The 88914-nt window shown below is 70.3% G+C and carries 87 protein-coding genes and 1 pseudogene (1 of these 88 cut by a window edge); 49 read left to right on the top strand and 39 right to left on the bottom strand.

The features are described 5' to 3' along the window. Positions 1–818 precede the first annotated feature (818 nt). The 5 genes from ACZ5XS_RS29300 (at position 819) to ACZ5XS_RS29280 (ending at position 5030) form a co-directional block, all read left to right on the top strand. Positions 819–1676, top strand: a complete 858-nt coding sequence (locus ACZ5XS_RS29300; protein ID WP_468656278.1) for an NAD(P)H-binding protein — start codon at positions 819–821, stop codon at positions 1674–1676. A 255-nt stretch (positions 1677–1931) separates the two neighbouring features. Beyond that, complete coding sequence (locus ACZ5XS_RS29295; RefSeq protein ID WP_468656276.1) at positions 1932–2336, top strand: hypothetical protein; 405 nt, start codon at positions 1932–1934, stop codon at positions 2334–2336. 324 nt (positions 2337–2660) lie between these two features. Further along, entirely contained in the window at positions 2661–3011 is a 351-nt protein-coding gene (locus ACZ5XS_RS29290; RefSeq protein WP_468656274.1) for a hypothetical protein, read from the top strand. Positions 3012–3126: 115 nt separating this feature from the next. Next, the gene (locus tag ACZ5XS_RS29285) at positions 3127–3504 is read left to right on the top strand and encodes a hypothetical protein (RefSeq protein WP_468656272.1); all 378 of its coding nucleotides are present in this window, start codon (positions 3127–3129) and stop codon (positions 3502–3504) included. A gap of 416 nt (positions 3505–3920) precedes the next feature. Further along, complete coding sequence (locus tag ACZ5XS_RS29280) at positions 3921–5030, top strand: sugar ABC transporter substrate-binding protein (protein ID WP_468656270.1); 1110 nt, start codon at positions 3921–3923, stop codon at positions 5028–5030. 285 nt (positions 5031–5315) lie between these two features. On the opposite strand, the gene ACZ5XS_RS29275 is transcribed toward ACZ5XS_RS29280, so the two are convergent. The 7 genes from ACZ5XS_RS29275 to ACZ5XS_RS29245 all read right to left on the bottom strand — a co-directional run bounded on the left by ACZ5XS_RS29275 (position 5316) and on the right by ACZ5XS_RS29245 (position 11912). Beyond that, a complete protein-coding gene (locus ACZ5XS_RS29275; protein ID WP_468656268.1) occupies positions 5316–6101 on the bottom strand; it encodes a VOC family protein in 786 nt (261 codons plus the stop codon). 215 nt (positions 6102–6316) lie between these two features. Then, positions 6317–7192, bottom strand: coding sequence for a PhzF family phenazine biosynthesis protein (locus ACZ5XS_RS29270; RefSeq protein ID WP_468656266.1), 876 nt, complete (start codon positions 7190–7192; stop codon positions 6317–6319). Positions 7193–7447: 255 nt separating this feature from the next. Next, on the bottom strand, positions 7448–8239 hold the full coding sequence (locus tag ACZ5XS_RS29265) for a GvpL/GvpF family gas vesicle protein (protein ID WP_468656264.1): 792 nt from the start codon (positions 8237–8239) through the stop codon (positions 7448–7450). After that, positions 8239–8646 (bottom strand): gas vesicle structural protein GvpA, encoded by a 408-nt coding sequence (locus ACZ5XS_RS29260; protein ID WP_468656286.1) that lies wholly within the window; start codon positions 8644–8646, stop codon positions 8239–8241. The genes ACZ5XS_RS29265 and ACZ5XS_RS29260 overlap by 1 nt, the downstream gene beginning before the upstream one ends. A 318-nt stretch (positions 8647–8964) precedes the next feature. Further along, positions 8965–9228, bottom strand: a complete 264-nt coding sequence (locus ACZ5XS_RS29255) for an N-acetyltransferase (RefSeq protein WP_468656262.1) — start codon at positions 9226–9228, stop codon at positions 8965–8967. Between the two features lie 685 nt (positions 9229–9913). Further along, positions 9914–10792, bottom strand: a complete 879-nt coding sequence (locus ACZ5XS_RS29250; protein WP_468656260.1) for a class I SAM-dependent methyltransferase — start codon at positions 10790–10792, stop codon at positions 9914–9916. Positions 10793–11465: 673 nt separating this feature from the next. Then, the gene (locus tag ACZ5XS_RS29245; RefSeq protein WP_468656258.1) at positions 11466–11912 is read right to left on the bottom strand and encodes an ATP-binding protein; all 447 of its coding nucleotides are present in this window, start codon (positions 11910–11912) and stop codon (positions 11466–11468) included. Between the two features lie 211 nt (positions 11913–12123). On the opposite strand from ACZ5XS_RS29245, the gene ACZ5XS_RS29240 reads away from it, so the two are divergent. The 4 genes from ACZ5XS_RS29240 (at position 12124) to ACZ5XS_RS29225 (ending at position 14543) form a co-directional block, all read left to right on the top strand. After that, the gene (locus tag ACZ5XS_RS29240; RefSeq protein WP_468656256.1) at positions 12124–12486 is read left to right on the top strand and encodes an STAS domain-containing protein; all 363 of its coding nucleotides are present in this window, start codon (positions 12124–12126) and stop codon (positions 12484–12486) included. Between the two features lie 560 nt (positions 12487–13046). Further along, entirely contained in the window at positions 13047–13481 is a 435-nt protein-coding gene (locus ACZ5XS_RS29235) for a DUF7144 family membrane protein (RefSeq protein ID WP_468656254.1), read from the top strand. Positions 13482–13541: 60 nt separating this feature from the next. Beyond that, positions 13542–13910 carry an amphi-Trp domain-containing protein gene (locus ACZ5XS_RS29230; protein ID WP_468656252.1) on the top strand — a complete coding sequence of 123 codons (369 nt, stop codon included), beginning with the start codon at positions 13542–13544 and terminating at the stop codon, positions 13908–13910. A 153-nt stretch (positions 13911–14063) separates the two neighbouring features. Continuing rightward, positions 14064–14543, top strand: a complete 480-nt coding sequence (locus tag ACZ5XS_RS29225) for an HIT family protein (RefSeq protein WP_468656250.1) — start codon at positions 14064–14066, stop codon at positions 14541–14543. 137 nt (positions 14544–14680) lie between these two features. Here ACZ5XS_RS29225 and ACZ5XS_RS29220 read toward each other — a convergent pair whose 3' ends face one another. Next, positions 14681–15967: an MFS transporter gene (locus tag ACZ5XS_RS29220; protein WP_468656248.1), complete on the bottom strand. Its 1287-nt coding sequence runs from the start codon at positions 15965–15967 to the stop codon at positions 14681–14683. Between the two features lie 273 nt (positions 15968–16240). Continuing rightward, positions 16241–17119, bottom strand: a complete 879-nt coding sequence (locus ACZ5XS_RS29215) for an oxygenase MpaB family protein (protein ID WP_468656246.1) — start codon at positions 17117–17119, stop codon at positions 16241–16243. A gap of 960 nt (positions 17120–18079) precedes the next feature. On the opposite strand from ACZ5XS_RS29215, the gene ACZ5XS_RS29210 reads away from it, so the two are divergent. From ACZ5XS_RS29210 to ACZ5XS_RS29190, 5 genes are read left to right on the top strand one after another with little or no spacing between them, the layout of a single operon-like run. Beyond that, positions 18080–18925: a UbiA family prenyltransferase gene (locus ACZ5XS_RS29210; RefSeq protein WP_468656244.1), complete on the top strand. Its 846-nt coding sequence runs from the start codon at positions 18080–18082 to the stop codon at positions 18923–18925. Further along, positions 18925–19245 carry a hypothetical protein gene (locus tag ACZ5XS_RS29205; protein WP_468656242.1) on the top strand — a complete coding sequence of 107 codons (321 nt, stop codon included), beginning with the start codon at positions 18925–18927 and terminating at the stop codon, positions 19243–19245. The genes ACZ5XS_RS29210 and ACZ5XS_RS29205 overlap by 1 nt, the downstream gene beginning before the upstream one ends. Beyond that, positions 19242–20330: a type III polyketide synthase gene (locus ACZ5XS_RS29200; RefSeq protein ID WP_468656240.1), complete on the top strand. Its 1089-nt coding sequence runs from the start codon at positions 19242–19244 to the stop codon at positions 20328–20330. Before ACZ5XS_RS29205 ends, ACZ5XS_RS29200 begins: the two co-directional genes overlap by 4 nt. Next, positions 20327–20845, top strand: coding sequence for an isoprenylcysteine carboxyl methyltransferase family protein (locus tag ACZ5XS_RS29195; RefSeq protein ID WP_468656238.1), 519 nt, complete (start codon positions 20327–20329; stop codon positions 20843–20845). Before ACZ5XS_RS29200 ends, ACZ5XS_RS29195 begins: the two co-directional genes overlap by 4 nt. A gap of 11 nt (positions 20846–20856) precedes the next feature. Next, positions 20857–21909 carry an NAD(P)/FAD-dependent oxidoreductase gene (locus ACZ5XS_RS29190; RefSeq protein WP_468656236.1) on the top strand — a complete coding sequence of 351 codons (1053 nt, stop codon included), beginning with the start codon at positions 20857–20859 and terminating at the stop codon, positions 21907–21909. A gap of 382 nt (positions 21910–22291) precedes the next feature. On the opposite strand, the gene ACZ5XS_RS29185 is transcribed toward ACZ5XS_RS29190, so the two are convergent. The 4 genes from ACZ5XS_RS29185 to ACZ5XS_RS29170 form a co-directional block, all read right to left on the bottom strand. After that, positions 22292–22837, bottom strand: a complete 546-nt coding sequence (locus ACZ5XS_RS29185; protein ID WP_468656234.1) for a hypothetical protein — start codon at positions 22835–22837, stop codon at positions 22292–22294. 50 nt (positions 22838–22887) lie between these two features. Next, a complete protein-coding gene (locus ACZ5XS_RS29180; RefSeq protein ID WP_468656233.1) occupies positions 22888–23934 on the bottom strand; it encodes an ArsR/SmtB family transcription factor in 1047 nt (348 codons plus the stop codon). A gap of 27 nt (positions 23935–23961) precedes the next feature. Continuing rightward, the gene (locus ACZ5XS_RS29175) at positions 23962–25176 is read right to left on the bottom strand and encodes a M20 family metallopeptidase (RefSeq protein WP_468656232.1); all 1215 of its coding nucleotides are present in this window, start codon (positions 25174–25176) and stop codon (positions 23962–23964) included. 304 nt (positions 25177–25480) lie between these two features. Continuing rightward, positions 25481–26236, bottom strand: a complete 756-nt coding sequence (locus ACZ5XS_RS29170; RefSeq protein WP_468656230.1) for a helix-turn-helix domain-containing protein — start codon at positions 26234–26236, stop codon at positions 25481–25483. 246 nt (positions 26237–26482) lie between these two features. Here ACZ5XS_RS29170 and ACZ5XS_RS29165 point away from each other — a divergent pair, with 246 nt between their 5' ends. From ACZ5XS_RS29165 to ACZ5XS_RS29145, 5 genes are all read left to right on the top strand, one after another. After that, positions 26483–27154 carry a DUF4097 family beta strand repeat-containing protein gene (locus ACZ5XS_RS29165; RefSeq protein ID WP_468656284.1) on the top strand — a complete coding sequence of 224 codons (672 nt, stop codon included), beginning with the start codon at positions 26483–26485 and terminating at the stop codon, positions 27152–27154. Between the two features lie 13 nt (positions 27155–27167). Next, positions 27168–27728, top strand: a complete 561-nt coding sequence (locus tag ACZ5XS_RS29160; RefSeq protein WP_468656228.1) for a GtrA family protein — start codon at positions 27168–27170, stop codon at positions 27726–27728. Positions 27729–28222: 494 nt separating this feature from the next. Next, positions 28223–29734: an MFS transporter gene (locus ACZ5XS_RS29155; protein WP_468656226.1), complete on the top strand. Its 1512-nt coding sequence runs from the start codon at positions 28223–28225 to the stop codon at positions 29732–29734. Positions 29735–30133: 399 nt separating this feature from the next. Then, positions 30134–30292 carry a hypothetical protein gene (locus ACZ5XS_RS29150; protein ID WP_468656224.1) on the top strand — a complete coding sequence of 53 codons (159 nt, stop codon included), beginning with the start codon at positions 30134–30136 and terminating at the stop codon, positions 30290–30292. 246 nt (positions 30293–30538) lie between these two features. After that, complete coding sequence (locus tag ACZ5XS_RS29145) at positions 30539–30811, top strand: DUF5133 domain-containing protein (protein ID WP_468656222.1); 273 nt, start codon at positions 30539–30541, stop codon at positions 30809–30811. An 89-nt stretch (positions 30812–30900) separates the two neighbouring features. On the opposite strand, the gene ACZ5XS_RS29140 is transcribed toward ACZ5XS_RS29145, so the two are convergent. The 3 genes from ACZ5XS_RS29140 to ACZ5XS_RS29130 all read right to left on the bottom strand — a co-directional run bounded on the left by ACZ5XS_RS29140 (position 30901) and on the right by ACZ5XS_RS29130 (position 34021). Beyond that, positions 30901–31629, bottom strand: coding sequence for a polyamine aminopropyltransferase (locus tag ACZ5XS_RS29140; RefSeq protein WP_468656220.1), 729 nt, complete (start codon positions 31627–31629; stop codon positions 30901–30903). A 113-nt stretch (positions 31630–31742) separates the two neighbouring features. Next, positions 31743–33428: a ribonuclease J gene (locus ACZ5XS_RS29135; protein WP_217238428.1), complete on the bottom strand. Its 1686-nt coding sequence runs from the start codon at positions 33426–33428 to the stop codon at positions 31743–31745. Between the two features lie 326 nt (positions 33429–33754). Continuing rightward, the gene (locus ACZ5XS_RS29130; RefSeq protein WP_468656218.1) at positions 33755–34021 is read right to left on the bottom strand and encodes a hypothetical protein; all 267 of its coding nucleotides are present in this window, start codon (positions 34019–34021) and stop codon (positions 33755–33757) included. Between the two features lie 203 nt (positions 34022–34224). Here ACZ5XS_RS29130 and ACZ5XS_RS29125 point away from each other — a divergent pair, with 203 nt between their 5' ends. After that, positions 34225–34794 (top strand): TetR/AcrR family transcriptional regulator, encoded by a 570-nt coding sequence (locus ACZ5XS_RS29125; protein WP_468656216.1) that lies wholly within the window; start codon positions 34225–34227, stop codon positions 34792–34794. Positions 34795–34812: 18 nt separating this feature from the next. On the opposite strand, the gene ACZ5XS_RS29120 is transcribed toward ACZ5XS_RS29125, so the two are convergent. The 3 genes from ACZ5XS_RS29120 to ACZ5XS_RS29110 all read right to left on the bottom strand — a co-directional run bounded on the left by ACZ5XS_RS29120 (position 34813) and on the right by ACZ5XS_RS29110 (position 36489). Beyond that, positions 34813–35166 (bottom strand): hypothetical protein, encoded by a 354-nt coding sequence (locus tag ACZ5XS_RS29120; RefSeq protein ID WP_468656214.1) that lies wholly within the window; start codon positions 35164–35166, stop codon positions 34813–34815. A gap of 272 nt (positions 35167–35438) precedes the next feature. Further along, a complete protein-coding gene (locus ACZ5XS_RS29115) occupies positions 35439–35807 on the bottom strand; it encodes a DUF3592 domain-containing protein (RefSeq protein ID WP_468656212.1) in 369 nt (122 codons plus the stop codon). A gap of 286 nt (positions 35808–36093) precedes the next feature. Beyond that, the gene (locus ACZ5XS_RS29110; RefSeq protein WP_468656210.1) at positions 36094–36489 is read right to left on the bottom strand and encodes a GNAT family N-acetyltransferase; all 396 of its coding nucleotides are present in this window, start codon (positions 36487–36489) and stop codon (positions 36094–36096) included. A 183-nt stretch (positions 36490–36672) separates the two neighbouring features. On the opposite strand from ACZ5XS_RS29110, the gene ACZ5XS_RS29105 reads away from it, so the two are divergent. Continuing rightward, positions 36673–36894: a hypothetical protein gene (locus ACZ5XS_RS29105; RefSeq protein ID WP_383872484.1), complete on the top strand. Its 222-nt coding sequence runs from the start codon at positions 36673–36675 to the stop codon at positions 36892–36894. A 428-nt stretch (positions 36895–37322) separates the two neighbouring features. On the opposite strand, the gene ACZ5XS_RS29100 is transcribed toward ACZ5XS_RS29105, so the two are convergent. After that, the gene (locus ACZ5XS_RS29100; protein WP_468656208.1) at positions 37323–38273 is read right to left on the bottom strand and encodes a LysR family transcriptional regulator; all 951 of its coding nucleotides are present in this window, start codon (positions 38271–38273) and stop codon (positions 37323–37325) included. 123 nt (positions 38274–38396) lie between these two features. Between ACZ5XS_RS29100 and ACZ5XS_RS29095 the strand changes: the two genes are divergently transcribed. Further along, the gene (locus ACZ5XS_RS29095) at positions 38397–39644 is read left to right on the top strand and encodes an MFS transporter (protein ID WP_468656206.1); all 1248 of its coding nucleotides are present in this window, start codon (positions 38397–38399) and stop codon (positions 39642–39644) included. A 175-nt stretch (positions 39645–39819) separates the two neighbouring features. Next, complete coding sequence (locus tag ACZ5XS_RS29090) at positions 39820–40611, top strand: restriction endonuclease (protein WP_468656204.1); 792 nt, start codon at positions 39820–39822, stop codon at positions 40609–40611. A gap of 231 nt (positions 40612–40842) precedes the next feature. On the opposite strand, the gene ACZ5XS_RS29085 is transcribed toward ACZ5XS_RS29090, so the two are convergent. Beyond that, a complete protein-coding gene (locus tag ACZ5XS_RS29085; protein WP_468656202.1) occupies positions 40843–41259 on the bottom strand; it encodes an ATP-binding protein in 417 nt (138 codons plus the stop codon). 179 nt (positions 41260–41438) lie between these two features. Further along, positions 41439–41711, bottom strand: a complete 273-nt coding sequence (locus ACZ5XS_RS29080; RefSeq protein WP_468656200.1) for a hypothetical protein — start codon at positions 41709–41711, stop codon at positions 41439–41441. A 246-nt stretch (positions 41712–41957) separates the two neighbouring features. On the opposite strand from ACZ5XS_RS29080, the gene abc-f reads away from it, so the two are divergent. From abc-f to ACZ5XS_RS29030, 10 genes are all read left to right on the top strand, one after another. Beyond that, on the top strand, positions 41958–43634 hold the full coding sequence (gene abc-f, locus ACZ5XS_RS29075; protein ID WP_468656198.1) for a ribosomal protection-like ABC-F family protein: 1677 nt from the start codon (positions 41958–41960) through the stop codon (positions 43632–43634). A gap of 795 nt (positions 43635–44429) precedes the next feature. Further along, the gene (locus tag ACZ5XS_RS29070) at positions 44430–44957 is read left to right on the top strand and encodes a hypothetical protein (protein ID WP_468656196.1); all 528 of its coding nucleotides are present in this window, start codon (positions 44430–44432) and stop codon (positions 44955–44957) included. A 420-nt stretch (positions 44958–45377) separates the two neighbouring features. After that, positions 45378–47510 (top strand): hypothetical protein, encoded by a 2133-nt coding sequence (locus ACZ5XS_RS29065; protein ID WP_468656194.1) that lies wholly within the window; start codon positions 45378–45380, stop codon positions 47508–47510. Between the two features lie 98 nt (positions 47511–47608). After that, complete coding sequence (gene pelF, locus ACZ5XS_RS29060; protein WP_468656192.1) at positions 47609–49126, top strand: GT4 family glycosyltransferase PelF; 1518 nt, start codon at positions 47609–47611, stop codon at positions 49124–49126. After that, positions 49123–50541, top strand: a complete 1419-nt coding sequence (locus tag ACZ5XS_RS29055) for a hypothetical protein (protein ID WP_468656190.1) — start codon at positions 49123–49125, stop codon at positions 50539–50541. The genes pelF and ACZ5XS_RS29055 overlap by 4 nt, the downstream gene beginning before the upstream one ends. A gap of 58 nt (positions 50542–50599) precedes the next feature. Then, entirely contained in the window at positions 50600–51601 is a 1002-nt protein-coding gene (locus tag ACZ5XS_RS29050; protein ID WP_468656188.1) for a GDP-mannose 4,6-dehydratase, read from the top strand. Positions 51602–51653: 52 nt separating this feature from the next. Next, positions 51654–52367 carry a sugar phosphate nucleotidyltransferase gene (locus ACZ5XS_RS29045; protein WP_468656186.1) on the top strand — a complete coding sequence of 238 codons (714 nt, stop codon included), beginning with the start codon at positions 51654–51656 and terminating at the stop codon, positions 52365–52367. Positions 52368–52375: 8 nt separating this feature from the next. Then, on the top strand, positions 52376–53269 hold the full coding sequence (locus ACZ5XS_RS29040; RefSeq protein WP_468656184.1) for an NAD-dependent epimerase/dehydratase family protein: 894 nt from the start codon (positions 52376–52378) through the stop codon (positions 53267–53269). Next, positions 53266–53928 carry a spherulation-specific family 4 protein gene (locus ACZ5XS_RS29035; protein WP_468656182.1) on the top strand — a complete coding sequence of 221 codons (663 nt, stop codon included), beginning with the start codon at positions 53266–53268 and terminating at the stop codon, positions 53926–53928. Before ACZ5XS_RS29040 ends, ACZ5XS_RS29035 begins: the two co-directional genes overlap by 4 nt. After that, a complete protein-coding gene (locus ACZ5XS_RS29030; protein WP_468656180.1) occupies positions 53925–54896 on the top strand; it encodes an endo alpha-1,4 polygalactosaminidase in 972 nt (323 codons plus the stop codon). Before ACZ5XS_RS29035 ends, ACZ5XS_RS29030 begins: the two co-directional genes overlap by 4 nt. A gap of 43 nt (positions 54897–54939) precedes the next feature. Here ACZ5XS_RS29030 and ACZ5XS_RS29025 read toward each other — a convergent pair whose 3' ends face one another. Together ACZ5XS_RS29025 and ACZ5XS_RS29020 are read right to left on the bottom strand one after the other, a co-directional pair. Then, positions 54940–55515, bottom strand: coding sequence for a LysR family substrate-binding domain-containing protein (locus ACZ5XS_RS29025; protein WP_468656178.1), 576 nt, complete (start codon positions 55513–55515; stop codon positions 54940–54942). Positions 55516–55652: 137 nt separating this feature from the next. Then, the gene (locus ACZ5XS_RS29020) at positions 55653–55865 is read right to left on the bottom strand and encodes a helix-turn-helix domain-containing protein (protein WP_468656176.1); all 213 of its coding nucleotides are present in this window, start codon (positions 55863–55865) and stop codon (positions 55653–55655) included. Between the two features lie 250 nt (positions 55866–56115). Here ACZ5XS_RS29020 and ACZ5XS_RS29015 point away from each other — a divergent pair, with 250 nt between their 5' ends. Next, the gene (locus ACZ5XS_RS29015) at positions 56116–56922 is read left to right on the top strand and encodes an FHA domain-containing protein (RefSeq protein WP_468656174.1); all 807 of its coding nucleotides are present in this window, start codon (positions 56116–56118) and stop codon (positions 56920–56922) included. Continuing rightward, complete coding sequence (locus ACZ5XS_RS29010) at positions 56919–58493, top strand: serine/threonine-protein kinase (protein ID WP_468656172.1); 1575 nt, start codon at positions 56919–56921, stop codon at positions 58491–58493. The genes ACZ5XS_RS29015 and ACZ5XS_RS29010 overlap by 4 nt, the downstream gene beginning before the upstream one ends. A gap of 1 nt (position 58494) precedes the next feature. On the opposite strand, the gene ACZ5XS_RS29005 is transcribed toward ACZ5XS_RS29010, so the two are convergent. Both ACZ5XS_RS29005 and ACZ5XS_RS29000 read right to left on the bottom strand, forming a co-directional pair. After that, on the bottom strand, positions 58495–59388 hold the full coding sequence (locus tag ACZ5XS_RS29005) for a M23 family metallopeptidase (RefSeq protein WP_468656170.1): 894 nt from the start codon (positions 59386–59388) through the stop codon (positions 58495–58497). A gap of 82 nt (positions 59389–59470) precedes the next feature. Then, a complete protein-coding gene (locus ACZ5XS_RS29000) occupies positions 59471–60739 on the bottom strand; it encodes an SH3 domain-containing protein (protein ID WP_468656168.1) in 1269 nt (422 codons plus the stop codon). Positions 60740–60941: 202 nt separating this feature from the next. On the opposite strand from ACZ5XS_RS29000, the gene ACZ5XS_RS28995 reads away from it, so the two are divergent. The 7 genes from ACZ5XS_RS28995 (at position 60942) to ACZ5XS_RS28965 (ending at position 66264) form a co-directional block, all read left to right on the top strand. Beyond that, positions 60942–61733, top strand: coding sequence for a peptidoglycan DD-metalloendopeptidase family protein (locus tag ACZ5XS_RS28995; protein WP_468656166.1), 792 nt, complete (start codon positions 60942–60944; stop codon positions 61731–61733). A 25-nt stretch (positions 61734–61758) separates the two neighbouring features. Next, the gene (locus ACZ5XS_RS28990) at positions 61759–62676 is read left to right on the top strand and encodes a hypothetical protein (RefSeq protein ID WP_468656164.1); all 918 of its coding nucleotides are present in this window, start codon (positions 61759–61761) and stop codon (positions 62674–62676) included. 46 nt (positions 62677–62722) lie between these two features. After that, positions 62723–63157 (top strand): peptidase inhibitor family I36 protein, encoded by a 435-nt coding sequence (locus ACZ5XS_RS28985; RefSeq protein ID WP_468656162.1) that lies wholly within the window; start codon positions 62723–62725, stop codon positions 63155–63157. 163 nt (positions 63158–63320) lie between these two features. Continuing rightward, a complete protein-coding gene (locus tag ACZ5XS_RS28980; protein WP_468656160.1) occupies positions 63321–63623 on the top strand; it encodes an ArsR/SmtB family transcription factor in 303 nt (100 codons plus the stop codon). Further along, entirely contained in the window at positions 63620–64012 is a 393-nt protein-coding gene (locus tag ACZ5XS_RS28975) for a VOC family protein (RefSeq protein WP_468656158.1), read from the top strand. Before ACZ5XS_RS28980 ends, ACZ5XS_RS28975 begins: the two co-directional genes overlap by 4 nt. A gap of 105 nt (positions 64013–64117) precedes the next feature. Further along, a complete protein-coding gene (locus tag ACZ5XS_RS28970) occupies positions 64118–64990 on the top strand; it encodes an alpha/beta fold hydrolase (RefSeq protein ID WP_468656156.1) in 873 nt (290 codons plus the stop codon). 188 nt (positions 64991–65178) lie between these two features. Continuing rightward, positions 65179–66264 carry a protein kinase family protein gene (locus tag ACZ5XS_RS28965; RefSeq protein ID WP_468656154.1) on the top strand — a complete coding sequence of 362 codons (1086 nt, stop codon included), beginning with the start codon at positions 65179–65181 and terminating at the stop codon, positions 66262–66264. A 91-nt stretch (positions 66265–66355) separates the two neighbouring features. Here the strand turns inward: ACZ5XS_RS28965 and ACZ5XS_RS28960 are convergent, their stop codons facing one another. Together ACZ5XS_RS28960 and ACZ5XS_RS28955 are read right to left on the bottom strand one after the other, a co-directional pair. Beyond that, positions 66356–66892, bottom strand: a complete 537-nt coding sequence (locus tag ACZ5XS_RS28960) for a DUF4240 domain-containing protein (RefSeq protein WP_468656152.1) — start codon at positions 66890–66892, stop codon at positions 66356–66358. Between the two features lie 656 nt (positions 66893–67548). After that, positions 67549–68664 (bottom strand): hypothetical protein, encoded by a 1116-nt coding sequence (locus ACZ5XS_RS28955; RefSeq protein ID WP_468656150.1) that lies wholly within the window; start codon positions 68662–68664, stop codon positions 67549–67551. Between the two features lie 560 nt (positions 68665–69224). Between ACZ5XS_RS28955 and ACZ5XS_RS28950 the strand changes: the two genes are divergently transcribed. After that, the gene (locus ACZ5XS_RS28950; protein WP_217238459.1) at positions 69225–69485 is read left to right on the top strand and encodes a hypothetical protein; all 261 of its coding nucleotides are present in this window, start codon (positions 69225–69227) and stop codon (positions 69483–69485) included. 702 nt (positions 69486–70187) lie between these two features. Here ACZ5XS_RS28950 and ACZ5XS_RS28945 read toward each other — a convergent pair. Next, positions 70188–70880, bottom strand: a complete 693-nt coding sequence (locus ACZ5XS_RS28945) for a TetR/AcrR family transcriptional regulator (RefSeq protein WP_468656148.1) — start codon at positions 70878–70880, stop codon at positions 70188–70190. 148 nt (positions 70881–71028) lie between these two features. On the opposite strand from ACZ5XS_RS28945, the gene ACZ5XS_RS28940 reads away from it, so the two are divergent. Then, complete coding sequence (locus ACZ5XS_RS28940) at positions 71029–71700, top strand: SDR family NAD(P)-dependent oxidoreductase (protein WP_468656146.1); 672 nt, start codon at positions 71029–71031, stop codon at positions 71698–71700. A 44-nt stretch (positions 71701–71744) separates the two neighbouring features. Next, positions 71745–72200, top strand: coding sequence for a PNPOx family protein (locus ACZ5XS_RS28935; protein WP_468656144.1), 456 nt, complete (start codon positions 71745–71747; stop codon positions 72198–72200). A 100-nt stretch (positions 72201–72300) separates the two neighbouring features. On the opposite strand, the pseudogene ACZ5XS_RS28930 reads toward ACZ5XS_RS28935, so the two are convergent. From ACZ5XS_RS28930 to ACZ5XS_RS28920, 3 genes and pseudogenes are all read right to left on the bottom strand, one after another. Further along, positions 72301–72483 (bottom strand): annotated as a pseudogene (locus ACZ5XS_RS28930) (helix-turn-helix domain-containing protein); the annotation flags it as partial. Positions 72484–72584: 101 nt separating this feature from the next. After that, on the bottom strand, positions 72585–73115 hold the full coding sequence (locus ACZ5XS_RS28925; RefSeq protein WP_468656143.1) for a hypothetical protein: 531 nt from the start codon (positions 73113–73115) through the stop codon (positions 72585–72587). Positions 73116–73326: 211 nt separating this feature from the next. Continuing rightward, a complete protein-coding gene (locus ACZ5XS_RS28920) occupies positions 73327–74547 on the bottom strand; it encodes an MFS transporter (protein WP_468656141.1) in 1221 nt (406 codons plus the stop codon). Positions 74548–74615: 68 nt separating this feature from the next. On the opposite strand from ACZ5XS_RS28920, the gene ACZ5XS_RS28915 reads away from it, so the two are divergent. The 3 genes from ACZ5XS_RS28915 (at position 74616) to ACZ5XS_RS28905 (ending at position 77615) form a co-directional block, all read left to right on the top strand. After that, complete coding sequence (locus ACZ5XS_RS28915) at positions 74616–75599, top strand: ArsR/SmtB family transcription factor (protein ID WP_468656139.1); 984 nt, start codon at positions 74616–74618, stop codon at positions 75597–75599. Positions 75600–76027: 428 nt separating this feature from the next. Beyond that, on the top strand, positions 76028–76495 hold the full coding sequence (locus ACZ5XS_RS28910) for an SRPBCC family protein (protein ID WP_468656137.1): 468 nt from the start codon (positions 76028–76030) through the stop codon (positions 76493–76495). A gap of 154 nt (positions 76496–76649) precedes the next feature. Continuing rightward, the gene (locus ACZ5XS_RS28905) at positions 76650–77615 is read left to right on the top strand and encodes a YihY/virulence factor BrkB family protein (protein ID WP_468656135.1); all 966 of its coding nucleotides are present in this window, start codon (positions 76650–76652) and stop codon (positions 77613–77615) included. A gap of 77 nt (positions 77616–77692) precedes the next feature. Here the strand turns inward: ACZ5XS_RS28905 and ACZ5XS_RS28900 are convergent, their stop codons facing one another. Both ACZ5XS_RS28900 and ACZ5XS_RS28895 read right to left on the bottom strand, forming a co-directional pair. Further along, entirely contained in the window at positions 77693–79060 is a 1368-nt protein-coding gene (locus ACZ5XS_RS28900; protein WP_468656133.1) for a pyridoxal phosphate-dependent decarboxylase family protein, read from the bottom strand. Positions 79061–79244: 184 nt separating this feature from the next. Beyond that, on the bottom strand, positions 79245–80120 hold the full coding sequence (locus ACZ5XS_RS28895; protein WP_468656131.1) for an NAD(P)-dependent oxidoreductase: 876 nt from the start codon (positions 80118–80120) through the stop codon (positions 79245–79247). A gap of 120 nt (positions 80121–80240) precedes the next feature. On the opposite strand from ACZ5XS_RS28895, the gene ACZ5XS_RS28890 reads away from it, so the two are divergent. Beyond that, positions 80241–80603: a winged helix-turn-helix transcriptional regulator gene (locus ACZ5XS_RS28890; protein WP_468656130.1), complete on the top strand. Its 363-nt coding sequence runs from the start codon at positions 80241–80243 to the stop codon at positions 80601–80603. Between the two features lie 1624 nt (positions 80604–82227). On the opposite strand, the gene ACZ5XS_RS28885 is transcribed toward ACZ5XS_RS28890, so the two are convergent. The 5 genes from ACZ5XS_RS28885 to ACZ5XS_RS28865 form a co-directional block, all read right to left on the bottom strand. Next, the gene (locus tag ACZ5XS_RS28885; RefSeq protein ID WP_468656128.1) at positions 82228–85242 is read right to left on the bottom strand and encodes a glycosyl hydrolase; all 3015 of its coding nucleotides are present in this window, start codon (positions 85240–85242) and stop codon (positions 82228–82230) included. Positions 85243–85446: 204 nt separating this feature from the next. Beyond that, positions 85447–86802: an alpha/beta hydrolase gene (locus ACZ5XS_RS28880; protein ID WP_468656127.1), complete on the bottom strand. Its 1356-nt coding sequence runs from the start codon at positions 86800–86802 to the stop codon at positions 85447–85449. Then, complete coding sequence (locus ACZ5XS_RS28875; protein ID WP_468656125.1) at positions 86799–87584, bottom strand: hypothetical protein; 786 nt, start codon at positions 87582–87584, stop codon at positions 86799–86801. The genes ACZ5XS_RS28880 and ACZ5XS_RS28875 overlap by 4 nt, the downstream gene beginning before the upstream one ends. A 106-nt stretch (positions 87585–87690) precedes the next feature. Beyond that, positions 87691–88344, bottom strand: a complete 654-nt coding sequence (locus tag ACZ5XS_RS28870; RefSeq protein WP_468656123.1) for a ribonuclease FAU-1 family protein — start codon at positions 88342–88344, stop codon at positions 87691–87693. A gap of 146 nt (positions 88345–88490) precedes the next feature. Further along, positions 88491–88914, bottom strand: the 3' end of a protein-coding gene (locus tag ACZ5XS_RS28865) for a CHAT domain-containing protein (RefSeq protein ID WP_468656121.1). 2909 nt of this gene lie beyond the right edge of the window; the window shows 424 of its 3333 coding nt (coding positions 2910–3333); the start codon falls outside the window, past its right edge; it ends in the stop codon at positions 88491–88493.

Genomic DNA, 88914 nt, shown 5'->3' with positions numbered 1-88914 from the left:
GGAGACCACCTCACTGTCGATGTCCTGCGGTACCCGGGTTCAAGAATTCCGCCCGGGCGATCCTGATGGCGCGGGCTCCTCCGTTCTTCCCTCAGCGATCAACTACCTGTCAAACGGGGGACTGCGTACCGCTGTTCCTGCTGTTTGTGCTCTACTGCGCACTGCTGCACTGCGTACCGCTGGTGATGCGTACTGCTCCGTGGCCTGTGACAGCGCCACTCGTCGGCAGCCAGCCCCGTCGCCCGTCGTGCGTCTGCTCTGGCTTGGAACCCCACTGCCGAACCTCCCGGTGCGCGCGTCCACAGCCGACGCCTTCACCGAGGTACTGCTCACTTACGTCGCTGCTGGATCCTGCGTACTGCACCTGCGGGTACTGCCACCGCGTCAACCGCGGTCCTGCTCACGGCGGCCCCTGATCACTGCGGGCCACCCGGTCCGGCCGTCAGTCCCGTCGCCGTCCTGCAACCGCTCTGGCTCCGGAACTCCACCACCGCACCGTCCTGCGAACTGCTACTTGCTGTACTTCCAACTGCACTTCTGACCGGCAGTTCGTGTCTGCCAGGCCCTGCTGTCTCTCTGAGCTACGAGAGCAACCATAACCACACCACCACCCAATGTCTACTCCAGCCACCACAGATTTCTGCGCCCTTGACGACGAGATAATCAGCCCCGATCCGAACAGTGACGGAGGAAGGACGAGCACCAGACACAGGTTTGACGACGGATGAACCAGCCCCGAGCCGAACCAGCAAACCGTCGCCGGATCGGGCCGCGACTTGCGGACGGAAACTGACCGCGTTGCTCCCTACGGTCGTTCCATGACCCAGACGCAGAAGATTCTTGTCGCCGGTGCCACCGGAACCGTCGGCCGCCGAGTCGTCGCCGAACTACTCACCCGCGGCCACGCGGTCCGCGCCCTCACCCGGGATGCATCGAGGGCCACGCTCTCGGCCGGCGTCGAGGTCGTCCAGGGCGACCTCACCGAACCCGACAGCGTGATTCCGGCCTTGGAGGGCGTCACCGGCCTCCACCTGATCACCTTCGACGGGCCTGACTTCGCCCCGCTGGAGACCGGCCCCCGGATCCTGGAGCTGGCCCACGAGGCAGGCGTGCGGCGGGTGACCGTGCTGCATGGTGGCGGGCCGTCGCCGCTGGAAGACGCCGTGCGGGCAGACAGCGATGTGGACTGGTCTGTTCTCATGCCTGTCGAGTTCATGGCCAACGCGCTGGAATGGGCGGAGGGGATCGTGGCCGCGGGTGAAGTCCGCGAGCCGTTCGTCTCGCGGCTGAGCGCCATGGTTCACGAGAGCGACATCGGCGCCGTCGCCGCGGTCGCGCTCACCGAGGAGGGCCACGGAGGCCAGGAGTACGTGATCACCGGCCCCGAACTGCTGACTGTCGGCGACAAGGTGGCGACGATCGCCGCCGCTCTTGGCAGGGACATCGCCCTGGTCGAGCTGTCCGAGGAGCAGGCCGTCGCGCAATGGCGGGCGGCGGGGCACCCGGAGGACGTCATCGGCTTCCTGCTCGAAGCCTACGGGGACACCCCGGAGGTGGGTCGTACGGTCGTCGACACGGTCGAGAAGGTCACCGGCCGCCCGGCCCGCACTTTCGCCCAGTGGGCCGCGGAGCACGCGGACGCCTTCACGGCAACAGCCCCCGCGCACACGCCGTAGCACCGCGTCGTAGGTGACACGGACGCGGAAGGATCCGCAAGACGGGTGACGCCCACCGTCCGCGTCCTGCGCCGCCCGGCAGAGCCGGGTGACTTCCCCTCACCTCCTGACTGCACGCCCACCCCCGCTCCCCCACCATCAGCTCGAAGACCCGTGCCCTGCGCGGCTTGCCCTGTGCACGGCCTGCTGCCGCAATGCGCCTGCGACCGAAAGGGACAACGACGCGGCCACCGGCCAGGCCGTGGGACCGGAGGAGTGGCTTCCGTCATAGCCCAGTCGATCCTGCCCTGGTGGGGTGGCTGGATGCGTACCGCCCTCCCCGCCCTGCGCGGCTACCTGCCGCCGCTCCTGGTTCACCTGCTGATAGGAGTCCCCACGGCCCTCGCAGTCCTCTGCACACGCTGGTACATCGCCTACGGGCACTGCCAGTACGACGATCTGGACCGCCGCGACCTGGACGGCTGCACCTACGACCAGATCGAAAACAGCGGCTTCGCCCTGATCGCCCTGATCCTGAGCGGCGCCCTCGTGCTCGTCCTGCTCCTCCTCTTCGACGTCCTCCGCCCCCTGCACGCCGACCGCCCGCTGAAACCACGCCTGCTCACCCTGCCGGCGGTCCTGATCCCGTACGCGGTGTACGTGATGAACGGGGGGTGGTGAGCACTGTCGAAGCGGACTGTCGTCGGGAGGGCGCGTCTGCTTCGGGGCAGGCCGCGGGGCTTCGTACATCCTCATGCCCGCCCAACGGGCCAGCCGTGCGGGGGGACGGTTCAGCCTTGCAGGTGCACGGCCACTGCCGCATCACCAGGGCCTGACCGGCCGTCCGACGCATCCCTGGCTGCTGGGGGCCTGCGGGTCCTGCCCTTGGCCACCACCAAGCGCCTCCCCGCGAAGTGCAGCCGGACCCGCTGGGCGGCACAGTGTACGGAACCGGCCGAGCGCGCTTCCGCCACGGACGGACTGGCCAGTGGGAGGTTGCACAGCATGTTGTCTCATGCGCTCGAGCGTGGCGTCCTCGTCATCACCGTGCACGACGATCCCGGCATTGTCGGGCGCGCCACACTCGCGGTGGAGATCAGCAACCTCGTTCATGCCCACAAGCCGCTGCCCGTCGTCATCGTCCTTGACGAGCCGGCCACCGGCGGTGCAGCGGTGAGTGCGGTCCTGCGCGCTCATCGCATGTGCAGCAGCCTTGGTGTACGGATGTCCGTGGCCACCGGCAGTGCCCCTGCCCGACGGCTGCTTGAGACGAATGCCGACACCAGCGGCCCTCGGCTGGTCATTCACGCGCGGACCGACACCGCCATCGCCGCGGCTTTCACCGCGGACGTGTGACGGACGTTTCCGCTTGCGCCGGGTCTGGTTGGGCAGGTGGAGAACCTCGCAGCATCGTGGTGCGTCAAGCCTTGACATGGAAAGACACACCAATCCGCCCTGGATGGCAGGCTGCTTGACATTGATCGCAGGGGCGCTCGCCGGCTACGGCGCCTACCGGCTGTCCCGCGCGGCGCGCCGGACCTGCGCCGTCATCCTGCGGGAACACCCGAGCCTGTTCGATCTGTGGACCTGGGAAGCACCGCTCACAGTCCTCGCGGCGGGATTCACAGGCTTGGCTGCGTGGGCGCTGCCCGCAGTCATCCTGCGGGATCAAAAGCGCTGGTGCCTGAACTTGCTGATACCACCTGTGGTCTTCCTGGCAGCGATGATCGCACTGGCTCTAATGCACTTCGCCTGGCTGGGGACACCGCTCGGGGTGGGGAACGACACCAATGGCAGCTGCTCCTGGGACAATGTCCCACCCTGGTGGCCTGGGTGGCTGCCCGCGTGAGGCGTGGCGGCGGACGGTGCCATCTCGTCAACTGCCCGCTCACGGGCCGAGTTCGGAAGTCCGTCTGGGGCTTCCTACCTGCTGGTCAGGCGGTCGGCCAGGTAGGCCGGAGCGCCGTCGCTACGACCGTGGGGTGATCGCCACGCACAGCCCGAGCCGAGCCTTGCCGGGAGCCAGGGCGCAATGGCTGCGCGCGGATGGAGATTTCCTCGCCTGCGCTGATGACGAACTCGTCCTTGCCGAGTGGTTCGCCCTGCCAGGTGCGGGCGTACACGGGGGTGCAGTGTACGAGATGCTATCTCGCATCTCGTAAAGTAGTTCCGTTCGACGCTGAGGGTCGCCTCCGCGTTGGCCTTTCAGTCGCGTGGACCGCGTTGTAGCGCCCACGTCCGGATCGCACCTGAAGTGAGCTCCCGATGCGACGTATCGCCATATCCGTGGCCGCCACCACCATCTCCGTCTCGCTCGCCGGATGCGGCGCGCTCAACGCGACGGGGAGCCTCGACGACGCGAGCCCGACCAAGGGCGACGACATCAGCGTGGGGCTGCTGCTGCCGGAGAAGTCGAACCCCCAGTACGAGCAGTTTCACTACCCCGTCATCAAGGCGAAGGTCGCGTCCCTCACGCACGGCAAGGGGCGGGTCGAGTACGCCAACGCCGAGGCGGACGGGGGCAAGCAGGTCCGACAGCTGAAGCAGATGATCGACGATCGGGTCGACGTGATCCTGCTGGACCCCGTCGACACGCATGCCATCGCCGGCGGGGTGAGAGAGGCCAAGGAGGCCGGAATCCCGGTCATCGCCTACGACCGGCTGGCCGAGGGCCCGATCGATGCGTACATCACCTTTGACAACGAACTCGTCGGCGAGGTGCAGGGCCGCTCCCTGCTGGAGGCTCTCGGCGAGGACGCCGGCATGTCCGACAAAATCGTCATGATGAACGGCTCGCCCACCGACCCGAACGCCCAGCAGTTCAAGGCGGGCGCGCTCCGCGTGCTCGACGGCAGGGTGACCATCGCCAGGTCGTTCGACACCAAGGACTGGAAGCCGCAGAACGCCGAGAAGAACATGGCCGAGGCGATCAAAGAACTCGGCAAGAACAACATCAAGGCGGTCTACGCCGCCAACGACGGCCTGGCGGCCAGCATCATCAAGGCGCTGAAGGCCGCAGGCGTGACCAACCTCCCGCCGATCACCGGGCAGGACGCGGAGCTGTCGGCAGTGCAGCGGATCATCGGCGGCGAGCAGTACATGAGTGTGTACAAGCCGTACCCGCAGGAGGCCGAGAACGCCGCGGCGATGGCCGTGACGAAGGCCCAGGGGAAGGACATCCAGTTCGACGCCCTCACCGGCGAGAGAGTCGACAGCCCCACCAACAAGGGCATCCCGTCACACCTCGTGCCCGTCGTCGCCCTGAGGAAGGACAACATCAAGGACACGGTCATCAAGGACGGCATGTTCGAACGGTCCGACATATGCACGCCAGAACTCGCAGCCGCCTGCGCGGCGGCAGGCCTGCAGAAGTAGTGCCCCCCTCCCCCGGAGGTGAGGGGCCCGTTGTCCGGGGCGCTCGGAGCCCGCGCAGGTCCCGCCCGGCAGCTCCGCCGTTCCGCTGAGGTGAAGAAGCCGAACCGACCCGGGGCCCGCTCTGGACCTCACCGCGCGTACCGGCACCCGCGCCCGGGACACGGCAGAGCCACACGACGGCCAAGGGCCGCCCCTGGCCCCCGGGGGCCCCTCAGAGACGATCGCGCCCCGGGCTCTTTCTTCGCCGTCAGGGGAGGCCCGGCCCCGCAGCCCAACCCGATCGTGTCAGGACGACAGGGCGAGGACGCAGAACTCGTGGCCCTCGGGGTCGGCCAGGCACGTCCACGGGACGTCGCCCTGGCCGAGGTCGAGGTCGGTGGCACCGAGGGCCCGCAGTCGAGCCACCTCTGCAGCTTTGTCGTCACCGGGGTACGGCAGCAGGTCAAGATGGACGCGGTCCGGCACGGTCTTCCCGCCGGGCGTACGGAGGAACTCGAGATACGGGCCGACGCCCTTGCCGGAGCGCAGCACCGCATGATCGTCGGTCACCTCGTTCACGGGCCAGTCCATCGCCTCGCCCCAGAACCGGGCCATGGCCCGCGGATCCGCGCAGTCGACCACCACCCGGGCGATCGGCCCGGTGTCCCGATAGGTTTGCCGAGGCTCCAGCACGCAGAACTCGTTGCCCTCGGGGTCGGCGAGGACCGTCCACGGCACTTCGCCCTGGCCCACGTGGGCTGGCGTCGCACCGAGAGCCTGGAGTCGCGCGACCAGCTCCGCCTGATGGACCGCAGAGGTACTGGCGAGATCGAGGTGCACACGGTTCTTTGCCGTTGTCTTGGGTTCCGGGACGGCGACGACGTCGAGGCAGACGGCCACCGGGTCCGGCCAAGCGAAGCCGCCGACGGGTCCACCGTCGCTCACGACCGGTCCCACGTCGGTCACGCCGGGTCCCGTGTAGGTCGCGCCACGCCCCTCGTACAGACCCCAGCCGAGCGCCTCCGCCCAGAACCGGCCGACCGCCGAGTCATCAAGGGCCTTTATGTTCACCTGGACAGGTCGCAGTGCCATGTCGGCGACCCTATGCACTCCGCAACGGCATCCACAGGTGCCGCTGCCGAACAAAGTGCTGGAGTCTCTGCGATGCGTGCCGGCGCTCTCGCGACTTGCTCTCGGAGGTCACCAAGTCGCAGCACCCCATGAACGGCCGAGAAGCGTGCCCGGCGATCACGGAATGGGGCACGCTCTCTGACCGCTGAAGAAAACTGTGCGTCATGGTCCGCGTGTCAGCTGATGCGAGCTCCTGCGCCGCTGACACGGACGCGCGAGTCACCCGCGCGCAGCGTCACCGTGAGCTCGCCGGGGCGGCCCAGGTCTTCCCCTTGGTGCAGAGTCAGGACGGCATCCTCGGCCACCAGGCCGAGTTCCCGGGCGTACGCGCCGAACGCGGCGGCCGCAGCGCCGGTCGCCGGGTCCTCGACGACGCCGCCGACCGGGAACGGGTCACGGACGTGGAAGACGGTCGCCGACTCCCGCCACACCAACTGGACCGTGGTCAGATCCAAACGGTGCATCAGGGCCTCGAGGCGCGCGAAGTCATACGCGAGATCTGCGAGGCGGGCGCGCGTCGCCGCCCCGAGAACGAGATGACGGGCCCCGGCGAACGCGATACGGGGCGGGAAGGCCGGGTCGAGATCAGCAGCCGGCCAGTCAAGCGCGGCAAGCCCCTCCACGAGGTCGTCGTCGGCGATCTCCTCGATGTGCGGCGCGACACTGGTGAGCGTCGCCCTGACCGTCCCGCCCTCCTCGACCACCTCCACCGGTACTGTCCCGGCCCGCGTCGCGAACACCAGCTCGCCGGGGCCTGTCCGCTCGGCGAGCGCGACGGCCGTGGCGACGGTGGCGTGCCCACAGAACGGCACCTCGGCCTTGGGGCTGAAGTATCGAATGGTGTACGCCCGCCCCTCCTGACCACCGAGGCCTTCCGGGGGCTCGGTCAGGAACGCGGACTCCGAGTATCCGAGGTCGGCGGCGATGGCCAGCATGCCGTTGTCGTCCAGGGCAGCGGCGTCCAGTACGACGCCGGCGGGGTTGCCGCCGGCGGGGTCGCTCGAAAAGGCGGTGTATCGCAACACCTCGGGGCGCGGCGCATTCGTCGTCATGTTCGCGGCAACGCGAGGCGGGCCCGCGGCTATTCCTGCACGCGGACGGGCCCACGCGGATCACGCGGTATGGCCATGAGTCGCGTCGCGGATGCGCAATGGCTCACTGGGCATGACAGCGGGACCATCGTCCTGGGAACAGGAAGGGCGCGCCGGGAGCCCCCGCACTTACGGCCCGCGGTAGCGGCTGCACTGATGGGGATGCTCGTCTTGGAGGACTGAAGCCGCCGCCCACGCACGCCGCGGCACTGCTTCTTACCCGTTCGTCGGCTGGGCTGCCGCGGCTCCGAACGCCTCTGCGGTGGCTCCTTCCGCCTCCTGGGACGAGGGGGTGTCGACGAAGCTGTAGGGCGGCAGAGGGCCGTGGACACGCAAATCCAGGTGCGGGTGCTCGTGGCGGAGTTCCTCGACCGTTGCCAGAAAGTGCTCCGCTGAACCGCGGTCCACCAGGAAGGAGAGGTTGGCCAGCCAGCCGGTGCTCTGCGGTCCGACACTGACTGCCTCGGCCGCCGGCGCCAGCGCCTGCTGAAGCAGTTCCGCGTCAGTCACCTCGCGCGCGTGAACGGCATCAGCGACCATCTCTCCTACGCGGACCCTCTGCTCGTGCGACCCGCCGCCGGCCTTCCGGTTCGCCTCCGCCAGGGACCGGATCTCGTCGTTGTCCCTCATCACCAGGCGCAGTACGCCCTCTTCGTCGTGGTTGGCCTTGAGGTTGTACTCCGCCTTGCCGTCCAGCGTGCGCAGCCGCTCCAGGAGGTGTTCCGCGCGTTCGGCGAGCACCGTGGTCACCGTGTCGTCGTCCGGGGAAGTGCTGCCGAACCGCATCGGCAGGACCACGTCATCCGCTCCGGCCGCATCCAGTACCCGTTGGTGAGCAAGCAGGTCACGCCGCTTGGGCCGCAGTTCCTCGGGGGCTTCGCTGACGATCGCGGCCAGCTCGCCCTGGCGCAGAACGCGCACCGGCCGCGGAGGGTCTCCGATGCCGTCCAGGTCCTGTGGGAGTGAGGAGTGCGAGGCGCGGATGATCCCGTAGACGTAGTTGCTCATCACTCTTGCTCCCTCCTGCGCGCGGCGGTCCGTGCGCCCTGTCGTGCCTTGCCCTCGTCACGGGCCTGCTGGAAGGCGTCCGAAATCGTCTCCGCGGCGCCTGACAGGGCTCCCTTGGTCTTACCGCGGGCTCCGGATTCGGTGAGTTTGCCGGTGAGTTCCGTGAGCCCGGCCGGCTTGCGCGGCCCCGCCTCCAGATCGAGACGGTTGCACGCCTCGGCGAAGCGCAGGTACGTGTCGACGCTGGCGACCACGATCCGGATGTCGATCTTGAGTATCTCGATGCCGACGAGGGAGACCCGCACGAATGCGTCGATCACCAGCCCGCGGTCGAGAATGAGCTCAAGAACGTCGTAGAGGCCACTGGAACCTCCTCCGCCGCCACCCTGTTGTGTCGCCACGGTCATCACGACCACCCCTTGTCATCCGTCTCTGCGTGGTCCCGTCGACGCTGCCCCTCGCTGCGACGCAGGCTTCAGGTTGCGGGTAGCCCCTACCAGGCACGATCAAACGCATGTACGAGTCCTCGGCGAGGTGAACCTGCGGCACAACCGAGTGCGTCCGTGCGGCCGCGCGCCCTGCATGCGCACCCGCCCCACCCCCCAGCTCCTCAGGGCGACCGGGCGTGGCTTGAGCCGACGCAGCGTCGATGAGTGAATATCGGCACTGCTCTCGGGCGCTTGCCGACGAGCCCTACCTGCGAGCCGCTGCCAGACGGTCGACGGTCACGAACAATGACGGGCAGTGGCCACCACGGCGGACCGAACGTGTGAGCAGTTTCCTCCCCCGGCCGCCTTGGGGATGCGCATCCGGTGCAGCAGATCGCGGGTGAGCCGCTTGTCGAGCGTGGTGCTCCAGGCGACACCGGGGTACTGGGAGCGCAGATGCGACAGCGCCCTCGTGCCCAGGCCGCAGTCCCGGAACGGTTCGTCGAGGACGACCCCGGTGATGACGCCCTCGGCACACTCCTCGCATGCTCGATAGGTCACCCTCCCGACCACCTTTCGGATGTGCACCAGCAGCAGACACTCCTCACCCGCACCCTCCGGAGCGAAAGAGGGCAGCATCTCGATTCCGCGGTAGGCAAGGAGCCTGCGATGCCACCGGCCGCCTCGTCGTCCAGAGCGCCGATGCCTGCCCCCGGCCCGCCGCAGCCGCGGTGAGGCGCCTGCCCATGCTCCAGACTCGCCGTGCGCATTGCTCATGGCGTACATCGGGATTCCCTTCATGCCATCGCGTGCCCGCAATCCTCCGCACTCATGTCACGACGCCCAGAACCCCTTGCCTCGCGCCCGACACTCGCAGCGGCGCGTCACGCCACGCGGCCGGCTTCCTCCACCGAGCTGAGCGCCTGCCGACTGGAGCCGTTTCCCCACGCGGCGGTCGTCGCTCACCGGCCAGCAGCATCGCCGCCCGCCAGGGTCCGCCTTCATCAACCGCTGTTACTGGCCTTTCCGTTCAGTTGTCGGGGGCTGCCATTGCTGGATCCCGGCGGTACGCCGCGCAGGGCGGTGGTCCACTCCGCAGGGTCAGACCGCGCGGGTGCGGGTGCGGGCGCGCGAACCACCGTGATCCCCTTCGTGCGGGCTCACCTTCCGCTCGGCGGTCCTGTCGTGGTCATCCGGGACAACCGTTCTGAGGAGGCCGACGGGCGTCCTGGGGCGTGCCGGCGCATCACCGGGGCTCCGGTGGGCCGGGGCGGCGGGCGTAGCAGAACAGGTGCTCCTCGGGGACGGCGAGTTCACCGGCCGGCACGAACGCCGAGACGGCGTGGTGCAGGACCGTCAGCCCGCACTCCTCCTGGAGTATCCGGAGGTAGTCGTCCGCCGCGAAGCTGGAGACGCGGACCGGCCGGCCCATGAACTCGATGTGGACGCCCTCGACATCGGCCGGCACGGTGGCCGTCACGAGGTAGCCGCCCGGGGCCAGCCAGCCGGCCATCCGCCGCAGCGCCGCCGTGGCCTGCGCCCGCGTCATCATCAGTAGCGGGAAGAACGCGCAGACCGCCTCGAAATCGCCTTCCGGTGTGAACTCGCGTATGTCGCACTGTTCGAACCGGGCGCCCGGCACCTGTTCTCGGGCCAATGCCACCATGACCGGTGACACGTCGATGCCGGTCACCGCGCAGCCCGCCGCCGCCAGCCGCTCGGCGACCGGCCGCCCGGTGCCGCTGCCGACGTCCAGCACCCGGGCCCCCGACGGTAGCCGCCCGGCCAGCCACTCGACCGCCTCCCACTGGGCCGGCAGCCTGCCGAACGCCTCCTCGTACGCGAGCCCCAGCCCGTCGAACAACTCGGCCGCCGGCACGCTCCCGTCCCCGCCCGCGGGGCCCGCTATCCGCAGAGTTGCTTCAGCCCAGGCGCCGGCCCGGGGAGGGGGACCACGTCGGCGAAGAGCGTTGCCGCGCGCCGTTTCCGCGAACTGGCCCACGGCGACCAGACGGCGGTCGAGCGGGAGGGCGTCGTCGGTGACCACGTCGGTGACCAGCGGCGGTTGCCAGTCGTCCAGGTGTCCGACTTGGCGCGGACCGTCGACCACCCGATCCAGGAACACTTGGCGATGCCGAGGTTCCCTTGGACCGTCCGAAGACCTGATGAACGCGTGATCTCCGACGAAGCGCGGCTCTCTCAGCAGCCCATGCCCGCGCGTGTGCAGGCATGTTCGCCCGTCGCGATCGACAGGCCGCGCACTCACGATGTTTGCCGTGCCTGAAAGAGGCGACCCTGGGTAGTCGGCAACTGTTGGCGGGGAAGCGGCGAACGCCTGGGGAGGTCAACGCCGCTTCCCTGCTGCCTGCCGAGATGGCGGACGGCCGCCGCCGAGGAGGCGGCGTGAAAGTCACCCTGACCGTCGACAACGGCCCCACCGGACCGGTCACCTCGCAAGGGCTGGACACCCTCCAGCTGGGCGACACCGACGACCCCCGACGCCTATACCTGCGTGTTGGAACTGTGTCCCCCACGACTGGGACCAGCCCGACCGGTGGGTCGAACGCGGCCTGCAGGACGTCACCACTCGCGACTGGAGCCTCGTCGTCCTGCATGAACTGCCCACCGGCGCCATCGATCACATGCTGCCTTGACACAGATCATTCGCGCTGCGTCAGCAAGGCCGGGCGCTGAAGCGGGAGGCCCGAGGCCAATCGATGGCGTTCGGCCAGGTTGCGTAGGGGGCCAACGCTGAAAGCCGCAGATCCTGGCGGGTCTGCGGCCGGTGGGTGCGGGCGTTACTGGGGGCGGCGTCCCGTGACGTCTCCGCCGGGGTCGTCGGGCAGGGCGATGCGGGCGGTGATGCGTTTGCCGACCGGCTCCCGCTGGACCTCGAAGCCCTGGGCGACGGCCATGACGATCTCCAGGCCGTGCTGCCCGACTCTGCCCGCATCAGCCGCCCGGGCCACCGGCAGGACGGGATCGCTGTCCCACACGACCACTTCCACCACCGAGCCGACGATGCGCAGCTCCATCAGCACGGGTCCGGAAGCGTATTTACGGGCGTTGGTGACGAGCTCGCTGACCACCAACTGGGTCAGGTCCATCGCCCGTGCGGACACCGGCAGGCCGTGTACGGCCTGAACGCGGGCGAGGAAGTCCACCGCGCGGTGACGTGCCTCGGCGATGCAGGATCCGTCGCCGTCCAGGGCGATGGTGTCCTGTATCGGAGGAGCGCCGGGCATCACGCTGTCCTCACCCTCGGGAACTGATTCCGCCGGTTCCACCTTGTTTCCCCCGTTCATCCGCCTGCGCTTACCCCGGACTCCGCCTCGCATGCCCCTTGCGCTCGGTTACGTAAAGGGCCGAACTGCTGTTCACCGTAATATCGGGGCGGGCTGCCGACGCACATGGCGTCGGAGCCCGAGCCCATCAGCGAGCACAGTCGAGGAAACAGTGACAGACACCCACGGAGCAGCCGGGCCCGGCCTGTCGATCGACCACACCACGGTCCACGAGGTCCGGGTGGTCACTCTGCGCGGCGAGATCGACCACACAGTCACGAACGAGCTCACCGAGGCCCTGCTGTCCTACGGCAGCGTGACGCGGCCGCGGACCGTGGTGGATCTCAGTGGCGTGACCTTCATGGACTCCAGCGGCGTCAACGTCCTCATCGGAGCGCACCACGCCATGAGTGACGCTCAGGGGTGGCTGCGTCTGGCCGGCGCCCAGGCATCGGTGCGGCGGGTCCTCGATCTCGTGGGCCTGGATCAGGTCATGCCCTGCCATCCCACCGTCGAGCAGGCGCTGGTCCCCTGACTGGCTCTGCCAAACGTTGTTCTTCATGGGGTTGTTGCCGTGCCTGCTCGTTCGGAACGCTGCCCGGCAGGCGGGATGACGGTCGATCCCGGGCTTCGCCGCCTACCTCGACGCCGGGTGCTCGTTCCGGCAACTGTCATTTCAGCGCGGCGCGTTCGACACCGTGGCGCATCTGCTCGCGATAGGACCCTGTGGAGGCCCGCACAACGGAGGCCCACGCAACGGAGGGGTGTTCGGCATCCGTGTAGTCGCTCTCAGACTGCGTGGTGTTCCCGAGCAGGGGGTGTCGGCCAGGTCGCCGGTCATGGTGGCGGCCGTACCGCGGTAGAAGCGGAAGGACCTGAACGACGACCGGGTGTACAGGTTCCTGCGCCTCCTTCCTCGCAACCCGTCGGCAAGGCCCTGGCCTGCGTAGATGGCTCGGCATCACTTCATCGGGAGCTGCCGGTCAGGCGCCCCGAGGTGCGCGGCGCAGCCACCGGGACGAGATTGGAAGTAGCCCGACCGGCCGAACGCGAACGCGCGGTTGTGCGGGGCCGTACGACACAAGGGAGCCGACGATGACCAGTCACGCGAGTGGGGCTCGCTCCGGTTCCGCGGTGCGGCGTTCAGCCAGGAGCGGCAGCGGCAGCGGCTGGCTGGTCTTCGCAGGCGTGCTGATGATCTTCGGTGGCCTGATGACGCTCTTCGCGGGCATCGCCGCCATCGCCGATGACGACGTGTTCGTCGCCACCCGCAACTACGTGTTCGAGTTCGATCTCACCGGGTGGGGCTGGATCCACCTGATCATGGGCGTGGTCATCACTCTCGCCGGCGCAGCCCTGTTCAAGGGCGCCACCTGGGCCAGGGTCGTCGGCGTGGCACTGGCCTGCCTCGCCATGCTCGCGAACTTCCTCTGGATCCCCTACGCCCCGTTCTGGGCCATCGTCCTGATCGCGATCAACGGCTTCGTGATCTGGGCACTGTGCACCGCTCCCAGTCCGTCAGAGCGATGAAGCAGGGGATGGCCCCGGGTCGCGGCCCGAGACAAGGCCGTCTCCGGATCGGAGACACCCATGAAAGACCTCAAGTTCGAGCAGAAGCGCTCGCTGTCACGCCTTGAGGCGGCCGAGCAGCTCACGGCACTCGCAGACGCGCTGAGGGAAGGCGAGGAGGCCGAACTGGAGCTCAGCGCGGGAACGTTGAGCCTGCGCGTCCCCGACAACCTTCGTAGCGAGATGGAGATCGAGATCGGCAATGGGGAAACCCAACTGGAGATCGAGTTCAAGTGGGCGACCGCACCGTCCCGGACGGCCCCCTCCCGGTCGGACGCGGGCACGCAGGAAGCCACAACGCGAAAGAGCACGCCCGCCAAGCCAGGGGGCCGCAGCACGGAGACCAACAGGAGCAAAAGCGCCAAGAGGTCCGCGACGAAAACGCGCTGAGTCGTGGCAGGGACCTCGGTCTGATCACCGGGCCCGGCTCGGTGCGCGACCGCCTTCCAGTGCCGGGCGGCGGCCGGTGGGTTGGCTGACAGGCCTCGTACCGGTGAGCGGAGAGCAGGTCTGGTCTCGATCACCTGTGGGCAGGCTCGGGCCGTGACTGATGACTGGCGGGCCGACCGGATCGGGTCTGCTCTGCGGGGCGGGAATCCGACCGTGCTGCGGCGGCTTGAGTCGGCGTTTGCGGTGATCGGCGACGTTCAGTTCCTGCCGGGCTATTCGGTGCTTCTCGTGGATGAACTGCATGTGCAACGGCTTTCCGACCTGCCCAGACCCAGGCGGCTGTCGTTTCTGTCCGACATGGACCGACTCGGAGAAGCGGTTGAACGTGCGTGCCGGCAGTTGGACCCCGGTTTCCGCCGCGTCAACCTGGAGATCCTGGGCAACGCGGATCCGTTCTTGCATGCCCATGTCTGGCCGCGGTTCGAGTGGGAGCCGGCCGAACTGGTGGGCAGACCGGTGTGGCTGTATCCGCGTGAGCGGTGGAGTGACGAGCGGTTCAGGCTCGGCCCGCAGCACGATGTGTTGCGGGATGTGATCGGCGGTGAACTGGACCGGTTGCGCTCGACGAGCTGACGGCGTGCCTCGCCGACCGACAGGTCAGGGGCCCTGTTGTCAGTGGCCGTCGGTGGAGGTCGGGGAACCGGCCCAGCGGAACGATGTCGGAGACGGCGGGGGCGGCGGGGCAGGCAGGTGTGTCGGCCTGCCCCGCCTCAGGGAGGAGTGGCCGCCGGGACGGGGTGGACACTACTCGTGCCGATCGCGGCGCCCGAGGCGTGCGCCGGAAGGCGTCTGACGGCCGGGACGCACAGCAGCGCCAGGGCGGTCGGTACCGCGACCATGGTCATGGCGTACAGAGTGGGCCGCACGCCGAGTGACTCGGACACCGGGCCGGCGAGTGCCAGGCCCAGCGGCATGAGTCCTGCCGACAGCAGGTAGTCGTACGAACTCACGCGGGACAGGGCTGCTTGGGGCACGTGCGTCTGGAGCGCGGTCTCCCACAGGACGAAGAAGAGGGAGACGGCGATGCCGGTGACCCCTTCGAGGGCCGCGATCAGGGCGAGTGAACCGCCGGATCCGATGATGACCGCCTGGCAGGAAGCCACAGCGAGCGCCGCAGCGGCCAGAGCCATGGGGCGTGCGATCTTGAGCCGGTAGGCGCAGACGTCTCCGACGAGGGAGCCGATGCCGAAGGCCGCGACCACCACCGACCAGCTTGAGGCACCGCCCCACTCCTCTTGGGCAAGGACGGGTCCCAGCACGTACACCGACGGCAGCACGACGACGTGGTAAACCGCCATGGCGGCCATGGCCGACCACACCCACGTCCGGCTGCGCACCTGCACCCAGCCGGCGCGCAGCTCTCCGAGGAACGTCCCCCCGGAACTGGCCTTGACTGCCCCGGGTGCCGGCTCGCGAGGTCTCAGCCGGGCCAGGAAAGCGGCGCTGACCGCGAAGGTCAGTGCGTCCAGAGCCAGGGCGCCGCCCGGGCCGGCCAAGGCGACGAGCCCACCGGCCAGGGCCGGGCCGAGCACCAGCCCGGACGACAGGACGAATCCGCGCAGAGCATTCGCCTCCCGCAGCCGATCGGGTGCGACCACCAGCGGCATCAGTCCTGTGGCAGCAGGCATGAAGAACGCGTCCGCCGTGCCGAACACGATCATCAGCAGGACAAGGTGCGGAACCTCGGCAGCACCGGTCAGCAGCAGCCCGGCCATGAGTGCCTGGACCGCGAACCGCACCACGTCGGAGATCAGCATGATGCGATGCCGCCGGAAGCGGTCCGCCCACACCCCGCCCACCAGGGTGAACATCAGCATGGGCAACAGCCCCGCGGCGGCCACGAGCCCGACGTCGGAGGCGGTCCCGCCCACCGAGAGCACCGCGAAGGGCACGGCCACGAATGAGACACGGTCCCCCAGCACGGACAGGGACTGCCCTAGGAACAGGCGGGCGAACTGCGGCTCATCACGCAGCACGCCGGGAACGAGGGATTTCATGCGGTGGCCGATCAGGGACGCGAGGGGAGGATGCGCGACGCCCGATGGTAAGGAGAGAAGTCCTTACACGTCACCTGAATTTCCCAAGGCCAGAGGTCATTTCAACTCAGCTGGCCGGCGGAGGGAACGCTGCGGTCGCGGATGCAGAGGCCAAGGTGCCTGGTTGTGCCGCACCGGTGTGTCCTCGGATCCGTCCACGGCGACGTACGGCGCGAGGGTCGGGCCGCCGTCACAGGGGCGCGGCGCCCCTTGACGGCGTGCGGCCGGCGAGTCTCACCGGACGTCGGCCGAGGGCGGGGGATTCATGCTCCATCTGATCGCCCTGGTCAGGACATGGCCGGTGAGCGGTATCGCGAGGTCGTCGAGCACGGGGACGCGGGGAAGTCCCAGCAGTCCGCGGGCCCACTCCGGGAGGGACGTCACGGCGTTGGCGGCTAGCAGGGCGTAGGCGGGCCGGGCGGCAAGCGGCAGTGGTGGGTGTACCAGCAGGAAACGCGCGGTCGCCCTGCACTGCGGCGTGGCGCGGAGTTCCGGACGGTACGCGGCCAGGCGTGCTTCGAGGTCCGACCGCGTCCGCGGCGGGTCCGGCACCCCGAGGGCCGTCGCCACCTTCGCCGTGTCCGCCACGTAGGCGTCGTAGTCGGTGGACGCGAGGGGCCGCGCCCCGAAGCGTTCGTGGGCGCGGAGGAAGCTGTCCGTCTCGGTGATGTGCACCCACTCGAGCAAGTGGGGATCGGACGCATGGTAATGCTCGCCCTCCGCTGTCATGCCTTTGACCTGCTCATGGATCGCGCGGACCCGTTCGACGGCGCTGCGGGCGTCGTCGGCGGTTCCGAAGGTCGTCACGGCGAGGAACGTACTGGTGCGCTGCAACCGTCCCCAGGGGTCGCCGCGGTACCCGGAATGAGCGGCCACGGCGGCCATGGCCAGCGGGTGCAGGGATTGCAGCAGCAGGGCACGCAGTCCGCCGATGAACATCGAGGCGTCGCCGTGCACGACGCGGATGGGCCGGTCCGCGCCGAACCACCGCGGCCCCGGCGTGTTGTGGATGCGAGCCCGGTTCGCGGGGCCGTCCGGCCCCGCGACGCGGCTGAAGAGCGCCTTGCCCAGTCTGTCCCGCACGCCGGAAACCGTGAGGACGTCCCTGTCCATGCTTCCATTCTGCGGCGCCGCCGACCGCGACGGAACACATGGCGGCAGTGTCGACGCCTCGCCCCCGATACTGACTGTCATGACCTTCCTGGCCGCGACAGCGCGTACGTCGAACCGCGGTGGATGCTGCCCGGAACCGCGGCAGACGCACGGCAGCGAGAGGGCTGCGATGCCGTGGGCATCCGGACGTCCACCAAATGCCGGAGTGCCTCGTGTGAGTGGGCGGGCATCGTGGCAGCGATCCTTTATGCCCCTCATGGTCACACGTGCAACAGGATGCATCGGCTCCGGTGTTGTACGACGCCCGCATGCCGAGGGCACGCACGACCTCCCCGAACTGGCCCGGCGGCTGCCCGGCGGCCGCCGAAGCCGTGGCGCCGGCCGGCGGTCGGTCGGACTCGGCGCCGCGTCCTGCCACGGGACACCGGCGGCACCGCTGCCGGCACCGGCGGGGTGCTCCGAACCGTCCGTGAGACCGATGTCCCGCGGCTGTCCCCCACGGCCTGGCCCGGCGCCTGCCCACCGAAGCAGGACGACCGCTGCCCGGTCGACACGTTCTGGCCCGCCGGGGGCGCCCGACTCGCGGTGCGGCCGGCACGAATCGCCTGCCGGGCGCCTCACCCACCAGCACGACCACGCCTCCCGCACCCACTCGCCCTTCACCCGCCTGAAGCCCGCCCTCGTCGGCCCGGACGCCGCCGGCACCTGCCCTGTTCCGGTACGGCTCACCCGCCACGACGCTCGGCCTGCTGCCGGTCCCCCACATCGGTCGTGGTCCGCGCCGCCGTCGGCTGCCTGGTCTGTGCGCCTTCGGCAAGTCGACACCGCGCGGCTCGACACAACGGACTCCCGACTCCCCGTGACGGATCCGAGCAACACGGTGCCCGGCGTGCCCGACGTGACCGGCGTGCTCAGCCTGCTCGGCGCCACGACCCTTCCCAGCCCGGTCGAGGAGCGTCTATGCCCGTGACCACCCGCGCGGTCCCGGCGCGCCCCGGACCACTGCGCATGCCCGCACTGCTCGCCGCCGCCCACGGCGGGCCCGCCCTTGCGGTCACCGTCGTCGCCGGCCTGCTCGCACTGCGCGCCGACCTGCATCCGCTCGACGCCGTCGCCGTCACCGCGGCGGTGTTCACCGGCCAGCTCACGATCGGCTGGGGCAACGACCTGCTGGACCTCCGTCGGGACCGCGCCGTCGGCCGCACCGACAAGCCACTGGCCACCGGAGCCCTCCCCGCCGACCGGGTGATGACGGCTCTGGTCGTGGCCGCGCTCGCCTGCCTCGTGCTGTCCGCGCTGGCGGGCTGGCGCAGCGCGCTGGTCAACGCCACCCTCGCCACGGGCGCGGGCCACGCCTACAACCTCGGCCTCAAGGCGACCGCCTGGTCCTGGGCGCCCTACGCCTGCGCCTTCGGGGCACTGCCCTCGGTCGTCAGCCTCGCCGACCCCAGCCAGGGGTGGGCGCCGCTGTGGATGACCGGCGCCGGTGCCACGCTCGGTGTGGGGGCGCATCTGCTCAACACGCTGCCCGACCTCGACGACGACGAACGGACCGGCGTCCGCGGCTTCCCGCACCGGATCGGCGAACGTCGCTCGCGCCTCCTTGCCGCCGTGCTGCTGCCCGCCGCCTCGCTGCTCGCTGTGCTCGGCCCCACGGGAACGCCCCCGGCGTGGGCGTGGGCGGTCCTCACGCTGGTGACCGTCCTCGCGCTGCTCACGCTGGTCACCCGCGGTCGTACTCCCTTCCGGGCCGCGGTGGCCATCGCCCTGCTCGACGTCGTCGTACTGCTCGCGGCGGCCGGTTGATGGCGCCCTCTTTCAGCCACAGCGACCGCCCGGTGGTCGGCGCCGCCGCCACTCCGAGCCGGTCGTACGCCGATGAGGGCCTGCGCGTCGCCCTCCTGGGCCGGGCGGACTTCGCTGCCCCAGCCGTGGCGGGCCGCCTCGCCCGCACACGGCTCCTCGGGGCCGGGCTGCGCGTCTCGGCCGCCGGCCAGCGTGTCCTCGACGACTTCGCCGGGCTTCGACTCGTCCGGGGGCGACCCGCCCCGGCCGTCGCGCGCGGCCTCGCCGGGGCGCTCGCAGCGCCCACCCGCACGACCAGCCGACCACAGGAGCCAGCATGACCATGCGCGTCCTCAGCGTTCGCGGCGCCCTGCCCGAGCACCGCCACCGGCAGGAGGACATCACCAAGTCCCTCACCGCCATGCTGGTCGAGGACCCTGCCAGGCGCGGCCTCGTGGAACGGTTCCATGGCAACGTGTGCGTCGAGACCCGGCATACCGTCCTCCCGCTGGACGAGTACGCCCGGCTCGAGAGCTTCGGCCAGTCGAACGACGTCTTCATCCGGGCAGGCGTCGAGCTCGGCGCTCGCGCGGTCGTCGACGCGCTCAAGAGCGTCGGCCTGACACCGGCCGACGTCGACTACATCGTGTCGTGCACGGTGACCGGCCTGGCCGTCCCCTCGCTGGAGGCCCGCGTCGCGGCGGAGATCGGGCTGCGGCCCGACGTGGTGCGCCTGCCCCTGGTCGGCCTCGGCTGCGTGGCGGGGGTGGCCGGTATCGCTCGCCTGCACGACCTGCTGCGCGGCCGCCCGGACGGGGTCGCGGTGCTGATGTCGGTCGAGCTGTGCTCGCTCACGCTGCAGCGCGACGACACCTCGGTCGCCAATCTCGTGGCCAGCGGCCTGTTCGGGGACGGCGCCGCGGCGGTGGTCGCCGTCGGGACCGAGCACGCGCTCGCGCAGTCCGCCGACCCGGCTCGTCCCGAAGTCCTCGCGTCGCGGAGCCGCCTGTACCCCGACTCGGAGCGCATGATGGGCTGGGACGTGGGCTCAGGCGGGCTGAAGATCGTGCTCGACCCCTCGGTCCCCGACCTGGTGCGCCGTCATGTCGGCGACGATGTCCGCGGCTTCCTCGCCGACCACGGGCTGACCCATGACGACCTCGGCTGGTACGTCGCGCACCCCGGCGGCCCCCGGGTTCTCGAAGCGCTGCAGGACGCCCTGGGCGTCGAGCGGGCAGCCCTGGGCATGACCTGGGACTCGCTGCGCCGGATCGGCAACCTGTCCTCCTCCTCGGTGCTGCACGTCCTGGCGGACACCCTCGCCGACCGGCCTCCCCCGCCCGGCTCCTACGGGCTCATGGTCGCCATGGGCCCTGGTTTCTGTTCCGAGTTCGTGCTCCTGCGCGCTCCGGGAGGTGAGCGATGAGCAGCGAGGTCCTGTTCACGGTCCTGGTTGTGGCCGTCGGCCTGGAGCGGGTCGCCGAGCTGGTCGTCTCCCAGCGCAACGCCGCCCTCAGCCTCGCGCGGGGCGGCGTGGAGTGCGGGCGGGGGCACTACCCGTTCATGGTGGTGCTGCACACGGGCCTGCTCGTCGGCGCGCTCGTGGAGGTGTGGATGGGCCGACCGGACACGCCGGCGGTACTCGCCTGGTCCATGCTCGCCCTCGTCGCGGCCTCGCAGGCGTTGCGGTGGTGGTGCATCGCCACCCTGGGACGGCAGTGGAACACCCGGGTGATCGTCGTGCCGGGCGCCGCACGTGTGACGGGCGGCCCCTACCGCTGGATCCCGCACCCCAACTACGTCGCCGTGGTCGTGGAGGGGATCGCGCTCCCCCTGGTGCACTCGGCGTGGATCACGGCCGTCGTCTTCACCACGCTGAACGGGTTCCTGCTCGCCACCCGCATCCGCACCGAAGACGCCGCCCTGGCACAACTGGCCTGAAGGAGGCGCACATGGACCTGCTCGTCGTCGGCGGGGGGCCGGCAGGCCTGGCCACGGCCCTGCACGCGGCCCGGGCGGGGCTCGACGTCGCGGTGTGGGAGAAACGCGCCGGCACTGTCGACAAGGCGTGCGGCGAGGGACTGATGCCCGGTGCCGTCACCGCCTTGGGGGCGCTCGGCGTGCACCCGCCGGGGCACGACCTGCGCGGCATCCGCTACGTCGCCGGACCACGCCGGGTCGACGCCGACTTCGCAGCGGGCCCGGGCCGCGGGGTACGTCGTACGACGCTGCACGCGGCGCTGCGTGAGACGGTGCTCGCGGCGGGCGTACGGGTCGAGCAGCGCACCGCGCGATGTGTCGAGCAGGACGAGGACGGTGTGTCGGTCGACGGCACGCGGGCCGGGCACCTCGTCGCGGCCGACGGCCTGCACTCGCCGATCCGCCGGGCCCTGGGGCTCGACCGGCCGCGCCGGGCCCGCCCGCGACACGGGCTGCGGCGCCACTACGAGCTCGCCCCGTGGAGCGACCACGTCGAGGTGCACTGGGCCCCACACGCGGAGGCCTACGTGACCCCGGTGGCCGGCGACCTCGTGGGGGTCGCGGTGCTCACCGGTGCCCGCGGATCGTACGACGACCACCTCGCCGCCTTCCCCGAGCTGCGGGAGCGGCTGGCCGGGGCCTTGCACGCCGGGCCGGTGCGTGGGGCGGGCCCGCTCCGCCAGGACACGAGCGCGCGCACCGCCGGCCGGGTGCTGCTCGTCGGCGACGCCGCAGGCTACGTCGATGCGCTGACCGGTGAGGGCGTCGCGCTGGCGCTCGCGCAGGCATCGGCGGCCGTCCGGGCCGTCATCAGCGGTGACGTGGCGGGCTACGAGCGGGAGTGGCGCCGGCTCACACGGCGTTACCGCTGGCTGACCCATGCGCTGCTCGGCGCGACACGGATGCCCCCGGCCCGCGCGGCGCTGGTGCCTCTGGCACAGCGGCTGCCATGGCTGTTCGCCGCGACCGTCGACGCGCTGGCCCGCCCGGCCCGGCAGCATCAGGCGAGCGGGCCGAGCCGATAGCGCGGATCGGCCAGGTCACCGGAACCGCGCCGGGCAGAACGCCCCCGCGGCCGTTACGCCGCACACCGGCTGCGCGGCGCGGCTGTGTTCGCCGAGTCCTTCGACCGGGCGGGGCTGTCCGCGATGGACGTCTCGGCGCCACGCCACGCGACGTACGCGGCCCGGTGGGCGCGACGCGGGGGCGCAGGCGTGGCACGCCGACCGACGATCAGCTGCCGGGGATTGTCGACATATTTCTCGAGCCGGAGGACAGCCCCGTGGTGACGTATCCGGGGTATGCGGTCAACCGGGCATGAGGGAGACTCCCGGCCCTGGGTCGGCCGGATCCGGTGATCACAACCCGGGCCGTCGTTGCGTACGGGTGCCCCGTCCACAGCGGGCGTCAGGCTTCCATGGCGTGAAGGTCTGCTGGCCCCACCTGCACATCGGCGAGCACACGCACCCCTGGGACGGTCCTTCGGGCCAGCCGCGCCGTGATCAGCGCGGTCAGGGCCTCGTGCAGGCCCCGCTCGTCGCCGGGCGCGTAGGCCCGGTCAAGGCCGGACGGTTCGCGGTCCTGGGTGAGGAAGCGGCGGGTGTTCCGGACGGCGTCCGTGCTGCGCGCCCGGACGACCTCGATCGGATCGACGACCGTGCAGCGGTAGGTCACCCGGGCCGGGAAGTCCAGCGCCGAGTCGCGCGCCGCCAACGTCCACGCGGAGATCAGCAGCACGTCGCGGCTCAGGTCGACGACGCTCAGGGCGGTGGCCCGCGCCGCCAGGGAGGCGTCGGCCGTGCCGGCCATGCACGCGTCCCGGCCGGTCCGGTACACGAGGATCTCGTCCGCCTTGGCGACCAGGGCCTGTCGGCGCAGGGCGCTCCACGGGATGGACGGCCACAGATCCCGATGCCGGACGATCGGGTATCGGCGTGTCATATAGCCGGTCATGGCTGCGCTCCAAGGTGGGGGGAAGGCTTTTCCGAGATGCGCCGGTGCAGTCAGTACTGCAGCGCTGTCGCCACGTCCCGGCCGATGCGCTCGACCGCGACGAGGTCGAGGCCGTAGTGGACGTAGCGGCCGTTGCGTTCCACGCGTACGAGTCCCAGGTCGCGCAGGGTGCGCAGATGACGGGAGACCTGAGGGCGGGTCATCTGAAGCCGGTTTGCGAGGTCGGCGGTGGTCATGGCCTGCCGGGCGATCAGCCGGCACAGCCGTACCCGGCGGGGATCGGTGAGCGCGAGCATGCGGCTGCGGGCCAGGGTGACGCCCACCTCCGGGGTGTCGACCGGGAAGTGCACGACCGGCGGCAGGCCCGGCTCGTCCTTCACGAGCAGGTGCGGGGCTCCGTACCTGGTGGGGATCAGCAGTACGGGCGTACGGGCCGGGCTGATCACCGCGTGGTGCACCTTGTCGAAGACGATGCGAGCGGGTCCGTCCAGCCGGGCGCTGGACGTGCTGAGCGAGAGCAGGGCCGCCGCGGGCCCCTCGTCCGCGAGCCGCTGCCGTACGCGGTGCGCGGCGCGGGTGAGAGTGGGCTCGATCTCCCGCCACAGGGAACCGAAGAAGACCACGCGGCACAGCTCGATGAAGTCGAGGACGTCCGCGCGCAGTTCCTCGGGGTCGCGCAACAGATCCTCGGCGAGGGCGAGATGCGGCTCCGGCAGCCCGGAGGCGGCCTGGCGCAGTGCGGCGGCCTGCGCCGGGTCGTGGCGTAGGCGGCCGAAGTCGAAGCCGCTGTAGCCGCTGGCACAGGTCTGGGCGGTGAGCTCGGTGAAGCGGTCGAGCGGCAACCGGTCCGGGGAGACGTCGAGCCCCGGATAGAAGCCCCGCCACCGCAGCGCCGTCCACAGCGGTGCGAACCGTCGCAGGCCGGCCCGGAAGGCGGGCGGAGCGGAACGGGTGACCTCTTCTGCCCAGGGCGCGTGTTCGGTGTGGTGCGCGTGCCCGGTCAGCACGTGCAGACTCGCCGCAAGTTCCGCGAGCGGCGACACCGTGACGGCGAAGCGGTCGGGGGCGCCCCCTTCCAGGATGATCACGACCGACATGAGCTGGAGTGTAGGTCCGCGGCCCGCTCACGTCAGCACCTCGGCTCCCGCCGCGAACTCCGCCCGAGCCGCCTCCAACAGACCCGGCTCCGTGAGCAGTTCGGCGACGACCGCGGCAAGGCCCGCCGCCGCGACCTGCGTACGGTCATGGGCGAACGGCGTCGCGGCCGCCGCGCACATCGCCTCCGAGTGACTCGGCGTTCCGGCCGGGGCGACCTGGATGTACGGGTGGATGACCGGAAGCAGCTTCGAGAGGTTGCCGATGTCGGAGGAGCCGGCCGGGCTGTCCGGCTCGCCGGGCGCGATGTCCACGCCGAGCGCGCGCACCGCCTCCCCGAAGCGCTCCGCGAGCACGGTGTTGTTGCGGCGCTCCGCATACAGCGGACCGGTCTCGGAGAGCTCCGCCTGCGTCTCGGTGGCGAGCGCCGCGCCCACCGCGGCCGCGCGCACCCGCTCCACCAGTGCCCGGGCCGAGGCCGCTGTACGGTCCCGTACGTACAGGTCCACGGCGGCGCGGGCCGGGACGACGTTCGGGGCCTGGCCGCCGTCCGAGACGATCCCGTGGATCCGTGCGCTCGGCGGCACGAACTGCCGCATCGCGTCGAGTGCGTTGAGGAACAGCTGGGCGGCGGCCAGCGCGCTGCGTCCCTCCCAGGGCGACTTCGCTGCGTGCGCGCTCACACCGGTGAACGCCACCCGCAGATGCGCCGCCGCCAGCGCGTGCGCGGCGGTCAGCGAACGGTCGCCCGGGTGGAACATCACCGCCGCGTCGACGCCGTCGAACACCCCGGCCTCGGCCAGCCGCACCTTGCCCGCGCCGCCCATCTCCTCTCCGGGCGTGCCGATCACGGCGATGGTGCCCGGATGCCGGGGCAGGGCGCGGACGACACCGATCGCGGCCGCCGCCCCGCCGGCCGCGATGAGATTGTGCCCGCAGCCGTGACCGACCCCGGGCAGCGCGTCGTACTCCGCGAGGACGGCGACGTACGGCCCCGGCAGCCCACTCCCGTGCACGGCCACGAAGGCGGTGTGGAGCCCGCCCACGGGGGCCGTCACCGAGAAGCCCGCCTCCGCGAGCCAGCCGGTCAGCACGTCCCGGGCGTGGAACTCGGCGAACTTCAGCTCCGGCCGCCCGTGGACGGCCAGGCTCACCTCCTCCATCCGGGGCCGCAGCGCGGTGAGTTCGGTGACCAGGTACTCCAGCGGGGGCGAGGCGGCAGACGTGACGGACTTGGCAGGCATGGCGGAATGGGCGGACATGGGGCTCCCGTCGTACGAGACCGAGGCGACACGCGTGACGCCTCGCGTACGACCAGACTGCGGCCCCGACGGCCGGGACGGTGCCGGGTTACCGCTCCCCGGGTAACCCTCACCGGACGCTCCCGCCTACCGGGTGGGAGCAGGACAGGTACGCGCAGGAGTCGTACGTCGTCGAGTTCGCGTTGCCGCCGGACGGCTTGTCGACGGACACCGACCGCATCCTCGCCTTGACAGCGGGCCGGCCCGCCTCGTATTCGTCCCGCCGCCGACGCTCGTGAGCGGCTGCCTACGCACGATCTGCAGGTGGCGTGGCAGTACGGCCTGCGGGCGTCTCGGGTTTCGTGTGGAGGATCTCGCGGGCCTGCTCCGCCGCGCGGGCGATGCTCTCGGAGACGAAGTCGAGGAAGCGGGCGACGTTCTCCAGACGGGCCGCGGCCGGGGTGTCGGGGCCGAGGACGCCGACGCCCTGCCGTGCGATCTCGACGATCTGGGCGGTGGACCGGGCGCTGGCGATCATCGACTGGTACCAGATGTCGTCGTCGACGACATAGCGCTCGCGGCGGCGTTCGTCGCGTTCCCGGCGGACGAAGCCCTGGCTCTCGAGGAACGCGATCGCTTTGGAAATGGACGCCGGGCTGACCTTCAGGCGCTGGACGAGTTCGGACGCGGTGAGGCTGCCGGAGTCGGTGAGGGTGAGGCAGGCCATCACCCGGGACATCATCGCGGGCATGCCCGAACCCATGAGGACGGTGGTGAACACCTCCTCGTACTCGTGCACGGCCTCGGCGTCGCGTCCGTGGGCCTGCGGGGGTGTATCCGTGCCCTGGTGCGCGGGCTGCCGGCGCCGGTGGGCGCGGCGTTCGGTGGCGCGGTGGGCCAGGTCGGCGCGGTAGGCGGTGGGGCCGCCGTTGCGCATCACCTCACGCGTGACCGTCGAGGTCGGACGGTCGAGACGCCTGGCGATCTCCGCGTAGGCAAGGCCGTCGGCCAGCCCCAGCGCGATCTCCTGGCGTTCGGTCTGGGTGAGCCTGCCTCCCGGCATCGCGTCTCCTCGTGTCGTGCTGGTTGGCGTCTCCAGCATAGCGTTCACCGGCAATTCATTGCAACACACCGGAGTCAGTCGTTGCATTTGGCCCGACAATCATTGCAACGATTTACCGCCGTCTAGCTGCAATTACGGCGAACTAGCGCAACGAACTCGTTGCCAATTACGTAAACGCAACGTAGCTTTTCCCTCATCGGAAACAGCGCGCCGACGGAGTGCACGCTACAGAAGAAGGAGAGCATGATGCAGAAGTTCGACACCCCCGCCCCGATCTCCGCGGTCCTGGACATCCCCGCGGGACGCATCCGGTTCATCGCCGCCGACCGGGCCGACACCACGGTCGAGGTTCTGCCGGTGGACGCCTCGAAGGCCCGCGACGTGAAGGCCGCCGAGCAGACCACGGTCGAATACGGCGAAGGCGTCCTGCGGATCGAGGCCTCACCTGCGAAGAACCGGATCCTCGGCGCCTCCGGATCCGTCGAGGTGACCATCCAGTTGCCCGCCGGCTCCCGCGTCGAGGCGAAGACGGCCAGCGCCGACTTCCGGGGCGTCGGACGGCTCGGCGACGTCGCCTTCGAGGGCGCGCAGGGCACGGTCAAGCTCGACGAGACCGCGAGCGCCCGCCTCACCCTCCTCGCCGGTGACATCTCGGTCGGCCGCCTGGGCGGCCCCGGCGAGATCAGCACCCAAAAGGGCGACCTTCAGATCCACGAGGCCGTGCGCGGCACGGTCACACTGCGCACCGAGTCCGGCCAGGTGTCCATCGGCGCCGCCCGCGGCGTCTCCGCCCATCTGGACGCCGGCACCACCTACGGCCGCATCCACAACTCACTTCTGAACACCGAGGGCGCGGCCGCCCAGCTCGACATCCACGCGACCACCGCCTACGGCGACATCACCGCCCGCAGCCTCTGAGGGAGCACCCGCCATGAAGTCGCCGCTCGCACAGAAGCCCGAGACGGCGACTTCGGCCGCTCCTGGCCCCATCGCCTCCTTCATACGCTTCGTGATCTTCGGAGGTGGCGTGGGGGCCCTCTCGAGCCTCTCGGTTGCCCTGTTGGCCATGACCATGCCCTGGGCGGTCTCGAACGCGATCATCACCGTCGCCTCCACCCTGCTGTGCACCGAACTCCACGCCCGCTTCACCTTCGCCAAAGGACGCAGCGCCGGATGGCGAGAGCACTGGCAGTCCGCGGGCTCGGCAACCGCCGCCTACCTGGCGACCAGCATCGCCGCCTACATCCTGCACACGGTGCAGCCCTCCCCCGGCATGCTGACCGAGCAGATCGTCTACCTCAGCGCCTCCGGACTCGCCGGCGCAGGCCGCTTCGTCATCCTGCGCCTGTACGTCTTCGCCGGCCGCCATGGTCACAACGCCCGGTCGCCGAAGCAGCAGGGGACGGTGGCCGTACCCGCCCCGACGGCAGTGCGGCAAGCGCCGTGCACGAGTTGGCCGAACGGGTCACGGCCACAACAGCTCGCGGCGTGAGCCCCGATCCCGCCGGCCACACACTCCCGTCGGATGGGGCGACGGCTGGAGGATCCAGCCGCCCCGGACCGTGTCGGCCCGCCGTTCAGGCAGTTCCAGCGGCGCGGAGACGGTGAAGACCAGTCCCGTCGCGATGAACGTGGGCACCTGCACCGCGTCCACATTCGGCAACCGGACCATGGCCTCCTGGATTCGAGCCCGCGTCGCCTCACCGCTTCCCGCACCGTCTCCTCGGCGGCCGCGGCACAGCCCGAGCCACACGGTGTGCCGGCTTCGGCGTTCGCCGGCGCCCCGATCAGTGTGGAAGGCTCCCGCTCCCCCAGTCCCGGATGAGCCGGACGATCCGCTCGGGGGATCAGCCGCCTGGAACCAGGCCCCGTTGCTCACCCCCCGAGCGAAACGCTTGCGTTTCGCTCATGCGACCCCTATCGTAAATGAACGAAACGGTTTCGTTTCGCGCGTCGTTCTTTGATCTACGACTGGAGTACGTCCCCATGTCTCAGACAGCCACAGCGCCGGAGGCGGTGCCGCTCGGAAAGAGCAGCGCCCAGGCCGACGAGGCAGGGCCTCGCCATCGATGGTGGATTCTCGCCGTCATCGGGCTCGCCCAGCTGATGGTCGTGCTGGACGCGACCATCGTGAACATCGCCCTGCCGTCCGCCCAGGCCGACCTCGGCTTCTCCGACGGCAACCGGACCTGGATCGTCACCGCCTACTCGCTCGCCTTCGGCAGCCTGCTGCTGCTCGGGGGCCGGATAGCCGACCTCTTCGGGCGCAAGCCCGCCTTCCTGGTGGGCGTGGGCGGCTTCGCGGCCGCCTCGGCCGTGGCCGGCGCCGCCGTCAACTTCGAGATGCTCGTCGCGGGCCGTGCCCTCCAGGGCCTGTTCGGCGCACTGCTCGCCCCGGCCGCGCTCTCCCTGCTGACCACCACCTTCACCAACCCGAAGGAACGCGCCAGGGCCTTCGGCGTCTACGGCGCCATCGCCGGCTCCGGCGCGGCCGTCGGCCTCCTGCTCGGCGGCGTCCTCACCGAGTACATGAACTGGCGCTGGACCCTCTACGTCAACCTCTTCATCGCGGCCTTCGCCCTCGTCGGCGGTGTGATGCTGCTCAAGAGCACGGCTCGCGACCGGAACTCCAAGCTCGACCTCCCCGGTACCGCCCTGGTCACCACCGGCCTCTTCAGCATCGTCTACGGCTTCTCCAACGCCGAGTCCCACGACTGGAGCTCGGCGATGTCCTGGGGCTTCCTCGCCGTCGGCGCCGCGCTGCTGACCGCCTTCACCTGGTGGCAGACCCGGGCCTCGCACCCGCTGCTGCCGCTGCGCGTACTCCTTGACCGAAACCGTGGCGCGTCCTTCATCGCCATGCTGATCTCCAGTGCCGGAATGTTCGGCGTGTTCCTCTTCCTCACCTACTACCTGCAGCTCAGCCTCGGCTACTCCGCCGTCAAGACGGGCCTGGCCTTCCTCCCGATGGTCGGCGCCCTCATGGTGAGCGCCACCATGTCCACCAGCTTCCTGATCCCCCGTTTCGGCCCGAAGATCGTGGTCCCGCTCGGCATGGTCCTCGGAGCCGTCGGCCTGGTCTGGCTGACCGCTCTCGACATGGACAGCACGTACGCGGCCCACATCCTTGGCCCGCTGCTGTTCGCCGGCCTCGGCATCGGCCTGATCATGGCTCCGGGCATGAGCCTCGCCACCAGCGGCGTCGCCCCGGAGGACTCCGGGGTCGCGTCCGCCTCCGTCAACACCATGCAGCAGATCGGCGGTTCCATCGGGACGGCACTGCTCAACACCCTCGCCGCCAGCGCAGCCACCGCCTACCTGGTCGGCAAGGACCCCGTCGACAAGCTCAACCAGGCCCAGGCGGCACTGGAGTCCTACTCCACCGCCTACTGGTGGTCGGCCGGCTTCTTCGCGGCCGGCGCACTGATCACGGTGCTGCTCTACCGGCGCGGCGTCCCGGCGGTCGACGCGGACGCAGCTCCCACAGTCCACATGTAAGCGGCATGTGGTGGCCCGCGCTCACCTGTGGGGACGGGGAGGGTGCGGGCAACGGGCCCGGTGCTTTCGAGCACCGGGCCCGTGACGTTGGCGCCCGCCTGCACAGGCACCGGGCCTTCACACTGGCGCCCGTTTACCCAGGCACCGGACTCCGCCATTGGCGCCCGCCTGCGACGACAGTCGCTGAAACCGGCAGCTGGCGCGCCTCCGGACCCGGACCGGCTGACTGACCAGGAGGCGCGACGGCAGCCCTGGACCCTTCGGGCGCGGTCGCGGGGCCGCGGGAGCCCGGCACTCCGGCGGACGACCAAGCGCGGGTTCATGGGGGTGTGCACCACCGACGACTCGATCCTCCGCGACCGAAGCGCGCGAAGCGAACAACCGGCGAGAGCGCCACAGTTGGTCGCGATCCGTGACCAACTCTCCTACGCGCGGGCCGGCCCCCTGACGCCCCTGCTCATCCTGTCCGGCCTGACCAGTCTGCTGCCCACCTCGTGGGAGGACACCCCCTACCTTCCCGGCAACGCCGGGTCCGCCGGCACGACGACGTACGGCTGATCAGCCCCAGCCGGGGATCCGTGGTCCCCCCGCATCCGGCACCAGCCACCGTCCGCCCTCCGCGCCTGCTTACTCGTCGGCCTCACCGGCGCTCTGATCGGCGGGGTGGTGAAGCGCCCCTTCTCAACCACCCGGCGATGACGGCCCTGCTGTCCGAGTGAGGGGACCGATGAGTCCTGAGCAGAATGCTGACCGGGCGCAACCCGTAGTCCTCGAGGTGCGGCGGACGCCGCTGGCTGCCACCGTATGGGTGAACAGCGATGGTCCGGATACGCGAGGACGGAGGCGGTCACCATGGTGATGGCGCATCCTTCGCTCCTGCGGGAGCTGGTCGAACGGTGCGAGACGCTCAAACGGCGCCTGACAGCCGGCGGCAGCGCGGAGACCGCGCGCCAGCTTGACGACGCGACGTACACGCTGTGCGTGGTCACCGGTACCCGTCAGCTGGACACGGCACTGTATGTGGCCCGCCGACAGCTGGCCGACGCCATGACACGCCAGCAGCCCCAGCACCGCTGAACCGTCACTGCGGTGCCACCTCCGCAAGCCACATTCGTCGGCGCTCGCTGGGGCGGCGTCGATGACCTCCCAGGTGGCGAACCGTCTGCCTACGGCAGTCCCGGTCCTGTCCTGGCGACGTAGACCGTGTTGCTCGACGTGCCGCCCTGAAGAGGATTGTCGAAGTCGACGAGATGGGCCGCTGCATGCGCGAAGACCTCCGTGAGCGCGGAGGTGAACTGTTCGTCCGGTGGGTCGTTCGACCACAGGGCGAAGACCCCGTCGGGGTGGAGGTGTTCGGTGAGGGCGCGGAGCCCGGCGGGCTGGTAGAGCGCCGTGTGGCGGGGGTGGAGCACATGGCGCGGCGAGTGGTCGACGTCCAGCAGGATGGCGTGGAAGCGGCGGCCCGGCTCCTTCGGGTCCAGACCGCGCGCATCAGCCGCCATCGCGAAGAAGTCGCCTTGAACCAGGCGGCAGCGGACGTCCGAAGTCAGCCGGGGGCCGAGGGGCACCAGGCCCCGCTGATGCCAGTCGATGACTTCGGCGAGCGTTTCGATCACGGCCAGTGAGCGCACTCGGGGGTCGTCCAGCACCGCCTCGGCGGTGTACCCGAGTCCGAGTCCGCCGACGGCGACGTCCAGTTCGGCGTCCGCCAATGTCGCCAGTCCGATTTCCGCAAGCGCGATCTCGCCGGCGGTGAAGAGGCTGGACATCAGGAATTCGTCACCGAGCTTCACCTCGTACACGTCGGTGCCAGAGGCCGGGTCGCGTCGGCGCCGCAGGCTGATGTCGCCCATCGCTGTCGGGCGCCAGTCGATCTCCTGGAAACGCGCGCTCATCCGTCTACCTTTCTGCGGCACCGTCGGTGCCCGGAACGTCGCTCTGCGCGGGTTGGACGCAGGCGCGAAACCGTCCCTGCCGTCGGCCGGGCAGGGACGGGAAGGCGGCCCGGTCAGGCGTCGATGATGACGGGGATGATGAGGGGCTTGCGGCGGTAGGTGCGGAACGCCCAGTTCGCCACGGCGCGGGCGATGAGCTGTTCGAGCTGGTGCGCGTCCCCCACGCCCTCCTGGGCGGCGGTCGCCAGCGTTTTCTCGATCACGGGGATGACAGGCTCGAAGGTGGTGTCGTCATGGACGAAGCCGCGGGCCAGGAAGTCGGGAGTCTCGGCAAGGGCACCGGTGTCGGCGTCGACGATGGCCACCACGGTGACCACGCCCTCCTCCGCGAGGGTGAGCCGGTCCTTCAAGGACGCCTCGGTGGCGCCACCGACTTCCATGCCGTCCACGTAGACGTTGCCTGCGGGCACCTTGCCGGTGATCTTGGCGCGGCCGTCGACGAGGTCGACGACGACGCCGTCCTCGGCGATGACGACCCGCTCGGGGTCGACGCCGGTACGGATGGCGAGGTCACCGTTGGCCCGCAGGTGGCGCCACTCGCCGTGTACGGGCATGACGTTGCGGGGTTTGACGATGTTGTAGCAGTAGACGAGTTCCCCGGCGCTGGCGTGTCCGGACACGTGCACCTTGGCGTTGCCCTTGTGGACGACGTTGGCGCCCCAGCGGGTCAGCCCGTTGATCACCCGGTAGATGGCGTTCTCGTTGCCCGGGATGAGGGAGCTGGCGAGCAGGACGGTGTCGCCCTTGCCGATGCGGATCACGTGGTCGCGGTTGGCCATCCGGGAGAGAGCCGCCATGGGCTCGCCCTGGGATCCGGTGCACACCAGAGTGATCTTGTGGTCGGGGAGCTTCTCCATTTCCTTGGTGCTCACGACCAGGCCCGAGGGCACCTTCAGATAGCCGAGGTCGCGGGCGATGCCCATGTTGCGGACCATGGAGCGGCCGACGAAGGCGACCTTGCGGCCGTGCTGGTGCGCGGCGTCCAGGACCTGCTGGATGCGGTGCACATGGCTGGCGAAGCTGGAGACGATCACCCGGCGCGGGGCGGTCCGCATCACCTGTTCGATCGCGGGGTTCAGTTCGCGCTCGGAGGTGGTGAAGCCGGGAACCTCGGCGTTGGTGGAGTCGGTGAGGAAGAGGTCGACGCCCTCCTCGCCGAGGCGGGCGAAGGCGCGCAGGTCGGTGATGCGGTCGTCCAGTGGGAACTGGTCCATCTTGAAGTCGCCGGTGTGCAGCACCATGCCGGCACCGGTGCGGATCGCGACCGCGAGACCGTCCGGGATCGAGTGGTTGACCGCGACGAACTCGCACTCGAAGGGCCCGAACCCGCGCCGCTCGCCCTCACGTACCCGCACCGTGCGCGGCCGGATGCCGTGTTCCTTGAGCTTGGCCTCCAGGAACGCCAGCGTCAGCTTGGAACCGACGACGGGAATGTCGGAGCGCTCGCGCAGCAGATACGGCACGCCCCCGATGTGATCCTCGTGTCCGTGGGTGAGCACCACGGCGACGATGTCGTCCAGGCGCTCCCGGATCGAGGTGAAGTCCGGGAGGATGACGTCCACGCCGGGCTGGTTCTCCTCGGGGAACAGCACGCCACAGTCGACGACGAGCAGCTTTCCGGCGTACTCGAAGACGGTCATGTTGCGGCCGATCTCACCAAGGCCGCCCAGCGCGACGACCCGCAGCCCTCCCTTGGGCAGAGGTGGGGCGGCGGTTAGCTCTGGGTGTGGATGACTCATACCTTGACGCTACCGGAGAGTTTCGCGGAGTGATCCATTGCCCCGGCCGTTCTCTCGTCCCGACGGCCGGAGCCACGGGCGGCGAGTGCCCAGGAACACCCGGTCCACACCGGCGGCGGGACGGCCGCAGCGGGTGATTCCGCCTGCCGCAGCCGAGCCTCACCCGGAGTCCCGGAGCGAACCGTCCTGCGCAGTACCCGCGGTTCGGCCGCCCCCTGCTTTCGGAGCGAGCCCCTTCCGACGTGCTGAACCTGCATGGTCAGGGCCCGCCGACCATGGTCAAAGTGTGTCGCCACTGAAGTGTCAGGAGTGTCGCCGCGCCGGTTTCAGGGCATGTCGCCGCGCCAGTCGAAGTGCGTGCCATCCGCAGCACGAGGGGCGTACAGGGCGCGGCCGCCCGGCCCGCAGGCCCCTATCTCCGTGGGCAGCGCCACGCCCCCGCGCAGCTCGCTGTCCGATCTCTCTGTGACGTCCAGGAGCAGACCGTCGAGCGGCCCCCCGATCAGTTCCACGTAGACGCGGCCGGGGCGGGGCCCGGCGTCGTCATGGTCGGCGCCATAGACGCGACCGCGCATGAACTCCAGCTCATCCATGCCTTCAGGCTCGCATCCGCCACTGACAATCACCGACCGTCGCAGGCAGTCGCAGCATCCGGACCTGTCCTGCCGGCATCCCCGGCACACCGGGCCTGCCCGGTCGGGGAGGAGTCTCCGGCGGCTGGAACACCGGAAACCGCCCCGGCACACCGCGAAAACCGATCGCTTTCATGCCGTCCCCGTCGAGTTAACCTCGCGGTATGACCACCGAAGTGAAGCGAAATACCAGAGAGCGGCTGCTGGAGGCGGCGGCCACCCTCACCTATCGAGAGGGTGTGGGCATCGGCGTCGAGGCACTGTGCAAGGCGGCGGGGGTGTCCAAGCGCTCCATGTACCAGCTGTTCGAGAGCAAGGACGAACTGCTGGCAGCGAGCCTGGAGGAGCGCGCCTCCGCCTTCGTGGCGACCCTCCTGCCCCCGGCGGACGATGGCCGCTCGCCCCGCCGGCGGATCCTGCACGTCTTCGAGCAGGTGGAGTCGCAGGCGGGCGCTCCCGAGTACCGAGGCTGCCGGTACCTCGCTGTTCAGGTCGAACTGAAGGATCAGGGCCACCCGGCGAGCCAGGTGGCCCACCGGATCAAGGGCAATCTGACGGCGTTCTTCCGTGCCGAGGCCGAACAGGGCGGGGCAGGCGATCCCGACCTGCTGGCCCGACAGCTCAGCCTGGTCTTCGACGGCGCCAGTGCCCGTGCGGGGATCGGAGCCGACAAGCTGACAGGGCTCATCGCACCCACGGTGGCCACCCTGCTCGACGCAGCAGGCGTGCGCTGAACCGTTGCGGTGCCTGGCCTAATGGGTGGCGGACCAGGCCTGTGTGGTGTGGTGGATCCAGCGCTGGATGGTGGTGTTGATGCTGTCGGGCAGGGCGCTGAGCTGGTCGATGGCTTCCCGGTCCGCGAACTGGGGCGGGACGCCGGCCGCGGTGAGGGCGGCGTGCAGGTCCAGCCGCCTTCGGTCACGCGGGCCGACCGCGATGCCGAGGCGCTGGGCGGGATTCGGGGGCGGCAGCAGGTAGTCGTCCTCCGTGGACTGCAAAGCCGTCTCCCAGTACGGGGTACCGGGCTGGTCACAGGAGTACGGGTCGAAGGAGGCCTGCGCCGCGGCGGGCTCGAAAGTGCCGGACTCGAAGACTGTGGCAGTCACAAGGATCTCCTCGCGTGAGGGGTTTGCGGTTCTGCATACCGAGACTCGGTCCGCGCACAGCCCGGTTGCAGAACCAGGCCCACACCACACGGAAGGCCGCATCGGCAGCTCAACCGCCCATCACATCAACCTGCCACAGCCTCTTTCCCCACAACTGCGAAGCAGTCCGCCGGAGCAGGCGGAACTCTGAGCTCAAAGCACCCGGAGTAGACGGCGTGACCTTGCCCTCCCAAGGACCGATGGTCGACGTGACCTCGGCCGGGACACGCGGTCTAGGAACGCCCCCGGCTCGCCATCGCAACGGCTGTCCCGACTCCCGCCATCACCAGCCCGATCCCACCGAAGATCAGCGGCAGCAGCCACAGCGAGGCGAATCCCTTGATCCGCGCATCCCCGGGGTCATCGGCGCGGTACAGCACCTCGACCCGCTCGCCCTCCTCGTACGAGGGAGGATTGGAACCCGTCGAGCTCCGGAACGTCCTCTGCGTACCGTCCGCCGACGTGAACTCGACCACCGGGTACGCCGCGGGCTTGTCGTTCTCCCGCTTCTTGCGGGATGCGCCGTCGTGATCGTTTCGCCACTCCAGCGCCACCACCGTGCCCCGGGCACGCTCCGCGTCCGCCAGGAACGACACCGACACCCCTGCCAGGATCACCCCGACGACCAAGAACAGCGCTCCGAACGCGATCAGCCCGAAGGCAATCCACCGGCGGGCACCACTCCGCCCACGTACCTCAACCCGCACGATGTACCTCTCACTTGTCCGGAGTGAGAGGGACGCTATCCCAGACACCCAGGTCCCCAAGTCCCCAGGTCGCCGCCTCCTACCACCGTCGGACCCCGCCTGCCAAAACCCGACTGTCCGCGTTCACAGCTCGTACGTAAAGCGATGAAGGCCGTCCTGATCGTGACGGCGAGGTCGCGCATCACAGAGCAATCAGGCCCGCTGTCGTCTCGTTGAAGCCGCAGGCATCGAAGTAGAACGAACGCAGGTGCTCTTCGAAGTCGACGTGCAGCCATTCACACTGTGCGGCACGGGATTCGCGGGCCGCCGTCGCGACAAGCGTGGCGCCGACTCCTCTCCCCCGGCAATGCTGGGCGACCACGGTGTCGAGGATGAAGGCATGCACGCCACCGTCCCATACGACGTTGACGAAGCCGATCAGAGAGCCGTCCTCCCACGCACAGACCCAGCCGAGGCTGTGGCGTTGCAGTCGTTCTCTCCAGTCCGTCTGAGCGACCGCGTGGCCGAAGCCGGCAGCGTGGAGTGCGTTGAGGGCGGCATTGTCGAAGTCGCCCCGCCACTCGTACTTGATCGTCACGCGTCAATCGTATTGTCCCGAGGCGAGTTGGGGGCCGCGGGCGATTGGGCGGTGGCAGGCGGGCGCATCGCCGCGGCGGGCCACGCGGCACTGCTCGCTGGTACCGGCCGCTCTCGTCGGCGCCGGCATCGCCCGAACGGCTCCCTCGGGTAGACCCGGGTCACCGGCTATTACAGTGCGGCCATGGAGATCAAGTGCACGCAATGCCAGGGTGTTGACCTTCAGGCCGGCTTCGTCGAAGACGGCGGCGACCACTCCAATGGGTACACACGCTGGATACCCGGGCCGCTGGAGCGTGGGCTCTTCGGAGGAGCCAAGCGCTGGGGCCGCCCTCGGTACCAGATCGACGCCTACCGATGCCCGTCCTGCGGTCATCTGGAGCTCTTCGCCCCGCACGAGGTCTGACAACCGGACGCACCCGCCTGAACGCCTCGCCTCGCCTCGCCATGAGAGAGCAATGGGTCCCAGCCCTACCGCCACGCCTCCGGTCAGGTCTTGGCCTGGATCAGGTCGAGGTCGTGGTCGGTGACGGAGCGCGTCGTCGGCTTCTGTACCCAACTGTGCGCGAGGGGCGGGGTGCTGGTGTGGACTCGCCATCGCGAGCAGCCGGACCTGTTCCCACAGATCTGCCGCCGGCTTGAGGAGCGTGGCTTCACCAGGGAGTGGCTGTCCGAGCCGGACGCCGGGGTCGGCGTCGGAGTCCACCGTTTCACGGGCCGGCCTCAGCCGCCGATGTCGGGAAGGCGCATGTTCACGTTCGTCGGATACGACGTACTGGCGCGGCGGGCAGCGGCCGGCGACACGGGATCGGCACCATCCGCTGACGGCGAGGACTACGGTGTTCCGCTGCGGCGTCGTGTCATTGCCCAGGAGGGGAGCCAGGCTGCCTCGGGGAGCGGTGCCAGGCTTGCGAAGTGGTTGATGAGGGCCCGGAGTCCTGGATGCGGATTCGCTCGGGGGAGGATGAGCGAGAGCGGGTATGCGAGCGTCGGATTCACGATCGGGATGCGGCGTAGGTCGTGGTTCGTCGGCCAGATGTACCGGTCGCGCGAGCCTACGAGGGTTGCCACGTCCGCGGAGTCGGCGAGGACGTCGAGGAGGACCTCGTTGCCGAAGTTCGGGCCCGCGGCGTCAATGCGCAGGTCGAAGGCGGTGACGAGCTGATCGTAGAAGTCCGCCCATTCGCTTCTCGGCGCGATACCCGGCACCCAGATCCGGTGCCGACGCAGCTGGGATGGTGTCAGTGTCCGTGCGGACGCGAGCGGGTGTCTCGGGCCGACGAGGAGTTCCAGCGGGGAGTCGAACGCGTGGACCATTTGCACGTCGCGCGGCAGTGTGGCCGGATCGGTGACCGAGCGGAACGAGGCGTCGATATCGCCTGCCTGGACTGCGGCGACCGCCACGCGCGGGTCGTTGGCCCTGAGAGTCACCACGTCGAGGTCCGTTTCAGGGTGCGACCGCCAGTAGTCGTGCAGGACGACGGCCTGCGCGGATCGCAGGCCGAGAACGTCGATCCGTAGGGCTCGCGAACCCGGTCTGATCGCGGTGATGGCGCGTTCGACACCCGTGACGATGTTCCGGGCGTGCGGGAGGAAGGCCTGGCCGTCGAGTGTCAGTTCAACCCCTCGGGCGGTGCGGGTGAACAACCGGACGTCGAGTTCGCGCTCAAGGGATGCGATCCGCTTCGAGACGGCCTGTTGCGTGACGCCGAGTTCGTCGGCCGCATGCCGCAGCTGCCCCAGCTCGGCCGCGCGGACGAACGATCGCACCGCCTCGGTATCCATGGATCCAGCATAAGCGTGCCCAACCGATGGTTGTGGCTCGCCCGGGAGTCGGTTGTTTGATCCCGCGATGGTGCGGCCTGTGTGATGCGGAGACCCAAACACCGGTTGTCCCGAGGGAGTCGCATGCGCGTGCAGTTGGGGCGGAGTTTCCGCCGGCTGTGGTCGGCCTACGCCGTCAGTACATACGGTACGTGGATCGCCTTCGGCGCCTTCCCGCTGATCGCGGTGGGCGTGCTGCACTCGTCGGCATTCGCGGTGTCGCTCCTGGAGGCAGCCGGGCTTGCCGTCGCGGCGATTGTCGCGTTGTCACTCGGGCCGTGGGTCGAGCAGCGGGCCAAGCGTCCTGTGATGATCGCGATGGACCTGATCCGGTTCGTCGCGATGGCAAGCGTCCCGATCGCGTACGTCCTCGGCTTGCTTTCATACGGCCAACTGCTGGTCGTCTCGGTCGTCTCCGGGACCGCCGGTATCGCCTTCACCGCCGCATCCGGCGCCTATCTGAAGTATCTCGTCCACAGCGATCACCTCATGGTGGCGAACGGGAGATTGGAGGGCACGAGCTGGGTGGCGACCGCGGCGGGCCCGCCCCTCGGCGGTGCACTCATAGGGGTGCTCGGCCCGGTCATCACTGTCATGGCCGACGCACTCAGCTACCTGCTGTCCGCGCTCGGGGTCCTCCGCATCCGCGGAGGCGACGTCGCGGCACCCCGCGACCGGGCCACCCGGCTGCGAGGAGGTGACCTTCTTGGCGGCTGGCGGTTCATCTTCCGCGACCCCGCGCTGAGGCGCCTGTTCCTCAACTCGATCCTGGTCGGCGGCCTCATCATGGCCACCGTCCCGCTCCTGTCCGTCCTCCTGCTGGGCCAGTACCACTTCCCGCCCTGGCAGTACGGTCTCGCCTTCGGTATCCCGGCGCTCGGCGGCTTCGTGGGCGCCCGCCTCTCCTCACCTCTCGTGACCCGCTACGGCCGCCACCGGGTCATGATCGTCTCCGGCTGGTCGCGCTCGATCTTCCCGCTCGGTCTCGCGTTCGTCGGTCCCGGCGTCCCCGGACTCCTCACCGTGATCATCGTCGAGGGCCTGCTCATCACCTGCATGGGCATCTTCAACCCGATCTACGCGACAGAACGCCTGCAACGGACTCCCCCGCATCTCACCGCCCAGATTCTCAGTACATGGAGTGCCGTCGGCAAACTCCTCCAAGCCGCCCTGATGGTGATCTGGGGCATTCTCGCCACCCTCACCAGCCCGCTCGCCGCGATCACCCTGTCCGGCGTCCTCCTGCTCGCCACCCCGCTCTTGCTGCCCAGACGGATGCATGTGTCCGCCCCCGAGCCCGCCACGTCGGCCGAAGACGTCCGGTTCGTATGACTCACCTTCCCGACCGCTCCCGCGGTTGCCATGCGCTGGACCCTCCACCTACCACGGCGTGGTGGCGCGGCACCCGGCCAAGGGGCGCAGTTGGTGAGCGGAGTGAGAAGTGCGTGATCTTGGGAAGACGGCGGGAGTGATCTTCATGTCGATCTCTGTGGGGGGATGCACTGCCGTGGCAACGTCCATACGCCCGTTCCGGTCCGCGAACCGTCGCCGCCCGTTCGACCTCCGTCGGACAGCAGCCTTCTTCGGCCTTCTCGCTCTCGTGGTGATCGCTGTGGGCCTCTCGGCACGCGCGGTGGCCGGTGCCGTCGAGCGTCGCCCCGCCTGGGCGCTCGTGTTGGGCGTCGTCGGTGTCGCGGTCGCCATGTCCCTTTGGCACCGGCGGCGTCGCCTGTCCGTTTCTAGGGTGGCGCGGCGGGCCGCAGCAGCACTCGACGAGGGGGCAGGTATGGCGGTCGCCGTGCTGGAGACGTCGTCCGCCACGGGGACGGGCGCACGGTCCGCTGCCGTCGGCGTGGAGGGTGACGAGACGGTCGTCCTCCCACGCGGCGCCGCGGCCGCCCATGACGCCCTCGACCCGGAGGAGTTCGAGGAGGCGATAGCCGCCCTGTGCGAGCGGGACGGCTGCTCGCACGTCGAACTCGTGGGCGGGGCAGGTGATCTCGGCGCGGACATCCTGGCCGTCGCGCCGGACGGACGCCGCGTCGTCATCCAGTGCAAGCGCTACGGCGACACGCATCGGGTCGGCTCCGAGGACCTGCAGCGCTTCGGCGGCACGTGCTTCACCATCCATGAGGCCGACGTCGCCGTCGTCGTCACCACGAGCGGCTTCACCGCTCCGGCGGCCGAGTACGCCGAACAGTGCGGGATCGTGTGCTGGGACGGGCAGGCGTTGTGGGCGTGGGACGCCGGCATCGGTCCAACGCCGTGGGACGCGCAGGCCGAAGGGGTGGTGGACTGACGGCCGGCGGCGATGTCCGCGCGCCGGGCGGCGACAAACCCACCGGGTACCGGGCGGCGACAGACCCGACGGGCACAACGACCGCGCTCAGCACGCCGGCCAGGAAGCGTCACAGCAGGTCGGAGACTCCCGCCGGGCGGGGCAGAATCGGGAGGTCGTGACGACGTCCTGATCGAACGGAGGCAGGGGGCCTGGGACGCGGCCTCAATTGCCGGGAAGCCTGAAGCCTGCTCAGCTGCCGTCCGACCGTTCGGCGCTTGCCGGGCGGAAGCACGCCGTCACCGTCTTGCCGTGCCGCTGGCACTTCATCTCATATCCGTCAGCGAGCATCCGCACGATCCCCACTCCGCGACCGGACACCTCGCCCGCCTGCGGGTGACGCTGCCTCGGCAGTGTCGGGTCCTCGTCATGAACGCTCACATGGAGGCAGTCGCCATCCCAGGTAAGGACCAAATGCGCGTCGCTGTGCGCGTGGACGTGAGCATTGGTGATCAGTTCGGACACGGCCAGGACGACAGCATCCACCGTCTCCGGCTCAGCAGCGGTCCATGGCAGGGAAGCCAACTGCGTTCGCGTCCATTGCCGTCCGGCGCGCACACCACCAGACATGGGAAACGAATGCGCCCAACCCATCGCTTTGACAGCCACCCCCGTGCTCCTCTCCCTGCCGGTCCACGCCGATACGTACACACCCCGTGTACCCCTCTCTCGCGGTCACAGGCACTCAAGCGGTCAGCCCTCGATCCTCACGGATCGACGCAGTCTCGCTGCCCGTGCTTGTCGTCCTTATCCATGACGTCAACAGCCTCCTCAGGGCGGCTCAGCCGTCAGGTGCCGCTCGGCTGGATCCCCGTGCGGCTCGCGGTCCTGGGCGGAGCGCCGACCGCTTGGGCGGTGGTACCGAAGGCGGCGCCGGCCAGGCCCAGGGCGGCCGCACCATCGAGCAGGGACCGCCGATCCATGGCCGCGGAGCTCGCGTTCGTCTCGGCCCGCGTGTCCGTGTTCGCCTCCCCGTGCCGGCCGTCATCCCGCGCGAGCGCGAGGTACTCGGCCCGCTCAGTGCGGTCCTGTCCAACAAGGAGATCGTCGACCGACTGCATCTCGGGATCACCAGGGTGAAGACGCACGTGGAACCTGATGGCGAAGAGGGGCCGGGACAATCGCGGGCGGGCCAGTCCGGCGTTATGCCGGTGCATCGCGGGCTTCGTGACCCGCACGAGTAGAGACGATACGCATCGTCTTGTATGATGGCGGCATGGTCTTCTACTACTTTCTCTGAGTCCGGGCACGGCCGACGCCGCCGTTTCTGCTGCCCGTAGACCCTTCGCATTCCCAGGGAAAGTGACATGCGCGAACGCGCCCATACCGCTGTGCCCGCTGCCATTGCGCAGCTGTCCGTCAAGGACGTGACCAAGTCCTACGGCACCCGGACCGTCCTCGACCAGGTTTCCTTCACCGTCCGCCCCGGCGAGAAGGCCGCCGTCATCGGCGAGAACGGCTCCGGCAAGTCCACCTTGCTGCGGCTGCTCGCCGCAGCCGAGGTTCCGGACGCCGGGGAGATCACCGTCAACTTCCCCGGCGGCACCGGCCACCTCGCCCAGACCCTCGACCTCGACCCGCACTGCACCGTTCAGGACGCTGTCGACCTGGCCCTGGCCGAACTTCGCGGCATGGAGCGCCGGTTGCGGATGGCGGAGGAGCGCCTCGGCGAGGCGTCGGAAGAGGAACTCACCGCGTACGGCGAGCTGCTGAACGCGTACGAGGAACGGGGCGGATACGAGGCGGACACCCGCGTGGAAGCCGCCATGCACGGGCTCGGGCTCGCCGGGATCACCCGCGACCGCGTGCTCGGCTCGCTCTCCGGCGGCGAGCAGTCACGGCTCGCGCTCGCCTGCGTACTGGCCGCCGCCCCCGAGCTGCTGCTCCTCGACGAGCCGACGAACCATCTCGACGCGGCGGCCGTGCGCTGGCTCGAGGAGCACCTGCGCGCGCACCGGGGCACCGTCGTCGCGGTCACCCACGACCGCGGCTTCCTGGAGCGCATCGCCACCACGATCCTCGAGGTCGACCGGGATGCGCGCACGGTGCACCGGTACGGCGATGGCTGGACCGGCTACCGCGCCGCGAAGGCTGCCGCCCGACGCCGGGCGGAGCAGGAACACGCGGACTGGCTGGAGACGGTGGCCCGTACCGAGGAGCTGCTCGAGGCCGCCGGGAAGAGGCTGGCCACGACCGGCAGGGACCCGCGGCAGGGCTTCGGCAAGCACCGCCGATCGCATGAGGCAAAGCTCGGCGGGCAAGTGCGGTCGGTCCGGGAGCGGTTGGCCCACCTGCGGCGCAACCCGGTGGCGGCGCCGCCCGAACCGCTGCGGTTCACGGCGGCGCTGTCGGCGTCGGGCGGCACGCAGTCCGTCGAGCGTCCGCTTGCCGAACTCGACGGCGTGAGCGTCGGAGAGCAACTGTGTCTGGACGGGCTGCTGGCGATCGCGCCCGGGCAGCGGCTGCTGGTCACGGGCGAGAACGGGGCGGGCAAGACGACACTGCTGCGGGTCCTGGCGGGCGACCTGGAGCCGGACGCGGGCACCGTACGCCGTCCGGCTCGGATCGGGTACCTGGCGCAGGAGCTGCCCGCGCGCTCCACGCGTCTTCCGCTGCTCGCCGCCTTCGCGGCCGGGCAGCCAGGGCTGCCGGAGGAGTACGCCGATCAGCTGCTGGCGCTGGGGCTGTTCCGTGAGGAGGATCTGCACGTCCCGGTCACGGCGTTGTCCGCCGGGCAGCAACGGCGGTTGCAGTTCGCGAGGCTGGTGACCAGGCCCGTGGACCTTCTCGTACTCGACGAACCGACGAACCACGTCGCGCTCGACCTGGTCGAGGACCTGGAGGCGGCGCTCGCGGCATACCCGGGTGCGGTGGTCGCGGTGTCGCACGATCGCGGCTTCCGCGAGCGCTTCCCTGGGGAGCGGCTGGAACTGCGCGGCGGCCGCAGGCAGACGATGCCGTTCGCCGGAGGCGTGCTCGACTGACACCGACAGGTACGCAGCAGCCGCCGGACGACTTCTCCTCTCGCGCTTCGGCGCGGGAGCGGTGGTCCAACCTGCCCTGAATCGACACGTGTTGCAGCACTGGTGGTTGCCCCGCTCCTCGCCGAAGTGCTCTTCGTGCCCCTGCACGTTCGATCAGGGGGAGTACCTGGGTGCCCAAGCGCGCCACCGCCTCCCAGCCGGGTCATCGGCGCGGACGGCCGCATGAAAGCCGATACCGCCTATCGTCCGGCCTGTGAAGGCACCGCCTAGCTGTGGCGGGGCGACTTCCACAACGCATGTCGACTGCTGCAGGCGATGAGCCGCCGCATCGCCCGGAAACCTCCCCGCCCGGGCGACAGCCCGGCGGAGTCCTTCCACCCGCACCGCCGGGCCCGCGGCCACCGGGCCCGGGTGGAGGTGACGTCACTGTGGCGTCTCGTCAAGCAACTGGGGGTCGGCGTCGGCCGTCAGCGAGGGCGAGCGGGAGGTGGCCTGGGACCGGCCGGAATGTGTCGGGATGGCCGAGAGGCTTTGCGCCGTGCATCGGTCACGGAGGCGGCCGACGGATCCGGTACGCGCCAATATCATCAACGGGCACCACAGGACCGTCCGGTCTCACCGGCCTCCCTGAACCGCCGCTGCCGCACCCTCCCCACGTGCGCCGATGCGGGCACACCGATGACCGCACGACTTCGCCACACGATCTTCACGCAACGCGCACTTCCAGCCGGGTGGCGTCGCCCGCCCTCCTGCCGGGGCAGACGGTGCATTCGCCGCATGCCTAGCCTCCCGGCCATGCGATCACTCCTGATGAGACGCCTCGGCCTCGGTACCGCCCTCGCTCTGGCTCTTGCCACGTTCGGCCTGGCCCCCAGCGCGAGCGCGGCCGACCCGGCACCGGCCGAGCTGACGTTCGCCACCGACAGTGCGACCACCACGCCCGGCGGTACGGTGAACCTGTCGATGACGATCACCAACAACAAGACCTACGACGTCTGGTTCATGTACCAGACGATCGAACCGACGTGGCTGACCACTCAGCGCCCCGACCTGAAGTACGGCTTCACCGGGTGCAGCCTGGCCACGGCCGCCGGCTCCACCCCCTGCTCCGGGACCGGTCCCGCCAACCTCGGCGGCAACTACGGCGCCACCGTCCCGCCCGGCCAGAGCCGTACCGTCACCCTGACGCTCCAGGTCGCCGCCGACTCCGGCTGCAACGGCAACATCGGCTTCTACTCGTACTTCTACGCCGAGTTCAGCGACAGCACGAACACCAGCGGTGGGCCGGTCTACACGCCCGAGACGCGAGTGCTGTGCGCCTGACGGCCCGTCGAGTGCGTCGACGGCCGTGCCGAGGGTGACCTGAAAACGCTCTTCGACCAGGCACGCACAGTGGTCTGAACCACTGGCACTCCGCACCGGCGGGCCCGGCGGCCCGCCGGCGCGGCGCACAGGGCCCGGACCAGCGCGACGGGCCTTCGGGGCCCTCGGGTCCGGGCCTCCGGCCACCCCCGAGGCGTCACCGGACGACTCAACTCGGCTTCACCTCTGCCCTATTGGCCACCTGCATTTTTCCGTCATGTTTCGCAACATGACCACTAAAGCTACACACAGACCTCACTATTGACGGGACGGATGCGTCGACGACTGGTTTCTGAGGGGGACGCCGGCGTCGCGCAAGGGGGTCAGTCCGCTCTCCATGGGAGCTGTGCTCACCCCTGCCCGGGGAGGGGACTTCACCGCATGAAGCGGACCATACGCACCGCCGTGCTCACGGTCGGTGCGCTGATCACCGCGCTGGGCCTGCCGGCCGGCGCGGCCCAGGCCGACACGATCACACCCCGCGTCGACCTGCGGGTGCTGGTGGTGAGCGACGGGGGGCCGTCCACCGACGCGATCGCAGCCGAACTGACCGCGGCCGGGACGCCGTACACCGAGATCGATCTCACGCAGTCCGGCCGGCCCGTGATCGACGCCGCCTTCCTCGCGGACACCGTCGACGGCCGGCCGCGCGCCAAGTTCCAGGCCGTCGTCCTGCCCAACGACAACCCGTTCGGGGCCGGTTCCGCGGAGATGGCGGCGCTGGCCGCGTACGAGCAGACCTACGACATTCCCCAGGTCGACGCCTACACCTACGCACGTCCGGAAGCCGGTTTGCAGTATCCGGTCTACGGCGGCTACTCCGGTGGCGTCGACGGCGTGCAGGCGGAGGTGACCGCCGCCGGGAAGTCGGGCCCCTTCGACTACCTCGACGGCGCGGTGCCCTTCGAGGACAACGACCCCGCCGTCGGAGAGAGTTACGCCTACCTGTCGACACCCGTGCCAGGCGCCGACTTCACCCCCTACGTCGACGCGGCGATCCCCGGAAAGTCGACGCGAGGCTCGCTGGTGGGCGAGTACCGGCACGACGGACGGCGCGAGCTCGTCGTCACCTTCGTCTACAACCAGTACCAGCAGCAGTTCCGGCTGCTGGCCCGCGGCATCGTGGAGTGGATGACCGGCGGCATCCATCTCGGCGCCTCCCGCAACTACTTCGCCGTGCACGTGGACGACGTGTTCGCCGCCGACGACCGCTGGAGCACCGAGCTCAACTGCACGCCCGGCGACGTCGACTGCACCGACCCGAACGCCACGGGAGACCCGATCCGCATGACGGCCGCGGACGTCGACCACGCCACTGCCTGGCAGGACAGCCGCGACTTCACCCTCGACTTCGCCTACAACGGCGCCGGCAGCGCCGACCAGCGCGAGGCCAACAACGGAGTCGACGCGCTCGCCGACAAGCTGATCGCGGAACGGGGCGAGTTCCGCTGGATCAACCACACCTACTCGCACCTCTTCCTCGGCTGCGTGCAGGACACCGCGACGGTGCCCTGGAAGTGCGCCACGAACACCGACGGCAGCACCCGGTGGGTCAGCCGCACGGAGATCTCCGACGAGATCGCCACCAACCGCGTGTGGGGGCAGACGGCCGGCCTTCCCCTGGAGAACGCCGAGCTGGTCACCGGCGAGCACTCCGGCATGAAGGTTCTTCCGCAACAGCCCGAGGACAACCCCAACCTGGCGCTCGCCCTCGACGACAACGACATCTCCTGGCTCGGCTCGGACAACTCCCGTGAACCCGGCCAGCGTCAGGTCGGCCCGGCCACGACCGTCCCCCGCTACCCGATGAACGTCTTCTACAACGCGGGCAAGGCGGCCGAGCAGGTCGACGAGTACAACTGGATCTACACCAGCCGCGCCCAGGGCGGCAGTGGCATCTGCGAGGACAACCCGGCCACCACCACCTGCCTCGCCGCACCGCTGGACACCACCACCGGCTACGCCGACCAGATCGTGCCGGTGGAGAAGCGCATCGCTCTCGGACACGTCCTGTCCAACGACCCGAAGCCGCACTTCATCCACCAGTCGAACCTGGCCGAGGAGCGCATCGCCTACCCCGTGCTGAGCGGCGTCCTCGACGGCTACAACGCCCTGTTCGCGGACAACACCCCCGTGGTCAACCTGCGGATGAAGGACATCGGCACCGAGCTGCAGCGCAGAGCCGCCTGGCAGACCGCCCTGCAGGCCGGCCAGGTGACCGCCTACCGCATCGGTGACACGGTGACGGTCGAGGCACCGGACGCGGTGGCCGTGACGGCGACCCTGCCCACCGGCACCACGCTGGCCGGCTCCGCCTTCGGCACGGCGTACGCGGGCCAGGTGTCCGGCTGGGCGCCCTCCGCGGGCGCCCCACTCGACCTCACCCTGCCGGCGTCCACCCCGGCACCGGCCGCCGTCTCCTCCGATCCCGCCGCCCCGGCCACGGATCCCGCACCGGACACCCGCGTTCCCGTCGGCGTGACCGAGCAGGTCCCGCACACCGCGGGCGACTGAACGGGACACCGACCCAAGGACCGATCGAGGTCCCGGCCGCCCTTGTGCGGCCGGGACCGGCACGAAGAGCCCACACCTCGGCCCCGTGGAGCACATCCATGCACGTTCCCCACGGCGCGCGACGCCCCAGCGCAACGCGCGTCACCCTGCTCACCGAAGGCACCTACCCCCACAGTCACGGCGGCGTGAGCGTCTGGTGCGACCAGCTCGTCCAGGGCATGCCCGACCTCGACTTCGACGTCATCGCCGTCACCGGCACCGGCCGCGAGCCCGTGGTGTGGGATCTGCCCGCGCACGTCTCGCGCGTGCTGTCCGTCCCGATGTGGGGCGACCCGCCCGAGGGCCGCCCGCCCCGGGGCCGTGCCCGCAACCAACTCGCCGCCGCCTACGAGCGGTTCCTGACCGCCCTGCTCGATCCCTGCGCCGAGGACGAGTTCGCCCCCGCTCTCTACGCGATGGCCCGGGCCGCCGCGGACGGGGCGCTGAGCCCGTTCCTGCGCGGCGACCGCGCGATCGCCCTGCTGACGGCCGTGTGGAACCGACGGGGTCTGGCCGTACGCGAGGCCGGTCCGACCCTCCACGACGCGCTCACCGCGACCGCGCTGCTGGAACACGCCCTGCGCCCCCTGGCCGCACCGCTGCCCGAGAACGGGGTCGCGCACGCGGTCAGCGGCGGCGTCGCCGCACTGCCGGGCCTCGCCGCGCTCGAACAGCACGGCGTCCCGCTGCTGTTGACCGAGCACGGCGTCTATCTGCGCGAGCGCTATCTCGGCTACCGCACCGCTCCCTACCGCTGGCCGGTGAAGGCCGTCGTCCTCGGCTTCTTCCGGCTGCTGGCGGAGGAGACCTACCGCCGGGCCGCCCTGATCACCCCGGGCAACCGTTACAACCGGCTGTGGGAGGAACAGGGCGGTGCCGACCCGGAGTCGATCCGCACGGTCTACAACGGCGTGGACCCCGCCGCGTTCCCGCCGGCCGGCCCCGAACCGGACCGGCTCACCCTCAGCTGGGCGGGCCGCGTCGACCCCATCAAGGACCTGGAAACCCTCATACGGGCCTTCGCCCTCGTCAGGGACCGGCTCCCCGACGCGCGCCTGCGGCTGTTCGGCGGCACCCCACGCGGCGGCGAGGCCTACCGAGAACGCTGCGAGGCGCTGGCCGCCGAGCTCGGACACGCGGACGCCGTCACCTTCGAGGGTCGCGTCGACGACATCAAGGACGCGTATGCGGCCGGCAACGTCGTGATGCTCTCCAGCATCAGTGAGGGCTTCCCCTTCACCCTCATCGAGGCCATGTCGTGCGGGCGGGCGACCGTCTCCACCGACGTGGGCGGGGTGCGGGAGGCCGTCGGCGACACCGGTCTCGTGGTGCCGCCCCGCGATCCGGCGGCGATGGCCTCCGCCGCACTGCAGCTGCTGGGCGATCCCGGACGACGCAGGATGATGGGCGAGGCGGCGCGGCTACGGGTGATCGAGCAGTTCACGCTGCGCCAGACCATCGACACGTTCCGGTCCATCTACCGGGAACTGCCCACACTCGGACGGCGGTCGGCGCCGGTACCGGCGCCCGCGGCGCCACCGCTCACGCCCGTGGCCACGGGGAGCCTGACCGGATGAGCGGGCCGATATCCCTCGAACCCGGCGGCGCCGAACACGAAACGCTGACGCTCCGGCTGGCCGAGACGCGCCCGCCGCGCCGCCGCCCGCGCTGGGCGCTCGACGACAGCGCCACACTCGCCATCCGGTTACCCCGGCACGGTCCGGACGAGGAGGCGGTCAGCGAACTCGCCGCCGAACTCGCCGACCGTGTCGGCCCCGCCGTCCACCCCTACGAAGTGGCCGCACTGCTGGAGGCCGAGGGTCTGTCCGCATCCCTGATCAAGGAGCGGTACGGCCACCCGAACCTGTTCTCGCTCGCCTCCGCGCTGTACGAGCGGGTGCCGCGGACCTTCCCCGAGCCCGCGCCGCCGGCCGACCCGTGGCGCCCGGACACCGTGCGCTGTCTCCTGCGGGGTGTGCTGTTCGCGCTCCCGGGACTCGCCTATCTGCTGACCTCACCGCTGTGGAACGCCTCGGCGAACGCCTCGGCCCTGATCGTTGCGGGACTCGTCTCCTGGGCCTGGGGGCAGGCACTCGGCCACCGCGCCCACCTGCGACTGGCGACCGGGCGGCGCGAGGCCGGCCGTACGCTCCTGGTCGGTGCGCCGGTGGGGGCGGCGGTGGCTACGGCGATCGCGGCGCTGCCCGCCGGGGGCGGCCCGGTGACGCTGGCGGCGGCCGGACAGTCGGCGTACCTGGCGGCGGCGGGCATCCTGCTGGTGCTGGGCCGGGAACGGCTGCTGCTGGCCGCGCTCAGCCCACTGATCGCCGGTGCCGCCGTCCTGCCGTGGTGGGAGCCCGGCACCCTGCTGCGGGTCGCGCTGCCCCTGCTGGCGCTGCTCGCCACGCTCGCCGTCACCGGCCGGACCCTGTGGGCCGCCCGCGCGGTCCCGGCCGCGTCCGCCGCCGCCCGCCCGCGCCTGCTCTGGTCCCTGCCCTACGGTCTGTTCGGGCTGGCCGCCGGTGTGCTGGTGCTGTTGGAGGGACGGCAGGAGCCGTACGCGGTGATCGTGCTGACGGTGAGCATGGGGCCGGCGGAGTGGCTGCTGTACCGCTACCGCGGGCTGTCGGTCGCCGCGCTGCGCGCCACCGCCACGCCCACCGGGTTCCTGCTCCGCTCGGCCGGCATCCTCGGTCTCTGCCTGCTCGCCTACCTCGCGCCGCTGCTGCCCGCGGCCCTGCTCACCGGCGCCGATCCGGCCACGCTGCTGCTGCTCGCGGCCACCCTGTGGACCGCCCTGCTGCTCCAGGCGTTCGGAGCCGCCTGGCCGTCGGCCGCGATCTGTCTCGCGGCAGCGGGCGGCGCCGGGGCGGTCACCGTGCTGGACCTGCCACCGGGCTCGGCCGCACTGCCCCTGGTGTGCGGCGCGGCCGCCCTGTGTCTGTCGGCCTGCACGCTGTGGTCCCTCGGACGTCCCGCCCCGCACGCCTGACCTCACCGGCCGACCCCTCGCTCTCCCCGCCTGCCCAACCAACCGGAAGGACCCTGAGTTGACCTCCGCACCGCTCGCCGCAGTCACCGGAGCCGAGGGTTTCATCGGCTCCCACCTCACCGAGGCGCTGGTCGCCTCCGGACACCGGGTCAGGGCCATGGCCCAGTACAACTCCTTCTCCTCCTACGGCTGGCTGGAGACCCTGCATCCGGACGTCCTCGACCAGGTGGAGATCGTCCTCGGCGACGTGCGCGACCCCGGCTCGGTCCGTGGCCTGCTCGAAGGCGCCGACACCGCCTACCATCTGGCCGCCCTGATCGCGATCCCGTACTCCTACCAGGCACCGCACAGCTACGTGGACACCAACGTCACCGGCACGCTCAACGTGCTGGAGGCGGTGCGTGCCCTCGGCACCCCCCGGCTGGTGCACACCTCCACCAGTGAGACGTACGGCACCGCGCAGACGGTACCGATCACCGAGGACCACCCCATCAACACGCAGTCCCCCTATGCCGCTTCGAAGGCGGGCGGGGACCGGCTGGCCGACAGCTACCACGCCAGCTTCGACACCCCGGTGGTGACGCTGCGCCCCTTCAACACCTTCGGGCCGCGCCAGTCGATGCGCGCGGTCATCCCCACCGTCATCGGCCAGGTGGCGGCCGGGGAACGCACCATCACCCTCGGCGACCTGCGTCCCACCCGCGACTTCACCTTCGTCAAGGACACCGCCCAGGCGTTCCTGGCCGTGGGCACCGGGCCCGCCGAGCAGGTCGTGGGCCGCACCTTCAACGCCGGCACCGGCGGGGAGATCTCCGTCGGCGACCTCGTCGCGCTGATCGGCAAGGTGATGGACACCGCCCTCGACGTCCGCGAGGACACCGCACGTATCCGCCCGGCCAACTCCGAGGTGATGCGGCTGGTGGCGGACGCGAGCCGGCTCGCCGCCGCCACCGGCTGGCAGCCCGCCCACACCCTGGAGCAGGGCCTCGCCCACACCGTCGAGTTCTTCCGCGACCCGGCCAACCTCGCCCGGTACAAGACCGGCATCTACAACATCTGACCCGCCCGGCACTTCCCGTACAGCCCCGCACATCGATGAAGGAGGAGTTCCCATGCACGTTGTGATCCTGGCGGGAGGCAAGGGCGTCCGGCTCCGGCCGTACACCACGGCGCTGCCGAAGCCGCTCGTGCCCATAGGCGATCAGCACGCCATCCTGGAGATCGTGCTGCGACAGCTCTCCACGGCCGGCTTCACCCGCTGCACCATCGCCATCGGCCACTTGGGCGAGATCATCCGTGCGTACGTCGGCGACGGCTCCCAGTGGGGCATGAGCATCGACTACGCCACCGAGGAGAGCCCGCTGGGCACCATGGGCCCGCTGCTCACCCTGCGCGACCGGCTGCCCGAGACGTTCCTGGTCATGAACGGCGACATCCTGACCGACCTCGACTACGCCGACGTCCTGCGCCGGCACGGGGAGTCGGGCGCCTCGCTGACCATCGCCACGTACGCCCGGAAGGTACACATCGACTTCGGGGTGCTGACCACCGACGCGGACAGGGTCGTCGCCTTCACCGAGAAGCCGAGCATCGACTACCGCGTCTCCATGGGCGTCTACGGTCTGTCCCGCTCGACGCTCGACGGCTACACGCCCGGACTGCCGCTCGGTTTCGACGAGTTGGTCCTCGACCTGCTGGCCGCGCAGAGCCCGCCGCACGCCTATGACTTCGACGGGTACTGGCTGGACATCGGGCGCCCGGACGACTATGACCGGGCCAACGCGGAGTTCACCACCCGCAAGTCGCTTCTGCTCAAGGGAGCCTGAACACCGACATGCGCATTCTCGTCCTGGGCCACACCGGCTACCTTGGCAGTCACGTCGTCGAGCGGCTGCGCACCCTGCCGGGCGCGCTGGTCCTCGGCGGCGGCCGCTCGCCCACGGCCGAGTTCCCCGTCGACCTCGCCACCGTCCGCCCGGAGCGGCTGGCGAAGACCGTCGAGGCGGCCGCACCCGACACCGTGATCAACTGTGCGGGCGCGACCGGCGGCGACGCGGTGACCCTCGCGGAGGTCAACGCCCGCGGCCCCGCGGTGCTGTGCGCCGCGCTGCGGGCCGCGGCACCCGCGGCGCGTCTGATCCATCTGGGCTCGGCCGCCGAGTACGGCCCCGGAGTCCCCGACGTCCGCGTGACGGAGACGGCGGCCACCCACCCGGTCGGCCCCTACGGAGCGACCAAGCTGGCGGGCACGGCCGCCGTGACCGCCTCGGGCCTGGACGCGGTGGTGCTGCGGGTCGGCAACCCGGTGGGGCCCGGGGCACCGCCCACCGGGCTGCCCGGCCGGATCGCCGGACTGCTGCGCGCGGCCGGCCCCGATCCGGACGCGGTGCTGCGGCTCGGCGACCTGTCCGCGTACCGCGACTTCGTCGACGTACGTGATGTGGCGCGGGCGGCGGCGTACGCGGTCACGGCTCCCGCTCCACTGCCGCCCGTGCTCAACATCAGTGGAGGCCGGGCGGTCCCGGTGCGCGACCTGGTGCGTGGGCTGGCCGACAAGGCCGGGTTCCGTGGGCGGATCGAGGAGACCACCACCGGCTCGGCCCGCTCGGCCGACGTGTCGTGGCAGTGTTCCGACATCACCGCCGCCGACAAGGCCCTGGGCTGGCGTCCGGCCCACACCCTCGACGACGCGCTGGCCGCGTTGTGGGAAGGCGATGCCACCCCGTGAACCTGCTGATTCCGCTGTATGTCCACCCGGCCGAGGACCCGGGTGCCTGGCACCGTCTGATCACGGCCGCGACCCGCACGTACGGCGTCGTCCTCAACCCCGCGAACGGTCCGGGAAACGGCCCCGATCCCGCGTTCACCGCGGCGGCCGAGGCGCTGCGCACGGCAGGGGCACGGCTGCTCGGCTACGTCGACACCGACTACGGGATGCGTGACAGCGCCGAGATCGCCGCCGACGTGCGCCGGCACCAGGAGTGGTACGCGGCCGACGGCTGCTTCCTCGACCAGGTGACCGCGACGCCGGAGGGACTGCCGGCCTGTCGCCGCCTGGTCCGGACGGTACGCCGGCTCGGTGCCGGGACGGTCGTCATCAACCCCGGGGTTCATCCGGCGCCCGGATACGCCCGCCTCGCCGACCTGACCGTCACCTTCGAGGGCCACTGGTCGACGTACGTGTCGGCGTTCAGCAGACCGGCGTGGACCGCGCGGCATCCGCCCGAGGAGCTGTGCCACCTCGTCTACGGCGTGCCCGAGGCGCTCGTACCGCTCGCCGTACGCACGGCGCACGAGCGCGGTGCGGCGGTCTGCGGGCCCGTGACCGGGCAACCTCCCAACCCCTGGGCCGAGTTGACGCCCGCCCTGACCGGGACGGAACGATGAGGAACAAGCGGCCGGCCTTCGCGACGCTACTGGCGGCTCTCGCGGCTCTGGCGGCGTCGGCGCTGGCGGGCTGTTCCGGCGGCGCGGAACGGCCTGCCGACGCGCACGGTACGACGTCCGCTCCCCCGCGCACGACCACCGCGGCCGCGACGCCTGGCAGCGGGGAACCGCCCACACCGAGGGCTTCCTCCTCCCCTTCCCCGTCTTCGTCCACTTCCCCTGCCGACAAAGCCCGTCCCGGGCGCGGCACTTCGGCAAGCCCTGCCAAGGCCCTGTGGAAACCCCGGCCCGGGCTGGCCTGGCAGTGGCAACTGGACGGAAAGGCCAGTCCCTCGGCCGACGTGCCCGTGTACGACATCGACGGCTTCGAGAACTCGGCGGCGGACGTGGCCCGACTGCACCGGGACGGCCGCAAGGTCATCTGCTACATCAATGTCGGTGCCTGGGAGGATTTCCGACCCGACCAGGGCGCCTTTCCGCGTTCGGTGCTCGGTGAGCCCAACGGCTGGTCGGGCGAACGGTGGCTGGACATCCGGCAGGTCTCCGTCCTGCGTCCCCTCATGGAACGACGCTTCGACATGTGCCGCGACAAGGGCTTCGACGCGGTCGAGCCCGACCTGGTGGAGGGCTACGGCAACGACACCGGCTTCCCGCTCACCGCGCGCGACCAGCTCAGATACAACCGCATGATCGCGGCCATCGCCCACGAACGCGGACTGTCGGTGGGGCTCAAGAACGACCTGCCGCAGATCCCCCAGCTCCTGTCCCACTTCGACTTCGCGGTCAACGAGGAGTGCGCACAGTACGACGAGTGCGCGGAGCTCACCCCGTTCATCGCGGCCGGCAAGGCGGTGTTCCACGTGGAGTACACGGAACCGAGGAGCAGCTTCTGCCCGGAGTCCCGACGGCTGAACCTGTCGTCGATGGTGAAGGAACCGGAACTCGGGGTGTGGCGGAAACCCTGCTGAGCGAGCCCGCGCCGCATCCCAAGAGGCCAACCGGAAAGCTCATTCAGAAGACGGCGCGGTCGGCTGCTTGTCTGATGGCGGCGATGCCTGGTTCCGACCGTCTCGTGGAGAGCCAGGCCAGGGCTGCGGTGGAGGGCGTGAGGTCGGTGACGTCGATGTAGCGGATGCTGGGGCGGGGGAACAACTCACGGGCGGCTGCGGGGAGGAAGCAGATCGCCTCTCCGCCGGCCACGATGTGGAACAACGACTCCATATCGGTGGCGACCGGCCCGTAGCGCACGGGGCTGCCGTCGGGACGCGGGTCCACCGCCCAGAAGTCCCACCACACCCGCGGCACCTCTTCGGGCATGGCGACCACGGGATGGTCGGCCAGCTGGGCCAGCGTGAGGTGGGGCAGACCGGCCAGCCTGTCGTCTGCCGGAAGACAGGCGACACGGGGTTCGGTGGCGAGGTGATGCAGCTCTATGCCCTCCGGTACCGGAGGGCGCAGGAAAACCACATCGACGTCCTGACGGAGCAGAGCGGCGATGTGCTCGACGAAGTTCAGGCTGAGCAACTGCACCGTGATGCCGGGGTGGCTGTCGTTCAGCGCCTGCAGAACGGCGCGAGTGTGGGGCATGGCGGCCTCGGCTCCGATACTCCCCACGGTCAGCCGGCCCGAGAGTTGGCGGTTCTGCGCGTCGGCTGTACGCCGTATACGGTCGGCGGCTTCGACCGTTGCCCGGACATCGGGAAGCAATGCCCGTCCGGCCGCTGTCAGGGCGACCGTCCGGCGCTGGAGCGCGTGAACAGCCGCACGCCCAGGCGGACCTCCAAGTCCCGGATCTGCTGACTCAGTGCGGGCTGGGTGATGAACAGGCGGGCGGCGGCGCGCCCGAAGTGTGGTTCTTCGCTCAGGGCCAGGAACAGGCGTAATTGGCGAATGCTCGGGTCCGCAGCCGGCGCGGCCCCAGCACGGGTCGTAGCCACGATCTGTCCCCCTGCGGTCATAAGGATGATCTTATGGATGGACTGGAATCCCGCATGTCTGTGACTGCTGACAACACGAGTTATTTCATGTGAGCGCTCGTATGATCCGATACGGTCGGTGGCAGGCAGTCCAGGAGACGGGAAGATGTGTGAACCCCCTTCACTTCTGCGCCGCACTGACCGGAGCGCAGGAATCCGGTTTCACCGCGTACGGCGGCGACGATGCGGAACTGGCAGAGCTGAGGGGCCGATGAGCGGCGTAGTGATCCATCTTCCCCCGGAGGGCGACGAGGGTCCGGTGACCCTGAGGCTGGGTCCGGGGGACGTGGCCCGATTTGGACGTGGCTCCGGTTCGACACCCGTCGAGCTGCGGCTGAGCGACCCGGCGGTCTCCAGGCTGGCAGGGGAGATCCGGGCGACCGACGACCACTGGCAGCTGAGCAACTACAGCTCCACCCACAGCTATCTGGTGGAGAACCCGGAAGGGGCGGGGGAATACCTGAGGGTGCCGCCACGCCGCGTCGGCGCGCCCATTCCCTTCGAGTTCGCCCGTGTTCTCCTGCCGACCAGGGGCTCCACGGTCGGCTTCCAGGTGTTCGCGCCGGACCACGTCTACCTCGACCCGGACAGCAGGGGCGGCCGGTGGGGGACGCAGACCCTGACCGCGTACTCGCTCGACGAGACCGCCGCCTACTTCCTGGTGCTGGTCGCGCTGTGCGAGCCCCGGCTGCGCGACGAGTCGGCGGTCGCCGTCCCGACCACGCCCCAGCTCGTCGAAAGGCTGCGGAACCATCCGGAGTACAGCCAGTTGACGGCTCGCGCGATCAGCTCCCACATCGACTACCTCGCCGAGGAGAAACTCCGCATCGAGGCACCGGCCGTACCGGAACCGGGGCAGGGCGCGCGCCGCAACGGCAAGCGCGAGGCGGTCGTCGGACTCGCACTGCGTTTCGGGCTGGTCCGCGAGGAACATCTGGCGCTGCTGCCGTCCCGTTCGGCGGGGCGGGTGGGAACGGTGGGGACGGCGGGAACGTCAGGTCCGGTGGGGTCCAGATGAGCGAGTCGGTGAGCGTACCCCTGGAGCGGGTTCCGCGCGGCTACCGGGTCGGCGCATTCGAAGTCACCGAACTGATAGCGGCGGGGGGCTGGGGGACGGTCTACGAGGGCCGGTTCGTGGGACCCCACAGCGCGGGACACGACGGCGCCGGGCAGGGCTCAGCCGCAGCGATCCGTTCCGGTGGCGTGGTCGACGCCGAGGACTGCGCGGACGACACGGGTGGTCCGGACGACACAGGTGGTCCGGACGTGACCGGCCGATCCGGTGGGGCGGGGGGTCCGAAGAACCCGCCCGGCGAAGGACAGGTCGTCGCGCTCAAGTTCCTGCCCACCGCGGGGCTCGCGCCGCGCCAGGTGCGCGGGCTCGTGGAGACCGCGCGGCGCGAGATCGAGCTGGGCCGCCGGGCCCGGCATCCCCGGCTGATCCGGCTGCTGGACTCCGTCGTACTGAGCGAACCCGGGGATCCCGCTTTCGACGGGGCCGTCGTCCTGGTCATGGAACGTGCCGAGCGGAGCCTGCGTCAGCTCATCGAAGCGGAAAAGGACCTGGCAGACGGCGAAAAGGGCCGGCTCCTCACCGGGATCTTCGAAGGGCTGGCCCATCTGCACGGCCTCGGCTGGGTGCACGGAGACCTCAAGCCCGACAACGTTCTTCTCATGGCGGACGGTTCGGTGAAACTCTCCGACTTCGGGCTCGCCGCGGAGCTCGAGGGCACCCACGGCACACACGGCTACATCCCGCCCTTCGGCACCCCTGACTATCTGCCGCCCGAGCGCTGGCAGGCTCCGCTCGGCGAGCGTGGTGTGCAGGTGCGGCCGAGCGCCGACATCTGGGCTCTGGGCATCGTGATCCATCAGGTGTTCGCGGGCGGCGCCTCCCCGTTTCCCGGTGCCACGCCCATGGCGCGCAGGGCGGCCGTGCAGGAGTACGCCAAGGGACGAACGCCGCTTCGCATGGACAACGCCGTACCGCCTTTCTGGCGTGAACTGATGGGCGGCTGCCTCGCCCCGACGCATGCGGCCCGCGCCGAGCACACCGCCGCGAGTCTGCTGGCCCGTATCGAGGCGGGCGGGGCGGCGGCCGTTCCCGGTGGCCGCGTCCGGATGCGCCGTAAGGCGTTGCTCGCTGTCGCGGTGGCGGCCGGCGTGTGCGGAGCGACCGCCGCCGCCTGGTCCTACGCGGCCCCCGCCGATGACGACCGCTCCTCGGGTGCGCGTCCGGACCGCACCGCAGCTTCGGACAGCGCGGAACCGGCCGACCGGGTCGAGGTGTTCAACGTGGAGAAGGGGTGCCGCGACCGCGCCGAGGAACGCGACCAGCAGTGCAGTCTCGGTCTCGCGGTGGATCCTCTCGCCGCGTACACCGTCGACAACGTCGTGGCGACCCGGGTGTGGCACGGAGACGTCCTGTCCGTCGACTGCCGGATGCCGCAGGGCCTGCCGGTCATGGACGAGGCCGGCAGCCGGTCCACCGAGTGGTTCCGGGTCCGTCTGCCGAACGCCCCGAGCGGGACCGCCTGGCTTCCCGCCGTACGGACACGGGACCTTCCCACCGTCCCGGAGTGCGCGTGACTCAGCACAAACGGATCTCGCGTCCGTCGTTGTCCTTCGCCTCGTCGTTCCCCCAGCGCTGCAGGTAGTAAGCGGAGACATAGGCGCGCCCCTGGCCCCCGGGCGTCACCTCGTCGAGGTCGGTCAGCAGCCACCAGTGGTTGTACGAGCCGCCGGCCCGCACCTCGTCGCCCCACTTCTTGCACAGGACGTAGTTGGTGCCCTTGAGCAGGGTTCCCTGGGCGGCGCACTCCGGCCTGCTGTCGCCGACGCAGTCCACGGCGGCGTATCCGGTGGCGTCGGCGAAGGTGTCGACCCAGTACCTGTCCGGGTCACCACTTCCTCCGCAGGCATTGGTACTGGTCACACGGGGGAACGGCCCGTCGGGTGAGAGCCGGTACTCGGTGCCCTGGAGCACCGGGTTGACCATCTCGTCCGTCTCTCCGTCGTTGTCCCCGTTGGTGTCGTAGAGCTGCTCGTAGTGCAGATGTGCCGAACTCGTGCCGACCAGCCCGAGTCGTCCGAGCGTCGCCCCGGAGGCAACCTGCTGCCCGAGGCGCACGTCGATGCGGTCCATGTGCAGGTAGACCGTGAACCAGCCGCCGCCGTGGTTGATCTCCAGGCCGCCGGGCTCGAACAACTCGGTGACCGTGCCGGCGGCTGAGGCGGCGACCTGGGCACCGAGGGTCTCGCCGCCGACGCGGTACATGTCGAGTTTCTTGTCCTCCGGAGTGTGTCCCCGGTACGTCTGCAACTGCCAGGTCTGGCCGCAGCCGAACGGCAGCTTGAAATCGGGCCGGGCGGCGGGCACGGCGGCCGCTGTCGCGGGTGCCGCCGTGGTACAGAGCCCGAGCGTCATCAGCAGTGCGAGCACCGCCGCCGCCCAGCCCGAACGTGTCCCCCGTGGGAGCCGCATGGAACCTCACCCCTCTTCGGTGTCCTGTCCTCCAGGACAGTGCCGTACGAGGGCCGGGAGCGGACTCCCGCACGTTACGGAATCAGCTGGAACACCGGGTGGTCACACCGCCCTTGTCGTCGCCGGCGAGGAAGATCGCGCTGACGTAGCCGACCCCGCCCGCCCGCAACGGCAGTTCGACCCACTTGTCGTTGGTGTAGCCCTCGGCCGTGACTGTCTGGCCGACCTTCCAGCAGTTCGCGGGGTAACTCTCGTTCGCCTGCACCGTGCTGACCACGTCGCACGACGTCGACGCGCAGCCACGCACATTGGCCTGTGTCCACGCCGTGACCGTGGTCGGCCCGCCACCGCCGTCCGTGGGCTGGAAGGTGACGTCCACCCAGTCGTTGTCCGTCATGCCGAGGCCGTCCCAGAAGGTGCCGTCGGCGAGATCGATCCCTGCGGGGTTTGCGACCCTACGGCCGAACTCGTCCCGGCCGCCGTTGTAGCCGTTCTGGTACGCCGCCTGGGCCTCGGGCCTGCCCTGAGGCAGGTCGCTCCACATCTCACGGACGGAGGACGGGTTCCAGTAGTCGTCCTTGGTGTTCCAGGGGCCGACGTCCCACACGGGTGCGGTCTCGCAGCGGCCGGTACGCGGATAGCAGAGCCGCACCTGGTACTCGTGGCCGCCGTTGCTCGCCAGCATCCGGCGCGAGGGCAGGGCCACGAAGTGGTCTCGGGGCTTGATGACATGGCCGTTCGCGGTGGTGTGGCCCTCCAGTCCCTCGCGGGTCGCGAACAGTCGGTACGTGGTGGCGGCGGCGCCCACCGCGCTGCGTGCGCCGGCCGAGAGCCCGGGCTGTACGCGGTCCGCGTGGACGGTGACATCCGAGACCGAGGGGCCGGCGTCCCGGTTGCCGAGAAACGTCAGCCGGACCTGGAGCACGGAGACCGCCTCGGAGAGCACGAGCTTCCCGGCCCGGTCCGGCGTACGCCACTCCGTCCAGGTCCCGGGGTGAGCGCTGCCCCGTACCTCGGTCAACAGCCGGGTGCCGGAAGGCACTTCGGCCTGGCTGCGGAGGGTGAAGGCGCTGGCTCGGCGGCCGAGGCTCTGCACGGGCGCCGTGTAGACGGCGAAGGACGCCTCGGGCTCGGACGGAGTGCGCACACGGGCGCTCTTGACGGTGATGCTGTCGTCCGGGCGGTGTCCGATGTTGCGCTGGTCGGCGGAGGTACTGGTCAGGTCCACCCGCCAGCTGCTTCTCGGGTTCTTGTCGGCCGCGGTTTCCGCGACGGCGGTGGCCGGTGGCAGGCCTGCGAGGACAAGCAGGGCACACAGGCTTCCAAGCAGCCTGCGGGATATCGGTTTCACGTGGTTCTTCCCCCAACTGATCTTCGGGCCGCTGCGATTCAGCGCGCTACAGAGCCCTATCGGGGGTCGCGATGCGCTGTCATTCCGTAACGTTCCGGATGCCCTCCCCCGGTGTCGCACGGATACGTTCCGAGCCGTTCGGTTCAGCAGTCACACAGGAACCGGACAGCAACTGTTCGGGAACCTCTGGGAGGAAGCACTCGTGCGTCTTGGTCTGCCCGGCTTCAATCTGCGTGCCGGTCTCACGGCGGCAGCAACCCTGCTCCTGCCGCTCCTGGCGGCGGCACCCGCCGCGGCCGAAGCACCCGCCCAGCCCACCGGAGCCGCCGCCTTCGCCGCCTCGTGCCCCGCGGCCGGCACCGTCAGTCAGGGCTACAGCAGCACCCACGACGGCGTCGACATCGCCAACGCCGTCGGCACCCCCATCCACGCGGTCGGTGCCGGCGAGGTCATCGCCTCCGGTCCGGCGAGCGGCTACGGCCAGTGGATCCGCATCCTGCACTCCGACGGCACGGTGACGGAGTACGGCCACATGTACCAGCGGGACGTCTCCGTCGGCCAGCAGGTCCAGGCCGGCCAGCGCATCGCCCTCATGGGCAGCGAGGGCGAGTCCACCGGCCCGCACCTGCACCTGCGCGTCAGGATCGGCACCTCCACGACGATCCGCGGCATCGACCCCGTCCCGTATCTGCGCGACCGGGGCGTGAGCCTGCCCTGCACTCCGGGAGGCGGTGGCGGCCAGACCACGGTGACGGCATGGACGGAGGCCAACGTACGCAGCTGCGCGTCGACTTCGTGCGATGCGGTCAGCAAGGTGTACCCGAACGAGAGCTACCCGGCGAACTGCTGGGTCACCGGCCAGCTCGTGAACGCCGAGGGCATCTCCAACGACAAGTGGGTCCAACTGCCCCTGCGCGCGGGCGGCGTGGGCTACGTGAGCGCGATCTTCCTCAAGGGCGACGAGACGGGCGGCGTCAGCCGTCAGTGCGCCTGATCCGAGGCAGGTACGGAGAGTCGAGATGAAGCTGAGAGTGTTGCGGTGGCTCTGCGCCACGGTGGTGTGCGCGGGTCTGGTGGCCGCGGCCGTCCTGACCGACGGCGGCGACGGCTCGGCCGCCCAGCCGCCCCAGGCGGCGGGCCACGACCGGCTCCGAGAAGCGACGAGCGCGGAACTGGACGTCCTGCACCGGGCGGAACAGCTCCTGACCCGCGGCTGCATGGCGGAGCGGGGCTTCGCGTACTGGCCCGTTCCACGGATCCCGGCGCCGGACCACCGCACGTTCCCCTACGTGGTCGACGACGAGAAGTGGGCCGCCCGGCACGGGTACGGACGGGACATCCAGAAGCGGCTCGACGAGCAGGACCGCGACTCCCCGTCTGCGCGCTACCTCCACGGCCTGGCCAAGGAGCGCCACCAGGCCTGGGGCGTCGCCCTCGACGGCCCGTCCTCGGACCGCACGGCACTGCGGGCCGAGGTTCCCATGGGCGGCACCTTCAGCCGCAGCGACCAGGGGTGCGTGGTGGACGCCTGGCGCACCCTCTACGGCGACGTCCGCGCCTGGTACCGGTCGACCCGGATGGTCGACAACCTGCCCGGCTTCCGCATCGGGCGGGTGAGCGAGGACCCCGCCTTCAGGAAGGCCGTCCGTTCCTGGAGCGGCTGCATGAGCCGGCACGCGATCAGCGCCGAGACGCCTGCGGCGCTTCGCGGAGAACGGCTCGCCGACAAGGTCCCCGACGCCCTGTCCGAGGACATCCGCGTCGCCACCGCGGAAGCCCGCTGCGCGCACACGTCCGGCCTGGCGGCCACCGCGGCACGGCTGGACCAGAAGTACGCCGATGAGCTCTACGACGAGCACTCCAAGGCTTTCGACACGGTACGGCGCCTCCAGAAGGCCGCCCTCCCCAAGGCTCGCGACGTCGTCCGCAAAGGCTGACGTCGCGGTGAGTACAGCTATCGACAACCGAGAGGTGAACGAGAGAATGTCCAAGATCCGCACCATGCTCGTGGGTACCGTCTTCGCCGCCACCGCGGTCCTGGCCGCCCCCGGCATCGCCCAGGCAGCGCCCTGCAGCACGGGTGAGTTCTGCGCCTGGGCCGACGGCGAGGGAGAGCTGCACGCCCAGGGCAACACCGCCGACTGGCCGGACAACGTGCAGAACAAGGTGGACGAGGTCCAGAACAGCGGCACCTCGGGTGGCCGGGACGACGTCAACATCTACTACAACGAGTCGTACGCCAGCGCCTACGCCTGCCTGCCGCGCGGGGAGACCTGGAACCTGCGCGACGGCTCGAAGATCTTCAGCTGGGTGAGCAACCAGGTGGACTCGAGCAAGCGGTACCAGGGCTGGAACGCGGGCGTCCACGACAACGCCGCGTCCCACAAGTGGGTCACGGACTGCGGCCCCAACACCTGATCCGCTGCGCTGAGCAGCCCACGATCAGCACATGAAGGCAGGGCCTCTCGGCCGCTCCAGGTTGTCGAAATCAACCGGTGCGCCGGGAGGCCCTGTCGTCGTTGTCGCGTGATGTCCGCGCCTCGACTTGATAGGCAAGTGAATAGTTGCCTATCCTGGGGTCGTGGCCGACGACGTGTTCAAAGCCTTGGCCGACCCGACCCGCCGCACCATCCTCGACGAGCTCACCCAGAAGTCCGGGCAGACACTGTTCGAGATCTGCTCTCGACTGAGCATGAAGCACCAGCTCGGCATCTCCCGCCAGGCGGTCTCCCAGCACCTCGCCGTGCTGGAGGCCGCCGGGCTCGTCGAGACCAGGCGAGATGGCCGCTACAAGTTCCACGACCTGAACACGGCCCCGCTGCGGCAGATCACCGAGCGATGGCTCGCGCCCGACGCACCCGGACCAGAGAAGAGCACCCCATGAAGATCCATCTGACCAGCGTCTTCGTCGACGACCAGGCCAAGGCCGAGCGCTTCTACACCGAGATCCTCGGCTTCGTGAAGAAGCACGACGTCCCGGTGGGCGAGAAGGACCGCTGGCTGACCGTCGTCTCGCCCGACGAGCCCGACGGCACCGAACTCCTCCTCGAACCTGCCGGCCACCCCGCCGTCAAGCCCTACCGTGACACGCTCGTCGAGGACGGCATCCCGCTCGCCCAGTTCGCCGTCGAGGACGTGCAGGCGGAGTATGAGCGCCTGCGCGGCCTCGGCGTCCGCTTCACCCAGGAGCCCTTGGAGATGGGCCCCGTCACCACCGCCGTCTTCGACGACACCTGCGGCAACCTGATCCAGATCGCGACCAAGCCGCAGTAGGGGTTGCCCCCCACGTGCAGCCGACCCTGCCTGCCGGGCCGGCGGGTGCAGGCGCTTCCTCGATCCGGTGTCCGAAACGCCGCGTACCGCCTACGGTGAAGCGCGATGACACTCCTACAAGTACATGACTACGGGGGCGATGGCCCCCAACTGGTTCTCCTGCATGGATACGGACGGGCACTCACCGACTGGGACGCCACAGCCGCCCTGCTCACCGTCGGGCACCGTGTCCTCGCCGTCGACCTTCCCGGGCACGGCCGCTCTCCCGGCATCTCCCCCTGGACCATCCCCACCGTGGTGCGGCACATCGCGGACACGCTCGACGCGCATGGCGTGCCGGAGGCCGTTGTGGTGGGCCATTCCCTCGGCGGACTGGTCGCGGTCGAGTACGCCCGGGCGAATCCGGACCGTGCGCGTGCCCGGGGCGCCGTGAATCTCGACGGCTTCTGGTGGGGACCCGAGTACCCCGGCGCTGAACGGGTGAGTGAATGGCTGCTGGCGTCGGCCGGGGCCATCGCACCACCCGAGTACATCGAGACGCAGCTCAACCACTCCGCCCGGCTCGGGATTCCCGCCGACCGTGCGGAGGCCGCTACCCGCGCGGCCGTACGCCCCTTGCCCGACGGCAGGTGGCGGACGCTGCCGGAACGGAAGGATGCGCTGGGGATCCTCGACGAACTCCACAGGCTCGGCGCGCTCGGTGTCACCACATGGCTGGACGGGGTCGACTGCCCGCTGCTGCTGGTGCAGGCGGACCGTCGGCCACCCCCTGCGCCCGGCATGGAGTGGTTCGGCGAATTCAGCACCGGATTCGCACGAGAGGTCTCCGACGAGCTGGCCGCGCTCTCCCGCACCCGGTCGGCGATCAGCGTCAACCGGATCGACGCCACCCACGTCATGCACATGGAAGCCCCGGAAGCGGTGGCGACGATGGTCACCGGCTTCGTTCGAGGACTGCCCGAACTCCTGGTGCGATGACCCCGTAGGACTTTCGCGGGCACCGTCCGCCCGTCGGTGCGGACGGTGCCCGCCACGGCCTCCGACTGTGCCGAGCCCCGTTCGCCCAGATGACCGCAGCACCTCTCGGCCGGCTCTGGCGTCGGCCGAGAATTCTCAGCTCTGGCATGATCGACTGACTACCTTCTGGTGTAAGGCTGGAGCTGCCGATGGACGGGACCGGGTCGGCGCATTCCGCGCGGGTTTCCGCATACGCGGCCGTCGGGGCACGACTGTCCCTGTTGAGCGACCGTCGACTTGAAGATGCGGTGGCCGCCGCACCGAGTCTCGGCTCCGGTATCGGCGGTAGGTCCGCGGAGATGGAGATCGAGGGGATACGCGTCTTCGTCAAACGGGTCCCGCTGACTGACATCGAGTTGCAACCGGAGTGCGTGCGGTCGACCGCCAACGTGTACGAGCTTCCCCTCTTCTACCAATACGGGGTGGGGTCGGCGGGATTCGGTGCCTGGCGTGAGCTGGCGGCGCACATCATGACGACAGGCTGGGTACTGAAAGACGAGTACGCGGGTTTCCCGCTGCTCTATCACTGGCGGGTCCTGCCCGACACTCCCCCGGCCGACTTCGCTGACGGCCTCGGGGGTATTGAGGGGGCCGTCGCGCACTGGGACGGTTCGTCGGCCGTGCGCCGCCGGCTTGAGGCCATCGGAGGGTCCTCCTCCAGCCTGGTGCTCTTCCTGGAGCATGTGCCACAGACGCTCGCCGCGTGGCTCAGCGACACCCATGACGCGGCCCGGCCGGAGCCGGGAGGCGAGTCGCCCTACCGGTGGGTCGAGGATGCGCTGCGGGAAGGGACGGAGTTCATGAGCGCGCGCGGACTGGTCCACTTCGACACTCACTTCGCCAACCTGCTCACCGACGGCCGGCGGGTGTACTTCGCGGACTTCGGGCTCGCGTTGAGCCGCGACTTCGAACTCTCGGCGGAGGAAGGCGCCTTCCTCGCCGATCACCTCCTGTACGACCGCACCTACGCGCCAAGTCACCTGCTTCGCCACCACCTGCCCGACGCGGTGCGTGCCGGCACCGAACACGGGGTTTTCCTGCGCAACTGGCTGGAAGGTCACCCAGCCGTCGGCGTACCACCCGAGATCGGCGAGATCATCGACCGGCACGCCCCGCACGCACTCGTCCTGGACGACTTCCACCATCGACTGCTTACGCAGAGCAAGCGCACACCCTTTCCCACGGCTGAGGTCAAGAGGGCCTTGGCACGCGCATCACGGTCACCCTGGGAGTGAGAGCCCGTCGCACTGCACCGGGCAGCCGGCCACGGCGCTTTCAGTGGTGATCGATACCCCCGTCTCGATGAGGTGCGACATCTGCCACGACCTACTCCAGGTGGAGAGCGCTCAAACGCGGCAGTCGGCGAACCATCTCGTCTCGGTCATCGAAGTCGAAGTCCCAGGCAGGGTCCAGTTCCGGGTATCGGATGGTGAAGGCGTCGGCAGGAAGCTGCTCACCGGTCGCGATGATGTGGGCGTTCCAGGCGATGCTCAGCACCCCCTCATCCTCCAGGTCCAGGCCGTCTGCCACGGAGGCCTGCACGATGGGCAGTTCTGCGAGCGCATCCGGATCAGCAATCGTGCGTTCGAAGACCTCACGCCCCTGTGCGATCAGCCATCCGCGGAAGTAGTCGAAGCCGTCGTCGGAGCATCCGCCGTTGGTGACGTAGGCAGCAGCCCACAGTGAGTTCGTGTAGGAGTCGGCCATCAGGTCCCACAACACCTGCTGAGCGGCGACGATCTCCTCGGCGGGGCGGTTGGCCAGCAGGGAGGTCGTCCCGCGAGCGACCACTTCACTCCCGTCCGGGTCGAGCGCGTGCTCGCGGGCTGCCGCGATGAGCTGCCAGAACTGCTGTTTGTTCATGGTGGCAGAGCATGCCACCTGGTACTGACAGCGCACCGGTCCCAGGAATCGAGTATCACGCTGGACCTGCGCTGAGGCCTTCTGAGCACAGGGACTCGTGTGCGAGGTCATTTGCCATGGGCAGACTGTGGTGTCCATGACGGATCAAGAAGGAGTGAACGTGGGACGGATGAGGAGAGCTCTGGCGGTGGCGGCGCTGGCGGCGTCAGGGCTAGCGGGTGTGGGGGCGGTGCCTGCCGCCGCGTCAACCGATGTCTTGTTGCCCCACCCTGGTCCCGAGGGCTTGGTGTGGGTGCCGGAACGCACCGGAGATGGCGGTGTCGTGTCGGGGGGCGCGTGGGAAGGGCTGCCGACCGTACTCACCGTGGCCTGCGAGGGCGGCGGGCACGTGGGGGTGACGATGGAGTCGCAGCAAGGGCAGGTGGCCGCGTTCTCGGTCGATTGTCCGGCCGGAGATGCCGGGGTGGGCTCGGTAACGATGGAGGCCGGCGTGGTTCGTCCGGGATCCTTCTCTGTGGCTGTAGACGCTTCGGCCGAGTCGATCAGGTGGGCGCTGACCGTGACACAGCCGGAGTAGCCCTCTGCCGTTGCGTGGTCACCCGCCCGCGGGCGGGTGACCACGCATCGGCGCTCGGACCCGGACCCCCGGTACCTGCTTAACCCGCCCGCCAGGTCAGCGTCTTCGCGCCGTTGCCCTCGCCCTGGAACGACACCATCGCCGGCTTGTCGCCCTTCGGAAGCAGGTGGACGGTGCACAAGGTCAGCGCGGAGTTCGGCTCGAGGCGGGTGTTGGGGATGCTGCCCCGGCATTCGTCGATGCCCTCGCCCGCCCCGGTGTTGGAGAAGGAGAGGTCGAGCAGCGCCAAGGGCTGGACATCGCGGCCGCCGGCGCTGCGCAGGCTGACGCCGTCGTCCATGGTCGGCAGGAGCTTCTCCGTACCGGCGTTGCGGTACGCCAGGGTCACGTACCAGGGCACCATGTTCTTCTGGGTGTCGCTCAGTTCGTAGTCGCCCAGGTCCTTGAGGCTCCCGGCGCGCACGCTCTTCGGGGTGACACGGATCGGCACGGCGCCGGACTTGGTGGTGACGTTCTCGTAGGTCGAGTCGGCGGTCGTGCCCGCGGCCAGCAACCGGCCCCCGTTGTCATCGCCCTTGCCGTCGCCGACCTTCCACAGAAGGGTGTCACCGGCCTCGTCGGCGTACGCGACCGCGGCGGGCTCGTGCCCCTTGGGAACCAGCACCAGCCGACAGACCTTCGCCGTGGCGCCGGCCGCCACAGAGGCGGGACCTGCCTTGTCACAGTTGTCAGGAAGGGAGGAACTCGATCCGGTGGCAAGGGAGTTGGAGTTCCACAGGAAGACCGCCTTGCCGGGCGTTCCGTCTGCGAGGGTGACCGTGAAGTTCGCCTCCGGGTCCGGCTGTTCCAAGGGCGCCGAGCCGGTGTTGGTGTAGGAGACGGTCAGGTAGTACGGGACCATCCCCTTCAGGTCCGCGTCCAGCTGTACGCCTTCCAGGTCCGCCGCCGTCCCGCGCGCGAGTCGGCTGGGCGCGAGCCTCAGCTGATGCGTCGCACTCCGGTCGGACCACGTCGCCTTCCGCGCCGTCGACTCGACCGGTAGTGCCGTGGCCGCTTTGCTCGTTCCCTTGCCGGAACCCGAGCCCGTCCCCCCGCCGGAACCGGCCGAGTCCGAGCCGCCCGACCCGCACGCCGTGACGACCAGCGCGAGCACGCCAGTCCCCGCGATGCCGGCCAAAGTTCTGCGCGTCCGCATGTACATCCCCGTGAATTCTCGTTGTTCCGTTCGCAACGCGATCAGCTTACTTGTGCAGAGATCGGCCAACGGTCGCCCCAGGTTCTGTGTGACAGATGATCACCACCGGACAACCCCGTGACCCGATCAATGGCCTTGCCGCGGTGGTGCGGGGCCAGCGATGCTGGGCTGATGCCAGGACAGCGGAAGAGGAAACGTCAGCAGCAGGACGCGGGGCAGCGGGCTGCCATGCGCACGGATCCCGCCACGGGTCACTGGCAGGTGATCTTCGAGACCCGGAACGAGTCGGAGTGGCACGCTCACCTGCGGCGCCTGCGTGCCGGGGCGAAGGAAATCGACTGGGCGACGACTCGGATCGACACCCTCTGCGGACGTCTGGTGCACCCGACCACCTACCGGCTCAGTCGCTTCGTTCCTGGCCCTGCGCGCGATCCCAGCGGAGACCACCCTGGAGGCGGAATGCCCGCCACAGACCCGCACGCCGCGGAGACCCACACTCGAGCGGCAGGTCAGGCTTAGGGGTCTTAGCCACGGCGGCCCCTCTATGCGATCGTTCGCCCATGAGTAGCGACTACGACCGCATCCGCGCCGGCATCGAGTTCATGACCGCCTACGTGTCAGGAGATGACCTGCTGTCGGAGTACGTCGCCGAACGGCGACGCGAGGACCCCATGGCGACCGAGGCCCTCATGGACGGTACCGCCGCCCTGTGCGCGCAACTGCTGCGCACGATGGCCCGGATGACCGGGAAGAGCGAGCACGACATCCTGCAGGAGCTTGCCCGTGGGACCCACCGGCATGAACAGCAGTCCGGCGACTGACACGCTCCGAACAGCCGGCGGAGTGACCTGACGCCGGCCGCAGTTCCGGCCGGGTTTCCGTCTCCTCGGTCATCCGCCGGCCGGAGCGCTTGTCGGTGTGTCCCGTCATGGTGCCGTCAGCCTTCCGCCCGGAGGCGTGTGGCCTGCAGCGTTCCCAAGCCGTGAGAAGTGACCGGGTGGCCTGGGACAGCGCGTTCATAGGAGCGCGACACCAGGGGCGGCCAGGCATCGTCGCTGTAGGCATGGAGGTGGGCCGTGTCGATGCCAGACCGCATCCCCTGGTACGGGGCTGGAGTCCGTCAGGGCGGCATTGGGACACATGGCAACTCGCTTAGGGGTCCTTTCACTATGCCCGTCCGGATCACTGTCAGCGCGTCCACGCGTTCGACGCGAAGCCCGAGACCATAACGGAGTCCGCCCAGGACCTGTTCTGAGTTGAGGTCACGGGAGGGCTGGAAGGCTGCGTAACCAGAGGGTGGACCCGCGCAGGTGGAGTCCTGCGGCATAGCTCTCGGGTGTCTTGTCATAGCGGGTGGCCAGCCCTGAGGCGGCCTTCGAGACGCACGCCGTGTCGCCGGTGCACGCGGAGGTCACCAAACGCCTCCGCGGACTCTGCGTCGCGGGGACGGAGGCGTACCGGCTCGACCTGGTCGCCGGGAAGGGTCTCCCGCGGCCCCTGGAGACAACTACGCGTCCCGCCCGTCAGGCGCCGCAGGCCCCGTTTCCGCCGAGGCTGATCATGGCGCGGTACAGCTGCTCCTCGGTGAGCGGCGGCGCCGGTAGCGGGTGGGCGCGGTCGGTTCGGAAGCCGTCGAGCAGAAGGTAAAGGTGGCGGCGCCAGGCGTCCGGGGCGATGGCGTGGGTGGCCTCGGTGACGCGGCTGTGCGACCAGATGACGAAGGCAAGGTCCTCGGGGGTGAGGTCGGGGCGCAGGCTGCCCTGCTCCTGCGCACGCTCGACGATGTGTACACCGAGTTCGCGGATGCGGGTCTGGACGCCCGCCAGGCAGGCGCTCTCCGGCAGCCGCATGGAGGCCAGGTCGTTGAACCCCCGGTCCTGTGACTGGAGTTCGCACATGGTCTCCAGGAAGTGGCACAGCCCCGCCCAGGCGTCATCCATGGTGACGGCCTTCTCGGCGGCCTCCCGCCAGGCGGCCAGCTTCTCGGCGAAGGTCGCCTGCACCAGGTCCAGCCGGGTGGGGAAGTGCCGGTACAGCGTGCCGATGGCCAGCCCGGCTCGCTTGGCCACCTGCTCCAGAGGCGCCTCCAGGCCCTGCTCGGCGAAGCAGGAGCGGGCCGCGGTGAGCAGGGCCTCGCGATTGCGCTGCGCGTCGCGCCGCAGGGGGCGGACAGGGGCCGGGTTCCCGGCGGAGGCGGACGGAGGGTCGATGGCCATGTCACTCAGGCTACCAACCGGAGGAGTGCCTCATGTTCTCTGCTACGCTCCAGAACATGAGGCTACCCTCGACTTTCAGTCCTGGCCGCTGTCGTGGCGGGAGATGCCCCTCATCCGTCCAGCCCGTCCGACCACAGGAGCACCACCCATGCCCGTCATCGCCGTCATCGGGGCAGGCCCAGGCCTGGGCCTGTCCATCGCCCGCCGCTTCGGAAGGGAGGGTTTCCAGGTCGCCCTGGTCTCCCGGACCCAGGACAAGCTCGACGCGCTCGCCGCGCGGCTCGCCGAGGAGGGCATCGAGGCCGCGGGCTCCGCCGCGGACGTGACGCGTCCCGACTCGCTGCAGTCGGCGCTCGCCGCGGTCGCCGACCGGTTCGGGGCCGTCGATGTACTGGAGTACTCGCCCGCCGACCCCACGTTCGCCGGTGCCGCCGCCGTCGACGCCACGGCGCAGGACCTCCACAAGCAGCTCGACTACTACCTGTACGGAGCGGTTGCCGCGGTCCGTCAGGTGCTGCCCGCCATGCTCGAACGCGGCAGTGGAACGCTGCTGTTCTCCACGGGCGCCTCCTCGGTCCGGCCGCGGGGCGGCGCGTTCGGCAGCGTCGGCGTCGCGGCGGCGGCCCTGCGCAACTACGCCATGGCCCTGGGCGTCGACCTCGCCGAGCGCGGGGTGCACGCCGCGCACGTGGCGATCGGGGTGTTCATCGGCAGCGGTCCCGGCACCGAGCCCGAGACCATCGCCGAGCACTACTGGGACGCGTACACCAAGCGCGACCAGGCCGAGATCGTCCACACCGTCCCCGGCGGCATCAGGTGAGCACCTCCGGCACGCCCGCGGCGAACACGGCCAGGCCACCCTTGGTGAAGATCTTCCGAGCCGCCAACAAGGTCGTACGGCCGCTGCTCGCCTCCCGCTTCCACAAGCCGCTGAGCGGGCGCCTGATGCTGCTCACGTACCAGGGGCACAGGACGGGTCGCCAATTCACGGTCCCCATCGGCTACTTCGACTGGGATCCCGGCACGGTGCTCGCCATGTCCTCCCAGCTCGGCTGGATCCCCAGCATGCGCGAAGGGTCCGCCGTCCGGCTGCGCATCCGGGGCCAGGACCACGCCGCCGTCCCGACGGTAGTCGAGGACCCCGAGGAAGTCGCCGCCCTGCTGGGTGAGTTCGGCCGGCGCAAAGGGCCCAAGGCCGCCAAGGGGCTGATGCTCGGGCTCCCAAGCGACCGGCAGCCCACCGACGACGAGCTACGCACGGCCGCCGCGAAGACCCGCTTGGTCTGCTTCCGGATGGAGCCCGAGCGGCCGGGCCGGTAGCACTCGACCGGCTGATGCGGTCGACGGAGGCCCTTCCCGCCCGCAAGCACTCCAACTATGAGCGCCAGGAGCGGATCATCACCGAGGCCCTGGCCGAACGCTGGCTGGGCCGGTCGTGCAGCCCTTGCTCGCCTTCTGCCCGCCAGCGGCGGACCCACTTGTGGGCCGTGGCGCGCGAGATGCCCATCTCGGGCGCGACATGCGCGATGGGGCGACCTGCGCAGACACGTTCGACCAGCAGCCGCCTGCCGTGAACGGTCAGCCGGGCATTACGGTGGGACACGAAGACCTCCGTGCGGTGCAGTCCTAGACAGCTCCACCACACCGGAGGTCTTCGCCATGATCAAGCCCGGCGACTGTCAACAACGCTCGTGATCAATACACCTAGCAGCCCGCCTCGACGCCGCTGTCCACGAACGAGTCGATGTTGATCGAGTAGCCGGCCCCGGTGGTGAGGTCGGGGCGGCTTCCGTGTCCGTCCTCCGCGAGGAGCTCGGCGGTGAGGAAAACGATCTGCAGGACCATTTCCTCTCTGGTGAAGCACAGGTCGTCGGGCAGGGCTTCAGGGCCCGGCTTCCACCCGTCCCGTACCGCCGCCGCCCGGTAGTGCGCGGCGACTTCGGCCTGCGAGCCGGGGAAGGCGTACGTCCGGCCGGCATAGACCGAGACATCGCCGCTGTCCGCCCAGCAGCCGGCGTCAACCTCCTCGAAGCCCCGGGCGACCGTGGCCAGGGCGGGGCGGGAGTCGAGGATGTCGAGCGCCGCCACCTCCTTCACCCGGTCTTCGGTCCCCTCGCAGTCCTTGGTGAGTTCCAGCAGCGCGCAGCCGGTGAGCGTTCCGGCCGCGAGAGCGGTCGACAGGAGCAGGACTGTCGGGCGGGCTGTCGGGCGGGTGGTACCTGTCCGCAGAGGCAAAGCGGGCTCCAGGTGAAGGCCGGGGCGGAGGGAGGCGGGGATCCGCCCGACAGAAGAGTTGCCGGTGCCCGCTCCGGAGTGGGCACCGCCCAGTTCTACCAAGCAACCGTCGCCCGCGCATCGTTCAGCCGGTTCTGGTGACGGACACCGACCTCCACAGCCGTGGACCGAGGCGTGATCTGTGGGAGCGCGTGACCTGCGGGAAGGGGCCCTAGTCCTTGATGGCGGGTTCCGACGCGACGCCCGGACGCGTCCCTGGGGCGGCCGGCTGCCGTGCCTCACGCCTGCCCAGCGCCACCAGGGTCAGGGTCACGGTGACCGATCCGGCCGCCATCAGCGTCATCGCCGTGGCCGGGGAGGTCAGTTGGGCCAGCGTGCCCGCGAGGACGGCGCCGACGCCCTGCAGGGCGGCCATGCCGGTGGCGTGCAGGCCGAGGGCCTGGCCCGCGAGGTCGTCGGGGGTGAGGGACATGAGGCGTTCCTGCAGGACCAGGCTCGCGGCGAAGCCGACGGAGGCGACGGTGACCGCCACGGCTGACAGCGCCACTCCCGGCCGTAGGACGAAGAACAGGTACGGAGCCGCCAGCAGCAGGCGTAGCGGGGTCGCGAGACGGGTGCGCACCGCGGGCGGTACCAGGCGGCCCACCGCCATGTCGCCCACGAACATGCCCAGCGCCCCGAACGCGTACAGCGTGCCGGCGGCTTGGGGGGCGTAGGAGACGTAGAGCGAATCGCCGCCGACGATCAGGCCGTTGGGGACCCACAGGCCCAGGTAGGTCAGGCGGCGTGGGCGTGAGGACCACAGGAGGGCGTTGGTGCGCCAGGTCGCCGAGACGGACGGGCGGCCGGAGGAACGTGGTGGGCGGGCCGTGAGCCCCAGGCGGGTGACGATGGCCGACATCAGGTACAGCGCCGCCGCGAGGAGCAGGCAGGTCCGTGGGGACAGGAGCGTCAGCAGTGCGCCGCCCGTCGCGAAACCGGCCATCTGTGTCAGGCCCCAGAGCATGTTGGACACCGAACGGCCCAGGACATAGCCCTCCTTGGACAGGATGTCGTTCAGCAGGCCCCCGCGCACTCCCCCGCCCAGCGATGCGACCAGGCCCTGCAGGAGTACGACGGCGAAGACCCCCCAGACCGGCAGGCCGGGCAGCGCCAGGACCGCCGTGCCGACCGCGAAGACGAGGGCGAGGCCGGACAGGCTCGCGCGCGGGGGCAGACGGTCGGCGCCCGAGAGCAGGAACGCGCCTCCCAGCAACTGCGCCAGCTGCGGGCCGAACATGCTCACCGCCGACAGGAACGGGGAGCCGGTGGCCCGGAAGACCAGCGTGGCGAGGGCCAGGCCGCCGATCGTCTGGGCCGCGGCGAAGGCGGCGAAGGAGAGCAGATACGGGGTGAACTCCGGGGTGCGGAACAGGGATCGGTAGCTGCGCATGGGTCGAAGTATCGGAGCGGCCCAGCGGCCGTGTTTACTGTTTCGCCGACACGCGAAAGGTCGTACGCATGGGCTTGTGGCAGATCGACACCGACACCCTCGCCCGCAGTCGGTTCGTGCTCTCGCCGTTCGCCGAGACCTTCGCGAGCCTGAAACTGCTGCACGCGGGGACCGGCGCCCATCCCGGCGAGGAGGCCTGGCTGCGCGCCCATCTGCCGGGCTACCGCGCGCGCCTCGCCGCCGACCCGGTGGCCGCGCTGCTCGTGCAGGCGGCACTCGGCACGTCCTGGATCGCCGACTTCTTCTGCCCCACCTCGTGCGTCGGGGAGCGCTTCGAGGAGACCGTGGCCCGGGTACGGGCGGCCGGGGCCGGGGAGGCGCGGGCCAACCTCCGCGTGTCCCTCCGGGGCCCGCTCCCCGCCGCCCTGGAGCGGGACGACCTGCCCGAGCGGGCGACCGCGCTCCTGACCCACGTCTGGGAGGAGACCGTACGGCCCTACTGGGAGCGCCGACGGCGCGTTCTGGAGGCCGACGTCGTCGCGCGGACCGCGCGGGTGGGCCAGGGAGGCTGGGCGGCCCTGCTGGACGAGCTGCGGCCGTGGACGCGGTGGCTCGGGGAGAACCGGTTCCAGGTCAACCCGCACCCGTATCCCCCGCGGGAGGTCGCCGCCGGAGCCCAGCTGCTGTTCATGCCGGTGACGACGGGGGCCGGGTGGGTCTCGTGGGAGGGCCGGGAGCGGTACGCCGTCGTCTACCCGTGTCTCGGTGTGCTCGCCGAGGACCACGACCGGCGGCCCGTCCCGGCCGGGCTCGGGGCGCTCATCGGGACCTCACGGGCCGGATTGCTGGTGCTGCTCGGGACTCCCATGAGCACGACGCAGCTGGTCGCCGTGACGGGGCAGGGGCTGGGGTCGGTCGGGCGGCATCTGCGGGTGCTGCTGGACTCCGGGCTGGTAGGGCGGCGACGGGCCGGGCGGTCGGTGCTGTACGTGCGGACGGCGGCCGGCGAGGTGCTCGTGGAGGCGTCGGGAGCCGGCGCCGGAGGCCGGTGACCCGTAGGGCCGGAGTCGGGGCTGCCCCACGTCCAACCGTCGCCCTCGGAGTCGTGGAATCCCTGACCGCCCGCACGGCCTTCGCCCTCACTGCCCACCAACTCGCGGCCGTCGCCCGCACGTCGGTCGAGTCGTCCGGCGCCCCACGCGACCTGATCGGCGATGCCGTCCAGCGGATCGACGCCTGGCTGCATGCGGAGTTCACCGTCGCCGACCCTGTCGGGGACCATCGACGTCTGAGCCGACATCCAGCAGCGTCGGCCGCGTCGGACCCCGGCACTCCGACCAGGCCGCCGGGCAGGTCGCCCGCGCAGCTGCGGTCTCGGCCCGTACGAGTTCAGCGGCAACCTCGTTTCCCGGCCGGTTTCTTCGGCGGGTCGTTCGATGAGGATGGATACAGCGGACCTCTTCGGTCCTAGGATCGGACCATGAGCAGGACCGACCGCGCCAGCCGGGTGATCGCGGCTCCACCGACGACCGTCTACGGCGCACTCCTCGACCGGGAATCGCTCGAGGCCTGGCTACCGCCGGACGGTATGAGCGGGCGGATCGAGCGGTGGGATCCCCGGCCCGGTGGCGGGTTCCGGATGGTCCTCACCTACCTCGACCCCACCGGCAGCCCCGGCAAGTCCTCGGAAGCGACGGATGTCGTCGACGTCGGTTTCGCGGACCTGGTGCCACCGGAGCGCGTGGTGCAGCGGGCGGTGTTCGAGGCAGACGACCCGTCGTACGCGGGCACCATGACGATGACCTGGTACCTCGCTGCCGCCGGAGACGGGACCGAGGTGACCGTCACCGCCACCGACGTGCCACCCGGCATCGACCAGGCGGCCCACGAAGCCGGCATCGCCTCCTCGCTGGCCAACCTGGCGTCGTACATCGAAGCAGCCCGCTGACCCGAGCCGGCCGCGCGACAGGGCCCCGTTCCGACGCAGGGTGCGCAGCGGGCCCGGCTCAGAGGTGTCCGACGTACGTGGTACGAAGTCGGACGGGAAGGTTCACCGGGCAACCGGACACCAGGCAACCGCACGACAAGGGAGCGTCCAGGCCATGGGAACCGCTGTCCACGTCCCCCAAACCCGGGACATGATCGGAGAAGAGCTCTCCGGCGACGAAGCGTTCACCGCGCTGCGGCACTACGGAGGGCTGCGGCTGCTGACCGATTCCTTCGTCCGGTTCCGTTACGCGGACGGCTTCACCAACGCACGCGCGCTCGCCTTCCAGGTGGTGCTCGGTCTGGTGCCCTGCACCGTGGCGCTCGTCGGGCTGGCCACCTCGGTGCACACGGAGGGGGCGGGCCGGATCATCGAGCTCACCCTCGGGCGGATCGTGCCGGGTGCGAGCGCGGACGTCGTCGAGGACGCCTTCGACGGCACCCGGCGCACCGCCGACGGCGACGTGTGGAGCACGCTCGCCCTCTGGCTCGGTCTGGCCTTCGCGCTGCTGAATCTCGCTTCGGCCATGGGGCAGATCGAGCGCGGCGCCAACCGCATCTACGGCATCGAGCGCGACCGTCCCTTTCCTCGCAAGTACGCCAGGGCGCTGGTCCTGGCGCTCTCGGCGGGGCTTCCCCTGGTGCTGGGCTTCGTCGTGCTCGTCGCCGGTGAGGCCGTCGGCGCAGCGGTCGCGGAATCCGCCGGCCGGGAGGACGGCGGGCCTTCGTGGTGGGGCGTGCTCGACATCCCGGTGGGACTCGCGCTGGCCTGGGTGGCCTCCGCCGTGATCTTCCGGTGGTCGCCCCGCCGCGTGCAGCCGGGCTACACCTGGCTGGCCTTCGGCTCGGCCATGCACCTCCTGCTGTGGGTCTCGGCCACATGGCTGCTCGCGCTCTATGTCGAGAAGAGCGGTGCCTTCGGCGCCGTGTACGGGCCGCTCACCGCTTTCATCGCACTGCTGCTGTGGGCCAACCTCACGGCCGTCGCGCTCTTTCTCGGCATCGCGTTCGCCGCCCAGCTCGAAGCGGCCCGTGCCGGCATCGAAGCGCCCGTGCGTCCGGATCCCGGCCCGGGTGCGTGATGCGTCCTTCTCCCGTCCGGGTGGGGACGCCCCACTGGGCCGTCCTCCGTGGCCGGCTCGGGACGGCGGATCCGCCCTCAGGCGCTGAGGGCGGCGCGCCTGATCGCGTCGAGCGCGCGCGTCACGTCGTCGTCGGTCGTCGACCAGTTGCTCACCGAGATCCGCATGACGCGCCGGCCTTTCCAGGTGGAACCGCTGATCCACGCCGTGCCGTCGTCGAGCAGCCGGGTGAGTACCCGTTCCGTGCGCTCGTCGTCGCCGAACTCGGCGCAGACCTGGGTGAACACCACGTCGTTGAGGACTGTCGCGCCGTCGATCCCGGCGATGCCCGTGGCGAACGCGGAGGCGTGTCGGCACAGCCGCTCGACGAGGCCGGCCACACCTGACCGGCCGAGGGACCTGAGTGCTGCCCACACGGTGAACGCCCTGCCGCGCCTGGAGAGCTCGGGGACCTTGTCGATGGGGTCGCCGTGTGCGTCCTGGATGAGGTAGTCGCCGTGCAGGCCCATCGCCGCCCGGATCGCGGACGGGTCGCGCACGACGGCGAGGCCGCAGTCGTAGGGGACGTTCAGGGTCTTGTGGGCATCCGTCGCCCAGGAGTCGGCGTTCGCGCAGCCCGCCGTCAGGTGGGCGTGGATCGGGGAGGCGGCCGCCCACAGTCCGAAGGCGCCGTCGACATGCACCCATGCATGCGCCTCTCGAGCGGCACGGATCGCCTCGACGAAGGGATCGAAGGCGCCGGAGTGGATGTCTCCGGCCTGAAGGATCACGATCGTGGGGTCCTGGCCGCCGGCCGCCAGGGTGTGCCGAAGGGCCTCGGGCTCGATGCGTCCTTGATCGTCCGCCTTCACCGGTTCGGGTCTGCCCAGTCCCAGGTAGCGCAGCGTCAGGTCGATGGCCATGTGCCGGCTCTCGCCGACGACGACGCGTACGGCCGGGCCGCCTGCGAGTCCGTCGCGGGCGATGTCCCGGCCGACGCGCCGCAGCACCGCGTCGCGCCCGGCGGCGAGACAGGTGAAGTTCGCCATCGTGGCACCAGTGGTGTAGCCCACGGCGCTGCCGCTGGGCAGGCCGAGCACATCGAGCAGCCACGCGCTCGCGATGTCCTCCGCCGCCGTGTACGCGGGCGAGACGGCACGCATCACGCAGTTCTGATCCCAGGCACTGACCAGCCAGTCCGTGGCCAGCGCGGCTGGCTCGGTGCCGCCGACCACGAAGCCGTAGAAGCGGCCGCTGGGAAACGCGGTCAGCCCCGGTTCACAGGCCGTGACCAGCAGGTCGACGACGTCGGCGGGCGCGCTGGGAGCGTCGGGCAGCTCGGCACCGAGCGCGCGCACGATCTCGTCGACCGAGGCGCGGGCGGGAACCCGGCGGTCGGACAGGCTCGCCAGCCAGCGGATGGCATGGCCGTATGCCTGGCGGAGCGCCGTCTCGCGCTCGTCCATACCTCGGACTATGGGACAGTCGCCGCGACGGCGCAAGCCGCGATGTGCTCGACCGCTCCCCCGGCCTGAATCCATCACCGAACAGCAGCGGAATGCATGCTTCACACATCCGGCGACGGCTCCCGCGTGGCTTCGGGCCGGACGCGTGCCCGGGAACGGGAACGGGAACGGGAACGGGAACGGCCTAGACCGGTTGCCGGATGCTCTCGATGATGCGGGCGAAGCCCTCCTCTCCATGGCCCGCGTCGATCTGGCGTTGGATGAGCCGCTGGACCGTGGCGAGCAGCTCGGTGCTGATGCCCTGGTCGGAACTGGCGGCCAGGAGATGACCGAGGTCGGAGAACCGGAGGCTCTGTTGCCCTTCGACGGTGTAGTCCCCACCGTCGATGACTTCGGCGAAGCCTTCGAAGGCGCTGGTCATGGCAGTCAGCCAAGGTGTGGCCCGAGCGGCGAACTCGCCCGCCGTCACTCCCGCCGGGGCGACCATGGCGGCGCCGTGCATGAATCCGGCGAACATGACGTACATACCCGCGAGCAGGGCGAGGTCGTACAGGGACGCCAGTCCGGCATCCTCACCGAAGTAGGTGCTGGTTCCCCACAGGTCGAGCAGCGGCTTGTTCTCGCTGAAGACCTCGGCGGATCCGCTGTAGAGGATCGATGCCCCCGGCTGGCCGATCATGTGCGGTACGGCCATGATGCCGCCGTCCAGATACGCGGTCCCGGCCTGGGCGGCCCAGGCGGCCAGCTCCCGCGACTGGGCCGGTGACGTCGTGGTCACGTTGACCAGGGTTCGTCCGGCCAGCTCCTCGGAGAGCGGATCGAGCACCTCGTGGACCGACGCGTGGTCCAGCAGGCATACGATCACCAAGCGGCTGGAGCGGACCGCGTCGCCGGCCGTGGCAGCGGCCTTGGCGCCCCGCGCGACGAGGTCGTCCGCTTTCCCCGGTGAGCGGTTCCAGACCGTGGTCGCGTATCCGGCCTTCACCAGGGCGCCCGCGAGAGCGCCGCCCATCGCCCCGAGCCCGAGAACACTCACGTGGACGCCGTTGTTGGTTGTCATTTCTGGGATTCCCCCTCGTGTTCGTCGTTCGACTGAATCCTCTCCGCCGCCGATAGGGTTGACCAGTACGGACTAATTAGTGAGGTACTCACTCGTGGGTAAGCACGTCTCGGAGGGTGAATGGCGACATCAGCACGACGTGGTCCCTACTTCTGCGGCATCGACGCGGCGATGGACGTGGTCGCCGGCAAGTGGAAGTCGCTGATCCTCTGGGAGTTGAGCCACCACGGGACCCGCCGGTTCGCCGAGCTTCGACGCGGTCTGCCGGGCGTCAGCGAGAAGATGCTGATTCAGCATCTTCGGGAGATGGAACAAGACGGGCTCGTGCATCGTGAGGTGTACCGGGAAGTGCCACCGAAGGTCGAGTACTCGTTGACGGAGCACGGCGTCTCGCTCAACGCGGCCCTGGCCTCACTGGGAGAATGGGGCAGTGACCGCATGCGGCGCATCGGAGCCGAGAAGGTCTCCGCCGACCAGGGGTAGGGACGGGAGACGTTGATCGTCGCCGTCGCCCGCAGTCGACTCCGCGGGACTGCCTCGGCTGCTCGCCTTCCCGGCCCGACCGCGCTGGAACAGGCCCGCTCCGCAGGCGAGTTCACCCCGCAGGGTGCGCAGTACGACAGCGCCGGTGGCGATGCCGGCGAGAACCAACCGGGCCGGGCCGTACGGCGGTCGTCATCACCCTGTTGCGCCCTCACGTCCACACCGGTCGTGGGGCCCGCCGGCGACGTCCGGTGCGAGGGTCAGCCCGTCGGCCAGAGAGGCATGTCTGCGTGCCGGACCCGGTATCCACCCTTCGTGACAGGTGCGAAGGCGGCGGGTGCCATGCACGAATTCACCGAATCCATGTGTGTGTCGGCGCCGATCGTCCAATTCACCCCGTCGTCCCAGGAGAATCCCACCCGGTCCCGGGACATCCTCCCGGGCTTGTCCACGTCGCCGTCATGAACACTGAACCCCAGTCGCTGTCCCAGCCATTTCGGACCCCCGGCGCTCACCTCTGTGATGACCGCGGTCAGGGTGGCGCTGCCGGGCGCGGTGGCCGGACAGTCGACCGTACCTTCGGCGGTGAGGTGATGTTCCGCTCCGCAGAGAAATGAGAGATCTTCACCGTTCCGTGCGCGTCGGTCGGCAGTCCGCTGGGTACGCCGGGGATCGGTCGGCTGAAGGGTGCGGCTTGAGCGTCGAACGTCAGCGAGCGGAGGTCGGCGTCCTCCATGTACGGCAGACGGAACGCAGCGGACCCGGTGACGCTCGCCTGTACCGGCCGCTCTTGCGGGCTGTTGGACGCTGCTGTGGCACCGGTGGCCGCGGTGGCCGCGGCCGCCACCGCGACGACCATGGCCAAGGAAGCGGCCTTTCGGTTGCGGAGCAGGGAACTCACAGAAAACATGGGGCCTCCAGTCGGCTGGTGCGGGAGGGCGGAGGATGTCCTGCCCCTCGCACCCATCCTCTGGCCGGCGCATGTCGAGTGCGTCACCCCGTAGAAGCGGCCGTCCATGGTGCTGAGGTCGTACGGCCACGGTACGCGTGCGCCCAGAGGCTGATCCGGTGCGCGGATGTCAGGAGACGATGGACACGATCTGGCAGGCGGCTGCGGCAATCCGACGCTCTCGCTGATGCGGGCCTGGGCGGGGGCGGAGTGCCAGGCCGATTCCGCGGGTGCAGAGTCACCAGGCGGTCTCCGGATCCAGCCGCACTGATGCGGCCGGTCGCTGGCTGCTTGGGCCGGCGACCAGCGGTCCGCGGTGGCGGTCATGGTCCACGTGCCGACGGCCGGCTCACCGATGGCCATCTGGAGTTGTGTCCCGGCGGGTGCCTGCGGCTACCGAAGGGTATGGGGCAAGGCCCGCATGAAGGTGTCCAGGACTGCGGACAGAGCCCTCGGCTCCGGGTCGGTGTCCCGGCCGTGGCGTGGCGGATCTCCTGTCGGTGGGTCCAGTACTCGGTGAACTCTTGGGCCTCTCCAGCCACTTGGGCGCCGGTCGGCCCCTGCCCGGCGTCGCTGTCCGAGTCGCCCAGCGTGTCCGCGCCTCGGCCGCCGCGATCTGGCGAGGCCACCGCAGGAGTCACCCCTGGGGACGGAGACCGCCCCCAGGGTGGCACGTCACGCGCGCACCAGGGCCTGGACGTACGGCACCAGCCGGACGGGGCCCGTGAGCCCGTACGCCTGGCGGGCAGTGGTGCCGAAGACGGCCGGCTGGGCGACGCGGAGGCGGTTGATGAGCGGGGTCGCCACCTCGACCTCGATCACGTTGCCACCGCGCCGCAGGCTCCCGCCCAGGTCGACAACCGGGTGGAGTCGGTCGGCGGGGGCCAGCCGGGTGCCGTTGACCGTGACCCGGAAGGTGTCGCTGACCTGGCCGAGTTCGAGGTACGCGCCGTGGGACGAGGTCCATGCGGAGGGCAGGACGACGGTGGTGCGGTAGCGGCCGATGCCGGCGGAGTCGGCCAGTTCGGGGATCTGCGACCAGGGCCGCAGGGTGTCGAGGGTGAGCGTGCGGCGGACGATGTCGGTGCTGGTCGTGTCGGCGCCGGGGTACCAGTCCTCGACGTCGAGCTGCCAGCGGTCCGGTGTGACGGGGTCGGGCACGGCGGGCACCTTGGTGGTCACCGAACGGCCCCGGGAGAGGCGGGTGGTGTAGGTGCCCGGTACCGAGACACGCACGGCCAGGCCGCGGTCGGTGAACAGCACGTGGTCGGCGTCGCCGGACACGGCGTGCGGGCTGTTGCCGTGTCGGTCGCCGAAGAGTCCCGGTCTGCCGAGCGCGACGACCGTGGCCTGGCCGGGGCCCAGGGTGACGCGCACGGTGATGGTGTCGCCGACCTCGGTGTAGCGGCCTATGCGGGTCGCCTCGCCCGTCCACGGATCGAGCTGGTAGGGCACGGTGGCGCCGCGCCTGGTGCGGTGCAGGGTGACGTCGTGGTCGATGGTGGCGACGGGCGGCTTGACGGTCTCGGCGTGTTTTCCGTTGCAGAGGTAGTAGAAGTCGGTGTCGCCGCTGACCCGGTGGTTGTTGAGGAGCGTGGAGGGCGCGGCGTGGAGCACGTCCGGGGTGACGCCGAGGGCGGTGAGGGCGTCCCCGACGGCGGTCTTGTCGGTGACGGTGACGACGTTCGGCAGGGCGAGGAGATCGGCGAGGACGCCGCGCAGCCGTACCGTCTCGTCCCGGTCGGGCACGCCTGGCGTGAGTGCCTGGTCGAAGGTGCCGAGCAGCACCATGGGCAGTCCGGCGCGGGCCAGTTCCAGCAGCTTGCGTGCGTCGGTCAGGGCGAGGGTCGGAGTGGAGCCGTAGAAGAAGTCCCCCTCGACGAACAGGGCCTTGTAGGCGGGGCCGTCCGGGGCGAGGCGGCCGCCGCAGACGCGGGCGGCAGGCAGGTCGAGGAGCGGTCCGCTGAGGAACTGGTGGGTCCAGCCGAGCGGCACGCCGGTCGCGGTGAACCAGGAGGCGCCGATGCCGGTGGCTGTGTAGCCGGTCTGGCGGAAGACGGCGACGTCGGCGCGCGGGGTGCCGGTCTGCAGGACCTGGTGGACGCGGCCGAGACAGCCGGTGATGTCCTCGGCGTGCCGCCAGGTGGGCTGCCGGGGTCCCCAGGACTCGCCGTAGCCGGCCGCACCGTTGTAGGGGCTGAAGGCGGCGAAGCCGGGCCAGCTCACCCCGGGGGCGGTGGCGTACGAGAATCCGTGCACGACGGTCTGGTTGACGCCGGCCGCGTAGGCGCCGCCCATGGTGCGCAGGAACCTGTCCCATGTCGTGCTGTACGCGGAGCCGTTGTAGGCGCCCGACTCGCAGGACAGCACGGTGTGGCCTGCCATGTCGCGACCGCCGGCCAGGCAGCGGTAGTCGTCCAGGTTCTTGAAGCCGAGCGACTCGCCCTCCGCGATGTCCAGGATCGCCGCGGAGGCGATGGCGTCGGTCTGCAGTCCGTACGGCTGCGCGCGCAGCGACATGCCGAGCGAGTGCGCCCAGTCACGCAGGGCGGTGACGTGGTGGGTGTTGAACAGGTGGGAGACGGTCTCCCAGAAGTCGTGCCGGATCTGCCGGGTGAGCTGGGCCTCGAACGCGAAGACCTGGTTGCTCCTGTCGAGGACGAGCGCGGGCAGATACGGCAGGAGGGAGCGGCCGGTGCGCTGCTCGAAGGCGTCGGGCAGGGCGGAGGTCCACACGAGGGAGTCGGTCTCCAGCTCGATGGAGTCCTCGAAGAAGGCGCCCCCCGCGGCCTTGAGCAGGCGCCGCACGGTGCCGGTCAGGACGGTGCGTTCCCAGAAGCCGGTGACGGCGGCGGTGCCGGCCGGGCTGAAGTGGTCGACGACGTAGGCGGCCGGGGTGGTGTGCGGGCCGGACTCGGGCTGCTGGGCGGTGCCGCGCTGCCAGTAGGAGATCAGCACCCAGTCGCCCTCCGCGGGGGCGGTCCAGGTCAGGGTGCCGTCGCGGACGGTGGCGGTGAGGTCTCGGACGCTGGCGAGGTCGAGGCCGGTCTCCTTGCGGGTGGCGTTGGCGGGCTCGACGCGGGCGGCCTGGACGGCGAGCAGGCGGCTCCGGGTGACGGTGGGGGCGGCCTTGTGCACGGGTTCGGGGACCGGTCCCTGGTACGTGGTGCCGGCGGCCACGGACACGCGGCCGTAGGCGAGTTCCTGGGCGGCGGTGTCGTCGTCGGGGGTGACGCCGGGGACGGCGACGGGCCAGCTGGGGCCGAGGGTGACGTCGATGGTCAGGCCGCGTCGGGCGGCCTGGCGCAGGGCTGCCACGACGCCGTCGCGCCAGGGCGCGCTGCCCCAGCCGTGGTGGGCGGTGTCCAGGACGGACTTGTCCTTGATGCTGTGGTGGACGGCGGCGATCTCGGCTCCGCCGAAGCCGGCGTCGGCGATCTGGTCGATCTCACGGGCGATCTCCGCCGGGTCGACCAGACCGTCCGGCCACCACCAGCGGAACTTGGGGCGCACGGACCGCGGCGAGGTGGCGAACCAGTCGCCGGACAGGTTCTGACGACCGGTCAGGGGCACGGCGTCGGCGTCCGTCGAGCCGACTGCGGCGAACGCCGTGCTGGCGCCGGCGGCCAGGGAGGCCGCGAGCATCGTCCGCCGGGATATCCCGCCACGCTGCGGAATGGACTTCTGCATGTGTCGCCCCAAGTGATTGAATCGTTTCAATTCCCTGTGAACGCGGGAACGTTAAGCCCGGATTCCCGGAGGGGTCAAGATCGGCGCCCCCATTACCCTGCGCGCACGCCTTCTCGACGGCGATGGCCCAGCCCTCTACCGCGCGCCCGGACCGTCATCGGCGGGGCATCCGTGCGATGCCCCGCCGATGCCTCTCGTCACTCGTCACCGCAGTCCGGTGAGGAACGGCGCGAGGGTGTGGGTCAGGGTGTTGTGCCGCGCGGCGGCGAACAACGGATCGAGATGGTTCATCCCGTCGTCCGACTCGTATGTGCCGTACGGAATACGGGAGTTGGCCACCACCTCGCGCGCCGACGACACGATCGTCCCCTTCGCGTAGCTCGTCTCGAAGGCGTACAGCGGAACGTCAAGTTCCCCGGTGTGCCGCAGCCGCAGCCCCAGCGATCGGGTCAGGTCGGTGTCGGCGTAGGGATCGACGACGTCGAGGTCCACCGACAGCCGGGACGGCCAGTACCACTCCCACACCGCCGGCTCCGGGCCACCCGCGTAGGCCGCCGCCACACGGCTGATGGGCGTGATGCCCGTGTCGACCCAGCCGCGCACCTCACCACTGTCGGCGAGATGCCCGGAGTGGACACTGATGTCGTTGGGCCAGCCGAATCCGGCGTCCACCAAGGTGCCCAGCAGACCGGCGTTGGTGACGGGATACGGCGGTTGCAACGCGCCCGGCAGCCGGGCCTGGAGGACCGAGCGGCCGCCCGGGTCGCGGTGTGCGTACCAGCCCGCGAGCTGGTACCAGATCTGTGTGCTCTCCGCCCGGTCGCCCAGCCCGACTCCGCTCAGGGTCATGTCGAACACCGCCCCGCCGTCGATGGTGGCGAGCCGTTCCCGCACCTCCTCCGGAGAGTCGTGCACCGGCTGCCCGGTCCCCTCGAAGGCCCCCTGCACGCCACCGTCGACAAGTACGAGCGCGGCGAGGTCCCGGTACCCGGGGCGACCGTCGAAGTCCCAGGCGGCGTAGGCCATCGCGGTGGTGGCGCCCCAGGAGTGGCCGCCGAGCACCACCCGTCGCCGGCCGCCGCGGGCCGCGGCGGCTACGACCGTGCGCAGGTCCTCCACGGTGCGGGCCAGGCCCCAACGGGCGGCGAAGGCGGAGGTTGCGGGGTCCTGGGAGCGGTAGTGGCCGTCCAGGTAGTACGCGACGGGGTCGGCGGTGGTGAACCCCGAGCGGTCGGCCAGGTTCTCCTCGCGCCGGTCGAACGCCCACACCTGCACACCGGGCACAGCCTGGACGAGGTCCCGGGCGAGCAGACGGAAGTCGCCCGCCGCCCCGAACATCCCCGGGACCAGTACCAGCACGGTGTGTGCCGTGTCCGGACCGATCTTGAGCACGTGGACCCGGTCCGATCCCGCCGGACCACCTCCGCCGGCCACCGCCAGGGAGACGTACGGCTCGCGGTCCCGCCCGGCGGCGACGGCCGGGCCGGCCGGCAGGGACGTGAGGGCGAGCCCGCCGACGAGCCCGCCCAGCACCGCCCTGCGAGGCAGGTCTCCCGTCATGAGGCGCACCCGCCGACCCGCTTGCTGCTCAGTGCCACGTCGTCCATGCGGACGTCGTACGAGGACGGCGTGGGGTCGGACTGGTACAGCTGCCACCCCAGCTTGAGTGTGTCGAAGTGCGGGAAGACGAAGTCGTCGCTCGTCCCGCCGTGTTCCTTCGTGGAGACCGTCAACTCGGACTCCTGCGCCCCGTCCAGGTAGACGGTGACGCGGTTTTCACGCGCGTCGAGGTGGAACTCGAAGCACTGCCATGTCGCCGCGGTGGCGGGAGCGGAGGTCTTCCAGGCGGTCCAGTCCCCGGTGACGCCCAGATCGGAGCCGACGCCCCGGAAATTGGCGCCCGAGGTGGGAACGTACTGACCGCCCAACGGGCGTACGAGCGTGGGGACATCGGAGCCGGATGCTTCCGCGACGGTCCAGTGCGCCCAGTCCGGGGCCGTCGGGAAGTCGTTCACGCGCAGCCGCAGCCGGGCCCAGAAGCTGTTGCCGCGGGGAGCGAGGTCGGACAGGACCATGAAGGCACGGCCGTTGCCCTCTGTGCGGAGCCGCAGTTCGCGGCCGTGGCCGGTGGTGCTGGGCTCGACGGTCAGGGAACCGTCTGCGGTGTCGGCGGTCCAGCCGCGGCCCGACGTCACCGGGCCGAGAGGGAGACGGTCGAAGCTCTCCCTGAACTGGGTGGTGTGCGGGGTCGGGGTGATGGAGGCGGAGGCTGTGGGGGGTATCGCGAGCAGCGCGGCCGATGTGGCCAGCAGAGCGGCGGCGACCTTCCTCGTGCGAGTCATGCGGTCAGTGTGCAACATCCGTCACTGCGTTCACGCAGCGCGTCTCTCGTATTCAGCGAAGACGCACTGCCGGCTGCCAGCGGTTCAACTCCCCCTCCGGAGCCGCTCACTTCGCGGCCGAGGCAGATCGCGGCAGGCGTGGAGTCGGCCAAGCCGGGTCCCACCTCCAGCCGGCCCAGGCGTCGGCCTCGGCGAAGGGGCCGGAGCGTTCCTCGATCATCGCCAGGACCTGGGTACGGGCGGCGTCCACGGCCTGGTGCTCGGAGTCGGTCACGATGCCCAGCCGTCGCACATGGGCGTACTCGTCTTCGTCCTTCCAGGTGAGGGTGGTCAGATCAGGGTCGACGACCAGGTCCACGGTCAGATCGAAGGTGTCGAACCCGTCGACGGTCCGGACCGTGGGGTGCTCGAAGTTCACGTACCAGTTCCGCAGTCCGGCCGACGTATAGAAGGCGTAGATGCTGAACCATGTGGCCGGCGTCTTCCACATCAGCAGCTCGGTGTCCTGCCACGTCCCGGGTGAGAGGTCCCACTCCCCCGTGGCCAGCGCCTCGAACGCCTCGGTACGCATCGAGCGGTCGTTGTCTGCGCGGGCCTTGGCGTACAGGGTGGGCCAGCGGGCGTCCGCCCCCGGTGCGCAGGCGGCCAGCAGGGCCTCGCTCGTGTCGGCGACGACCCGCATGGCCTGCTCACACCACACCCGCCCGGTGCGGTGCACGTCACGCCGTACGACCGTCTGTCCCGCCTCGAAGTTGCGCACCGCTCTTCCTCCGTCCCGGCCGGGATGCCCGGCCACGGGCAGCAGTTCAGCGCCTGGGCGGGCGCTTGGACAAGGCGCCGCGCTGTGGTGACCGCGCACGTGGCGGGCGAGCGCGTTGCGGCGGCAGGCACCGCCTGGCACCCGCCTCACCGGCCGAAGTGCACATGGGCCGCCCAGAGCCCGGGGGCCTGCCGATTCCCGGCTCGAACGGCGAGGACTGCTGTGTGCAGTGCCCGGGCCGAGGCGGTGGGCCGCGGCGCTGTGGTGCCATGCGAGGTCAGCTGCTCGTAGATGGTTGCGGCGATGCGTGTGCCGGTGGCGCCCTGGATCTTCCACAGGCTGCCGATGACACTGCGGTATCCGGCGGTCTGGAAGGCTGCGGTGATGTGCAGCGCCTCGTCGGCGAACCTCGGCGCGGTATCGGTGGTTTCGCAGGCCGAGAGGTAGGCGAGGTCCGCGTGGGGGATGTCGAGTCGGGAGACGTCGGCCACGGTGAACGCACGCGCCTGGTGGTCGTGGAGAAGGAGTCTGCTGTAGCCCCGGCCGCGTAGGTCGCTGACCCCGTGGCAG

It is taken from the genome of Streptomyces sp. NPDC033131 (assembly GCF_055578365.1).
This window is presented reverse-complemented; position numbering and strand designations above follow the sequence as displayed.

Excerpts from the sequence above, each read along its gene's own strand:
- ACZ5XS_RS29300 (WP_468656278.1), top strand. The coding sequence starts at position 819 with ATGACCCAGACGCAGAAGATTCTTGTCGCCGGTGCCACCGGAACCGTC.
- ACZ5XS_RS29290 (WP_468656274.1), top strand. The coding sequence starts at position 2,661 with ATGTTGTCTCATGCGCTCGAGCGTGGCGTCCTCGTCATCACCGTGCAC.
- ACZ5XS_RS29280 (WP_468656270.1), top strand. The coding sequence starts at position 3,921 with ATGCGACGTATCGCCATATCCGTGGCCGCCACCACCATCTCCGTCTCG.
- ACZ5XS_RS29275 (WP_468656268.1), bottom strand. The coding sequence starts at position 6,101 with ATGGCACTGCGACCTGTCCAGGTGAACATAAAGGCCCTTGATGACTCG.
- ACZ5XS_RS29270 (WP_468656266.1), bottom strand. The coding sequence starts at position 7,192 with ATGACGACGAATGCGCCGCGCCCCGAGGTGTTGCGATACACCGCCTTT.
- ACZ5XS_RS29265 (WP_468656264.1), bottom strand. The coding sequence starts at position 8,239 with ATGAGCAACTACGTCTACGGGATCATCCGCGCCTCGCACTCCTCACTC.
- ACZ5XS_RS29260 (WP_468656286.1), bottom strand. The coding sequence starts at position 8,646 with ATGACCGTGGCGACACAACAGGGTGGCGGCGGAGGAGGTTCCAGTGGC.
- ACZ5XS_RS29245 (WP_468656258.1), bottom strand. The coding sequence starts at position 11,912 with ATGCCCGGCGCTCCTCCGATACAGGACACCATCGCCCTGGACGGCGAC.
- ACZ5XS_RS29235 (WP_468656254.1), top strand. The coding sequence starts at position 13,047 with ATGACCAGTCACGCGAGTGGGGCTCGCTCCGGTTCCGCGGTGCGGCGT.
- ACZ5XS_RS29230 (WP_468656252.1), top strand. The coding sequence starts at position 13,542 with ATGAAAGACCTCAAGTTCGAGCAGAAGCGCTCGCTGTCACGCCTTGAG.
- ACZ5XS_RS29220 (WP_468656248.1), bottom strand. The coding sequence starts at position 15,967 with ATGAAATCCCTCGTTCCCGGCGTGCTGCGTGATGAGCCGCAGTTCGCC.
- ACZ5XS_RS29215 (WP_468656246.1), bottom strand. The coding sequence starts at position 17,119 with ATGGACAGGGACGTCCTCACGGTTTCCGGCGTGCGGGACAGACTGGGC.
- ACZ5XS_RS29210 (WP_468656244.1), top strand. The coding sequence starts at position 18,080 with ATGCCCGTGACCACCCGCGCGGTCCCGGCGCGCCCCGGACCACTGCGC.
- ACZ5XS_RS29205 (WP_468656242.1), top strand. The coding sequence starts at position 18,925 with ATGGCGCCCTCTTTCAGCCACAGCGACCGCCCGGTGGTCGGCGCCGCC.
- ACZ5XS_RS29200 (WP_468656240.1), top strand. The coding sequence starts at position 19,242 with ATGACCATGCGCGTCCTCAGCGTTCGCGGCGCCCTGCCCGAGCACCGC.
- ACZ5XS_RS29195 (WP_468656238.1), top strand. The coding sequence starts at position 20,327 with ATGAGCAGCGAGGTCCTGTTCACGGTCCTGGTTGTGGCCGTCGGCCTG.
- ACZ5XS_RS29190 (WP_468656236.1), top strand. The coding sequence starts at position 20,857 with ATGGACCTGCTCGTCGTCGGCGGGGGGCCGGCAGGCCTGGCCACGGCC.
- ACZ5XS_RS29185 (WP_468656234.1), bottom strand. The coding sequence starts at position 22,837 with ATGACCGGCTATATGACACGCCGATACCCGATCGTCCGGCATCGGGAT.
- ACZ5XS_RS29180 (WP_468656233.1), bottom strand. The coding sequence starts at position 23,934 with ATGTCGGTCGTGATCATCCTGGAAGGGGGCGCCCCCGACCGCTTCGCC.
- ACZ5XS_RS29175 (WP_468656232.1), bottom strand. The coding sequence starts at position 25,176 with ATGCCTGCCAAGTCCGTCACGTCTGCCGCCTCGCCCCCGCTGGAGTAC.
- ACZ5XS_RS29170 (WP_468656230.1), bottom strand. The coding sequence starts at position 26,236 with ATGCCGGGAGGCAGGCTCACCCAGACCGAACGCCAGGAGATCGCGCTG.
- ACZ5XS_RS29165 (WP_468656284.1), top strand. The coding sequence starts at position 26,483 with ATGCAGAAGTTCGACACCCCCGCCCCGATCTCCGCGGTCCTGGACATC.
- ACZ5XS_RS29160 (WP_468656228.1), top strand. The coding sequence starts at position 27,168 with ATGAAGTCGCCGCTCGCACAGAAGCCCGAGACGGCGACTTCGGCCGCT.
- ACZ5XS_RS29155 (WP_468656226.1), top strand. The coding sequence starts at position 28,223 with ATGTCTCAGACAGCCACAGCGCCGGAGGCGGTGCCGCTCGGAAAGAGC.
- ACZ5XS_RS29145 (WP_468656222.1), top strand. The coding sequence starts at position 30,539 with ATGGGTGAACAGCGATGGTCCGGATACGCGAGGACGGAGGCGGTCACC.
- ACZ5XS_RS29140 (WP_468656220.1), bottom strand. The coding sequence starts at position 31,629 with ATGAGCGCGCGTTTCCAGGAGATCGACTGGCGCCCGACAGCGATGGGC.
- ACZ5XS_RS29135 (WP_217238428.1), bottom strand. The coding sequence starts at position 33,428 with ATGAGTCATCCACACCCAGAGCTAACCGCCGCCCCACCTCTGCCCAAG.
- ACZ5XS_RS29130 (WP_468656218.1), bottom strand. The coding sequence starts at position 34,021 with ATGGATGAGCTGGAGTTCATGCGCGGTCGCGTCTATGGCGCCGACCAT.
- ACZ5XS_RS29125 (WP_468656216.1), top strand. The coding sequence starts at position 34,225 with ATGACCACCGAAGTGAAGCGAAATACCAGAGAGCGGCTGCTGGAGGCG.
- ACZ5XS_RS29105 (WP_383872484.1), top strand. The coding sequence starts at position 36,673 with ATGGAGATCAAGTGCACGCAATGCCAGGGTGTTGACCTTCAGGCCGGC.
- ACZ5XS_RS29100 (WP_468656208.1), bottom strand. The coding sequence starts at position 38,273 with ATGGATACCGAGGCGGTGCGATCGTTCGTCCGCGCGGCCGAGCTGGGG.
- ACZ5XS_RS29095 (WP_468656206.1), top strand. The coding sequence starts at position 38,397 with ATGCGCGTGCAGTTGGGGCGGAGTTTCCGCCGGCTGTGGTCGGCCTAC.
- ACZ5XS_RS29080 (WP_468656200.1), bottom strand. The coding sequence starts at position 41,711 with ATGCAGTCGGTCGACGATCTCCTTGTTGGACAGGACCGCACTGAGCGG.
- abc-f (WP_468656198.1), top strand. The coding sequence starts at position 41,958 with ATGCGCGAACGCGCCCATACCGCTGTGCCCGCTGCCATTGCGCAGCTG.
- ACZ5XS_RS29070 (WP_468656196.1), top strand. The coding sequence starts at position 44,430 with ATGCGATCACTCCTGATGAGACGCCTCGGCCTCGGTACCGCCCTCGCT.
- ACZ5XS_RS29065 (WP_468656194.1), top strand. The coding sequence starts at position 45,378 with ATGAAGCGGACCATACGCACCGCCGTGCTCACGGTCGGTGCGCTGATC.
- pelF (WP_468656192.1), top strand. The coding sequence starts at position 47,609 with ATGCACGTTCCCCACGGCGCGCGACGCCCCAGCGCAACGCGCGTCACC.
- ACZ5XS_RS29055 (WP_468656190.1), top strand. The coding sequence starts at position 49,123 with ATGAGCGGGCCGATATCCCTCGAACCCGGCGGCGCCGAACACGAAACG.
- ACZ5XS_RS29045 (WP_468656186.1), top strand. The coding sequence starts at position 51,654 with ATGCACGTTGTGATCCTGGCGGGAGGCAAGGGCGTCCGGCTCCGGCCG.
- ACZ5XS_RS29040 (WP_468656184.1), top strand. The coding sequence starts at position 52,376 with ATGCGCATTCTCGTCCTGGGCCACACCGGCTACCTTGGCAGTCACGTC.
- ACZ5XS_RS29030 (WP_468656180.1), top strand. The coding sequence starts at position 53,925 with ATGAGGAACAAGCGGCCGGCCTTCGCGACGCTACTGGCGGCTCTCGCG.
- ACZ5XS_RS29025 (WP_468656178.1), bottom strand. The coding sequence starts at position 55,515 with ATGCCCCACACTCGCGCCGTTCTGCAGGCGCTGAACGACAGCCACCCC.
- ACZ5XS_RS29015 (WP_468656174.1), top strand. The coding sequence starts at position 56,116 with ATGAGCGGCGTAGTGATCCATCTTCCCCCGGAGGGCGACGAGGGTCCG.
- ACZ5XS_RS29010 (WP_468656172.1), top strand. The coding sequence starts at position 56,919 with ATGAGCGAGTCGGTGAGCGTACCCCTGGAGCGGGTTCCGCGCGGCTAC.
- ACZ5XS_RS29005 (WP_468656170.1), bottom strand. The coding sequence starts at position 59,388 with ATGCGGCTCCCACGGGGGACACGTTCGGGCTGGGCGGCGGCGGTGCTC.
- ACZ5XS_RS28990 (WP_468656164.1), top strand. The coding sequence starts at position 61,759 with ATGAAGCTGAGAGTGTTGCGGTGGCTCTGCGCCACGGTGGTGTGCGCG.
- ACZ5XS_RS28985 (WP_468656162.1), top strand. The coding sequence starts at position 62,723 with ATGTCCAAGATCCGCACCATGCTCGTGGGTACCGTCTTCGCCGCCACC.
- ACZ5XS_RS28975 (WP_468656158.1), top strand. The coding sequence starts at position 63,620 with ATGAAGATCCATCTGACCAGCGTCTTCGTCGACGACCAGGCCAAGGCC.
- ACZ5XS_RS28970 (WP_468656156.1), top strand. The coding sequence starts at position 64,118 with ATGACACTCCTACAAGTACATGACTACGGGGGCGATGGCCCCCAACTG.
- ACZ5XS_RS28965 (WP_468656154.1), top strand. The coding sequence starts at position 65,179 with ATGGACGGGACCGGGTCGGCGCATTCCGCGCGGGTTTCCGCATACGCG.
- ACZ5XS_RS28960 (WP_468656152.1), bottom strand. The coding sequence starts at position 66,892 with ATGAACAAACAGCAGTTCTGGCAGCTCATCGCGGCAGCCCGCGAGCAC.
- ACZ5XS_RS28955 (WP_468656150.1), bottom strand. The coding sequence starts at position 68,664 with ATGCGGACGCGCAGAACTTTGGCCGGCATCGCGGGGACTGGCGTGCTC.
- ACZ5XS_RS28950 (WP_217238459.1), top strand. The coding sequence starts at position 69,225 with ATGAGTAGCGACTACGACCGCATCCGCGCCGGCATCGAGTTCATGACC.
- ACZ5XS_RS28945 (WP_468656148.1), bottom strand. The coding sequence starts at position 70,880 with ATGGCCATCGACCCTCCGTCCGCCTCCGCCGGGAACCCGGCCCCTGTC.
- ACZ5XS_RS28940 (WP_468656146.1), top strand. The coding sequence starts at position 71,029 with ATGCCCGTCATCGCCGTCATCGGGGCAGGCCCAGGCCTGGGCCTGTCC.
- ACZ5XS_RS28920 (WP_468656141.1), bottom strand. The coding sequence starts at position 74,547 with ATGCGCAGCTACCGATCCCTGTTCCGCACCCCGGAGTTCACCCCGTAT.
- ACZ5XS_RS28915 (WP_468656139.1), top strand. The coding sequence starts at position 74,616 with ATGGGCTTGTGGCAGATCGACACCGACACCCTCGCCCGCAGTCGGTTC.
- ACZ5XS_RS28910 (WP_468656137.1), top strand. The coding sequence starts at position 76,028 with ATGAGCAGGACCGACCGCGCCAGCCGGGTGATCGCGGCTCCACCGACG.
- ACZ5XS_RS28905 (WP_468656135.1), top strand. The coding sequence starts at position 76,650 with ATGGGAACCGCTGTCCACGTCCCCCAAACCCGGGACATGATCGGAGAA.
- ACZ5XS_RS28900 (WP_468656133.1), bottom strand. The coding sequence starts at position 79,060 with ATGGACGAGCGCGAGACGGCGCTCCGCCAGGCATACGGCCATGCCATC.
- ACZ5XS_RS28895 (WP_468656131.1), bottom strand. The coding sequence starts at position 80,120 with ATGACAACCAACAACGGCGTCCACGTGAGTGTTCTCGGGCTCGGGGCG.
- ACZ5XS_RS28890 (WP_468656130.1), top strand. The coding sequence starts at position 80,241 with ATGGCGACATCAGCACGACGTGGTCCCTACTTCTGCGGCATCGACGCG.
- ACZ5XS_RS28885 (WP_468656128.1), bottom strand. The coding sequence starts at position 85,242 with ATGCAGAAGTCCATTCCGCAGCGTGGCGGGATATCCCGGCGGACGATG.
- ACZ5XS_RS28880 (WP_468656127.1), bottom strand. The coding sequence starts at position 86,802 with ATGACGGGAGACCTGCCTCGCAGGGCGGTGCTGGGCGGGCTCGTCGGC.
- ACZ5XS_RS28875 (WP_468656125.1), bottom strand. The coding sequence starts at position 87,584 with ATGACTCGCACGAGGAAGGTCGCCGCCGCTCTGCTGGCCACATCGGCC.